Origin of the sequence: Azohydromonas lata (assembly GCF_034427735.1) — a bacterium.
GTDB classification, from domain to species: Bacteria; Pseudomonadota; Gammaproteobacteria; order Burkholderiales; family Burkholderiaceae_C; genus Azohydromonas; species Azohydromonas lata.
Map to the genome: position 1 here is coordinate 1 of NZ_JAXOJX010000014.1, position 111851 is coordinate 111851.

Annotated in this window: 102 protein-coding genes and 1 pseudogene (1 of these 103 running past the window's edge); 38 read left to right on the forward strand and 65 right to left on the reverse strand. The window is 70.8% G+C overall.

From position 1 onward, the window contains the following. Positions 1–1021, forward strand: a 1021-nt coding sequence (locus SM757_RS10660) for a DUF3999 family protein (protein ID WP_322465460.1), incomplete at its 5' end; no start/stop codon positions are given. A gap of 327 nt (positions 1022–1348) precedes the next feature. Continuing rightward, positions 1349–1696, forward strand: a complete 348-nt coding sequence (locus SM757_RS10665) for a hypothetical protein (RefSeq protein ID WP_066331480.1) — start codon at positions 1349–1351, stop codon at positions 1694–1696. Between the two features lie 107 nt (positions 1697–1803). Here the strand turns inward: SM757_RS10665 and SM757_RS10670 are convergent, their stop codons facing one another. After that, positions 1804–3861: a hypothetical protein gene (locus SM757_RS10670; RefSeq protein WP_322465461.1), complete on the reverse strand. Its 2058-nt coding sequence runs from the start codon at positions 3859–3861 to the stop codon at positions 1804–1806. Positions 3862–4025: 164 nt separating this feature from the next. After that, the gene (locus tag SM757_RS10675) at positions 4026–5264 is read right to left on the reverse strand and encodes an anion transporter (protein WP_066331488.1); all 1239 of its coding nucleotides are present in this window, start codon (positions 5262–5264) and stop codon (positions 4026–4028) included. A 223-nt stretch (positions 5265–5487) separates the two neighbouring features. Here SM757_RS10675 and SM757_RS10680 point away from each other — a divergent pair, with 223 nt between their 5' ends. Beyond that, entirely contained in the window at positions 5488–6339 is an 852-nt protein-coding gene (locus tag SM757_RS10680) for a TetR family transcriptional regulator (protein WP_066331490.1), read from the forward strand. Positions 6340–6348: 9 nt separating this feature from the next. Here SM757_RS10680 and SM757_RS10685 read toward each other — a convergent pair whose 3' ends face one another. Continuing rightward, a complete protein-coding gene (locus SM757_RS10685; RefSeq protein WP_322465462.1) occupies positions 6349–6873 on the reverse strand; it encodes an antitoxin Xre/MbcA/ParS toxin-binding domain-containing protein in 525 nt (174 codons plus the stop codon). A 78-nt stretch (positions 6874–6951) separates the two neighbouring features. On the opposite strand from SM757_RS10685, the gene SM757_RS10690 reads away from it, so the two are divergent. Beyond that, positions 6952–7185: a DUF2630 family protein gene (locus SM757_RS10690; RefSeq protein WP_066331494.1), complete on the forward strand. Its 234-nt coding sequence runs from the start codon at positions 6952–6954 to the stop codon at positions 7183–7185. Positions 7186–7206: 21 nt separating this feature from the next. On the opposite strand, the gene SM757_RS10695 is transcribed toward SM757_RS10690, so the two are convergent. Genes SM757_RS10695 through SM757_RS10705 form a run of 3 tightly spaced genes read right to left on the reverse strand, consistent with a single transcriptional unit; the run spans position 7207 to position 8953 of the window. Then, positions 7207–7914, reverse strand: a complete 708-nt coding sequence (locus SM757_RS10695; protein ID WP_322465463.1) for a type 1 glutamine amidotransferase family protein — start codon at positions 7912–7914, stop codon at positions 7207–7209. 35 nt (positions 7915–7949) lie between these two features. After that, positions 7950–8522, reverse strand: a complete 573-nt coding sequence (locus SM757_RS10700; RefSeq protein ID WP_322465464.1) for a hypothetical protein — start codon at positions 8520–8522, stop codon at positions 7950–7952. Beyond that, positions 8519–8953, reverse strand: a complete 435-nt coding sequence (locus SM757_RS10705; protein ID WP_066331501.1) for an Lrp/AsnC family transcriptional regulator — start codon at positions 8951–8953, stop codon at positions 8519–8521. The genes SM757_RS10700 and SM757_RS10705 overlap by 4 nt, the downstream gene beginning before the upstream one ends. Positions 8954–9232: 279 nt before the next feature. Here SM757_RS10705 and nikR point away from each other — a divergent pair, with 279 nt between their 5' ends. Continuing rightward, positions 9233–9718, forward strand: coding sequence for a nickel-responsive transcriptional regulator NikR (nikR, locus tag SM757_RS10710; RefSeq protein ID WP_322465465.1), 486 nt, complete (start codon positions 9233–9235; stop codon positions 9716–9718). Between the two features lie 241 nt (positions 9719–9959). After that, positions 9960–12125, forward strand: coding sequence for a TonB-dependent receptor (locus tag SM757_RS10715; protein WP_322465466.1), 2166 nt, complete (start codon positions 9960–9962; stop codon positions 12123–12125). 88 nt (positions 12126–12213) lie between these two features. Here the strand turns inward: SM757_RS10715 and SM757_RS10720 are convergent, their stop codons facing one another. Together SM757_RS10720 and SM757_RS10725 are read right to left on the reverse strand one after the other, a co-directional pair. Continuing rightward, positions 12214–12936, reverse strand: a complete 723-nt coding sequence (locus tag SM757_RS10720) for a Mut7-C RNAse domain-containing protein (RefSeq protein WP_322465467.1) — start codon at positions 12934–12936, stop codon at positions 12214–12216. A 119-nt stretch (positions 12937–13055) separates the two neighbouring features. Beyond that, positions 13056–13667 carry a molybdopterin-dependent oxidoreductase gene (locus SM757_RS10725; RefSeq protein ID WP_322465468.1) on the reverse strand — a complete coding sequence of 204 codons (612 nt, stop codon included), beginning with the start codon at positions 13665–13667 and terminating at the stop codon, positions 13056–13058. Between the two features lie 250 nt (positions 13668–13917). Between SM757_RS10725 and SM757_RS10730 the strand changes: the two genes are divergently transcribed. Beyond that, on the forward strand, positions 13918–15363 hold the full coding sequence (locus SM757_RS10730; RefSeq protein ID WP_322465469.1) for a sensor histidine kinase: 1446 nt from the start codon (positions 13918–13920) through the stop codon (positions 15361–15363). A gap of 81 nt (positions 15364–15444) precedes the next feature. Here SM757_RS10730 and SM757_RS10735 read toward each other — a convergent pair whose 3' ends face one another. From SM757_RS10735 to SM757_RS10770, 8 genes and pseudogenes are all read right to left on the reverse strand, one after another. Further along, positions 15445–15885: a hypothetical protein gene (locus tag SM757_RS10735; protein ID WP_322465470.1), complete on the reverse strand. Its 441-nt coding sequence runs from the start codon at positions 15883–15885 to the stop codon at positions 15445–15447. Between the two features lie 41 nt (positions 15886–15926). Next, a complete protein-coding gene (locus SM757_RS10740; RefSeq protein WP_322465471.1) occupies positions 15927–16445 on the reverse strand; it encodes a hypothetical protein in 519 nt (172 codons plus the stop codon). Beyond that, entirely contained in the window at positions 16445–17512 is a 1068-nt protein-coding gene (locus tag SM757_RS10745) for a formate dehydrogenase subunit gamma (RefSeq protein WP_322465472.1), read from the reverse strand. The genes SM757_RS10740 and SM757_RS10745 overlap by 1 nt, the downstream gene beginning before the upstream one ends. A gap of 51 nt (positions 17513–17563) precedes the next feature. Beyond that, a complete protein-coding gene (locus SM757_RS10750) occupies positions 17564–17785 on the reverse strand; it encodes a hypothetical protein (protein ID WP_066331521.1) in 222 nt (73 codons plus the stop codon). 173 nt (positions 17786–17958) lie between these two features. After that, a pseudogene (fdh3B, locus tag SM757_RS10755) lies at positions 17959–18606 on the reverse strand (formate dehydrogenase FDH3 subunit beta); the annotation flags it as partial. Between the two features lie 10 nt (positions 18607–18616). Continuing rightward, positions 18617–21463 carry a formate dehydrogenase subunit alpha gene (locus SM757_RS10760; protein ID WP_407655750.1) on the reverse strand — a complete coding sequence of 949 codons (2847 nt, stop codon included), beginning with the start codon at positions 21461–21463 and terminating at the stop codon, positions 18617–18619. A 19-nt stretch (positions 21464–21482) separates the two neighbouring features. Beyond that, positions 21483–21683, reverse strand: a complete 201-nt coding sequence (locus SM757_RS10765) for a hypothetical protein (protein ID WP_066331526.1) — start codon at positions 21681–21683, stop codon at positions 21483–21485. A gap of 62 nt (positions 21684–21745) precedes the next feature. Further along, the gene (locus SM757_RS10770; RefSeq protein ID WP_322465473.1) at positions 21746–22402 is read right to left on the reverse strand and encodes a TorD/DmsD family molecular chaperone; all 657 of its coding nucleotides are present in this window, start codon (positions 22400–22402) and stop codon (positions 21746–21748) included. A gap of 205 nt (positions 22403–22607) precedes the next feature. Between SM757_RS10770 and SM757_RS10775 the strand changes: the two genes are divergently transcribed. Then, positions 22608–22910, forward strand: a complete 303-nt coding sequence (locus SM757_RS10775) for a type II toxin-antitoxin system HigB family toxin (protein ID WP_322465529.1) — start codon at positions 22608–22610, stop codon at positions 22908–22910. Continuing rightward, the gene (locus SM757_RS10780; RefSeq protein WP_066331532.1) at positions 22910–23293 is read left to right on the forward strand and encodes a helix-turn-helix domain-containing protein; all 384 of its coding nucleotides are present in this window, start codon (positions 22910–22912) and stop codon (positions 23291–23293) included. Before SM757_RS10775 ends, SM757_RS10780 begins: the two co-directional genes overlap by 1 nt. Positions 23294–23308: 15 nt before the next feature. On the opposite strand, the gene SM757_RS10785 is transcribed toward SM757_RS10780, so the two are convergent. From SM757_RS10785 to SM757_RS10820, 8 genes are all read right to left on the reverse strand, one after another. Beyond that, positions 23309–24652, reverse strand: coding sequence for an ATP-binding protein (locus tag SM757_RS10785; RefSeq protein WP_322465530.1), 1344 nt, complete (start codon positions 24650–24652; stop codon positions 23309–23311). Positions 24653–24662: 10 nt separating this feature from the next. After that, positions 24663–25331, reverse strand: coding sequence for a winged helix-turn-helix domain-containing protein (locus SM757_RS10790; protein ID WP_066331533.1), 669 nt, complete (start codon positions 25329–25331; stop codon positions 24663–24665). A 72-nt stretch (positions 25332–25403) separates the two neighbouring features. Further along, entirely contained in the window at positions 25404–25952 is a 549-nt protein-coding gene (locus SM757_RS10795; RefSeq protein WP_322465474.1) for a cytochrome b/b6 domain-containing protein, read from the reverse strand. A 40-nt stretch (positions 25953–25992) separates the two neighbouring features. Then, the gene (locus SM757_RS10800; protein WP_066331535.1) at positions 25993–26256 is read right to left on the reverse strand and encodes a PepSY domain-containing protein; all 264 of its coding nucleotides are present in this window, start codon (positions 26254–26256) and stop codon (positions 25993–25995) included. A 274-nt stretch (positions 26257–26530) separates the two neighbouring features. Further along, positions 26531–27811, reverse strand: a complete 1281-nt coding sequence (locus SM757_RS10805; RefSeq protein WP_322465475.1) for a TolC family protein — start codon at positions 27809–27811, stop codon at positions 26531–26533. Then, complete coding sequence (locus SM757_RS10810; protein ID WP_322465476.1) at positions 27808–28143, reverse strand: DUF3240 family protein; 336 nt, start codon at positions 28141–28143, stop codon at positions 27808–27810. Before SM757_RS10810 ends, SM757_RS10805 begins: the two co-directional genes overlap by 4 nt. A 21-nt stretch (positions 28144–28164) precedes the next feature. After that, positions 28165–31254, reverse strand: coding sequence for an efflux RND transporter permease subunit (locus SM757_RS10815; RefSeq protein ID WP_322465477.1), 3090 nt, complete (start codon positions 31252–31254; stop codon positions 28165–28167). A gap of 18 nt (positions 31255–31272) precedes the next feature. Then, positions 31273–32346 carry an efflux RND transporter periplasmic adaptor subunit gene (locus SM757_RS10820; RefSeq protein WP_322465478.1) on the reverse strand — a complete coding sequence of 358 codons (1074 nt, stop codon included), beginning with the start codon at positions 32344–32346 and terminating at the stop codon, positions 31273–31275. Positions 32347–32517: 171 nt separating this feature from the next. Between SM757_RS10820 and SM757_RS10825 the strand changes: the two genes are divergently transcribed. Next, entirely contained in the window at positions 32518–33072 is a 555-nt protein-coding gene (locus SM757_RS10825; RefSeq protein ID WP_322465479.1) for a hypothetical protein, read from the forward strand. On the opposite strand, the gene SM757_RS10830 is transcribed toward SM757_RS10825, so the two are convergent. Together SM757_RS10830 and SM757_RS10835 are read right to left on the reverse strand one after the other, a co-directional pair. Then, positions 33047–34276, reverse strand: coding sequence for an HD-GYP domain-containing protein (locus SM757_RS10830; protein ID WP_322465480.1), 1230 nt, complete (start codon positions 34274–34276; stop codon positions 33047–33049). The genes SM757_RS10825 and SM757_RS10830 overlap by 26 nt on opposite strands. A gap of 358 nt (positions 34277–34634) precedes the next feature. After that, positions 34635–34988: a DUF1428 domain-containing protein gene (locus SM757_RS10835; protein ID WP_066331554.1), complete on the reverse strand. Its 354-nt coding sequence runs from the start codon at positions 34986–34988 to the stop codon at positions 34635–34637. A 217-nt stretch (positions 34989–35205) separates the two neighbouring features. Between SM757_RS10835 and SM757_RS10840 the strand changes: the two genes are divergently transcribed. Then, positions 35206–36456: a PQQ-dependent sugar dehydrogenase gene (locus SM757_RS10840; RefSeq protein ID WP_322465481.1), complete on the forward strand. Its 1251-nt coding sequence runs from the start codon at positions 35206–35208 to the stop codon at positions 36454–36456. Positions 36457–36518: 62 nt separating this feature from the next. After that, positions 36519–39146: a sensor histidine kinase gene (locus tag SM757_RS10845; RefSeq protein ID WP_322465482.1), complete on the forward strand. Its 2628-nt coding sequence runs from the start codon at positions 36519–36521 to the stop codon at positions 39144–39146. A 9-nt stretch (positions 39147–39155) separates the two neighbouring features. Here SM757_RS10845 and SM757_RS10850 read toward each other — a convergent pair whose 3' ends face one another. Next, a complete protein-coding gene (locus SM757_RS10850; RefSeq protein WP_066331560.1) occupies positions 39156–39875 on the reverse strand; it encodes a Crp/Fnr family transcriptional regulator in 720 nt (239 codons plus the stop codon). 291 nt (positions 39876–40166) lie between these two features. On the opposite strand from SM757_RS10850, the gene SM757_RS10855 reads away from it, so the two are divergent. The 8 genes from SM757_RS10855 to SM757_RS10890 all read left to right on the forward strand — a co-directional run bounded on the left by SM757_RS10855 (position 40167) and on the right by SM757_RS10890 (position 53310). Then, positions 40167–41702 (forward strand): hybrid sensor histidine kinase/response regulator, encoded by a 1536-nt coding sequence (locus tag SM757_RS10855; RefSeq protein WP_322465483.1) that lies wholly within the window; start codon positions 40167–40169, stop codon positions 41700–41702. A 393-nt stretch (positions 41703–42095) separates the two neighbouring features. Further along, complete coding sequence (locus tag SM757_RS10860; RefSeq protein ID WP_322465484.1) at positions 42096–44798, forward strand: ATP-binding protein; 2703 nt, start codon at positions 42096–42098, stop codon at positions 44796–44798. Between the two features lie 166 nt (positions 44799–44964). Continuing rightward, positions 44965–45570: a biliverdin-producing heme oxygenase gene (locus tag SM757_RS10865; RefSeq protein ID WP_322465485.1), complete on the forward strand. Its 606-nt coding sequence runs from the start codon at positions 44965–44967 to the stop codon at positions 45568–45570. Continuing rightward, positions 45551–47746 (forward strand): ATP-binding protein, encoded by a 2196-nt coding sequence (locus SM757_RS10870; RefSeq protein WP_322465486.1) that lies wholly within the window; start codon positions 45551–45553, stop codon positions 47744–47746. Before SM757_RS10865 ends, SM757_RS10870 begins: the two co-directional genes overlap by 20 nt. Next, the gene (locus tag SM757_RS10875) at positions 47746–48204 is read left to right on the forward strand and encodes a response regulator (RefSeq protein ID WP_322465487.1); all 459 of its coding nucleotides are present in this window, start codon (positions 47746–47748) and stop codon (positions 48202–48204) included. Before SM757_RS10870 ends, SM757_RS10875 begins: the two co-directional genes overlap by 1 nt. A 413-nt stretch (positions 48205–48617) precedes the next feature. Beyond that, positions 48618–50855 (forward strand): ATP-binding protein, encoded by a 2238-nt coding sequence (locus SM757_RS10880; protein ID WP_322465488.1) that lies wholly within the window; start codon positions 48618–48620, stop codon positions 50853–50855. Next, positions 50855–51313, forward strand: a complete 459-nt coding sequence (locus SM757_RS10885; RefSeq protein ID WP_322465489.1) for a response regulator — start codon at positions 50855–50857, stop codon at positions 51311–51313. The genes SM757_RS10880 and SM757_RS10885 overlap by 1 nt, the downstream gene beginning before the upstream one ends. Before the next feature lie 56 nt (positions 51314–51369). Continuing rightward, positions 51370–53310 (forward strand): hybrid sensor histidine kinase/response regulator, encoded by a 1941-nt coding sequence (locus tag SM757_RS10890; RefSeq protein ID WP_322465490.1) that lies wholly within the window; start codon positions 51370–51372, stop codon positions 53308–53310. A gap of 91 nt (positions 53311–53401) precedes the next feature. Here the strand turns inward: SM757_RS10890 and SM757_RS10895 are convergent, their stop codons facing one another. From SM757_RS10895 to SM757_RS10920, 6 genes are all read right to left on the reverse strand, one after another. After that, the gene (locus SM757_RS10895) at positions 53402–53599 is read right to left on the reverse strand and encodes a YqaE/Pmp3 family membrane protein (RefSeq protein ID WP_066338681.1); all 198 of its coding nucleotides are present in this window, start codon (positions 53597–53599) and stop codon (positions 53402–53404) included. Positions 53600–53746: 147 nt separating this feature from the next. Then, on the reverse strand, positions 53747–54145 hold the full coding sequence (locus SM757_RS10900) for a GFA family protein (protein ID WP_322465491.1): 399 nt from the start codon (positions 54143–54145) through the stop codon (positions 53747–53749). 408 nt (positions 54146–54553) lie between these two features. Beyond that, complete coding sequence (locus SM757_RS10905; protein ID WP_066338686.1) at positions 54554–54964, reverse strand: carboxymuconolactone decarboxylase family protein; 411 nt, start codon at positions 54962–54964, stop codon at positions 54554–54556. Positions 54965–55066: 102 nt separating this feature from the next. After that, positions 55067–55468, reverse strand: a complete 402-nt coding sequence (locus SM757_RS10910) for a hypothetical protein (RefSeq protein WP_322465492.1) — start codon at positions 55466–55468, stop codon at positions 55067–55069. Between the two features lie 41 nt (positions 55469–55509). After that, a complete protein-coding gene (locus tag SM757_RS10915) occupies positions 55510–55797 on the reverse strand; it encodes a hypothetical protein (protein WP_322465493.1) in 288 nt (95 codons plus the stop codon). 228 nt (positions 55798–56025) lie between these two features. Continuing rightward, positions 56026–56304 carry a hypothetical protein gene (locus tag SM757_RS10920; protein WP_322465494.1) on the reverse strand — a complete coding sequence of 93 codons (279 nt, stop codon included), beginning with the start codon at positions 56302–56304 and terminating at the stop codon, positions 56026–56028. Positions 56305–56633: 329 nt separating this feature from the next. On the opposite strand from SM757_RS10920, the gene SM757_RS10925 reads away from it, so the two are divergent. Together SM757_RS10925 and SM757_RS10930 are read left to right on the forward strand one after the other, a co-directional pair. After that, complete coding sequence (locus SM757_RS10925; protein ID WP_066338781.1) at positions 56634–56819, forward strand: CsbD family protein; 186 nt, start codon at positions 56634–56636, stop codon at positions 56817–56819. A 17-nt stretch (positions 56820–56836) separates the two neighbouring features. After that, a complete protein-coding gene (locus tag SM757_RS10930; RefSeq protein WP_066338697.1) occupies positions 56837–57037 on the forward strand; it encodes a hypothetical protein in 201 nt (66 codons plus the stop codon). Positions 57038–57113: 76 nt separating this feature from the next. On the opposite strand, the gene SM757_RS10935 is transcribed toward SM757_RS10930, so the two are convergent. The 6 genes from SM757_RS10935 to SM757_RS10960 all read right to left on the reverse strand — a co-directional run bounded on the left by SM757_RS10935 (position 57114) and on the right by SM757_RS10960 (position 62704). Then, the gene (locus tag SM757_RS10935) at positions 57114–58394 is read right to left on the reverse strand and encodes an NRAMP family divalent metal transporter (protein WP_322465495.1); all 1281 of its coding nucleotides are present in this window, start codon (positions 58392–58394) and stop codon (positions 57114–57116) included. Then, on the reverse strand, positions 58394–59197 hold the full coding sequence (locus SM757_RS10940; RefSeq protein WP_322465496.1) for a metal ABC transporter permease: 804 nt from the start codon (positions 59195–59197) through the stop codon (positions 58394–58396). Before SM757_RS10940 ends, SM757_RS10935 begins: the two co-directional genes overlap by 1 nt. Then, positions 59194–60117 (reverse strand): metal ABC transporter substrate-binding protein, encoded by a 924-nt coding sequence (locus SM757_RS10945; protein ID WP_066338704.1) that lies wholly within the window; start codon positions 60115–60117, stop codon positions 59194–59196. Before SM757_RS10945 ends, SM757_RS10940 begins: the two co-directional genes overlap by 4 nt. A 26-nt stretch (positions 60118–60143) precedes the next feature. Continuing rightward, positions 60144–61574, reverse strand: a complete 1431-nt coding sequence (locus tag SM757_RS10950; RefSeq protein WP_322465497.1) for a hypothetical protein — start codon at positions 61572–61574, stop codon at positions 60144–60146. An 80-nt stretch (positions 61575–61654) separates the two neighbouring features. Continuing rightward, positions 61655–61996, reverse strand: a complete 342-nt coding sequence (locus SM757_RS10955) for a hypothetical protein (RefSeq protein WP_322465498.1) — start codon at positions 61994–61996, stop codon at positions 61655–61657. Positions 61997–62092: 96 nt separating this feature from the next. Beyond that, on the reverse strand, positions 62093–62704 hold the full coding sequence (locus SM757_RS10960) for a peroxiredoxin (RefSeq protein ID WP_066338712.1): 612 nt from the start codon (positions 62702–62704) through the stop codon (positions 62093–62095). 63 nt (positions 62705–62767) lie between these two features. Here SM757_RS10960 and SM757_RS10965 point away from each other — a divergent pair, with 63 nt between their 5' ends. Further along, positions 62768–63427: a UPF0149 family protein gene (locus SM757_RS10965; RefSeq protein WP_238455841.1), complete on the forward strand. Its 660-nt coding sequence runs from the start codon at positions 62768–62770 to the stop codon at positions 63425–63427. A 69-nt stretch (positions 63428–63496) separates the two neighbouring features. Here the strand turns inward: SM757_RS10965 and SM757_RS10970 are convergent, their stop codons facing one another. After that, the gene (locus tag SM757_RS10970) at positions 63497–64111 is read right to left on the reverse strand and encodes a DUF938 domain-containing protein (RefSeq protein WP_322465499.1); all 615 of its coding nucleotides are present in this window, start codon (positions 64109–64111) and stop codon (positions 63497–63499) included. A gap of 106 nt (positions 64112–64217) precedes the next feature. On the opposite strand from SM757_RS10970, the gene SM757_RS10975 reads away from it, so the two are divergent. Together SM757_RS10975 and SM757_RS10980 are read left to right on the forward strand one after the other, a co-directional pair. Next, positions 64218–64577, forward strand: a complete 360-nt coding sequence (locus SM757_RS10975; RefSeq protein WP_322465500.1) for a hypothetical protein — start codon at positions 64218–64220, stop codon at positions 64575–64577. A gap of 150 nt (positions 64578–64727) precedes the next feature. Next, entirely contained in the window at positions 64728–64949 is a 222-nt protein-coding gene (locus tag SM757_RS10980) for a glycine zipper 2TM domain-containing protein (RefSeq protein WP_066338722.1), read from the forward strand. A 153-nt stretch (positions 64950–65102) separates the two neighbouring features. Here the strand turns inward: SM757_RS10980 and SM757_RS10985 are convergent, their stop codons facing one another. From SM757_RS10985 to dinG, 8 genes are all read right to left on the reverse strand, one after another. Continuing rightward, positions 65103–66158 carry a DnaJ C-terminal domain-containing protein gene (locus tag SM757_RS10985; RefSeq protein ID WP_322465501.1) on the reverse strand — a complete coding sequence of 352 codons (1056 nt, stop codon included), beginning with the start codon at positions 66156–66158 and terminating at the stop codon, positions 65103–65105. Positions 66159–66426: 268 nt separating this feature from the next. Then, on the reverse strand, positions 66427–69729 hold the full coding sequence (locus SM757_RS10990) for a PAS domain S-box protein (protein WP_322465502.1): 3303 nt from the start codon (positions 69727–69729) through the stop codon (positions 66427–66429). 168 nt (positions 69730–69897) lie between these two features. Continuing rightward, positions 69898–70506: a tRNA-uridine aminocarboxypropyltransferase gene (locus tag SM757_RS10995; RefSeq protein ID WP_322465531.1), complete on the reverse strand. Its 609-nt coding sequence runs from the start codon at positions 70504–70506 to the stop codon at positions 69898–69900. Positions 70507–70598: 92 nt separating this feature from the next. Then, on the reverse strand, positions 70599–70937 hold the full coding sequence (locus SM757_RS11000; protein WP_066338734.1) for a zinc ribbon domain-containing protein YjdM: 339 nt from the start codon (positions 70935–70937) through the stop codon (positions 70599–70601). Positions 70938–71075: 138 nt separating this feature from the next. Next, positions 71076–71693 (reverse strand): FMN-dependent NADH-azoreductase, encoded by a 618-nt coding sequence (locus SM757_RS11005; protein ID WP_066338736.1) that lies wholly within the window; start codon positions 71691–71693, stop codon positions 71076–71078. Positions 71694–71817: 124 nt separating this feature from the next. Further along, positions 71818–73935 (reverse strand): putative bifunctional diguanylate cyclase/phosphodiesterase, encoded by a 2118-nt coding sequence (locus SM757_RS11010; protein WP_322465503.1) that lies wholly within the window; start codon positions 73933–73935, stop codon positions 71818–71820. Positions 73936–74169: 234 nt separating this feature from the next. Continuing rightward, positions 74170–74910, reverse strand: a complete 741-nt coding sequence (locus tag SM757_RS11015) for a YceI family protein (protein ID WP_322465504.1) — start codon at positions 74908–74910, stop codon at positions 74170–74172. Positions 74911–74922: 12 nt separating this feature from the next. Then, the gene (gene dinG, locus SM757_RS11020) at positions 74923–77061 is read right to left on the reverse strand and encodes an ATP-dependent DNA helicase DinG (protein ID WP_322465505.1); all 2139 of its coding nucleotides are present in this window, start codon (positions 77059–77061) and stop codon (positions 74923–74925) included. Positions 77062–77298: 237 nt separating this feature from the next. Between dinG and SM757_RS11025 the strand changes: the two genes are divergently transcribed. After that, complete coding sequence (locus SM757_RS11025; protein WP_322465506.1) at positions 77299–78222, forward strand: YihY/virulence factor BrkB family protein; 924 nt, start codon at positions 77299–77301, stop codon at positions 78220–78222. Between the two features lie 42 nt (positions 78223–78264). Here SM757_RS11025 and SM757_RS11030 read toward each other — a convergent pair whose 3' ends face one another. Continuing rightward, on the reverse strand, positions 78265–78867 hold the full coding sequence (locus SM757_RS11030) for a diguanylate cyclase (protein ID WP_322465507.1): 603 nt from the start codon (positions 78865–78867) through the stop codon (positions 78265–78267). A gap of 283 nt (positions 78868–79150) precedes the next feature. Further along, a complete protein-coding gene (locus tag SM757_RS11035; protein WP_322465508.1) occupies positions 79151–80638 on the reverse strand; it encodes a replication initiation protein in 1488 nt (495 codons plus the stop codon). 844 nt (positions 80639–81482) lie between these two features. Here SM757_RS11035 and SM757_RS11040 point away from each other — a divergent pair. Together SM757_RS11040 and SM757_RS11045 are read left to right on the forward strand one after the other, a co-directional pair. Next, positions 81483–82742: an AAA family ATPase gene (locus SM757_RS11040; RefSeq protein ID WP_238455843.1), complete on the forward strand. Its 1260-nt coding sequence runs from the start codon at positions 81483–81485 to the stop codon at positions 82740–82742. Beyond that, positions 82739–83773: a ParB/RepB/Spo0J family partition protein gene (locus tag SM757_RS11045; RefSeq protein ID WP_322465509.1), complete on the forward strand. Its 1035-nt coding sequence runs from the start codon at positions 82739–82741 to the stop codon at positions 83771–83773. The genes SM757_RS11040 and SM757_RS11045 overlap by 4 nt, the downstream gene beginning before the upstream one ends. A gap of 703 nt (positions 83774–84476) precedes the next feature. Here SM757_RS11045 and SM757_RS11050 read toward each other — a convergent pair. Together SM757_RS11050 and SM757_RS11055 are read right to left on the reverse strand one after the other, a co-directional pair. Beyond that, the gene (locus tag SM757_RS11050; protein ID WP_322465510.1) at positions 84477–86642 is read right to left on the reverse strand and encodes a phage integrase family protein; all 2166 of its coding nucleotides are present in this window, start codon (positions 86640–86642) and stop codon (positions 84477–84479) included. After that, the gene (locus SM757_RS11055) at positions 86639–86836 is read right to left on the reverse strand and encodes a hypothetical protein (protein ID WP_322465511.1); all 198 of its coding nucleotides are present in this window, start codon (positions 86834–86836) and stop codon (positions 86639–86641) included. Before SM757_RS11055 ends, SM757_RS11050 begins: the two co-directional genes overlap by 4 nt. 106 nt (positions 86837–86942) lie before the next feature. On the opposite strand from SM757_RS11055, the gene SM757_RS11060 reads away from it, so the two are divergent. Beyond that, on the forward strand, positions 86943–87305 hold the full coding sequence (locus SM757_RS11060) for a hypothetical protein (protein ID WP_322465512.1): 363 nt from the start codon (positions 86943–86945) through the stop codon (positions 87303–87305). 13 nt (positions 87306–87318) lie between these two features. Here the strand turns inward: SM757_RS11060 and SM757_RS11065 are convergent, their stop codons facing one another. The 4 genes from SM757_RS11065 to SM757_RS11080 all read right to left on the reverse strand — a co-directional run bounded on the left by SM757_RS11065 (position 87319) and on the right by SM757_RS11080 (position 94893). Then, entirely contained in the window at positions 87319–87957 is a 639-nt protein-coding gene (locus SM757_RS11065) for a nitroreductase family protein (RefSeq protein WP_322465513.1), read from the reverse strand. Between the two features lie 412 nt (positions 87958–88369). Beyond that, on the reverse strand, positions 88370–89785 hold the full coding sequence (locus SM757_RS11070) for a hypothetical protein (RefSeq protein ID WP_322465514.1): 1416 nt from the start codon (positions 89783–89785) through the stop codon (positions 88370–88372). Between the two features lie 573 nt (positions 89786–90358). After that, positions 90359–93187: a formate dehydrogenase subunit alpha gene (gene fdhF / locus SM757_RS11075; protein ID WP_322465515.1), complete on the reverse strand. Its 2829-nt coding sequence runs from the start codon at positions 93185–93187 to the stop codon at positions 90359–90361. Next, a complete protein-coding gene (locus tag SM757_RS11080) occupies positions 93184–94893 on the reverse strand; it encodes an NADH-ubiquinone oxidoreductase-F iron-sulfur binding region domain-containing protein (protein WP_322465516.1) in 1710 nt (569 codons plus the stop codon). The genes fdhF and SM757_RS11080 overlap by 4 nt, the downstream gene beginning before the upstream one ends. Before the next feature lie 121 nt (positions 94894–95014). Between SM757_RS11080 and SM757_RS11085 the strand changes: the two genes are divergently transcribed. The 5 genes from SM757_RS11085 to SM757_RS11105 all read left to right on the forward strand — a co-directional run bounded on the left by SM757_RS11085 (position 95015) and on the right by SM757_RS11105 (position 97937). Further along, positions 95015–96112, forward strand: coding sequence for a helix-turn-helix transcriptional regulator (locus SM757_RS11085; RefSeq protein WP_322465517.1), 1098 nt, complete (start codon positions 95015–95017; stop codon positions 96110–96112). Positions 96113–96159: 47 nt separating this feature from the next. Further along, positions 96160–96612, forward strand: a complete 453-nt coding sequence (locus SM757_RS11090; protein WP_322465518.1) for a hypothetical protein — start codon at positions 96160–96162, stop codon at positions 96610–96612. 28 nt (positions 96613–96640) lie between these two features. Next, positions 96641–97108 carry a DUF6152 family protein gene (locus SM757_RS11095; protein ID WP_322465519.1) on the forward strand — a complete coding sequence of 156 codons (468 nt, stop codon included), beginning with the start codon at positions 96641–96643 and terminating at the stop codon, positions 97106–97108. 94 nt (positions 97109–97202) lie between these two features. Beyond that, a complete protein-coding gene (locus SM757_RS11100) occupies positions 97203–97481 on the forward strand; it encodes a type II toxin-antitoxin system Phd/YefM family antitoxin (protein ID WP_259375543.1) in 279 nt (92 codons plus the stop codon). Positions 97482–97493: 12 nt separating this feature from the next. Beyond that, complete coding sequence (locus SM757_RS11105) at positions 97494–97937, forward strand: type II toxin-antitoxin system VapC family toxin (protein WP_322465520.1); 444 nt, start codon at positions 97494–97496, stop codon at positions 97935–97937. Positions 97938–98075: 138 nt separating this feature from the next. On the opposite strand, the gene SM757_RS11110 is transcribed toward SM757_RS11105, so the two are convergent. Beyond that, entirely contained in the window at positions 98076–98852 is a 777-nt protein-coding gene (locus tag SM757_RS11110; RefSeq protein ID WP_322465521.1) for an aldose epimerase family protein, read from the reverse strand. A gap of 123 nt (positions 98853–98975) precedes the next feature. After that, positions 98976–99920, reverse strand: a complete 945-nt coding sequence (locus SM757_RS11115; RefSeq protein ID WP_322465522.1) for an AEC family transporter — start codon at positions 99918–99920, stop codon at positions 98976–98978. 183 nt (positions 99921–100103) lie between these two features. Here SM757_RS11115 and aroQ point away from each other — a divergent pair, with 183 nt between their 5' ends. Continuing rightward, the gene (gene aroQ / locus SM757_RS11120; protein ID WP_322465523.1) at positions 100104–100550 is read left to right on the forward strand and encodes a type II 3-dehydroquinate dehydratase; all 447 of its coding nucleotides are present in this window, start codon (positions 100104–100106) and stop codon (positions 100548–100550) included. A gap of 1 nt (position 100551) precedes the next feature. Further along, positions 100552–101487, forward strand: coding sequence for a DMT family transporter (locus SM757_RS11125; RefSeq protein WP_322465524.1), 936 nt, complete (start codon positions 100552–100554; stop codon positions 101485–101487). 141 nt (positions 101488–101628) lie between these two features. Here the strand turns inward: SM757_RS11125 and SM757_RS11130 are convergent, their stop codons facing one another. From SM757_RS11130 to glpD, 7 genes are all read right to left on the reverse strand, one after another. Next, entirely contained in the window at positions 101629–103362 is a 1734-nt protein-coding gene (locus SM757_RS11130; RefSeq protein ID WP_066342514.1) for an ABC transporter substrate-binding protein, read from the reverse strand. A 129-nt stretch (positions 103363–103491) separates the two neighbouring features. Continuing rightward, positions 103492–103800: a DUF2160 domain-containing protein gene (locus SM757_RS11135; RefSeq protein WP_066342515.1), complete on the reverse strand. Its 309-nt coding sequence runs from the start codon at positions 103798–103800 to the stop codon at positions 103492–103494. Positions 103801–103812: 12 nt separating this feature from the next. Next, a complete protein-coding gene (locus SM757_RS11140) occupies positions 103813–104625 on the reverse strand; it encodes a carbohydrate ABC transporter permease (RefSeq protein WP_066342516.1) in 813 nt (270 codons plus the stop codon). Beyond that, positions 104618–105511, reverse strand: a complete 894-nt coding sequence (locus SM757_RS11145) for a carbohydrate ABC transporter permease (protein ID WP_066342517.1) — start codon at positions 105509–105511, stop codon at positions 104618–104620. The genes SM757_RS11140 and SM757_RS11145 overlap by 8 nt, the downstream gene beginning before the upstream one ends. After that, complete coding sequence (locus SM757_RS11150; RefSeq protein WP_322465525.1) at positions 105508–106584, reverse strand: ABC transporter ATP-binding protein; 1077 nt, start codon at positions 106582–106584, stop codon at positions 105508–105510. Before SM757_RS11150 ends, SM757_RS11145 begins: the two co-directional genes overlap by 4 nt. Before the next feature lie 76 nt (positions 106585–106660). Further along, a complete protein-coding gene (locus tag SM757_RS11155; protein ID WP_066342519.1) occupies positions 106661–107743 on the reverse strand; it encodes an ABC transporter ATP-binding protein in 1083 nt (360 codons plus the stop codon). Between the two features lie 32 nt (positions 107744–107775). Next, a complete protein-coding gene (gene glpD / locus SM757_RS11160) occupies positions 107776–109362 on the reverse strand; it encodes a glycerol-3-phosphate dehydrogenase (RefSeq protein ID WP_322465526.1) in 1587 nt (528 codons plus the stop codon). Positions 109363–109521: 159 nt separating this feature from the next. Between glpD and SM757_RS11165 the strand changes: the two genes are divergently transcribed. Together SM757_RS11165 and glpK are read left to right on the forward strand one after the other, a co-directional pair. After that, a complete protein-coding gene (locus SM757_RS11165; RefSeq protein ID WP_066342521.1) occupies positions 109522–110286 on the forward strand; it encodes a DeoR/GlpR family DNA-binding transcription regulator in 765 nt (254 codons plus the stop codon). Positions 110287–110407: 121 nt separating this feature from the next. Beyond that, positions 110408–111851 carry the 5' portion of a glycerol kinase GlpK gene (glpK, locus tag SM757_RS11170; protein ID WP_322465527.1) on the forward strand. Its footprint extends 50 nt past the window's final position, so the window shows 1444 of its 1494 coding nt (coding positions 1–1444); it begins with the start codon at positions 110408–110410; its stop codon lies beyond the right edge, outside the window.

Genomic DNA, 111851 nt, shown 5'->3' on the forward strand with positions numbered 1-111851 from the left:
GGACCCCGCCGCGCCCACGGCGCGCGCCTGGCTGCTGGACCTGCAGCCCCTGGGCCGCGAACGCCCCGCGGCGCTGCGCCTGGCTTGGGCGGCGCCGGCGCAGGGGCTGGAGCGGCGCGCGGCGGTGCAGGCCAGCGCCGACGCGCAGTCCTGGGAGGACGTGGGCATCGCCACGCTGGTGGACGTGCCCGGCGCCGACGCCGCCAGCGCCGCCCTGCGCCAGCCGCGCATCGTGCTCTCCGGCCTCACGCCGCAGCACCGTTACCTGCGCCTGGTCGTGCGCGGCGGCGTTTTCAACCTGCAAGGCGTGGTGGCCGAGCTGGCGGTGCCGGTGGCCGCCGAAACCGGCCTGGACAGCGCGCGTTTTACTTTGCAGGCCGACGGCGAGCGCGCCTGGCGGCTGGACGCGGGGGCGCTGCTGCCGGCCTCGCTGCTGCAGGTGCACCTGGCCGAGGACAACGCCGTGGCGCCGCTGCGCGTGCTGCGCCGCGCCGAGGGGCGCGTTGGGCGGGGCGACGCGCCGTGGCGGCCCGTGGCGCTGCTCACTGCCTACCGTTTCCAGCGTGACGGCAGCACGCTGCAGGCGCCCGCGCAGCCGCTGGACGGCGCCCTGGCTCGGCAATGGCGGCTGGAGCTGGACGCACGCGTGCCGCCCCCGGCCGCGCCGCCGCAGGCCACGCTGTGGTGGCGGGCGCCGCAAGTGGTGTTTGCCGCGCGCGGCGGCGCGCCCTTCACGCTGGCGGTTGGGCGCGAGAAAGCGGCCGCGGTGGCGCTGCCGCTGCCCACCGTGCTGCCCGGCTGGGAAGCGGGCGCGGAGCACCGGCTGCCCGTGGCGACGGTGGGCGCGCTGGCGGCGCAGTCCGCCGCGCCGCGCGGCGTGCTGGACAGCCTGCGCGACGCCCCGGCCGACCAGCGGCGGCAATGGCTGCTGTGGGGGCTGCTGGTGGCGGCGGTGGGCGTGTTGGGCGGCCTGGCCTGGCGGCTGTGCAGGGAGATGAAGGGAAAAGACGGAGAAGGCTGAGAAGGACTTCGTATCCGGTGAGCCAAGGCGCTTCACCCCCCTACTTCGTCATGCCTGCGAAAGCGGGCATCCACGAGCGCCGAGGTGGGGCCTTCGAACGGCATCGCCCAGGGCCAGCGCCAGCACCCTGCGCAGCCCACCTTCCCGTTTTCCCGAACCCTCTCCTCAAGCCGCGCCTGACGCCGCGTGAAACCCCGGGGTGCGGGCCGGTGTCTAACTTGCTGCTGCCGGGCCGGCGGCCCCGGGCGCGCGGTGATGTGCCTGCGCGGGGCCGCCGAGCCGGCGGCCTTGTGCGCTGCCATCGAGCCCATCCTGAGGAGACCGCGAATGAAGTCCGAGCTCAAGCCCAAGTCCAAGTCGCAACCGCAGGCCAGGACGGCCCTGCGCCTGGCCTGCCTGTTGTCCGCCGCCGGCTTGATCGCCGCGCTGGCCGGTTGCGCCTCCAACGCCAACACGGCCACCACCACGACCAAGGCCAACACGCCCATGCAGCAGACGCCCGCCACCGCCGCCACGGCCACCGGCGTGTCGCCCCAGGTCGCGGGCACGGGCAGCGGCGGCACGGCGGCCACGCGCGACTGGGCCCAGGTGGACACCAACCGCGACGGGCTGGTGTCGCCGGACGAAATGGCGGCCTACCTGCAGGCCAATCCGGGGCCGCTCAAGGGCAAGTGAGCGGCATGGACATCCCGCCCAGGCCGGTGGGAGCGCGGCACGGCCCTGCGGCCGGCACGTCGCCGCGGCGGCGCCAGCGCGCGCACCGCGCGCCCCGCCTGTGCGCCTTACTGCGGCGTGAGCGGGCTGATCTTGAGCTGCCCAAACACCGCGTTGGCCGCCGTCAGGTTCAGCCGGGCCTGCGAGGAAATCGCGCCCACGCGGTTCTGGTAGCCGAAGTAGATCTTGCCGCCGCGCTGCACCAGCACCCGCGACCAGCCCTGGCGCTGCGACAGCAGCGGCAGGTCCGTGAAGCTCATGACGCGCGCGTCGCCCAGGGTGGCGATGGCGTAGGTGCCCTTGCCGATCTGGGTGCAGTTGCGGGTGGAGCCGTCGCTGGTGCGCTCCAGGCACTTGTAGTAGGTCGTGGCGTTGCCGGTGGTGCCGAAGGCCACGCGCAGCAGCGCGGTGGTGGTGTAGTAGTTGCCGGTCCCCGCAGGCTGCGCCATGGCGCCGGTGGCCTTGCCCAGGCTCACGGTGCTGTTGCTCCACCACTCGTTGCGCGCCAGGCTGGTGCCGTCCGCATTGGTGGAGGTGCCGTAGATGCAGGGCGTGCCGCGGCTGACGGCCACCAGGTCTTCCAGCTTGGCCGGCGTGGTCTTGTAGGTCGCGGAGTTCGTGGGCGTCACCGCGCCGCAGGCCACCTTGGCGCCGTTGCGCGCATCGCCGCCCGCGGCCACCGCGGCGGTGTAGGCCGTGGCGATGGCTGAGCCTTGCACGTCGTAGGCCGGTGCCGTGGCGGTGGCGAACCCGGTGCTGAACTGCAGCTTGGCCCCGGTGGGGAACTTGGCCGTGGTGCCCAGCAGCTTGAGGTCGGACGGTCCCCACTGCGCGTACGGCACGCCATCGGCACTGCCGGGGAAGCCGCGCAGCCGCATGACGACCTCCAGCAGCGTCTTGTCGCTGACGTCCACGCTGCTGTGCCACGAGGCGCCCTGCTCCATGCCGGCGCAGTAGCTGTAGGTCCAGCGGGTGCCGGTCTGCGGCTTTTGCGTGCTGCGCGTGCCCAGCGGGCAGGCCGACCAGGCGGTGCCGTTCCAGTGCAGGTCGCCGGCGCGGGCCGAATCGCCGTGGAAGCCCCAATCGCTCACCTTGCCGGCGGCGTTGCGCTCGAACCGGCTGTAGTAGCGCACCGTGCCATCGGCGCCGGGCGTGTTGTCGGCGGCCGTGCTCAGGTTGGCGCGGAAGAACCAGTTGTTGGCATCGCTGAAGGTGAAGCCGCGCAGGTTGCCGCCGGCCAGCTTGGTACCGGCCGCGGCGTCCAGGGGCAGCTTGGACGCGCCTATGAGCGTGAGCACCTTGCCGGCGTCGAGCTTGAGGTCTGCGCCTATCGCGGCCTTGGCCGCGGCCAGCAGCGCGGCCTCGCGGGTAGCGGCGGTCAGCGTGGTGTCGGCGGCCGTGGCGGCGGCCACGGCGCCCAAGGACGGCAGCGCGTCCACCAGGGCGTAGCGCAGGGCCTTGTCCAGGTCGGCCTGGGTGGCCACGACGCCATTGAAATCCTTCTGCCCCACCACGCCGGCCTTGAGCGCGGAGGCCGCCTGCTGCTGCGCCAGCACCAGCAGCCGCGCCAGCGTGGCCGCGCGCACGGAAGCCGCGTCGGTGGCGCCGGTGTAGTCCTTCAGCGGCGAGACGGCCAGCCCGGCGGCCGACTGCACGGCCGCCGCGGCCACGGCCGTGGTGCTGCCGGCCAGTTCGGCCCAGGCCTGCACCAGCGTGGTCAGCGGCGTGACCACCGCGGCCTGGTCCGCGGGCGCCATGAGCACGAAGCGCGTGGCCACGGCGGTGGTGCCGTCCACCGCGTCCGTGCCCACCACGGCCAGCAGCGGGTACTTGCCCACGATGGTGCTGGACATCTGCAGCGTGAGGTGGCCGTCGGCGCCGCTGCGGCCCTGCACCTCGCCGCTGTCGCAGGCGCCGTTGCCGTTGGCATCCAGGCACACCAGCGCGTTGCGCAGCGGACCGTCCACCACGCGGGTGGCCACGGGCGTCGTCGCCACCGCCACCGTCGCGGCAGCCTTTTCAGTGGCCGAAGCGGACGACGCGTCCGCGCCGCCACCGCAACCGGCCAGGCCGGCACCCAACAAGCCCGCAGCGGCCAGCGCCCGCGACACCTTCTTCAACAACATGGCCGACTCCCTCGCTTCGTGATGTGAACGAGCCCCGACGAGGCGCCATGCAGGTCGGGACAAACACTCCATCATGCCCAAGCAAGGTAACAAAAAGCTTTCTTTGTGTTGCCGTGAATCCACTGAAGAGGCCCCCGGGGCCGGTCACGCCGCCCCGGCCGCGCTCAGCGCCAAGCCAGCCAGGCCGCGCTGATGGCCATGGACGCCAGCGTCACCGGCACACCGATGCGCGCGTGCTCGCGCCAGCCGAAGGGCACGCCGTGGCGCCCGGCGGCGTCGGCCACGATGAGGTTGGCGATGCTGCCCACCAGCAGCAGGTTGCCCGCCAGCGTGCTCACCAGCGCCAGCAGCGGCCCGGCGTCAGGCCCCGACAGCGGCAGCAGCAGCATCACCGCCGGCACGTTGGAGACGAGGTTGCTCAGCACGAACGTGGCGCCGAACAGCGTGGCGGGGTGGTCCAGCCGCCAGCCGGCCGCGGCCATGCGGTCCACCAGCGCCTGCGGCAGCCCCGTGGCCTGCAGCGCGTGGTTGACCACGAACAGGCCCATGAACAGCACCAGCAGTTGCCAGTCCACCAGGCCCAGCATGTCGCGCGAGTGCAGGCGGCGGCTCAGCAGCAGCAGCCCCGCGCCGGCCAGCGCCACCACCTCGCGCGGCCAGGGCGCGAACAGGAAGCACAGCAGCACGCCCAGCGCCACCAGCAGCCCCTTGGCCGCCTGCCAGCGCGACAGCGGCAAGTCTTCGCCCGGCACGGCGGGCGCATGGGCCGCGGAGGCGTCGGCCGCCGGTGCTGGCGCGGCGTGCAGCCGCTCGCGCATCAGCCAGGCCACCAGCACCCAGGTCGCCAGCAACGAGGCCAGCACCGGCGGCAGTACCTGCAGCACGTAGCCGCCGAAGGGCAGCTTCAACTGCGCGCCGATGAGCATGTTCTGCGGGTTGCCTATGAGCGTGGCGGCCGAGCCGATATTGGCGCTGCAGGCCAGGGCCAGCAGGTAGGGCAGCGCGTCGCGGCCGCGGCGGCGGCAGGCGTCCACCAGCACCGGCGCCATGGCCAGGCACACCACGTCGTTGCTGAACACGGCCGAGAGCACGGCGGAGACGGCGATCAACGCTCCCAGCAGCGCCGCGGGGGCGATGTCCAGCGCGGCCAGGCGGCGCGCCACGGCGTCGTAGAAGCCGCCCAAGCGCATCTGCGCCGAGATCACCATGAAGGCGAACAGCAGCAGGATGGTGGGCAGGTCGATCGACTGCGCCGCCGCCTCCACGCTCACGGCCTCGGCCGCGATCAGCGCGATGGCCCCCAGCAGCGCCACGCCGCCGCGGTCGAGCTGCAGGAAGGGCAGGCCGCCGAGGACCATGCCGAGATAGACCAGGGAAAAGACGAGGAGAACGAAATCGGTCATGCGCAAACGCCCGCCGCGGCGCCGCCTGTGAACGGCGGGCACCGCGGCAGGCCCAACTGGAAAAGGCGCGACGGTACACGCTGCGCGCTGCGCTTGTCCGCGCCGCCCTGGCGCAGCGGCTGGCACCGGCCTTGCCGACTCCTGGACAATCCAAGGAGAACGACATGACTGACAACCGCAACACCCCCTCCTCCACCGCGCACCCGGGAGCTGAAGCACACCCATGGCGATAGACAGGGACTGGCACTTCGTCCTGGGCGCGCAGGACCCGGAGATGCGCGAAATCCAGCGCGTGGTGGACAGCGAGGGCTTGTACTGGGCCCACGCCGCGCGCCACAAGCGCCGCTGCATCCCGCGCACGGCCTATGACGCCGACGGCGTGGTGCGCGTGGGCTCGGACCAGATTCCGCGCCCCGCCGTGCTGCCGCCGCGCGCGCCGGCCGTGTTCGTGGAGTGCACGGTGCTGGGCCTGGAGCCGGTGGTGCGGGTGGACCACCACCACCCCGGCGATGCGGGCTACGAGGTGGAGCCGGAGCGGTTCATGGAGGGCGCCTCGCTGGGCCAGGTGCTGCGGCTGCTGGAGCGCGAGCCCAACGAGACGCAGCGGCTGCTGGCCGCCAGCGACCACTGCCTCACCGCCGCCTACCAGGGCCGCTGCCCGGGGGTGGACCCGCACGAGCTGCTGTTCCTGCGCGCGTCGTGGAAGGCCAAGGTGCTTGGGCGCACGCTGTCGGACGTGGTGGAGGGCATCCTGGACGCCGCCCAGCGCGTGCGCGCCCACCACGACGGCGAGCTGGGCGAAAGCCGCTTTCTGGACCCGACCGAAATCCCCATGGACCTGGCCGAAGGCGCGGCCTACGCCGGCATTCCCGTGCGCTACCGCGAGCTGCTCGCGGACGGCGTGCTCAAGGAAATGTTCAAGGGCGGCACACCGCAGGCCGTGGAGCGCTTCATGGCCGAACACGAGGCCGCCGGGCGGCCCGTGTACGGCAACCCGTACCGCGGCTACGCCGGGACGTACTGGGGCGGGCGGCGCGAACCGGAAGTGGCGGGGCGGGTGGTGGAGTCAGGGTGATTCAGTCCGTCACCTTGCCGCGGCGCCCAGCCGCAAGCCCTCCGCGGCCTGCGCGGCCACCTCCTCCATGCCACCCGCCGACCCCAGCAGCTCCGCCGGCCGGTGCGCCTGCAGCCCAGGCTGCGGCGTCTCCAGCCACGGCCCAAGCCAGCGCGCCGCGTCGAACCGGCCCACAGCGCCCGCGCCGCCGTCGGCCATGGCCTGCACGCGCCCAAGCAGCCACAGCAGCCGGAGGGCGCGCAGCCCCGCCGCCGCCGGCAGCGGCGCGTCGGTGAACGATTTCTTCTCCGCCGCCGAGCGGTTCGTGCCCAGGATGTCGCGGAAGAAATGGCGCGGCGCGATGTCCAGCGCCCGCCCCAGATCGCGCGCCAGCACGGCCGGAACGGCGGCGTCCAGCCTGTCCAGCGCGTCGGCTTCCAGGGCGGCAAGCGTCCTGGCCTGCGCCATCAGGCTCTGGCCGGGGCGGTAGCCGCGCAGGTCCGGCGCGGGGGCGGCGGCGGACGCGTCGTTGGCCGCCTGGGCGTTCTTGGCCATCACGGCTGAAGCTCCCGCGCCCCGCCGCACGGGCACGGGGGTTGCCGCCCAGGGCGACGACAACCCAGGAGCCCCGCCGTGGACGACAAGACCCTGCTGCAGCACATCACCGAGCTGGTCGATGAGGAAAACCGCCTGCGCGCCGACACGCAGTCCCCCGACCAGCACCGCGCGCGCATCGAGGAGCTGGAAGTGCAGCTCGACCAGTGCTGGGACCTGCTGCGCCAGCGCCGCGCCAAGCGCGAGTTCGGCCAGAACCCCGACGACGCCCAGGTGCGCGACAAGAACACGGTGGAGAAGTACATCCAGTGAGCGCCGCGGGTGGCGGCGGGCTCAGCCCGCCGCGCCCTGGGCATCGCCTGACGGCCCCTCGGCCGCCCGCGCCAGCCGCGCGAAGTAGGCCGACTTGCCGGTCTTGTAGAGCTGCTCCCAGGCCTGCAGCGCCTCGCCCTCGTAGATCTCCAGCAGGGCGAAGATTTCGCGCGCGAATTCGATGGGCGCCATGCCGCCGGCGGTAATGAGGTTGCCGTCGCGCACGGCGGGCTCGTCGCGATAGAAGCCCTCGCCCGCGTAGCCCGTGCCCTTGAGGTAGCTCAGCGCGTTGCTGGTGTGGGGACGCGTGTCCAGCCAGCCGGCGCGCGCGAGGGCGGCCGTGGCGCCGCAGATGGCTGCCACCGGCACGCCGCGGCGCAGGAAGGCGCCGGCCTTGCCGATGGCGGCGTGGTGCGACTCGTCGTCGGCCCACGCCGTGCCGCCGGGCAGGATGAGCATCGCGCTGTCGTCCGGCAACAAATCCTCGACGCCCAGGTCCGGCAGGACGGAGACACCGCCCATGGAACGCGGCACCGCATGCCGGCCGGGCCCGACCGTCTTGACTTGCCAGCGCCCGGGCTCGCGCTGGAACTGCGGGTTGTTGATGCCGGCCACAGCGAAGGCGGCTTCCCAGTCGGCGAAGCCGTCGAAGACGTAGAGGTGCACGGTGCGCTTGGGCGCATCGGCGCCGGCCTGGGAGGCGGCGGCGGAAGAAGCGAGGTCTTGCATGCCCCTCGCGCAGCAGGCGCCGTGCCCTGCGGGCGCTACGCCAGGGTGCGCGCGTCTATCCAGTGCACGCAGGCGGCGTGGGCGCGGGCCTCGCGGACCATGTGGTCGGTGCCGCCGCGGTGGCCGCTGCCGTCGCCGTTCCACAGGACGACCAGATGCACCCTCCCCGCGCCCTGCGCCAGCGCCGTGTGCAACAGCCACAGGTTGCAGCGCTCGAAGGCGTTGACGCCGTCCGGCAGCGGCCCCAGCTCGCGCGGCATGAGGCGCGGCGGCGCCCAATGCGGGCGCAGCGCCTCGTAGAGCGCGCGCCAGCGCTCGCCCTCGCTCACGGGCTCGACCGAGCGGCGGATGAACTCGTCCTCCTCGAAAGGCAGCAGCACCTCGCAGCGCAGGCCGCGTGCGACGCAGGCTTGCAGGAAGAGCAGGTCGCCCCCCGCGGCGGCCTGGGACAGCGCGAGGTCTTGCGCGCCGGCGCCTTGCGCGTCCAGCACGCCGGCGATGCGCTGCCGCGCCGCCGGCACCTTGTCCATGGGAAAGCGCGGCGGCGTGCGGCCGGGGACATCCGGCATGTGGCCGCTGAAGAGGAAGACGCGGCGCGGCGCCGTCATGGCGCCGATTGCCGGTAGGTGGCGAGGTGGATGCTGGTCTCGGTGCCGCGGATGCCTTGCAGCAGCCGGATGCGCTCCAGCACCGCGGAGAGCTCCTGCAGGCTGGCGGCGCGCAGTTCGGCGAGCAGATCCCAGCGGCCGTTGGTGTCGTGCAGGGCGACGACGCCGGGCTCGCCCAGGAGCCGCGTGACGACCTCGCGCGTGCGGTTGCCCTCTACCAGGATGCCCATCCAGGCCGTGATGCCCGCGGGCTGCGCATCCGGCCGCAACTGCACCGTGTAGCCCACGATGACCTCTTCCTGCTCCAGCCTGCGGATGCGGTTGGCGACGGTGCCGCGCGAGACGTTCAGCCGGTGCGCCAGGGTGGCGACGCTCAGGCGGGCGTCGGCGCGCAGCAGGGCGATGAGGCGGTGGTCTAGGTCGTCGAGCATGGATGGCGGAGCCGGTATTTACTGTGGCGATTTACGACAGGAAAGAACTGTCACGGCAAAGAGGGCGGCTTGCAATTCAGGAATTGGTGCCCGCGGCGATGCTCTCCGAGCACTGACACGGGCGCCTGTCACCGGCCAGCGGCGCGGTCACCAGCGCCCGGGCCCGGTCGGTGAGGTCAGGGCGTGCGACGAAGAAGGGCTCCCCGCTTCGCCGCTCCCGCCAGAATCACGCTTCCCGCTGCCATCTCCGGCCAAGGCAGCAGGAGGAGAGAAGACCCGATGAAGCGACTGACGATGTCCCTGGATGACGACCTGGCCGATGCCTTCGAGGCGCTGGTGCGCTCGCGCGGCTACGAGAACCGCTCGGAGGCCTTCCGCGACCTGCTGCGCCAGGACCTGGGCAGCACGCGGCTGCGCGAGCAGCCCGACGCCCCCTGCGTGGCCACGCTGAGTTACGTCTACAACCACCACCAGCGGCAGTTGGCCCTGCGGCTGACGGACCTGCAGCACGACCACCACGAGCTCACCGTCGCCACCACGCATGCCCACCTGGACCATGACCACTGCATCGAGACCGTCATCCTGCGCGGGCGCACCGATGCCGTGCGCAGCTTCGCGCAGTCGGTGATCACACAACCGGGCGTGAGCCACGGCAACCTGAACCTGGTCCCCATGGCCATGCACCACGCGCAGGGCCACGAACACCTGCAGCCCGCGGCTGCGCACCCGAGCGCAGCGAAGGGCCGCAAGCGCTCAAGCCGCTGACCTCGCCGCCGGCCGCACTGCAAGCGACGCTGCCGCTTTGACTTGGGCGGTGCAAGGCCGGCATGCAGGGCCAAGCCAGCGCGCCCTCCACTGCACCCTTGGGCGGCGGCGCCGCTGAGGCGTTGGGCACGGATCTTGTGTGACGTTTTTTAATTTCGTCATACACGCTTCGGACCTTCGAGCGGCTGCGCATCCAATCCGCTCCCGCCCGCGTATGACGATCGGCCAGGAAGTCATACACATGAACATCGAGGAAGCCAGCATGGCCGACATGACCATCTCCATGCACGCCCGGCCCTGTGCCGTCGCGCGGGCGGCATCCATGGCTCTGGGCACTTGCGCGGCACTGCTGATGTCGCCGCAGGCCGCCTTCGCGCACGACGCCCCCGAGCCGCCGGAAGGACCCGTGCAGCATGTGGAGGTCACCGGGCGCCACTACGACAACGCCGTGGGCACCTCCGACGCCGCCTCGCAGGGTGTCGTGCGCGCCGAGCTGCTCAAGAGCCGCCCCGCGCTGCGCCCAGGCGAGGTGCTGGAGTTCGTGCCCGGCGTCATCGTCACGCAGCACTCCGGCGACGGAAAGGCCAACCAGTACTTCCTGCGCGGCTTCAACCTGGACCACGGCACCGACTTCGCCACCACCGTCAACGGACTGCCGGTGAACATGCCCACGCATGCCCATGGCCAGGGCTACTCGGACCTGAACTTCCTCATCCCCGAGCTGGTGGAGCGCATCGAATACCGCAAGGGCCCGTATTTCGCGCGGGGCGGTGACTTCTCCGCCGCGGGCTCGGCCGACATTGCCTACCGCAGCACGCTGGAGCAGCCGTTTGCCGCACTGACGCTGGGCCAGCGCGGCTACCAGCGCCTGGTGGGCGCGGGCTCCGGCGAGATCAGCCCGGGCCTGTCGCTGCTGGGCGCGCTGGAGTTGCAGCGCAACGACGGGCCGTGGACCACGCCGGAGGGGTTGCACAAGGTCAATGGCGTGCTCACGCTCTCCGGCGGCAACGCGGCGCAGGGCTTCAGCGCGAGCCTGATGCACTACGACGCGCACTGGACCTCGACCGACCAGATCCCGCAGCGCCTGATCGACGCCGGCACCTTCGACGGCCGCCCCTTCGGCCGCTTCGATTCGCTGGACCCCACCGACGGCGGCAACACGCGCCGCAGCAGCCTCTCGGCCGAGTGGCACCGCCGCGGCGACGACGGCTCGGCCACGCGCGTGTCGGCCTACGCCATCGACTACCGGCTCAAGCTTTTCTCCAACTTCACCTACGCGCTGGAGCGCCCCGGCCAGGGCGACCAGTTCTCGCAGCAGGACAGCCGCCAGGTCTACGGCTTCAACGCCAGCCACGCCCTCGATCATCAGCTCGGCAGCCTTCCCGCGCGCAGCGAGTTCGGCCTGCAACTGCGCCACGACCGCATCCGCGTCGGCCTCTTAGACGCCGCGGCGCGCCAGGTCACGGGCATTACGCGCGAGGACCGCGTGCGCCAGACCTCCCTGGGCCTCTACGGCCAGACCTCGGTGGAGGTGGCGCCGTGGCTGCGCACCATCGTGGGCGTGCGCGCCGACCAGGCCCGCTTCGACGTGGACAGCCTCTCCAACGCCGCCAACGCCGCCAACGCCGGCACGGCTTCAGCGCACCTCTTCAGCCCCAAGCTCTCGCTGATCTTCGGCCCGTGGAGCAAGACGGAGGTCTTCTTCAACGCCGGCCGGGGCTTCCACAGCAACGACGCCCGCGGCACCACCGCCACGGTCGACCCGCGCACCGGCGGCGCCGTGGACAAGGTGCCGGGCCTCGTGGCCGCGCGCGGCCAGGAGATCGGCGTGCGCACGGAGGTGGTGCCGGGCCTGCAAAGCTCCCTGGCGCTGTGGAAGCTCGACTTCGACTCGGAGCTGGTTTACGTCGGCGACGCCGGCGCCACGGAAGCCAACCGGCCCAGCAAGCGCCACGGCGTGGAGTGGAACAACCGCTGGAACCCGGTGCCGTGGCTGCTGGTGGACGCCGACCTGGCCTGGACGCATGCGCGCTTCGCCGACGCCGACCCTGCCGGCGACCGCATCCCCAACGCCGTGGACAAGGTGGCGTCGGTGGCCTTCACGGTGCGCGACCTGGGCCCGTGGTCCGCCAGCCTGCAGTGGCGCTACCTGGGCTCGGGGGCGCTCATCGAGGACAACAGCGTGCGCTCGCGCGCCTCGCTGACCACCAACCTGCGCCTGGGCCGCAAGCTGGGCAAGGACACCGAGCTGACGCTGGACGTGTTCAACCTGTTCAACCGCCGCGTCAACGACATCGAGTACTTCTACGCGTCGCAACTGCCCGGCGAGACGGCGCCGGTGGCCGACCGGCACGTGCACCCGGCAGAGCCGCGCACGGCACGGCTCACGCTTCGAGTCGGCTTCTGAACGGCAGGCCCCGCCGCCACGTGATGCGGCGCAGCCCCGCCACGGGCCAGCAGCGCACCGCGCGGCGCCCGCCCCTCCCGCCCCTATCTCACCGCCACCCTTTCGCCACCACCGCCACCGCCTCCCGCATGCGCCGCCAATGCGAGCCGCGCCAGAACACGCGGCTGCAGCCCGGGCAACGCCAGAAGGCGTCGAAGCACTCGCGGGTACGGGGCGGCAACTGGTCCAGCACTTCCGCCTTGGGCACCGGCACGGGCACACCGTTGCACGCCAGGCAGCGGCTTGCGGCCGGCTCGTGCAGCGGCAGCGCGTAGCGGCGGGCCACGTCGGCGAGCTGGGCCAGCGGGTCGCCGTCGCGCAGCCAGCAGCCGGCGTGCACGTCGCGGTGCATGAGCAGCGCGCGGTCGCGGGTGAGGACGATGCGCTCCTGCACCGCCGCCAGCCTGACCAGCTCGGCGTCGTCCCAGGCGTTGTGCCAGAGCGTGTCCAGGCCGGCGAAGCGCAGCCAGCGCGCCAGGCGGCCCAAGTGCGCATCGGCAATGAAGCGCCGCGCCCCGCTGGGCATCTCCGGCATCAGCCGCCGCATCGCCGGCAGCACCGCCACGCGCTGCGCGCCGTGCAGCCGCGTGTCCAGCGACGCGGGACGGTCGTCCACCAGCAGCAGCGCAATCTCGGTGTGCGGCACGCCCAACGCCTCTATGGCGTGCTTGGCGCTCTGGTGCGGCGCCACTTCGATGTCAAAGGCGCGCTCGCGCCGCCACGGCGGCAAGAAATCGCCCAGCTCGGCATAGAAGCGGATTTGCATGGCCATTGCCGGCGCCCGCGCGCGCGGCCCCGAAGTTCAGACCTGCATCGGGCAACGCGCGTGCCGCCTGTTGCACGGGCTTACCAGCGCAACCTGTGCGAACCGCCAAGCCCAACCGGCACCGATCAGCCCGGTTGGACTTCCAGGTGGTACAGCCCCCAAGGGCACAGGCTGAAGCGCGCGGGCAGCGGCTTGTCGCGGAAGTCGGCCAGCCGGTCGGCGTCGTACACCGCCCACTGCGGGCCCAGGCCACCCAACGCGAGCGGGCGGCCATCCAGGCGCGTGGCCAGCATCATCCGCCAGCGCCGCGCGTCGGCCAGCGGCACCTGCACCGCATAGCCGTCCAGCGCACGCAGCGTCAGCCGCACGGGGGCTTCGGCCGGCACGCCGGCAGCCCCCAGCACCTGCTCCAGCAGCGGGCCGGCCAGGCGGTGCACCTTGCCGTCGTACTCCAGCGTGGGCTCGATCTCCACGGCCGGCAGCGCCTGCAGTGCGGCCGCGGTGAATTCATAGGCGCGGTCGAACATGACTTGGTGCTTGTGAAAGAGCTGCTCCAGCGCCGGGTCGGCCCCACCGCGGTTGAAGCGCGCCAGCGCCGCACCGCTGAGCGTGAGCACCGCGGCGTCCAGGCCCGCCGCAGGCGCGTGGGCCGCGGCTTGACGGGCGTGGGCCACCGGCGCCAGCGGCAATGCGCCGCCCAGCAGCGCGGTGGTGAAGACACGTCGGGATGGGGTCACTTTTGTCGCTCCAGAAACACAACCTTACGTCTGCAACCTTAACGGGCCCTTGGGTTTGCCTGGAAACAACCGAAGCCCTGTCAAGGTCTGTGAAGTAAAGGCATTTCATCACGCTGGTGGTTCTTGTCACCTTTCCACCCGGACACGGGGGAAACGGCGGCAGCAGGACTCGTCCATCTTCCCGGGCTGTAACTGCCGGCGATGACTTGGCCGGCCCAGCACAACAGACGAGATTTTGGGGAACGAGGGAATGGCTACGCCAGGTGGCGGCCCGGTGCCGCTGGAGAGTGCCGGCTTCACGGTGGACGAGGCGCAGTTGCGCCGCCTTCGCCAGCAGTCGCTGCGACGCCTGCACGTGCGCCAGATCCCGGCCATGCGCGTGGCGGGCTTTGCCATCCTGGCGGTCATCCTGCTGGTGTTCAGCGTGCACAACGGCGAGGTGGCCGACCCGCCCGGCCTGGCGCGCGTGCTGCTGCTCAACACGGCCTACTGTGCGGCGAGCTGGATCGCGCTGTGGCGCTGGCATGGCCGCACGGGGCGGCTGGACCTGGGGCTGGTGTTCATGCACCTGGACCTGCCGATGTGGCTGGTCAACCTGCACCACATCAACGCCGGCCACAGCGAGCAGACGCTGCTCATCTCCGTGCTGCTGGTGCGCGTGGCCGACCAGGTGGGCTTCGGTTTCCGGCGCGCGCTGTACTTCTGCCACGTGGCGGTGGCCGCCTACCTCGGCTACACGGCCTGGCTGTCCACGCAGGGCATGCCCGTGGCCTGGCTGGACCGGCTGAGCATGGCCTTCATCATGTACATCGCCGGCGGCTACCTCTCGCTCACAGGGCTGGTCACGCAGCGCCTGCGCGAGCGCGTGCGCCGCGGCGTGCACGCGGCGCGCGACCTGATCCAGCAACTGGAGCGCCAGACCCGCTACCTGCGCCAGCAGGCCGAGGAGCTGCAGCAGGCCCGCGCCGAGGCCGAGCAGGCCAGCGAGGCCAAGTCGCGCTTTCTCTCCTCCATCAGCCACGAGCTGCGCACGCCGCTCAACGGCGTGATGGGCATGCTGCAGCTCATGCAGGGCACGGGGCTGACGCCGCAGCAGCGCCAGTACACGGACACGGCACTGGAGTCGTCCTCACGGCTGGTGACACTGATCGAGGAACTGCTGGACGTGGCCAGCATCCGTGCCGGCGGCCTGGCGCTGCATCCGCAGGCCTTCAACCTGGCCGAGCTGGTGCGCACGCTGCTGCAGGAGATGCAGCCGCTGGCCCAGGGCAAGCCGCTGCAACTGGAATGCGAGCTGGACGCGGCGCTGGACCGCGCCTTCCACGCCGACGCGCGGCGGCTGCGGCAGTTGCTGTTCCACCTGCTGCACAACGGCCTGAAGTTCACCGACCTGGGCGAAGTGCGGCTGCACATGCGCCGGCTGCAGGAGGACGACGAGGCCGTGCTCGTCCGCATGGTGGTGAGCGACACCGGCTGCGGCATGACGCCCACGCAACTGGACCGCCTGTTCGCCCCCTTCGAGCAGGCCGACAACTCCAACACCCGCCGCCACGGCGGCAGCGGCCTGGGCCTGGCCATCGCGCACGAGACGGTGATGCTGATGCAGGGCTCCATACGTGTGCGCAGCGAGCTTGGGCGCGGCACGGCGTTCGAGGTGGAAATCAGGTTGAGGAAGGCGCAGGAAAGCGGGGAGTGAGCGGAGGCTGAAGGGATCAGCCTGCTGAGCAGCCGTATCCCGTCAGAAGAACCGTTTCGCTCTCCGCTTCGTCATTCCCCCTCACCTCGCCAACCCCTCCTTGGGCTTCTTCACATCCTCGCTGGCCGGCGCCGTCCCCAGCTTCTCGCTGCGAATGGGCAGCGCCGGCGCCGACGCCGCGCCGCCCGTGGGCCCGGCCGCGCTGTGCGGGTTGCCCTGCCCCGGCGCCTGCGCGCCGCCGGAGCCGCCCGCCGTCGTGGCCGCCGTCGCCACCGGCGTGGGCGGATTCACCTTCCAGCCCTGGCTGGCCGCGCGCTGGCGCCAGCGCTGCGCCACGTGGTCCATGGAGTCCGCGAGCTGCTGCTTTTCCACGGCCGCGGCCGACGCCGCCTGCGCCGCCTTGGCCGCGGCTGCCGCCTGCTGCTCCGGCGTGGGCGCGGGCAGCGCCGCCCAAACCGCCGCGCCGGCCAGCGCCAGCCCAAGCGCCGCCAGCCCACGGCGAAGCGCCCGGCCCCGATGCATGTGAATTTCCATCGCGTGGCCCTTTCGTCTGCGCGCCGCCGTCACCGCACCCCGGGCGAGCTGGCCGGCCGCGAGCCGCCCGCCGCCGCCCCGGACGAGGCGCCCGCCACCGCACCGGGCACGTTGGACATGCCGCCCGCCGCCGCCCCGGAAGACGTCACCGCCGAAGCCGACACCCCCGGCGGCGTCACGCCGGACGCGCCCGGGTCGAATCCCGCCGACGCCGCCTTCTGCGGCCCCTCGGCCGCCGGCACGCCGGAGTTGCCGGCTTCCGTCTTGGCCACCGTGCCGCCCGGCGCCGTGCCGCCCGTGTTGCCCTCCGCGCCTTGCGGAATGCCCGGCGTGCCCGCCGGCGGCGCGGCCTGCTTGCCGCCCGCAGTGCGGGCGATCACCTCGCCGCTGGTGCCGCCGCCCGCGCTGACCATGCCGGGGAATTTCGTCTGCACCACGCCGTCTTCCTTGCCTGGCCCGCGCGGGCCGCAGGCAGCGGCCAGCAAGGCCGCCGAAAGCGCCAGCGCGACACCCGCGCGGCTGCGGGCGAAACCACGTTGCGCGCTCATCAGCGGCGTCCCGTCGTCGCGCCGCGGTCGCGGGCGATGATTTGCCGCCACCACAGCTCGTGGTGCGTGCGCACCCAGGCCTCGTCCACCGCGCCGTGGCGCATGCCGCGGTAGGCGCCGGGGCTGCCCAGCGTGCCCAGGTAGATGTGGCCCATGGCAAAGGCGATGTAGGCCGCCGCGCCCAGCAGGTGCAGCATGTTGGCCCACTGCAGCAGGTAGCGGGTGAAGCCGGGCCCCGGCGTGTTGCCGGCGAAGTAGGGGAAGTTGAGCATCAGCCCCGTCAGCGCCATGAGGCCGCCGAGCAGCGTGACGCCGAGCCAGAACCACATCTTCTCGCCGAAGTTGAAATAGGGCGCCGGCACGTGCGCGTGCGACACCAGCCCGCCCCCGGCCTTGACCCACTGCCAGTCCGCGCGCTCGAAGCGGTTGCGCCGCACGAAGGTGAAGAACATCGCCAGCGAGCACAGGATGAACAGCGGCCCCAGGATGTTGTGCGCGTACTTGCTGATGATGGCCAGCCACGAGAACGCGTCGTGCCCCATCCACGGCAGCAGCAGTTGCTTGCCGAACAGGATGACCAGTCCCGTGGCCGCCATGGCGAGGAAGGTGATGGCCGTGGCCCAGTGCGTCCAGCGGTCCAGCCGCGTGAAGCGCTGGATGTCGCGTCCGGTCTCTCCGCCCTCGATGCGCTGCGGGCCGAAGACGCGGTAGAGCGCCAGGATGGCCAGCGGCACCAGCAGCAGCAGCGTGCCGGCGATGGTGGCCAGCGGCCCGTTGCGCCAGGTGCGCCAGGTGTTGCCGCCGCGCTGCAGGATGACGTTTTGCTCCGGCATCAGGCCCGGCGGCTTGATGTAGTGGCGGTCCATGTGCTGGCGGCCCGACGCCGCATCGCCCAGGCCGGGCTCCGGCTGGCCTTGCTCGGACTGGAGGATGGTCTGCTCTTCCGCATAGGCCGGCGTGGCCTTGTCGTTGGGCACGGCGGCCAGCGCGCTGGTGATGGAGGCGACCACCAGCAGCAGCATCAGGAAGAAGGGCGACAGCCACAGGAGAAGGCGGCGCAGGGACATGGGGGCTCCTCGGAGAGGCTCGGGTGAGGCGGTCGGCCTTGGATTCACGGGTCAAGGGCGCATGCGCGCGTACTCGTTCTGGTGCCGGTTGCGGTTGTCCATGGCCGCGTTCCAGGCCAGGCGGTCACCGCTGAAGCGCAGTTGCTGCGGCAGGTTGTCCGGCTTGCCGTCGTACTGGCCGTCGCGCCAGGGCGGGTTCTGCTCGACTTCCAGGCAGCCGGAAAGGGCCAGCGCCGAGGCCAGCAGCAGCAAGGCTTTGATGAGGTGCTTCATGCTCAGGTCGGCAGCCGCCGCGGGTTGTTCTGGTAGCTCCCCGGCAATTGGTTGACCCGCGGCCCGGGGTTGCGCGCGCTGTTGTCGTGCAGCACGCCGTCCGGCCCCTTGGTGTCCGGCTGGCCGGACTGGGTTGCGGGCGCACCGTTGGGATGGCCGTTGCCGTTGTCCTGCGGCGCACCGTTGCCCGCGCCCACGCCGGCGGGTGCCGTGGCCGGTGCCGGCGCCGCATCCTTGGCCGAGTAGGCGATGTCCCAGCCCCACAGCTCCGGCCCGTAGCCGCGCGTGTCCACGCGCTGCTTGTAGATGAGGGCGATGATGTTGGCGTCGCCACCCAGCAGCGCCTTGGTGCCACACATCTCGGCGCACAGCGGCAGCTTGCCTTCGGCGATGCGGTTGCGCCCGTACTGCTTGAACTCGGCCTCGCTCGCGTCCGGCTGCGGCCCGCCGTTGCAGAAGGTGCACTTGTCCATCTTGCCGCGGTGATTGAAGGCGCCCGTGGACGGGAACTGCGGCGCGCCAAAAGGACAAGCCAGCGAGCAGTAGCCGCAGCCTATGCACAAGTCCTTGTCGTGCAGCACCACGCCGTCGGCCGTGTGATAGAAGCAATCGGTGGGGCACACGGCCATGCACGGCGCGTTGGTGCAGTGCATGCAGGCCACCGACATGTAATGCTCGCCCGGTGCGCCGTCGCCTATGGTCACCACGCGGCGGCGGTTCACGCCCCAGGGCGTCTCGTGCTCGTTCTTGCAAGCGGTCACGCAGCCCATGCAGTCGATGCAGCGCTCGGTATCGCAGATGAATTTCATGCGTGCAGCCATGTCGCCCTCCTCACGCGTAGCGCTGAATCCGACACAGCGACACCTTGGTCTCCTGCATCATGGTCACGGCGTCGTAGCCGTAGGTCCAGCCGGTGTTGGCCGCCTCGCCGCGGACGATGGGCGCGGCCCCCTCGGGGTAGTTGTGAAGTAAGTCTTCCCCCATCCACCAGCCGCCGAAGTGGTAGGGCATCCACACCACGCCCTGGCCGACGCGCGGCGTCACCATGGCCTGCACCTTCAGCCGCGCGCCCGTGGGCGTTTCCACCCACACGTACTCGCCGGTCTTGACGCTGATGCGCCCGGCGTCGAACGGGCTGATCTCCACGAACATGGCCTGCTGCAGCTCGGCCAGCCAGGGATTCGATCGTGTCTCGTCGCCGCCGCCCTCGTACTCCACGAGGCGGCCGGAGGTCATGATCAACGGAAAATCCTTGCTGTAGTCGCGCGCGGACTGCACGGACTTGTAGAGCGTGGGCAAGCGCCAGAAGTTGGCGCGGTCCTCGAAGGTCGGGTATTTCGAAAGCAGGTCCGGCCGCGAGGTCAGCAGCGGCTCGCGGTGCACGGGCACGGGGTCCGGGAAGTTCCACACCTGGGCCCGCGCGCGGGCGTTGCCGTACGGCGCGCAGCCGTGCGCCATGGCCACGCGGATGATGCCGCCGGAGAGGTCCGTCTTCCAGTTCTTGCCCTCGGCCGCGGCCTGCTCCTGCGGCGACAGCTCGCTCCACCAGCCGAGCTTCTTGAGCATCACGTGGTCGAACTCGGGGTAGCCGATGTCGATCTCGCTGCCGGCGTTGGTGGAGCCGTCCGCGGCCAGCAGCGGCTTGCCGTCGTGCTCCACGCCCCAGTTGGCGCGGAAGGGCATGCCGCCGTCCATCACGTGGCGGCTCAAGTCGTACAGGATGGGCGTGCCCGGGTGCTTCATCTCCGGCGTGCCCCAGCAGGGCCAGGGCAGGCCGTAGTAGTCGCCCTTGCAGGGGCCGGAGTCGGCGCGCAGCGAGGTGGGGTCGAAGTCCGCCTTGTTCTGCATGTGGGCCTTGAGCCGCTCCGGCGAGATGCCGGAGTAGCCTATGGTCCAGACGCTGCGGTTGATCTCGCGAAGAATGTCCTCGATGACCGGCTCGTTGCGCACCACCTTGATGTTCTTCACGAGTTGCTCGGCAAAGCCGAACTTCTGTGCGAAGAGGTACATGATCTCGTGGTCGGTCTTGCTCTCGAAAATGGGCTGTATGACGCGCTCGCGCCACTGCACGCTGCGGTTGGAGGCGGTGCAGGAGCCCTGCGTCTCGAACTGCGTGCACGCGGGCAGCAGGTACACGCCATCTTTTCGGCCGTGCATGGCGGCGGTCATGGTGGGATAGGGGTCTATCACCACCAGCAGGTCGAGCTTTTGCATGGCCGCGCGCATGTCCGGCAGCCGCGTCTGGCTGTTGGGCGCGTGGCCCCAGTAGACGACGGCGCGCAGCGGGTTGGGCTGGTCCACGTACTCGGTCTTCTCCAGCACGCCGTCGAACCAGCGCGACACCGTCATGCCGGGTTTTTCCATCAGCGCCTTGGAGGCGAAGCGGGACTTCATCCACTCGTAGTCCACGCCCCAGACGGTGCAGAAGTGCTTCCACGCGCCCTCGGCCAGGCCGTAGTAGCCGGGCAGCGAATCGGGGTTGGGGCCGACGTCCGTGGCGCCCTGCACGTTGTCGTGGCCGCGGTAGATGTTGGCCCCGCCGCCGGCCACGCCGATGTTGCCCAGCACCAGTTGCAAGATCGACAGGGCGCGCACGTTGGCCGTGCCCACGTGGTGCTGCGTGATGCCCATGCACCAGACGACGGACGAGGGCTTGTTGCGCGCCAGCATTTCCGCCGCCTCCCTCACCGACGCCTCCGGCACCCCCGTGACCTCGCTCACGCGGTCGGGCGTCCACTTCTGCACCTCCTTGCGCACGGCATCCATGCCGTAGGTGCGCGCCTCGATGTAGGCGCGGTCTTCCCAGCCGTTGGCGAAGATGTGCCACAGCAGGCCCCACACGAAGGCGATGTCCGTGCCCGGGCGGATGCGCACGTAGTGGTGGGCAAAGCGCGCGGTGCGCGTGAAGCGCGGGTCCACCACGATCATCTTGGCGCCCAGCTCCTTGGCATGCAGGAAGTGCAGCATGGAGATGGGGTGCGCCTCCGACGGGTTGGAGCCTATGAACAGCACGGCCTTGCTGTGGTGCAGGTCGTTGAAGCTGTTGGTCATGGCGCCGTAGCCGAAGGTCTGCGCCACGCCGGCCACGGTGGTGGAGTGGCAGATGCGCGCCTGGTGGTCGCAGTTGTTGCTGCCGAACATGGAGACGAACTTGCGCAGCAGGTAGCTCTGCTCGTTGTTGTGCTTGGAGCTGCCTATCCAGAACACTGCGTCCTGCCCGGCCTGCTCGCGCACCTTGAGCAGCCGGTCGCCCACCTCGTTGATGGCCTGGTCCCAGGTGATGCGCTGGTACTTGCCGTCCACGAGCTTCATTGGGTAGCGCAGGCGGTGCTCGCCATGGCCGTGCTCGCGCACGGAAGCGCCCTTGGCGCAGTGTGCGCCCATGTTGATGGGCGAGTCGAAGGCGGCGTCCTGGCGTATCCACACGCCGTTCTGCACCACGGCCTCCACCGAGCAGCCCACCGAGCAGTGGCTGCACACGGTGTGCTTGATCTCGATCGGCGAGCCCTCCGGCGGCTTGGGCTCGGCGGCAACCGCCGGCTCTATGAAGCGGTTCGCAAGGGGGGCTCCCAGCAGGCCGGCGGCACCGGCTGCCAGGCCCGCGCGGGCGAACAGGCCGCGCCGCGTGAGGCCGGCACCTGGGCCGGCGACCTTCTTGCGCATCAACAGGCTGGACATGGCTGCGGCTTTCCGGGGCTCAGAGCCGCGCCGCGCTGCGGTAGTAGCGGCGCGTGTGCTCGGTCTCGTGGTAGGTGGCGGGCTGCGCGGGCTTGACTTGGGCCGCAGCCTCTTGAACCGGCACGGGCTGCGGCACGGCAGCGCGCACTTGGGCCGCCGCGGCCAGCGGCGTGCAGGCCGCGGCGGCGAGGAGGTTTCGACGGGGCAGGCGCAGGGTCATGGGGGCTCCGGGGCGGTGGGCTGTTCAGGGCAAGGCATGGGAGGTGTCGTGCGGGCGCGGGCTCAGGCGCGCTGCGGCTCCGCCACCTCCTCCAGTTCGAAGGCGCGCGCCTCCAGGTCCAGGAAGGTGCGCATGAAGCCGGCCAGCGCGGCATAAAAGCCGCTGGCGTCGGCCTGCGCGACGTCGTCCAGGCAGGCGCCGGCCCAGGGGGTGATGTGGGTCTCGAAAAAGGCTTTTTGAACCGCGGGCGAGCGCCGCGGCACCTGCGGCGGCGCGCCTGTGATCAACACCCGCATCACTTCGCACAGCGCGCCCAAGTGGTCCTCGGGCTCGCCCACGCCCTCGCGGCGGCGCAGGCCCAGGCGGGCGAGGTCAGCACGCAGCGCGGCCAGCGGCGTTTCCATGAGGTGGCCGGCCAGGTACAGGCTGGCATAGGGGTTCAACAGCGGCTGGCCGGCGCTTTCGAACAGGTCGGCAAAGGCGGCGCGAATGGCTTTGCCGTCGCCGCGCGCGGCGCTGCGCAGCGCGTCCCAGGCGCGGGCCAGCGGCGTGGCGTCTTCGTCATCGGCCGCCGTGCCGCCCAGCGCGGGCGCATGGGCGAGGCCAAGCAGTAAATCGTCGTCAGGCGGCGCCAGCAGCAGCCGCGCCAGCAGGGCGTACAGGTCCGCGCGCGATTGCTCGTGCGGCGGCAAAGGCATTTCCACCGGGTGCAGGGACATCAAGCCACTCGTTTTTCCGTGCGGTGCAACGGAGCACGTGATGTGCCTGTGGGAGGGAAATTCGGCTTGGCGCCGGGTGCCAGGGCGCGGTTTGGCTCATGTGCATCCCGGGAGAAATACGGTGGGGGATGGGGAAGCGGGAGGTGTTCACCAACCAGCAGACACAGGCACCAGGCCGCTCCCAAAATGGGATCATAATTGCATGATGCGTGTGATCTCCAAGGCAACGCTGCTGCAGTTCTGGACCGAACACCCTGCGGCGCTGCAGGCACTGCAGACATGGTTCGAGGACGCCAGCCGCTCGCAGTGGCAGTCGCCGCAAGACATCAAGCGCCGCTATGCCAACGCAAGCTTCGTGGCGCACAACCGCGTGGTGTTCAACATCAAAGGCAATGACTACCGGCTGATCGTGGCGGTGGCCTACCGTTTTCAAGCCCTGTATGTGAAGTTCGTTGGCACGCACGCGCAGTACGACGCCATAGATGCAGCCACCGTGGAGCCCGTGTGATGACGACTGACGCCTACCCCCTGCACCCCATCCGTACGGAAACCGACTATCAGGCGGCGCTGAAGCAGGCGGCGCCCTATTTCGATCAGGAGCCCGACCCCGACAGCGAGGCAGGGGCTCATTTCGAGGCCTTGCTGGTGCTCATCGAGGCTTACGAGGCCAAGCATTACCCCATAGAGCCGCCGGATCCGGTGGAAGCCATCAAGTTCCGCATGGAACAAATGGGACTGAGCCCACGCGACCTGGAGCCCATGATTGGCGGACGGGGCCGCGTCTCGGAAGTGCTCAACCGCCGTCGTCCGTTGAGCCTGAACATGATCAGGCGCCTGCACGACGGTCTGGGCATTCCGGCAGAAACGCTGATCCGCGCAACGCACGCCTGAAGGCGCCCGGCGCCCTTATCTCTCCCACTCCACCCTCACCTCCAGCCCACCCAGCGCCGCCGAGCGCTGCACCCGCACCCGTGCCCCATGGGCCGCAGCGATGCGGCGGACGATGGACCAGCCCAACCCGCTGCCGCTGGCGCCGCTGCCCAGCACGCGAAAGAAGCGCTCGCCCAAACGCGCGCGCTGCGCGTCGTCCAGGCCCGGGCCGCTGTCCTCCACACCCATCAAGACGCCCCCGCCCTGCGCGCGTGCCACATGCACCCGCACCCGCGCCCCGGGCGGGCTGTAGCGGATGGCGTTGTCCACCAGGTTGCGCACCAGCACCGCCGCCAGCGTGGGCTCGGCCAACACGCGGCAGTTGGGCTCGGCGTCCAGCTCCAGGTCTTGACCGCGGTCCAGCGCCGCGGGGGCGAGGTCGGCCAGCACCTGGCGCGTGAGCTCGTCCAGCATCACCGGCTGCAGCGCCGGCGCGGCCTCGGCCTCCAGGCGCGAGAGCGTGAGCAGTTGCTCCACCAGCCGCGTGGCGCGCTCGCAGCCCTGCAGCACGGCGTCCAGCGCGTGGCGCCGCGGAGGCTCCTCGCGCGCGGCCAGCGCCACCTGCGCCTGCGCGCGTATGGCGGCGATGGGCGTGCGCAGCTCGTGCGCGGCGTCGGCCGTGAAGCGCCGCTCGGCGTCCATGAGCTGCGCAATGCGCCCGAACAGCTGGTTGAGCGCCAGCAGCATGGGCGCGATCTCGCTGGGCAGCGCGCGGTCCACCGGTGCCAGCGGCTGCAGCGCGCGCGGGTCGCGCGCGGCGATGGCCGCACCCAGCTCGCGCAGCGGCGCCAACCCGCGGCGCACCGCCCACCAGGAGCCCGCCGCCAGCAGCGGCAGGGCCAGTGCCACCGGCCACAGCATGCTGCGCAGCAGCGCCCACAAGATGTCCTCGCGCGTGCGGTGCAGCTCGCCCACGTACACGCGCACGCCTTCCACAGAGCCCTCGGTGGAGAACACGCGCCAGCGCGCGCCGTCGAAATGCTGGTCGCTGAAGCCGGCCACAAACCGCGCGCCGCCCATGGGCAGCAGCGGCGCCTGTGCCGAGTGCAGCCACAGCTTGTCGCCGCTCCAGACCTGGAAGGCCACGCGCGGCGCGTAGCGGTGCAGCGCGGGCAGGTCCACGGCGTCGTCGTCGTCGGCGTCGTGCGCCTGCGCCACCAGCAGCCCCGCGGCCTGCGTCAGGTGCGCGTCCAGCAGCTCATCGAGCTCGTGGTGCACGTCCGTCCACGTCAGCACGGCGGTGGACAGCCACACCAGCGCCACCAGCGCCAGCACCAGCGCCAGCAGCCGCGCCTGCAGCGAGCGCAGCGGTCGCAGCAGCACCGCCATGTCAGGCCGGACGTTCCGGCGCGATGCGGTAACCCACGCCGCGCACCGTCTGTATCAGCCCCGCGCCCAACTTGCGGCGCAGGTGGTGGATGTGCACCTCCACCGCGTTGCTCTCCACCTCCTGGCCCCAGCGGTAGAGCTGCTGCTCCAACTGCTCGCGCGAGAGCACCCGCCCCGCGCCCAGCAGCAGCGCGTGCAGCAGGTCGAACTCGCGCGTGGAAAGCTGCACCAGCTCTCCTTCCAGCCGCACGCTGCGCGAGGCGGCGTCCAGCTCCACGCCCTGCACACGCAGCAGCTCCTGCGGCTGGCCGTGGGCGCGGCGCACCAGCGCGCGCAGCCGCGCGGCCAGCTCCTGCAGGTCCACGGGCTTGACCACGTAGTCGTCGGCGCCCGCGTCCAGCCCGCGTATGCGCTCGGGCACCGCATCGCGCGCGGTGAGCACCAGCACCGGCAGCCTGATGCCGGCACGCCGCACCGAGGCCAGCACGTCCAGCCCATCCAGGCGCGGCAGGCCCAGGTCCAGCACCGCCGCGGCGTGCACGCCGGCGCGCAGCTCGCGCTCCGCGGCCACGCCGTCGCGTACCCAGTCCACCTGGAACCCCAGTTGCGACAGGCCGGTCTGCAGCCCGTCGCCCAACAGCGGATCGTCTTCAGCCAACAGGATGCGCATCGAGTTTCCCCATCATCCCCAAACGTCTCTCACATGCTGCCCGCCGCCACCGGATCAAGCTTTGATCCGGATTCAGCGCGGGCGCTTCACGCCCGTGAGCATGGCACGCACCAGGTCCACGCCCTCCAGCCGGCTCAGGACGATGGCCGCCAGCGCGTGCAGGCCCGCCAGCCCCACCAGCGTGCCGGCCATGCCCTCGTGCAGCGCTTCCAGCCACTCCTCGCCCCAGAACAGGTCCGTGCCCTGCAGCCAGCCGGTGAGGCCCAGCGCCAGCACCAGCGCCATGAGCGCGAGCATCATCAGCGCCCCCAGGGGGCTGTGGCCCACGTAGGCCAGCGGGCGGCCGTGCAGCAGCGCCGCGGCATGGTCGCGCAGCCGCGCGGGCGTCGGGAAGAAGTCCGAGAACCGCGCGTGGCGGCTGCCCACGAAACCCCAGGCCACGCGCGCCACGACCAGTGCGGCCGCAACGTAACCCACCCAGCGGTGGGGCGCTTCGCCCTCTTCCAGGACGAACTGGTTGAGCAGCACGCAGGCCACCAGGCTCCAGTGGAAGACGCGCACGAAGCGGTCCCACACGGGCACGGGCCGGCCCTGCATCACGGCTTGCACGGCGGTCTTCATGGTCAAGCTCCTTGACACCTTCACGCGAACCTGCGTCCGCTTACTTCTGCTCCAGCACGGCCGCGGTGGCCGGGTCGAAGTAGATCTCGACCTTCTTGCCGTCCTTGTCGTGGCCGTAGATCTCGTAGCAGTCGCCCTTGGTCACCTTGAAGGTCTTGATCTTGTAGCCCTGCTGCTCCAGCCTGGCCTTGAACTCGGACTCCTTCATCCACTGCGCCTTGGGCACCTTGCAGGTGGGCGTGGCGGCGGCGGCACCGGCGGCCAGGGCCAGCAGCGCGGCGATGGCCATCTTGGTCGTGTTCATGTTGCGTAAGCTCCTTGATGTGGCAGGGACGGCAAGAGCGCCGTCCCCGCAAACACATTGGAGCCCTCGGGCATTAACGCCGTCTGAAGCGGTGGAGTGCCGTGCTGGTTGCACCGGCAACCTGCAAACCGGACCGCGGCGTCGATCGAAGCTTGTGGGAGGCCCGCTCGCGGGCCGAACCGTGGCCCTGCTGCGATTCGGCCGCGCCAGCGGGCCTCCTGCCGGGCCGTGGGCGCCGGTGCCGCCATGCCGGCAACGTTGGGCCGCGCCGCCCTCAAGGCTCCCCGGCCGCCCACAGCCCTCCCGCTTCCAGCTCCACGCGCCACGCCGCGCCCCAGGCTTCCACCGCGGCCAGCGTGGCGGCCAGGCGCTGCTCGTTGGCCAGGCGGCGCGCGGACAGCACGTCGGCCAGGCCGCCTTCGCCCAGCTCGTAGCCGCGGGCAGAACCTTGGGCGCTGCGCTCCAGGCGGCGCGCGGCCTCGTCCTGGCGCTGCCAGCCGGCCCAGGCCAGCTCACGCTCGGCCAGGCGCAAGCCGGCCTCGGCCTCCAGGCGGCGTTGCGCGTCCTGATGGCGCGCCTGCGCCGCCAGCGCCCGCGCGGCGGCCGACTGCGCCGCGGCCTCACGCGCGGCACCGCCCAACGGAAAACTCAGCGACACGCCCACGATGCGCTCGCCCGGCGCCGGCCCCGCACCCACGCGCGCACCCAACACGGGGTCGGCGCGGCGCTCGGCCGACTCCACCCGCGCCTGGGCCTGCGCCACCAGCGCCTCCTGGCGTGCGGCCTCCAGCTCGGGGCTGGCCTGCAGCCACTGGCCCACGTCCACCGGCACCGGCGCGGCGGGCGGCGGCAGCGGCGCATCCACCACGTCCAGCCCGGGAAACTGGCGTCGCAGCGCCGCGCGTTGCGCGTCGGCGCGGCCCTGGGCCGACGCCCATTGCGCCTGGGCCTGGAAGAGCGCGGCGTCGGCCTGCAATTGCTCCAGCTCGGCCGCGTCACCCAAACGGCGGCGGCGCTGCACCACCTCCGCCTGGCGCTGCAGCAAGGCCACCTGCGCCTGCCACACCGCCGCGGACTCGCGCGCCTGCAGCCAGGCGACGTGTCGCTCCAGCAGCGTGCGCGACATCTCGCGCCAGGCCAGCCGCCAGGCGCTCTGCGCGGCATCCACCCGGGCCTCGCCCAGGCCGGAGGCCGCCTGCGCCTTGGCCGCGGCGCGCCAGCCGCGCTGCACGCCGATGTCCCATTCCCGCTGCGCGGGCTCGGCGCCGTAGCGGTGGCGCGTGGCGCTGCCGCCCAGCACCCACTCGTGGGGGCCGACGCGCAACTGCCGGCCGTAGGCGCGCTCGGCCTCCAGCCCCTGGGCCGCGGCGGCCAGCGCGGGCGCATCGGCCAGCACCCGGCGCACCTGCGCCGCGTCCGGCAGCGGCAGCGGCAGCGGCAGCGGCAGCGGCAGCGGCAGCGCATTGGGCACCGGCTGCGCCGCCGCGCCCAACGCCACGCTCCAACCCATGCCGGCGGCCAGCAACGCCGCGGCCAGTCCCTTGAGTGCCCTCATGGCACGCACGCTGCCGTGGGCCGCTCGTTGAACGCTTCGAAATGCGCCACCGGCGTGATCCAGAAGCCGCCGTCGCACCCGGCCAGCAGCGCCCGCAGCGGCGGCAGCAGCGACTCGCACACCGGCTGCGGCAGGATGAGCTTCACTTCCGTGCGCGAGGCAAAGCCCAGCACGCGCTCCTCGTCCAGTTGCATGCGCACCAGCGGCCCGCGCGCGGCCACCGCATGCATGCTGAACTCCACCTGCGCCGCGTCGTGCGTGAGCAGGAAATCGATCACCCGCTGCTGCGCGTGCGTGGGCACGAGCAGGGTCAGGCACACCATGGTTGCCATCACAAGCTCCCGTGTTTGAAATCAAAGTGTGGAAGAGGACGAGGCCGCGGCCGGCGCCACGCCGAAGCGGCGGAACAGCAGCGGCAGCAGCAAGAGGGTCAGCGCCGTGGAGCTCAGCAGCCCGCCCGTGACCACGATGGCCAGCGGCTTCTGGATCTCCGAGCCCGGCCCGCTGGCGAACAGCAGCGGCACCAGGCCCGCGCCGGTGATGGCCGCCGTCATCAGCACCGGGCGCAGCCGCCGCCGCGCGCCGTCCACCACCACGCGCGCCAGCGGCATGCCCCGGCCCAGCAGCTCGTTGAAGTGGCTCACCATCACCACGCCGTTGAGCACCGCGATGCCCAGCAGCGCAATGAAGCCCACCGACGCCGGCACCGACAGGTACTCCCCCGCCACCGCCAGCGCGCCCACGCCGCCGATGAGCGCCAGCGGGATGTTGGCCAGCACCAGCAGCGCCTGGCGCACCGAGCCGAAGGTTGAGAACAGCAGGAAGAACACCAGCCCAAGCGCCACCGGCACCACCAGCGCCAGCCGCGCCGCGGCGCGCTGCTGGTTCTCGAACTGCCCGCCCCACTCCACCGCGTAGCCCGCGGGCAGCGGCACCTGCGCGGCCACGGCCTTCTTCGCTTCCTCCACGAAGCCCACCAGGTCGCGCCCGCGCACGTTGGCCTGCACCACGGCGTAGCGTTGGGCGCGCTCGCGGTCTATCTTCACCGGCCCCTCCACGCGGCGCAGTTGCGCCACGCTGGCCAGCGGCACGGCATGGCCGCCGGCCGTGGTCAGGCGCAGCGCCTCGAAGTCCGCCGGCGAGGCGCGCAGCGACTCGCTGCCGCGCACCACCAGCGGCACGCGCCGCCCGCCCTCGTGCACCACGCCCACGGGCTGCCCCTCCACCCAGCGGCGCAGGTCGGCCTGCACCTGCTGCGCGTCCAGGCCGAAGCGGCCCGCGGCCAGCCGGTCCATGCGCACCTGCAGGTACTGCACGCCGTCGTTGCGCAGCGTCAGCGTGTCGGTGGCGCCCTCCAGCCTGGCCACCACGCCTTCGATCTTCGAGGCCAAGGCGTTGAGCTGTGCCAACTGCGGGCCGCGGATCTTGATGGCCACGTCGCCGCGCACGCCCGTGAGCATCTCGGACACGCGCATGTCTATGGGCTGAGTAAAAGCCACGTCTACGCCGGGGAAGTCCGCCATGACTTCCCGCAGTTGTGCCGTCAACCACTCGGGGTCCGGCGTGCGCCACTGCTCGCGCGGTTTCAAGACGAGGAAGGAATCGGTCTGGTTGAGCCCCATGGGGTCCAGGCCCAGCTCGTCGGAGCCGCTGCGCGCCACCACGGACTGGATCTCCGGCACGCGCCGCAGCACCGCCTGCTGCACGCGCAGGTCCAGCGCCACGGTCTGCTCCAGGCCGATGGAGGGCAGCTTTTCGAGCTGCATGATCAGGTCGCCCTCGTCCAGCGTGGGCAGGAAGGTCTTGCCCACCAGCGTGAACAGCACGGCCGCCGCCGCCAGCGCGGCGGTGGCGCCGGCCACCATGGTGCGCTCGTGGGAGAGCGCCCAAGCCAGCAGCACGTCGTAGCGCGCGTGCAGCCAGCGCACCAGCGCCGTCTCGTGCGCGGGGCCGGGCTGGAGCAGCCACGAGGCCAGCACCGGCACCACCGTGAGCGACAGCAGCAGCGACACCGCCAGCGCGAACACGATGGTCAGCGCCACCGGCGCAAACAGCTTGCCCTCCAGCCCCTGCAGGCTCAGCAGCGGCAGGAACACGATGATGATGACGGCGATGCCCGCCACCACGGGCGCGGCCGTCTCCGCCGCCGCGTGGTAGACGAGGTGCAGCAGCGGCAGCCGCCGCGCGCGCTCGCCCTGCGACAGGGCGGTCTCCACGTTCTCCACCACCACCACGGCGCCGTCCACCAGCATGCCAATGGCGATGGCCAGGCCGCCCAGGCTCATGAGGTTGGCCGACAGGCCGAAGGCGCGCATGAGGACGAAGGTGCCCAGGGCCGACAGCGGCAGCATCAGCGCCACCACCAGCGCCGCACGCAGGTTCCCCAGAAAAGCCAGCAGCAGCGCCAGCACCAGCACGACCGCCTCCAGCAGCGAGCGTCCCACCGTGCCCACGGCGCGGTCTATGAGGCTGGAGCGGTCGTAGAAGGCCACGACCTTCATGCCCGGCGGCAGCGCGGGTGCCAGCTCGTCCAGGCGCTGCTTGACGCCGGCCACCACTTCGCGCGCATTGGCGCCGCGCAGGCCCAGCACCAGGCCTTCGACAGCCTCGCCCACGCCGTCGCGCGTGACGGCGCCGTAGCGCGTGAGCTCGCCCATGCGCACCTGCGCCACGTCAGCCACGCGCACCACCGCGCCGTCGGACGCGCGCACCACGGTGTGGCGCACGTCGTCCAGCGTCTGGATGGCGCCCTCGGCGCGGACGATCAATGCCTGCTCGCCGTCGGCCAGCCGCCCCGCGCCGTCGTTGCGGTTGCCCGCATCCAGCGCCTGCTCCACCTGCGCCAGCGTGAGGCCGCGTGCCAGCAGTGCCGTGGGGTCGGGCACCACCTCGAACGTTTCCACCCGGCCCCCCAGGCTGTTGACGTCGGCCACGCCGGGCAGGGTGCGCAGCGCCGGGCGTACCACCCAGTCCAGCACGCGGCGCTTGTCCTCCAGCGGCTGCGGGCCCTCCAGCGTGAACATGAACATCTCGCCCAACGGGGTGGTGATGGGCGCGAGGCCGCCGTCCACGCCGCCGGGCAGGCTCTTGAGCACGCCGGCCAGGCGCTCGTTGACCTGCTGGCGCGCCCAATACACGTCGGTGCCGTCCTCGAAGTCCAGCGTGACGTCGGCCAGCGCGTACTTGGACGTGGAGCGCAGCATCTTCTGCTGCGGGATGCCCAGCAGCTCCTGCTCTATGGGCACGGTGATGCGCGATTCGACTTCCTCCGGCGTCATGCCCGGCGCCTTGAGGATCAGCTTGACCTGCGTGGTGGAGACGTCGGGGAAGGCGTCGATGGGCAGGCTTTTCCAGGCCAGCGTGCCGGCGGCCACCAGCAGCGCCACGAGGATGAGCACCAGCAGCCGCTGGCGCAGCGCGAAGGCGATGAGGGCGCGCAACATGGCAGCCGTCTTCCGCGCTCAGGGCCGCGACAGCGCCAGCAGCGCCGCCGTGCCCTGCACCACCACCGCCGTGCCCGGCGCCAGCCCCGCCACCAGCGCCTGGCCGCCCGTGGCCGAAAGCGGCGTCACCGGCTGCAGCGCGTAGCGCCCCGGCGCGCGCTGCACGAACACCGCCACGCCGCCGCCCTGGCGCACCAGCGCGGCGGCGGGCAGTTGCACGGCGCCGGACTGGGAAGCGGCGCCGCCCTCGCGGGCGAGCTGCACTTCCACCACCTCGCCCGCGCGCAGCCGCGCGTTGGGTGCCAGCTCGGCGCGCACCGTCACGGCCTGCGTGGCCGGGTCCGCCGCCGCCCCCAGGCGCAGCACGCGGCCCGTGGCCTCGCGGCCGGCCACGCGCAGCGTGTCGCCCACGCGCAATGCGTCGGCCTGCGCGGCGGGCACCTGCACCTCCAGCCACAGCGGCGAGAGCGTGGCCACGCGCAGCAGCGGCACGGCGCCTTCCACGCGCTGGCCCGGCGTGGCGGACAGCTCCAGCACCGTGCCGGCAATGGGGCTGCGCAGGACGATCTCGCCGCCGCTGCCCGCGCCGCCGGCCATCTGCACGGCCTGGCGCCGCTCCTGGGAAAGCATCTGGGCCTGGCGATGGGTGGCGCGGCTGGCTTCCAGGCGGGAAGCGGCAATCAAGCCCTCGGCGTGCAATTGCTCGTCGCGCTGCAGCGACTGCTGCGCGAGCCGGGCCTGGCTGTCGGCCTGCAGGGCCTCGCGCTGCAGTGCCTGCGCCTCGGTGCTGCGCAGCACGGCCAGCACCTGGCCGGCGCGCACCGTGTCGCCCGCGGCGACGTGCACGGCCGTCACCAGCGCCGCCAGCGGCGCGGCCACCACACGCTGCTGCGCCGGGGGAACGACCACGCGCCCCGGATGCGTGGCCAGCGCCCCGCCCGCGCCGGGCTGGGCCACCTGGGTGGCAATCCCCAGCGACTGCACTTGCGCGGGCGTGATTTCAATGGGAGCCGGCTCGGCGGCCAACGTGGCGCTGAGCCACAAGGCCGCGGCCAGGGCGGGCCAGCGCCGCAAAAAGGTTGTTGTTGTCATCGGGAGCTGCAGGAAGAGCCGATGAGGCAGCGTATCCATGGGGCCTGAAGGCTTTATTAATGGGTCAGCCCTGTGGCAAGGGTGCGCGGCGCTTTTGCGATACGACTGACACAGGAAACCGTTACGTGGCTCAACCATTGGGCCGTGCGGGCGAAGCTGCTGCCGAACCCGTTGACGCCGGCATCTGCCACCGACGAGATCCTGCCCGCGCCCTTGCGGCACAAGAGCCGCGTGCACCTGACGATGGTGCAGCTCAGCGCCTTCAACACGCCGCAGTTCGACTGGGGCCGCACCACGCTCACCGAGCAGCCCCGGCCCATGGGCAAGGTGTTCCAGCCGGAGGTGGCCGCGCGCGCCATCTGGTGGGCCGCCACGCACCGGCAGCGCGAGCTGTGGGTGGGCTGGCCGGCGATGCAGGCCATCGTGGCCAACAAGTTCTTCCCCGGTCTGATGGACCGGCTGCTGGCCCGCACGGCCGTGGCGGGCCAGAGCACTGGAGCGCCGCTGCCCTCGCCCCGCCCCGACAACCTTTGGGCCCCCGTGCCGGGCGACCATGGCGCGCACGGCCGCTTCGGCGCCGAGGCGCACTTGCACAGCCTGCAGTTGCAGCTGGATTTGCAGCGCGGCTGGCTCGCTGCCGCGCTGCTTGGGCTGGTGGCGGTGGGCGCGGCCGGCTGGTGGGCACGCGGCAGGCGCCGCCTCAGGCCGCCGGGCCGTTGGACTTGAGGTACACGTGCAGCGCCTGCATCCTGTCCAGCGGCGGGTCCACGTGCACCAGGCCAGGCGACACCGCCGTGCAGACGGCATGCTTGGCTTGCGTGGTGAAGCGCAGCCGCGGCTCCGCCATGCTCGCACCCTCGGCATTGAGCAGCGCGGCCACCACGGGCGCGTTGGCACGCTCGCCGCGGGCCAGCACGATGCCGGTTTCCCGGCTGGCCAGCCGCACGAAACAGCCCGGCGGATACAAGCCCACGGCCTTGAGCATGAGCGAGCCCGTGGGGTCGGGCTTGCCATCCGTGCCCAGGCAGGCCTGCTGCGCGGCCTGCGTGGCCGAAAGCGCCTCGCGCCCGGCGCGGCGGCTGAGCATGGCGCTGTAGCGGTCCACGCGGCGCAGCAGGTGCGCCATCTCCTGGCCCGGCGTGAGCGACGACGGCGCGCGCGCCGCGAGGCTGTCGTCATGGTGAAGCTGCACGGCCTCCAGCCAGGCCGGGTCCGTCACGCCGCTGTGCCGCAGCCACCACGCGCCCTCGGCCGGATGGCGGTCAATCTTGGCGCGCTGCTGCTCGTCCACGATGGGCCCCACGTGGCACACCAGTTCGTCCTGCAACTGCCAGGAGGCCACGTTCATGGTCAGCGCGGCCTTGTCCAGCACGGCGATGCGCTCCTCGCTCCAGCCCAGCTCCCGCGCCGCCTCGCCGGCAATGAGCATGCAGCGCAGCGCCTGGCGGCTGCTGTAGAGGGCCGTTCGGCGCGAGCCGGTGTGGATGAAATAGAACAGCGCCTCGTCCACGCGCCGGCACACCATGGCGCGCATTTGGGCCTGCACGTCCTGCACCGCCCGCACCCAGCCCACGTCGCGCCGTGCCGCCTGCACGGCGCGGTCCAGCGCCAGCACCACGTGCTCCCATTCCTCGCCTGGCAGGGGAGCCTGCACGGGCGGCACCGGGTCCGGCCGGGCCTGCGCCAGTTGCGACAGGCTGGCGTTGCTCTGCATCACCTTGTCCACGGCGCGCGCCAGGCCGCGGCGCCAGGCATCGTGGTCGGCGCGCTGCACGAACAAGGCCTGCTGCCGGCCCAGCTTGGCCTGCACGCGCACATCGGCCAAGGGTGCGTGCGCGGGCAACAACAAGCGCCCATCGGCCGCGTACACCGAAAAGGGCAAGAGGGCATGGCCGCTGACATGCTCAGCGGCAAGCGGAACGAGATTCATGATGGTCAGTCAGCCCGACGAAGCGCCGGTGCCGCTCCCAAGAAAATCAAAAAGGGAAACCGAAAACAGTTTTAAATAAAAACTGCGCCCATTCGAACCTCACTACCAAACAATATTTACACGGCTTTCATACGCCAGAAAGCCGAATCTTAATAAAATTTAAATCCGCAAATCTGACGATGCAAGCATGCTCGCTCGCAAATTGATATTTTTGTGCACAAATCAGAAATCATCGACAAAAAAATTCAAATGCAAGCTGGTTTGCGGCTTGTCAAAATATTATCTGAACCCTTGATTTATAAGCGCGGCACGGCGCCGGAAGCCGGCGCAATCCGATGCAGGGCTTGAAGGCGGCCTCTCACACATCCGCCAGTACTTCAAAGCCTCCATAGATCATGCGCCGCGCGTCGAAGGGCATTTCGCCGCCCGCAGGCGCCATGCGCGGGTCCTTGAGCGCGCGGGCGTTGCCCTCGTCGCGCACGGCGCGCGAGGGCCAAACGATCCACGAAAACACCACCGTTTCGCCCGGCTGGGCCTGCACGGCGCGGGGAAAATCCGTCACCTGGCCTGTGGGCACGTCCACGCCCCAGCACTCCACCACGCGCAGCGCGCCGTAATCCTTGAATACCTGCGCGGCTTGCTCGCACAGGGCCCGATATTCCTCTTTCCTGTGGGCAGGCACGGGGACGACGAAGCCATCGATGTAATGCATCGCAAATCTCCTTGGGCGCAGCCGGCAGCAGGTCCGGCCGATGAGGCGGGCAGCTTGCGATGCGCCCGCTTACCCACGCTGTAAGCGACCTGTATGAGCCGCATCCGCATTTGCTGCAGGCGCACATAACGACAATTTTTTGACGTGAACTTGCACGGAACGGGACTTGCCGCGCGACCACACCGCCGCCAGCGGCCGAAGTCGCGAGGAGTCCTCCATGTCCTGTCCCCAGTTGCCGTTCCTGCCCTCACTGCTGCCCTGGTCCGCCGCGGCACTGCTGGCCGCAGCCGCCTTGCCCGCCTTGGCGCAGCAGCCGCTGGAGCGCGGCAGCGCGCAGGTGCACCGCCTCTCGCCCGCCCAGGGCGAGTTTTCCACCGCCATCGTCAACCGGTTGTCGGTGCCGCCGGGCTTTCGCGTCAAGCTCTTCGCCTTTGGGCTGGGCAAGCCGCGCATGATGGAAGTCGGCCCCGACGGCACGGTTTACGTCACACGCCGCAACCGCGGCGACGTGCTCTCGCTGCGCGACAGCGACGGCGACGGCCGGGCCGACGAGCGCCGCGTCTTCGCCACCGGGCTGCAGGACGTCAACGGCATCGCGCTGCAAGGCGGCGAGCTGCTGCTGGCCGCGTCCACCACCATCTGGCGCACGCCGCTGGACCGCGCCGCGCCGCGCGTGTTCATCGGGGGGCTGCCCGACGCCGGCCAGCACGCCAACCGCATGGTGCGCGTGGCGCCGGACGGCACGCTGGTCGTCTCCGTGGGCAGCAGTTGCAACAACTGCGCCGAAGGCAACCAGGTGGAGCGCGCCACCCTGATCCGCTACAGCGCCGCGGGCGAGCGCATCGAAGTCATCGCCAAGGGCCTGCGCAACACCATAGGCTACGACTGGCACCCGCGCAGCGGTGCGCTGTGGGGCATGGACCACGGCAGCGACTTCCGCGGCGACCGCATCCCGCCGGAAGAGCTCAACCGCATTCAAGCCGGCAAGCACTACGGCTGGCCCATCTGCTGGGGCCACCGGCAGATCGACCCCCTGGCTGAAGCCCGCCCCGCCGAAGTCGCGCTGCGCCCGGGCGATGCGAAACCCAACGGCGCGCCCAACTTCACCCGCGAGGCGTTCTGCGCCAAGACCGAGCCGCCCGTGCTGACCTTGCCCGCGCACTCCGCGCCGCTGGCCATGCGCTTCTACACGGGCACGCAGTTCCCGGCGCAGATGCGCGGCGACGCTTTCGTCGCGCTGCGCGGCTCCTGGAACCGCAGCGACCCCACGGGCTACAAGGTGGTGCGGCTGCGCTTCGGACCCGACGGCCAGCCGCAGGGGTTCGAAGACTTCCTCACCGGTTTCCTCAATGCCGAGGGCACCGTGCAGTACGGGCGCCCGGTGGGCATCGCCTGGCTGCCGGACGGCTCCATGCTGGTCTCCGACGACAGCAACGGCGCTATCTACCGCGTGAGCTACGGCGGCTGAGGCCGGGGCGGCCACCTCGCACGGCTTGCCACACGTTGGGCCGACGCACACCCGCTGCGGGCATGGAGAAGCATCGCAAGCTGCCACGCGCGCCGCTGGCGCTGTTCGTGGCCGCGCTGGCGGGGGCCGTGCTGGCCGGCGCGTGGCAGCAGCAGGCCAACGAGATCTACCTCTCCGAGCGTTTGCAGGCCGCGGCCGAGCGCGCCGCCGAGCGGCTGCGCCGGCGCATGCAGACCTACGAGTACGGCCTGCTGTCCGCGCGCAGCGCCGTCTTTGCCGCGGGCGGCAGCGCCGAAGAGGTGTCGCGCGACGCGTTCAGGCGCTTCGGCGCCGCGCTGGACATGCCGCGCCAGTACCCGGGCGCGCGGGGCTTCGTGTTCATAAGCCGCGTGCCGGCGGCGCAGGAGGCCGGCTTCGTGGCGGCCCAACGGCGCCAGGGGCCGGCGGATTTCCACATCCGGCAGTTGCAGCCGCACGCGGGCGAGCGCTTCGTCGTCCAGTACGCCGAGCCGCTGCAAGGCAACGCCGAGGCGGTGGGCTTGGACATCGCCTCCGATCCCGTGCGGCGCGACAACGCCTGGGCCGCGCTTGCCAGCGCCGAGCCGCGCCTGACCCCGCCGCTGACCCTGCGCCAGGCCAGCGGCCACGCGGGCAGCGGCTTTGCGTTGCTGCTGCCGCTGTACCGCGGCATGGTGACGCCGCCGCCGCAACGGCGCGAGCTTGACGCCTTCGGCTGGACCGCCGTCACGCTGGTGATGGAGGAGGTGCTGCGCGGCTTCAACGACGAGGGCGGCGCCATCGCGCTGGCCTTGCTGGACGCCACGCCGCCGCAGCAGCCGCCCACCGTCTTCCACACCTCCGCGGGCTGGCGCGAGCCGGCGGCCGGCGACCCGGTGGCCGTCGTCCCGCTGCCGCTCTACGGCCGGCTGTGGCAGCTGCGCGCGCAGCCGCTGCCGCCTTTTGCCGCACGCCTGAACCTGCGCTCGCCGCTGGAAGTGGCGGCGGTGGTGGCCGCGGTGGGAGCCCTGCTGGCGCTGCTGCTGGCCGGGCTGCAGCGCGCGGCGCAGCGCGAGCGCGTCATCCACGCGGGCCGTGAGCGGCTGGCCGCGGTGGTGGAGGGCTCGCACGACGCCATCGTCGGCCACTCGCCGGACGACGAGATCACGAGCTGGAACCCCGCTGCCCAGCGCCTGCTGGGCTGGCGCGAAGAGGAAGTGCTGGGCCAGGGCTTCACGCAGCTCACGGTCCCGCCCTGGCTGCGCGAGCAGGCGCACGAGGTGCTGGAGCGCGTGCGCCGCGGCGAAGGCGTGCCGCCCTTCGACACGCTGCGGCTCAACCGCCAGGGGCAGCCGCTGGACGTGTCGCTGTCGGTGTCGCCCACGCACGACGCGCAGGGCCGCGTCAGCGGCGCGGCCACCACGCTGCGCGACCTGCGCGAGCAGCGCGCGGCGCAGGCGCGCATCGTGGAGCTCAACGTCACGCTGGAGGAGCAGGTGCAGCAGCGCACCGACGAGCTGCGCGCCATCCTCGCGAGCGCCGCCAGCGCCATCGTCCGCACCGACCTGGCCAGCCGCATCACCCTCTTCAACCCCGCGGCCGAGGCGCTGCTGCGCGTGCCCGCGGCGCAGGCCCTGGGCCGCTCCATCCTGGACTTCTACGACGAGGCGGAGATCCAAGCGAACGCCTGGCGCTTTCCGCAGGTGGTGCACGACAACGCCGCCGCCCTCCCCGGGTGGTTCCGCCAGGCGCTGCGCAGCCGCGAGCGGCCGAGCGGCGGGCGGCCCAACGGCGAGCCGGCGCAGCACGGCCAGTGGACCTACGTGCGCGCCGACGGCACGCGCTTTCCCGGGCTGCTCAACATCAGCCTGCTGCGCGACGCGCGCGGGCGGGCCGTGGGCTTCCTGGCCGTGATCGCAGACCTCTCCGAGCGCCAGCGCCTGGAGCGCGCGCTGCAGCAGCGCACCGAGCAGGCCGAGGCCGCCAACCGCGCCAAGAGCGCCTTCCTGGCCAACATGAGCCACGAGATCCGCACGCCGCTCAACGCCGTCATCGGCCTGAGCCACTTGCTGCAGCAAATGCCGCTGCAGGGGCGCCAGCGCGAGTTCGTGGGCCACATCGCCGCGGCCGGCGAGCAGTTGCTCGCCCTCGTCAACGACGTGCTGGACCTCTCCAAGATCGAAGCCGGCGAGATGGCGCTGGAGCACGTGCCCTTCGAGCTGCCCGCGCTGCTGCGGGAGCTTGCGGCCCAAGCCGGCGTGCAGGCCGGGCACAAAGGCCTCGCCCTGCGCCTGGACGTCGACCCCGCCCTGCCCGCGCGCGTGTGCGGCGACCCGGTGCGGCTCAGGCAGGTGCTCAACAACCTGCTGGGCAACGCGGTGAAGTTCACCGAGGCAGGCCACGTCGTCCTGCGCGCGCAGCGGCTGGCGGACCCGGACGGCAGCCGCCGCGCGGCACTGTGCCTGGAGGTGGAGGACAGCGGCATAGGCATCGCGCCGGCGGTGCAGGCGCGCATCTTCGAAGCCTTCACGCAGGCCGACAGCTCCACCACGCGGCGCTTCGGCGGCACGGGTCTAGGGCTGTCCATCGTCCGCCGCCTGGTGGCGCTCATGGGGGGCACGCTGGCGCTGGACAGCGAGCCGGGGCGCGGCAGCCGGTTCACGGTGACGCTGGCGCTGCACCTGCCGGATTGAGGGCCGGGCCTACAGCCGCGGCTCCACCAGCCGCGCGTACACCTCGCGCACCGTGGCGTAGCACTCGCAGGCCGACAGTTGCAGCCGCTCGCGGTCGAGGATGCAGATGCGGTTGCGCCGCTGCTGCACCACGCCGGCCTGGTGCAGCTCCACCAGCACCTCGCTCACCGACTGGCGGCGCACGCCCAGCATTTCCGCCAGCGTGGCCTGCGTGAGCGCCAGCTCCTGCGAGCCGTCGCGGTCGGCCGAGGCCAGCACCCAGCGGCACAGGCGCTGGCGCACCGTGTGGTGGGTGTTGCAGGCGCAGGTCTGGCTGCCGGCGCGAAAGCTGTAGGCGGCGTAGCTGTCCAGCAGCGCGCGCGCCGCCGCGCTGGCCTGCAGCGCCGGGCGCAGCACCTCCGCCGCGAGGCTGGCCATCTCGCCCGGCGCCTGCTGCAGCACGGTGTCGGGGCTGCGGCCTATGCCCAGCCAGGCCGGCAGGCCCACCAGGCCCTCGTTGCCTATGGTCTGCACGTCGGCCGTGCCGCCCTCGCGCAGCCGCACGACGATGGACACCACGCCGCGCAGCGGAAAGTGCACCTCCGTGAGCGGCGCGCCCTCGGCGTACAGCTCGGTGCCGGCCGCCACGCTGCGGTGCACCAGCGCGCCGGCGAGCTGCGGACATTCGCGCAGCAAGGACTCCAGCAAGCGGTTGTGCGGCCTGTCCGGCGCGCCGGCCTGTTCCTGCATGTCGAACCTCTCCATGAGCCTCCCCCGGCGCAGCGGCAACGTGCGTGCCCTGCAGGGACGGCGGCCCAACGGCGGGGCCGCCGCGCCCTGGGCCGCCCGGGACGGCCGCAGCGGCGTGCTCAACACCGGCGCTGTTTCGCCGAAGTACGTCTTGGCGCGAAAGCCTTACAAGCGTGTCAACTTGTTTGGCTATGCTGCGCTTGCCACCAGGCGAGGGCGTGCGCCGGTCCGGGGTTCCGGGCCTTGCGGCGCCATTCGGCCTTTTTCGACGCACCTCATTGCACCCGCGGCATGTCCCAGCCTTCCGACGCCACGAAGCAGCCTCCCCTCATCCTCATCGTTGAAGACGAGGCCGTGATCGCCCTGGACCTGAAGCTGGAGCTGCAGGACATGAGCTACCGCGTGGCCGGGCCGGCGCGCACGGGCGAGCAGGCACTGGCGCTGGCCGCGCAGGAGCCGCCCGCGCTGGTGCTGATGGACATACGCATACAGGGCGCGCTCGACGGCGTGGAGACCGCTGCGCGCCTGGGCCGCAGCGGCGAGCCGCCGGTGATCTTCCTGACCTCGCACAGCGACGACGAGACGGTGGCCCGCGCCGCGCAGACCGCGCCCTACGGTTTCCTCACCAAACCCTTCCAGGCCCGCGAGCTGCGCGCGGCCATCGAGGTGGCGCTTGCGCGCGCGGCGCTGGAGCGCGCGCAGCGCGAGTCCGACCGCTGGTTCGCCTGCACGCTGCACGGCGTGCAGGACGGCGTGATCGTGCTCGACGCCAATGCCACGCTGCGCTTCATGAACCCGGCGGCCGAGGCGCTCACCGGCTGGAGCGCGGCCGAGGCGCTGGGCCGCCCGGTGGACGAGGTGGTGCGCTTTGCCCCGCAGGAGGAGGCGCCGCTGGCCGCGCTGCAGGCGCTGCGCGAAGGCCGGGCCGTGGAAGTGCGCCACGCGCGGCAGTTGCTGGTGCGCGCGGCGCCCGGCGGCGCGGCGGGCGTGCCCACCGCGGTGATGGTGGACGAGTCCGCCGCGCCGGTGGAGCACGACAGCGGCCGCCGCATGGGCGCCGTGCTGGTGCTGCGCGACGCCACCGAGCGGCTGCTGCGCCAGGAGCAGCTCGACGCCAAGCGCGCCCAACTGCAGGCGCTGCAGGCGCAGCGTGACGCGCAGACCCACCTGCTCTCTCGCGCCAGCCACGAGATGCGCACCCCGCTCAACGCCGTGCTGGGCTTCGCCCAACTGCTGCGCAGCCTGCCGGGCAACGCGGACGAGACGGCGCAGCGCTACATCGGCTTCATCGACGAGGCCGGCCACCAGTTGCTGTCGCTCGTGGAGGATTTGCTGGACCTGCAGCAGGGCGACGAGCTGCGCCGCAGCCTGCAGTTGCGCCCCGTGCCACTGCTGGAATGCGTGCAGGCCGCGATCGCTCCGCTGGCGGCGCAGGCCCTGGCCAGCCGCACCAGCCTGCACAACGTCATGGAGGGCGCCATGCGCGTGATGGCCGAGCCCTCGCGGCTGCAGAAGGTGGTGCACGGGCTGGTGTCCAACGCCATCAAGTACGGGCGCGAGGGCGGCCACGTCTGGCTGCAGGCCCAGCGCAACGGCGACCGCGTGCGCATCACGGTGGCCGACGACGGCCAGGGCATCACGGCCGACCGCCAGGCCCAGCTCTTCCAGGCGTTTTCACGCGCCGGCCGCGAACACTCCGGCATCGAAGGCGCCGGCATGGGCCTGGTCACCGCCCGCAGCACGGTGCAGGCCATGGGCGGCACGCTGGAGCTCAACAGCGTCGCGGGCCAGGGCACCGTCGTGCACGTGGAGCTGGCTGCAGGCTGAAACCCGCCCGGAAATATCACGGGCCCCTGCAAAGCCGAACAAGCGCAATAGGAATTTTCTCCTGCCCACCTATTCCAGCCGAAAGCCGTCTGCCAACGGCCGCGATTTCAATCTCCATACGGAAGTTTTGTATTTATTCAATCTTCAGACGGAGAAAATACGACCGTTGCCGTGGCCACCTGGCCCGCGATGATGGATTGGAAACTTACACCGCTCCTCTTGGCCAGGCCAATTTGCCGAGTTATGTGTTCGATTAAAAAATGTTATTCAGGGTTTATGTCGCGCTGCAGCAATTAAAATTTTCGCCTCAATTTCACGAATTCAATCCAGTCTTCAGACATATAGAGGCCAGCGCGTTCCGGCAAGTCCTGTAGACCAACCCTGTTTTTCTTCGTGCCGAGATCTGAAAACTCCTCGCGGCGTCGGTTTGGCCTGCGCACCCTGCTGACGCTGATGGCGCTGCTGTTGAGCACGCTGGTGGCCGGCGTGTTGGGCGCGATGCGCACGGTGCAGTTGCGCGAGCAGGCGCAGGCCACCGCCGGTGCGCTCAACCTGCAGCAGGCCTCGGCGGTGGCCGCGACGGTGGACGCCGACCTGGGCCGCATGGGGCGCGACCTGCAGGCGCAGGCGCGGCTGATCATGCACATGGATCCGCGGCTGCAGCCCGCGCCATTGCGTTTGCTGCTCGAAGGCCTGTTCGACGCGCCCAACTTCGCTTGGGCCGGCATCGCCGACGCGCGCGGGCGCGTGCTGGCGGCACCGCACGACCGGCTGGTGGGGCGGGACGTGTCGGGGCGCGGCTGGTGGGGCGCGGCCCTGAACGGCCTGCACTTCGGCGACGTGCGCGAAGCCAGGCTGCTGGCCGGGCTGCTGCCGCCGCTGCCCAAGGGAGAGCCCTGGCGCTTCATCGACATCGCCGCGCCGCTGCGCACCGCGGACGGCGGCGTGGCCGGCGTGCTGTCGGTGCACGTGTCCTGGCCGTGGCTGCGCGAGCGCATCGCGCTGTACGCGCGCGCGGCGCCGGCGCAGGGCTCGCAGCTCTTCATCGCCGGGCGCGACGCGCGCCAGCGCCTGGGCCCCGAGGGCGAGATGGGCGCGCCGCTGCCGCTGCAGCCGCTGCTGTCGCACGGGGCCGAGGGCTGGACCGTGCTGGCTTGGCCGGACGGGCGCCACTACGTCACCGCCTGGGCCGCCAGCCGCGGCAGCGACCCTTACGCGGGGCTGGGCTGGGTGACGCTGGTGCGCACGCCCGTGCAGGCGCTGGAGGAGGCCAACGCCGCGGCATTGCGCTGGGTGTGGGGCTCGGCGGGGCTGCTGGTCGTGGGCGCCACGGCGCTGGCCTGGCTGCTGTCCACGCTGGTGCTGCTGCCGCTTGGGCAATTCCTGGCGCGCGTGCGCGGCGTGGCCGGCGGCGCCGCCGTGCCGCCGCCGCGGCTGCTGCCCGCGGAGTTCGCCAACCTGCACGAGGTGGTGCTGGCCCTGGTGGACCAGTTGCGCGACAAGGAGGCGGCGCTGCGCGCGGCGCTGGAGGACGTGCGCGGCGACTTGGCCAACGTCGGCCGCGCCCTGCCCGGGCTGCTGTTCACCCGCGTGCAGCGCGGCGACGAGGTGCACTACCGCTACCTCAGCGCCTCGGCCGAGCACTACCTGGGGCTGCCGCGTCAGCACATCCTGGCCGACCGCAGCGGCTGCGCCTGGCTCAGCCGCGTGGACGAGGCCGACCGCGAGCGCCTGGGGCCCGTGCTGCACCAGGCCCGCGACGAGCGCGCGCCGCTGACCTTCACTTTCCGCGTGCGCGGCGCCGACGACGCGTGGCGCAGCATGCAGGCCACGCTGGTGCCGCGCGACCAGGGCGAGGCCACACAGGACCGGGTGCTCGACGGCATCGTGCTCGACATCACGCCGCTGGAGCTCGCGCGCACCCAGGCCCAGCGCGCCAGCGAGGCCAAGGACCGCTTCCTGGCCGCCATGAGCCACGAGCTGCGCACGCCGCTCAACGGCATCCTGGGCTACGCGCAACTGCTGCAGGCGCGGCTGGCCGACCCCGACAACCGCGTCAACGCCCAACGCATCCACCAGGCCGGCGAGCAGTTGCTGCGCATCCTCAACGAGGTGCTGGACCTGGCCAAGATCGAAGCCGAGCGGCTGGAGCTGGAGCGCCAGCCCCTGCGCCTGGAAGCGGTGCTGCAGGGCTGCCACGAGCTGTTCGCCCCCAGTGCCGCGGCCAAGGGCCTGCGCCTGACGCTGGCGCTGGCCGACGGCGAGCTGCCCTGGGTGCTGGGCGACGCCGCGCGGCTGCAGCAGGTGCTCTCCAACCTGCTGTCCAACGCGCTGAAGTTCACGGAGCACGGCGGCGTGACGCTGACGCTGCGCCGGCCCGGCGGCACGGGCACGCCGCCGGGGCTGCTGCCGGTGGACATCGAAGTGCGCGACACGGGCATAGGCCTCAGCGGCGAGCAGCGCGCGCGGCTGTTCGAGCCCTTCGCGCAGGCCGAGAGCTTCACCTCGCGCCGCTACGGCGGCACGGGGCTGGGACTGTGGATCAGCCGCCGCCTGGTGCAGGCCATGGGCGGCGACATCGCGGTGGAATCCACGCCCGGCCAAGGCACGGCGGTGCGGCTGCACGTGCCCTTCGAACGCGCCCCAGCCGAGGCCCTGGCGCCCGTGGCGCCGCCCGCGCCGGCCCACCTCGCGCCGGGCCGCGCCCCCACGCTGCGCGTGCTGGTGGTGGACGACGTGGCCATCAACCGCGAGGTGCTGGGCGCGCTGCTGCGCCAGCGCGGCCACAGCGTGCTGGAGTGCGCCGACGGCGAATCGGCCATCGCCCGCGTGGCCGAGGGCGGGGTGGACCTGGTGCTCATGGACGTGGAGATGCCGGGCCTGGACGGGCTGGAGGCCGCGCGCCGCATCCGCGCCCTGCCCGGCGCCGCGGGCCGCGTGCCGCTGTGGGCCGTCACGGGTCGGGCTTTCGAGCAGGACGTGGCCCAGGTCCACGCCGCGGGCATGGACGGCCACTTCAGCAAGCCGGTGAACTTCGCCCGGCTCGGCGACGTGCTGCAGGCCGTGCAGGAACGCCGCGACGGCCCCCAGCGCTGATCGCACGCCGCACAGGCAAAGGTAAGCATTTGCGACACGGCGCGCGGTCGCCAAGTCCTTCACAAATCGTGCATTGACGACAAAAAGAGGGCCGCCCCAGGAACCCCGGGCAAACCCCATGGGCCAAAATCGGCCGTCCTAAGCCACTTCCACCACCACCCCGGGGATGAATCAACAGGGCACGACCATCACCGGCGCGCTGAGACAGGCCTGCGCTGCCCAGCACGAGGCCATAGAGGCCTTGCTCCAGCTGGACCAGGCGGCGCTGCGGCGCGAGCACTACGAGCGCGTGCTTGCCGGCTTCGGTGCCTTCGTCCCGGCCTGGGAGGTGCGGTTGCGCCTGCACCTGCCCGCGGCGCTGCGCGGCTGGTTCGACCAGCGTTCGCGCGCGCCCCTGCTGGCGCGCGACCTCGCGGCGCTGGGCCTGCAGCCCTTCCCCATGGACGACCCGGTGGCCGCGCTGGCCCTGGCCGACACCGGCGCGGTGTTCGGGTCGCTGTACGTGCTGGAGGGTTCAGCTTTGGGCGGGCAGCTCATCGCGCGCGTGGTGCGCGAGCGCTGGGGCCTGGGGCCTGACAACGGCGCGGCCTACTTCAACGGCTGGGGAGCACGCACCGGCGCCATGTGGGCGGAGTTCCGCGAGCGCCTGGCGCAGGCGCTGGGCGAGGACGACGCGGCGCTGGGCAGCGCCTGCGCCGCGGCCGTTGCCACTTTCGCGGCCTTGCGGGCCTGTTTCGAGCACGTGCTGGACCATGGACCTGCCGCTGCCTGACGCCGACCTCAACGACTGCGCCGACGAGCCCATACGGGTGCCCGGCGGCATTCAGCCCCACGGCCGCATGCTGGTGCTGGCCGAGGGCGACGGCCGCCTCGTGGCCCTCAGCGAGAACTGGGCCGAGGCCCCGCCGCTGCCGCAGTGGAACGACTGGCTGCCGCAGCGCGTGGCCGCGCTGCGCTTGGGCGAGGCGCCCGTGCCGCTGGGCACGGTGACGCTGGAGCGCGGCACGCGCTGGGACGTCACCGGCCACCGCGCGCCGGGCCTGGTGGTGCTGGAGCTCGAACCCGCGGCGCCGCCGCTGGGCCTGCAGGCGCCGGTGTACGGGCTGGCCCACCACTGGCTGCCGCGGCTGCAGGCCGCCGCGTCCGTGCAAGCGCTGCTGGCGCTGGCCGTGGAAGAGATGAAGCGGCTCACCGGCTTCGGCCGCTGCCTGGCCTACCGCTTCGACGAGGAGGACCACGGCGAGGTGCTGGCCGAGGTGCTGGACGAGGGCTACGACGCCTACCTGGGCCACCACTTCCCCGCGGCCGACCTCCCCGCGCAGGCGCGGCAGCTCTACCTGCTCAACCAGATTCGCCTCATCCCCGACGCCCGCTACACGCCCGTGCCGCTGCGCTGCGTGGACGCGGCCTGGCGGCCCACGGGCATGGACCTGTCGTGGGCGGCGCTGCGCAGCGTCTCGCCGCTGCACCTGGAATACATGCGCAACATGGGCACGCTGGCGTCCATGTCGGTGTCCATCACCGTGCGCGGACGGCTGTGGGGCCTGATCTCCTGCCACGACCACGCGCCGCGCCACGTGCCCTTCGAGACCCGCGTGGCCTGCGAGCACCTTGGGCGGCTGCTGTCGCTGCAGATCGAGGCGCGCGAGGACAACGCCGAGGTCGCGCGCCGCCTGGAGCTGCGCCGGATCACGCTGGAGCTGGTGTCGCGCCTGGCCGATAGCGACGGCACGCTGCGCAGCCTGGCCGCCGAGCCCGCGCTGCTGCGCCTGGCGCGCGCCACCGGTGCCGCCGTGGTGCTGGACGGCGACTGCTGGACGCTGGGCGAATGCCCGCCCGCGGCGCGCATACAGGCCCTGGCCCGCTGGGCCACGCAGCAGGACCGCGAAGTGGCCTGCAGCGACCGCGTGGAACAGGTGCTGCCGCTGCCCGCGCCGCCCGCCGAGGGCGACGCCGTGGCCGCCGGCGTGCTGGCCGTCTCCATCTCGCAGGTGCACCGCCACGTGGTGATGTGGTTCCGCCCCGAGGTCGTGCAGACGGTGCGCTGGGCCGGCGAGCCGCGCAAGCCGGTGCAGCAGGGCGACGGGCGGCTGCATCCGCGGCGCAGCTTCGCAAGCTGGGAGGAGCTGCTGCGCGGGCGCTCGCTGCCCTGGGCACCCAGCGAGGTGTCGGCGGCGCTGGAGCTGCGCCAGGCGCTCATCGGCATCGTGCTGCGCCGCGCCGAGGAGATGGCCGAGTTCGCCACCGAGCTCGGCCGCGTCAACAAGGAGCTGGAGGCCTTTTCCTACACCGTCTCGCACGACCTGCGCGCGCCCATGCGCCACATCGCCGGCTTCGTGGACCTGGTGCTCGACGGCGAAGACGGCGCGGGCCTGGGCGAGCGCTCGCGCCGCTACCTCGGCCACGTCAAGGAAGCCGCCACCTACGCCGGCAGGCTCGTGGACGCGCTGCTGGACTTCTCCCGCATGGGCCGCGCCGCGCTCAAGCGCAGCCAGATCGGCACCGGCCTGCTGGTGGCCGACCTCGTGGCCGAGCTCGCCCGGCATCAGCAAGGGCGCCAGGTGCAGTGGCGGGTGCACGCGCTGCCGCCGCTGTGGGGCGACGCGCTGCTGGTGCAGACCGTCGTGCGCAACCTGCTGGACAACGCTTTCAAGTACACCCGCGAGCGCAGCCCGGCCGTGATCGAGGTGCTGCCCGTGCAGCGCCCAAACGACGTGGGCCTGGAAGTGCGCGACAACGGCGTGGGCTTCCCCATGAAATATGCCGAGAAGCTGTTCGGCGTCTTCCAGCGCCTGCACTCGGCTGAAGAATTCGAAGGCACGGGCATAGGACTGGCCAACGTGCGCCGCATCGTGGAACGCCACGGCGGCCAGGTCTGGGCTCGATCCGAGCCCGGCCAAGGCGCGGTCTTCGGCTTCGTCCTTCCCATGCCTTCCCAGGAACCCTGATGCTCAAACCCATATTGCTCGTCGAGGACGACCCGCGCGACCTCGAACTCACCCTGCTGGCGCTGGAACGCACCCAGCTCGCCAACGACGTGGTCGTGGTGCGCGACGGCGCCCAGGCGCTGGAGTACCTGCAGCGCGAAGGCGACTTCGCCCACCGCGAGCCCGGCAACCCCGCGGTGATCCTGCTGGACCTGAAACTGCCCAAGGTCAACGGGCTGGAGGTGCTGCAGGCCGTGCGCGCCTCGCAGGAGCTGCACAGCATCCCGGTGGTGATGCTGACCTCCTCGCAGGAGGAGTCCGACGTGATGCGCAGCTACTCGCTGGGCGTCAACGCCTACGTGGTCAAGCCCGTGGAGTTCAAGCAGTTCATCGCCGCCATTGCCGATCTGGGCATCTTTTGGGCGGTGCTCAACGAGCCGCCCCCGGGCTCGATCAAGACCACGCGCCGCGGCACCTGACCCCGGTGAGTGCGTGCCGCGGCCGATGCGGGTGCGCGGCTTGCCAAGCTTCTTTCCAGGCGGGCGCGCTGCCCGCAGCTGCATTCGGTCCACCCCGCTGCTGGTGCCTGTCCAGGGCCGGCTGCCGGAGGGCCGCCAGGCGCATGGGCAACGCGCCGGCCCGCGGGCCGGTACGCCGCTTGCTGTTGCCTGCCCTTGCCCTGGCTGGAGTTTTGCCATGACCACCGATGCAGGCTGGCGCGCCCCGCGCCGCAGTCCCTCCCTCACCGGCGCGGCGCCGGGGCCCGTGCCTGGCGCTGACGGTCTGCGCAGCCCAAGCCGGCCGCTTTTCCCACCCGATGGACCCGGGGCCTGAGCCCGGGGTCTCCCCTGCGCACCCCCCAGAGAAAGCTCGGCCCCGCTGGAAAGGACGCTTGAAATCTTGTTCAGCCATGGACGCCACGCTGCCGCCTGACCTGGCCGACTGCGCCAACGAGCCCATACGCGTTCCCGGCGGCATACAGCCGCACGGACGCATGCTGGTGCTGGACGCCGCGGATGCCCACCTCGTGGCCTGCAGCGCCAATTGGAACGCACCACCGCCCCTGGACGACTGGCGCGAGCGCCTGGCGCCGCACCTGGCCGCGCTGCAGGAGGGCGAAGGCCCCGCGCCGCTGGGCTCGGTGACGCTGGAGGACGGCCGGCGCTGGGACCTCACCGGCCACCGCCTGCCGCGGCTGTTGGTGCTGGAGCTGGAGCCCACCGAGCACCCGCTGGGCCTGCAGGCGCCGGTGTACGCGCTGGCACGGCGCTTTCTGCCGCGCATGCAGGAGGCGCGCGACGTGCAGGCACTGCTGGCGCTGGCCGTGGAAGAGTTCAAGCGGCTCACCGGTTTCGGCCGCTGCCTGGCCTACCGCTTCGACGAGGAGGGCCACGGCGAGGTGCTGGCCGAGGCGCTGGACCAGGGCTACGACGCCTACCTCGCGCACCGCTTCCCGGCGGCGGACATTCCCGCGCAGGCACGGCAGCTCTACCTGCTCAACCAGATCCGCCTCATCCCCGATGCCCGCTACACGCCCGTGCCGCTGCGCTGCGTGGACGCGGCCTGGCAGCCGCAGGACATCGACCTGTCCTGGGCCGCGCTGCGCAGCGTCTCGCCGCTGCACCTGGAGTACATGCGCAACATGGGCACGCTGGCGTCGATGTCGGTGTCCATCGTCGTGCGCGGGCGGCTGTGGGGGCTGGTCTCCTGCCACGACCGCGACGCTCGCCACGTGCCGTTCGAAACCCGCGTGGCCTGCGAGCACCTTGGGCGGCTGCTGTCGCTGCAGATCGAGGCGCGCGAGGACCAGGCCGAGCTGGCGACGCGGCTGGAGCTGCGCCACATCACGCTGGAGATCATGTCGCACCTCACCGAGAGCGACGGCACGCTGCGCCAGCTCACCGCCGAGCCCGTGCTGCTGCGCCTGGCGCACGCCGGCGGCGCCGCCGTGGTGCTGGACAACGATTGCTGGACCCTGGGCGATTGCCCGCCCGCGCAGCGCATCCAGGAGCTGATCGGCCGCATCGCCCACCAGGGCCGCGAGATCTTCCACACCGACCGCTTGGGCGAGGCGCTGCCCGCCCTGGCCGTGGACCACGGCGAAGGCGGCCGCAGTGGCGGGGCCAATCCCGCCACGGCCGGCGTGCTGGCCATCTCCATCTCGCAGGTACACAGGCACTGGATCCTGTGGTTCCGGCCGGAGGTGGTGCAGACCGTGCAATGGGCCGGCAACCCGCGCAAGGCGGTGCAGGCAGACGACGGGCGGCTGCACCCGCGGCGCAGCTTCGAGAGCTGGCGCGAGCAGTTGCGCGGGCGCTCGCTGCCGTGGGCGCCCAGCGAGGTGTCGGCGGCGCTGGAGCTGCGCCAGGCGCTCATCGGCATCGTGCTGCGCCGCGCCGAGGAGATGGCCGAGTTCGCCACCGAGCTCGGCCGCGTCAACAAGGAACTGGAAGCCTTCTCCTACACCGTTTCGCACGACCTGCGCGCGCCCATGCGCCATATCGCCGGCTACGTGGACCTGGTGCTGGACGCCGGCGAGGGCCGGCTGCTGGGCGAGCGCTCGCAGCGCTACCTCAAGCACGTCAAGGAGGCCGCCACCTACGCCGGCAGGCTCGTGGACGCGCTGCTGGACTTCTCCCGCATGGGCCGCGCCGCGCTCAAGCGCACCGAGATCGACACCGGCCTCATGGTGGCCGAGCTGGTGCGCGAGATATCGCAGCAGCCGCCCTGCGAGCGCCAGGTAGTGTGGAAGGTCGCCCCCGGGCTGCCCAGGCTGTGGGGCGACGCGCTGCTGATGCAGGTGGTGGTGCGCAACCTGCTGAGCAACGCCTGCAAGTACAGCCGCGACCGCGAGCCCGCCGTCATCGAGGTGCTGCCCGTGCGCCGCTCCGACGGCGCGGGGCTGGAGGTGCGCGACAACGGCGTGGGCTTCCAGATGAAGTACGTGGACAAGCTCTTCGGCGTGTTCCAGCGCCTGCACCCGGCCGAGGAGTTCGAGGGCACGGGCATAGGGCTGGCCAACGTGCGCCGCATCGTGGAGCGCCATGGCGGCAGCGTGTGGGCGCGCGGCGAGCCGGACAAGGGCGCGACCTTCGGCTTCCTTCTGCCCTTGCGGGCGCGGGAGGGCTGATGCTCAAACCCATTCTTCTGGTCGAGGACGACGCGCGCGACCTGGAGCTCACGCTGGTGGCGCTGGAGCGCAGCCAGCTTGCCAACGAGGTCGTCATCGTCCGCGACGGCGCCGCGGCGCTGGAATACCTGCAGCGCGAGGGCGAGTTCGCCGCCCGCGCCGCGGGCAACCCGGCCGTGATCCTGCTGGACCTCAAGCTGCCCAAGGTCAACGGGCTGGAGGTGCTGCAGGCCGTGCGCGCCTCGCAGGAGCTGCACAGCATCCCGGTGGTGATGCTGACTTCCTCGCAGGAGGAGTCCGACGTGGTGCGCAGCTACTCGCTGGGCGTGAACGCCTACGTCGTCAAGCCCGTGGAGTTCAAGCCATTCATCACCGCCATTGCCGACCTGGGCATGTTTTGGGCGGTGCTCAACGAACCTCCCCCGGGCTCGGTGCGGGCCACGCGGCGGGGGGACTGATCTTGGAAAGGCACGTGATGGGCGCAACAGGCGCAAACAGCGCAACAGAGGCGGCCATGGCCGAACCGCGCGGACGGGGGCTGCAGGTGCTGCTGCTGGAGGATTCGCGCTTCGACGCCGAGCTCATCGGCGAGTGCCTGCGCGAGCACTACCCGAGCTCGCGGCTGCAAGTGGTCAGCGACGAGGCGGGCTTTGCCGCGGCGCTGGCGGCAGCCCCGCAGCCGCAGCTCGTGCTGTCGGACTACGAGCTGCCGGGCTTCAGCGGCGCGCAGGCGCTGGAGCTGGCGCGCGTGCTGGCACCGCAGGTGCCCTTCATCTTCGTCTCCGGCGTCATCGGCGAGGACAACGCCGTGGAGCTGCTCAAGCGCGGCGCCACCGACTACGTGAGCAAGAGCCGGCTGCAGCGGCTGCCGGTGGTGGTGGAGCGCGCGCTGCGCGAGGTGGCCGAGCGCGACGGGCGCGACCGTGCCGAGCGCCAGTTGCGCGAGGCCGACGCGCTGCACGCCCGCGTGGTGGACGCGCTGCACGACTACGCCGTGATCGTCCTGGACCGCGAGGGCTGCATCCGCAGCTGGAACCGCGGCGCGCAGGACGTGTTCGGCTTTGCACGCGAGCAGGTGCTGGGCCACCGCGCCGACCTGCTCTACACGCCGCAGGACAGGCGAGCCTTCGTCTTCGAGGACGGGCTGCAGCAGGCGCTGGCCCAAGGCAAGGCCACGGACGCGCGCTGGATGATGCGCCGCGACGGCTCCCAGCGCCGCGTCGAGGGCCTGACCATGCCGCTGCACGGCGGCGCCGCCGGCGAGCCCAGCGGCTTTTGCAAGGTGCTGCACGACGTGACCGAGGCCCACGCCCACGAGGCGCGGCTGCGCGCGGCCAAGGAGGAGGCCGAGCAGGCCAACCAGGCCAAGGACCGCTTCCTGGCCATGCTCTCGCACGAGCTGCGCACGCCGCTCACGCCCATCTCCTCGGCGGTGTACCTGCTGGAGCAGGTGGCGCAGATCCCGGCGCAGTACCGCAAGCTGCTGCCCATGATCCGGCGCAACGTGGCGCTGGAGGCGCGGCTGATCGAGGACCTGCTCGATCTCACCTCCATCAACGCCGGCAAGCTCACGCTGCACCTGCAGCCCGTGGACATGCACCGCCTGGTGCAGGCCGTGGCCGAGATGCTGGCCGAGGAGGTCGCCACCAAGCGGCTGCAGCTCACGCTGGCGCTGCAGGCCCCGCACAGCGTGGTGATGGCCGACGAGGCGCGCATGCAGCAGGTGCTGTGGAACGTGGTGCGCAACGCCATCAAGTTCACGCCGGAGGGCGGGCGCATCACGCTGCGCACGGCCTCGGGGGACGGCGGCTTCACCATCACCTGCACCGACGACGGCATCGGCATAGACGCCGCGGCGCTGCCGCACCTGTTCACGCCCTTCCGCCAGGGCGACAGCGACACGACGCGGCGCTTTGGCGGACTTGGGCTTGGGCTGGCCATCGCGCGCGGGCTGGTGGGCGAGCATGGCGGCAGCATCGAGGCCGCCAGCGACGGCTTGGGGCTGGGCGCGCGGTTGACGATACGCGTGCCGGTGTCGCTGCAGCCGGCGCAGTCGGCCGACGCGCCGGCCGCGCCCTCGCTGGCCGAGGACGACGGCACGCGGCTGCTGCTGGTGGAGGACAACGAGGACGCGGCCGAGGCCATGCGGCTGTCGCTGGAAGACCTGGGCTACCGCGTCACGCACGTGGGCACGCGGGCGGACGCGCTGTCCGTGGCGCGCGAGCGGCACTTCGACGTGGTGCTGACGGATTTGGGATTGCCCGACGGCAGCGGTATCGACGTGGGCCGCGCGCTGTGCGGGAGCTGCCCGGTGATTGCGCTCAGCGGCTACGGCGCACCCTCGGACGTGGAGCGCTCCACGCGCGCGGGCTTTTCAGGCCACGTCGTCAAGCCCGCCGACCCCAGCGCCGTGCACACGCTGCTGCAGCGTGTGCTCGCGCAGCGCGCGGCCTAATTTCAAAAGGCCGTTGCCGGAAAGTCTTTGTTTTCCAGCCGCCAGCCGCCAGCCGCCCGCCGCTCGCCTGGTTTTCAACCGCCACTGAAAATCAGGCCGACGGCCGGCGCAGGGCGCTTTCTATTTTCTTGTCCGTCTTGTATTGGCTCAGCGCATAAACCGCCCAAATGGCCGCCGGCAGCCAGCCTATGAGCGTGACCTGCAATATCAGGCAAATGATGCCGGAGATGGGCCGGCCGATCGTGAAGAACACGACGAAGGGCAGGAATATGGCAAGCAGCAGGCGCATTTTGAATCCTTGAATACGGGCCACGGAGGGAGCCAGAAGGTCAGCCGCAAAATGAGAATTTTTCCCCGGCATGCCTTGTTGCATCGACTCCACCGGGAGCCAATGGTTCCCCGAAGGTCACAGAGCAAATTCCTGGCCTGCAAGGCATCAGGTTTTCATGCGCACGGTGGCATATCCGGGCAAACCATCGTCCATGGAAATCCAGGGCAATTGCCGGGAAACCCAGGTATGGTCGGCGGGCGGGCATTGCTCCGGCTGGTGCAGCGTGCAAATCGTCACGTCGATTTCTTCCGGCAAATCGGAGTTTTCAAATGTCAACGCACTGCCGCAATCCTTGCAGAAACTGCGCATGCCTTGGGCACTGGAAGAAAACCGGGCCGGTGTGCCTTGCACCAGCCGGAATTCATGCTTGGGCACGCTGAACCAGGCCACCAGCGGCGCACCGCTGGCGCGGCGACAGGTGGCGCAATGGCACATCGTCAAATTGAAGGGCGTGCCGCCCGCTTCATAGCGGACGGCGCCGCACAAACATCCGCCGGTGAGCATGCTGGAAACTCCTGTTGCTGCTCACGGCATGATGCAGCCGTCCCGAACGGGAACGGACGAAAAGGCGCGCGGAATACAGGCTTATATATTCCGCAGGCAGCGGCCCCGCGGGGCCGATTCAAATACGTTTCAATAAAGGTATGTCAGGTTGTGACTTGACGCCCATTCCAGCGCGAAATCCACCGCGCCCGGCTTCAAGGTATCCATTGCCATCCACAGCCACAGCAGCGCAACGCTCATGACGAACTCCCTGGTGACGCCCCACAGGGCACAAGCCGTGCCTGCGGTGGATTCATCGTAGCGCGCACGCGCCGCCGGGTCACGGTTCGAGATGTGGACTTTTTCTCCTGGGAATTGTGTCCCGCACCGCCCACCGGCCACCCGTGACAAATGGCCTGGCGGGCCGCTTCAAGGCCGCCCGGTTTCAGCCGCCTGCTGCCCGCGCTCGTCCAGTTCCGCGAAAACCTCCTTGGCCACCAGCAGTGCATTGACCGCGGCGGGAAATCCGGCGTACACGGCCATTTGCATGATGACTTCCACGATGTCCTGCCGGCTGCAACCCACGTTGAGCCCGCCCTGGATATGGGCGCGCAATTCCTTGGGCGAATGCCCCAGCGTCACCAGCGAGGAAATCGTGGCGATCTGCCGCTCGCGCGGCGACAGGATACCGCGCGCGTAAATGTCGCCGTAGGGGAACTCGATGATGAAGCGCGCGAATTCCGGCGCAATGTCGCCCAAGGCCTTCATCACGCCTTCGCCTATATGGCCGTGGATACTGGAAAGCGTGGCCTGGCCGCGCTGAAAACGATCTGAATCCATGAGGAGGCGCCGAGAGGAAAACCCGGGATTTTAAAAGCCCGGTGCCGCCGGCCCGGCGGACGGCAAGGGGCTCAAGAGCGGCCCAAACCCGTACCCCGGCCTTCAGCGCAGGTTCCAGCGCAGCGTCATGACGGTGGCGCGCTCCAGCGCGTGCCAGCGGTGGTGCAAGCCCGCGCCCCAGGCCGCGAAGTCGCCCTGGCGGCGCAGCAGCACGGTGCGCAGGCCCTCCGGGCGGAAGTCCGGATGCGGGCTGAACTCGATGCGAAACAGCGACTCCCCGCTCACCAGCAGCGACACCGTGCGGCCTTCGCTCAGCGGCTTGCCCAGGCCGCTGTCGTCACCCGCGGGGTGGTCCCACCACTTCATGCACAGCCCGTCCAGCGACTGCTCGCGCGGCACGTGCAGCAGCTCGCCCAGGCCGTGGCGCGTCCAGTCGCTGAAGCCCAGGAACCAGCCGGTGCCGCGGGTGTCCTGGTCGTAAGCGTTGCCGGTGATGAGGTCCATACGGGGGATGACTCCTGGGCATTGAAGGGGTGCCGCCGTCCTCAGGACGATGAGGAGCGCAATGCCTCGCAATACAGGCCTGGCAGCCCATCGCCGCCCTGCACCAGCGACGCATGGGCAGTTTCGAAAATCCCCGGCGCCTCGCGTGAAATCTCCAGCGCGCCCGCTTTTCCCTGGTGCGCCAGCACCGCATACAGCACCAGGCACTGCGAAGTGAAACGGCGCCGGCCGGAAAGGTTGATCAATTTTCCAAGCACCTCGCCGCTGAGCGGTGCCTGCGGCGCGGCTGCACGGGATTTCCATGCTACCGAATGCGAGCTGATATTCATGACTTGGCTCCCTGAGCTCCATGGAACGCACCAACAAATGGCAGTCTCGACCCAAATCAGGTGCTCGCAGCTTTCATACTCAAATTCATAACGGAATTGAATACCGTAAATTACTTCACGACCCTGGAATCAGAAGACAAGCATTTTCCATCCCAGAGAAGTACTCACGGCGGAATCAAGGGCGGGCATGCACTCGAAACCGGCAGCGGGCCTGCAAGGGGCCGTCGCTCAACGCGCGCGCTTGGGAGGACGGGGCGCGGCGGGCAGGAGGTCCGGTAGCGCAGCGGCGCGAGGCGGCGCCTCCTCTTCCTGGCCTAGCAGCAGCGCGGGCTGGTTGGCCGCACCCCATTGCGGCGGCCGGGTCGGCGGCGGTACTGGCTCCCACGCAAAGCGCTCGTCGGGCCGAGGCGCCTCCGGCGGCGGGCCGTCGTCCGCCGGCTCCACGCCCAGCCAGTCCAGCACGCGCCTGTGCCAGGGCGGGACGGGGGAAGAGGGTGGCGAGCTCATGCGGCTTGCGCTGCAAGTGCCAGGCCAAGTTTTTGTGCAATGCAGCATGCGTCCCGTGATGCGGGGGCCCCAAACCCCGGCGTTCCAGCATGCGGGAGCTGCCAACGTCATGCACCGTTGCCAGGCGGTCCAGGCCGTCGGCGTTTCACATCGTCCCACGTAAGCAACGGTAAACCGGTTTCCGCCATCGGGAAAATCCCGCCGCCCCTTGAAAAATCTGCGGCCTGGGACTACGGGACAACGGCATGCGCGCCTACAGCGCAGGCCCGCGAACTGCTCCAGAGTGAAGCAACCGGCATGTGCCGGCCAACACCGACAAGGAGCACCGCATGAACAAGGATCAAGTCAAGGGCGTCGTGGACAACGCCAAGGGCCGCATCAAGGAAGCGGCGGGCGACCTCACCGGCAACCGCCAGATGCAGCAGGAAGGCCGCGCCGACCAGGTGGGCGGCACCGTGCGCAAGAACGTGGGCGACGCCAAGGAAACGGTCAAGCGCGGCATCGACAAACTCTGAGCCGCAGCCCAGCGCGCATGACCCCGCATCAATCCCTTGCACGGCCGCAGCGGCGCATCCCGCCGCCGCTGTGGGCGCACGTGGTGCCGCCGGAGCCGGTGATGCCGCCGGGGCCCGCCCCGTCGCCGCTGCCGCCCGGCCCAGCACCGGTGGGCGACCCCATCAGCCCGCCGCCCGGTCCGGCCACGCCGGAGCCCCCGCCGCCCACGCCCATGTGAGCAGCGCCGCGCTCCTGGGACGCGCCCCCCGCAGGGCGTGGCCCCGGGACCGGCCGTTCTCCCCGGGACAGCGGCTTCAGCCGCCGAGCAGGCTGGACAGCCCCATGAAGGCCACGGCCGCCGCCATCACGCCGGTGGCCAGCCAGCTCAGCCAGCGCAGGCGGCGGCTCATCACGTGCGCGCCCATGAGGCGGCGCGACTGGCCGATGAACAGCATGGCCACCATGATGGGCACGGCGATCACGCCGTTGGCCACCGCGCTCCATACCAGCGCGGACATGGGGTCCACCTCCAGCAGGCTGCCCAAGGTGCCCAGCACCGTGGCGGCGACGATGATCCCGTAGAAGCCCCGCGCCTCGTGGAAGCCGCGCGAGAGCCCGCCGGGCCAGCCCAGCAGCTCGCTCACCGCGTAGGCCGCCGAGCCCGCCAGCACCGGCACTGCCAGCAGCCCCGTGCCCACGATGCCCAGCGCGAACAGCCAGAAGGCGAAATCCCCCGCCACCGGCCGCAGCGCCTGAGCCGCCTGCGCGGCGCTGTCCACGTGTGCGCCCTGGCCGTGCAGCGTCACGCCCGCGGCCACCACGATGCACAGCGCCACCGCGTTGGAAAAGCACATGCCCACCACCGTGTCCACGCGTATGCGGCGCAGGAACAGCCGCTCGCGCGCCGGGTGCGGCAGCGTGCGGTCGCCCAACGGGGCGCGGCGCTTGTTTTCCACCTCCTGCGCGGCCTGCCAGAAAAATAGGTAGGGGCTGATGGTGGTGCCCAGCACGGCCACCACCATGGCGGCGTAGGCGCCCACGGACATGTCGTCGCGCCAGGCCGTCCACGGCAGCAGCCCCTCGGCAGCCACCTCGCCCCACGGCACGCGCACGGCCAGCAGCACGGCCACGTAGGCAAAGAGGACGAGCGTCAGCCACTTGAGCAGCCGCACCGTGCGCTCGTAGGGGAAGAAGAGCTGCATGGCCACGCACAGGCCGCCCAGCGCCAGCACGTAGGGGGCGGACTGGCCGCCGGCCAGCAGCCGCACGGCCTCGCCCATGGCCGCGACGTCGGCGGCGATGTTGAGCGTGTTGGCCGCCACCAGCAGCGCCACCAGCGTCACGGTGACCCAGCGCGGGCACACGTGCGCGATGTTGGCCGCCAGCCCCTGGCCGGTGACCCAGCCGATGCGGGCCGACAGGAGCTGGATGCCGATCATCAGCGGCGTGGTCAGCAGCAGCGTCCAGGCCAGCGCGAAACGGAACTGCGCGCCGGCCTGGGAGTAGGTGGCGATGCCGCTGGGGTCGTCGTCGGCCGCGCCCGTGATCAGGCCCGGGCCCAGCCGGCGCACGAAGCCGCGCAGCCCGCTGGCCATCACGGCGCTCCGTGCGAGGCGGCTTCCATCGCCGCCGACGGGCCGGCGCGGCGGCGCAGCAGCGCCGCGGCCGCCAGGGCGCACAGCGCCAGCGTCCAGACGATGACGGCGCCGGTAGGCCAGTCCAGCAGGGCGGACAGCGCCAGCCCAAGCACGTAGCCCGCCGCGCCCACCGCGTAGCCGGCCGCCAGGCGCGAGCGGCCGCGCAGCGCCGTGGTCGCCAGCGCCGGGACGATGAGGCTGGAGAACACCAGGTACACCCCCACGAGCTGCACCGAGGCCGTCACCGCCAGCGCGAACAGGGCGTAGAAGCCCAGCCGCCCAAGCCGGCGCGGCAGCCCAAGCGCCATGGCGCCCAGCAGCAGCGCCGTGATCGCGGCCAGCACCCCGAGCTGCGAGGGCTGCACCCACAGGATCTGGCCGACCAGCAGGTCCTTGAGGTGCTCGCCGCCGTGGGGGTTGCCCGCCAGCAGCAGCAGCCCGGCGCAGGCGGCCAGGACGAAGAGCACGCCGATCAAGGCTTCCTGCTGGCGCGGGGCGCGCTTTTCCGTCCAGGTCAGCAGCAGCGCGCCCAACAGGGCCGCGCCCACCGCGGCTCCCTGCACGGCCAGCCCTCCCTCGGGCAGCCCCAGCGCGTCGGCCGCGATCACGCCCAGGCCGGCGATCTGCGCGATGGCCAGGTCGATGAAGACGATGCCCCGCTCCAGCACCTGCTGGCCCAGCGGCACGTGCGTGAGCAGCACCAGCAGCCCGGCCGCCAGCGCCGGGCCCAGGATGCCGGCGTCCAGCGCGTCCCAGTTCATCGCTTGGCGCCGGCGGCGGCCAGCAGCCGCCCAACGGTGTCGTCAAAGAGGCCGAACAAATCGTTGGCGGCGTCGCTGCCGCCTACGGTGAAGGGCAGTTTCACCGACGGGATGCCCGCATTGCCGCTGAGCCAGTCCGAAGCCTTGGGGTCCTGGTAGGCGGCGTGGATCACCATCTTGGCCGGCGTGTTCTTGAGCGCCGCCTGCACGGCCTGCAGTTGCGACACCGAGGGCTCCACACCCGGCTTGGGCTCCAGCACCGCCACTTCCTTCAGGCCCAGCCAGTCGTAGAGGTAGGGGAAAGCCTTGTGCTGCGACACCACGGGCACGCCCTTGAGCGGCGCGGCCTGCGCGTTCCAGCGCGCCAGCGCCTGCTGCCAGCGCTGGCTGAAGGCGCGCTCGCGCTGCGCGTAGTCGGCGGCATGGGCGGCGTCGATCTGCTGCAGCCGGGTGGACAGCGCCGTGGCCACCAGGGCGATGTTGCGCGGGTCGGTCTGGATGTGCGGGTTGCCGGCGGCGTGCACGTCGCCCTGCGAGCGGTCCAGTTGCGTGGGCACCTCCAGCTTGCGCACGTAGGCCGCGGCCTCGAAGTAGCCGGGCTTGCCGGGCTGTATGGCGGCGTTGCCGGACTGCTGCAGCAGCAGCGGCAGCCAGCCCGTCTCCAGCTCGGCGCCGGTGCACACCACCAGGTCGGCGTTGCGCGCGCGGGCGATGAGGCTGGGTTTCGCTTGTATCTGGTGCGGGTCCTGGCGCGCGCTGGTGGCCACCGCCACGTCCACCGCCGGGCCGCCCAGCTCCATCGCCAGCGCCCCCCATTCCGGCTCGCAGGCCAGCACTTTTACATTTGCCTGGGCCTGCGCGGCCAGCAGGGCCAGGGGCAGCGCCACGAGGGCGCTCAGGACGAAATTGCGTTTCTTCATGTCGTTGTCCGGTTCTTGGGGGCGAGTCAATAGCCGTGGGCACCGTGCGCGCCCAAGCTCATCTGGTACTGCAAAAAGATCTGGTTGTCGGCCGCGCCCTCGCGTGCCAGGTCGCGCGCGAACTGCAGGCGCACGCGCGAGAACTCGCTTGGGCTGTAGTCCAGCATCAACGAATGTTTTTTCGGCTGGAAGCCTGAGCCATCAAAGAGGCCGGCATGGGCGCCGTAGTTGGGCGAGCCCGCATCCAGCCGCTCGGTGCGCAGGCCCACGCGCCAGCGCGGCATGAATTGATAAATGCCCTGCACGTACCAGCCGGACTGCGTGACGCGGTAGTCGCCAGCCGACTCGGCCGGGCCGCCCAGGTCGTAAACCAGCGAGCCGCTACGCCGCGCCTGCAGGACCTCGCCCTGCAATTTGAAATTCGTGCGCGTGGCGTTGCCCTCCGGCGCCCATTTCCACACCGCGTCGGCGATGTAGACGCGGGTGCGGCCGGTGAAGGCGGTGGCGATGCTGTCGTCGGCCGCCAGGCCCGTGAGCGGCTGCTCGCGCGCGCTGGCCTGCAGCACGGAGAGGCCCGCGCGCCAGGAGTGGCTGTCGCCAATGTCGCCGCCGGTGTGCACGCTCACCGAGCGCATGCCCGCGCCGTTGGCGCCGACGTCGCTGCCGGGGAAGCTGCGGCCGCGGCCCAGCTCGGCGCTGAATTCCAGCAGTTGGTCGGTGGGCGCGATCCAGCGCAGTTGCACGCCGTCGTCGCCGTACTGCGTGCCCAGCAGCGCCTGGTAGGCCAGCGGGTTGTCCACGAAGTCCCAGGTGTGGGCGTGCTGCGGGTTGAGGTAGCCGACGTTGGAGAAGAAGCGCCCGGCCTTGAGCGTGAGGCCGCTGCCCAGCGCGGTGGTTTCGACGAAGGCTTCCTCCACCGAGACGCTGTCGTCCGGGTGCAGCGCCGCGTGCAGGGCGCCGCGCCAGTAGGGGTCGATGCTGGCGGAGAAGGCCAGCTCCGACTCCGCCAGGCTCAGGCCGCGCGTGCCGGGGCCCACCTCGGCGTCCGGCGACAGGCCGAAGCCGCTGATGCGGTAGCCGGCCGGGTCGCGCGAGGTGCGCGTGGCCAGGCCGGAGAGGATCAAGGAAACGGCCGGGTTGAAGGCGTTGGCGCCGCCGCCGGCAGGGGCGGTCGCGGCGCCGGGGCTCACGGAGGCGACGCCGGAGGCGGCAGGCGCGGCGGCCGGGTCGGCCGCGGTGGTGGCAGCGGCCGGCGCCTGGGCCGTGGCGCGCTCGGCCGCCTGCAGGCGCTGCTCCAAGGCCTGCAGCCGCGCCTCGTAGGCGTTGCGCAGGGTCTGGATCTCGTCGCGCAGCGACTGCAGCTCGTTGGCGGAGGTGGTGGATTGGGCGGCGGACTGCGCCGCCACCGGGCCGGCCATGGCCATCGCCACGGCAGCCGTCAGGATGCGTTGTTGCATGGGTGGGTCTTCAAGCAAAGGACGTTGCAAAGCACCGCGCCCGCGCAAGGCACAGGCGGGCCGGTACTGCTGAGGGACGTTCAGTGCGTGAAGACAGGGGGCGCGCGGCTGTCGTAGGCCGCGGCGAAGGGCGGCGCCCAGGCGCTGTCCACGGCCACCGCGGGCGCGGGCTGCCCAAGCCGCAGCGCCGGCAGCGTGGGCAGCGTGGCCGGCAGCGCGCCGGCGGCCACGGTGGCGGCGGTGATGCACAGCTCGCAATGCGCCGCGTGCAACGCCTGCTTGTCGTGCGGCGAGCCGCTGCCGCCGGCCAGGTGCGACACCGCATGCCCCGCCGCCACGGCCTGCGCCAGCGGCAGCAGCGCCAGCAGCAGCCACGCCAGGGCGCGCTGCAGCAGAGGGAGGCGGGAGAGGTGGCGTCGCATGGGAAGGGCGCGATCTTAGGGGCTGCGGATGAGCCGGCCCTTAAACGCGTGCCGCGCCGCGGTGCGGTCGCGGCGGCCATCGCGCCCAGGCGCGGCTCAGGGCTTGGGCACCTGAGCCGGTTGGACGGGTTGCGCGCGCTTCCAGTCCTGCACGGCCTTGAGCATGGCGTCGACGTGGCCGTCGGGGTTGAGGCTGGAGTACACGGCCATGACCTTGCCCTGCGGGCTGATGGCGTAGGAGATGCGGTCGGCCATGTCGCGCTTGACCCAGAGCGCGGCGTCGTAGGCCTTCATGACGCGCGCACCCGCGTCGGCGGCCACGGCAAAGCGGTTGCGGCAGGCCTCCACGGAGAACTTCTGCAGCGTGGCGATGTCGTCGTTGGACATGCCGATGACCGTGGCGCCCAGCGCCTCGAACACGGGCGTGGCCTCGGCGAAGGCATGCGCCTCCTGCGTGCAGCCGCTGGTGAAGGCGCGCGGATAGAAGTACAGCACCACCGGCCCCTTGCGCAGCGCCTCGGCCAGCTTGAAGTGGAAGGTGTTGCCGCCCAGGGCGGCGTCGGCGTTGAAGTCCGGCGCGGCCGCGCCCACGGGCAGCGCCGCGTGCGCGGCGGTGGAAAAAACGGTGGCGGCAACCGCGGTGGTGGCGGCGGCAAGCACCCGCGAAAGCGCGCCCAACGCGGTGCGGGATCGGTTCGTGAAACTCATGGCATGCGGCTCCTGGCGTCGGGTCAAGCACTGTAGCCGGCGGCTACACCACAATCCGGGCCCTTGACGCATTCCAGAAAGCACGACGTGGACTATCCGCAGTACGACCCTTCCCTGCCCGACCGGCCGCTCTCCGACGAAGAACTCTCCAAGCTGGACCAGGCGCTGCTGGCGCTGCCCGCCGACGAGGCCATGAACGTCGAGGCGCTGGACGGTTATTTGACCGCGCTGCTGCTGGCGCCCACGCCCGTGAGCACCCTCCCGACCGCGCGCTGGCTGCCGGTGGTCTGGGGCGGCGACGGCGAAGAAGGCAAACCCTTCCCCAGCAACCGCAAGCGCAAGGACACCGCCGTGCTGGTGCTGCGCCACCTGCACAACATCGCCACGCGGCTGAAGGAGACGCCAGACGACTGGGAGCCCGTGGTGAGCGTGGCCGAGGTCAAGGGCCGCGAGGTGGTGGACGCCGAGGACTGGTGCATCGGCTTCCTGCAGGCCACGGCGCTGGACCCCGAAGGCTGGGGCGCCCTCTTCGACGACCCGGACATCGGCGCCGTGCTGGCGCCCATCGTGCTGCTGGGGGGCGACGAGGAGGGGCTGTCGGACGCCGAGCGCGCGCGGCTGCAGGACCCGGAAGCCCGCGACGAGCTCAGCCGCGCCGCCGTGGAGTCGGTGCTGGCGCTGTGGGAGGCGCGCCACGCCGCCGACGAGGGCGAGGAGGCCTGACGCCGCGGCCCGCGGCGCCGCCCCCGCGAACCCGGTGTTAGACCGTCTAACACCCCCCGCCCGGCCGCTTCAGCCGCCCGCGCGCAGGAAAACCAGCAGCAGGTTGTTGGCCGGCAGGGCCACGGACTCCTGGAAGCGCAGCCCCGCTTCGCGCGCCAGGTCGGCCACGTCGGCCAGGCGGCGCAGGCCCCACGCGGGGTCGCGCGCGCGCAGGTCGGCATCGAAGGCGAGGTTGCTGGGCGCGGTGGGCACGCTGTCCTGGATGAAGGGGCCGTAGAGGACCAGTGGCGCGCCGGCCTTGAGATGGCGCGCCGCGCCGCGCATGAGGCCCTCGCAGCAGGCCCAGGGGCTGATGTGGACCATGTTGGCGCAGTAGAGGGCGTCCAGCGCCGGCGGCACGCCGTCCCACTGCGGCGCGGCCACGTCCACGTGCAGCGGCGGCAGCACGTTGGGCAGGCCGTCGCACCAGGCGGCGATGGAGGGCAGCACGCGCGCGTCGCCGTCGCTGGGCAGCCACTGCCAGTTGGGCAGCGCCCGGGCGAAATGCGCCGCGTGCTGGCCGCTGCCGGCGGCGATTTCCAGCGCCGTGCCGCCCGCGCCCGGCAGTACGCGTTGCAGCACTTGCAGGATGGGCTCGCGGTTGCGTTCGGCGGCGGGGCTGTGCAGGAGAGAAGAGGCTTGCATGGCACGCATGCTAGGCGCGCACCGCTTGGGCCGGCCCAAGCGATGGGCATCGCGCTTGCCGCAAAGCGCGCCTCTTGGCCTTCCAGGCCGACAGGAGCTTGCTGCCATGCCCCCTCTTCCCACCATCGCCACTGCCGCCGCCACGCCGGTCACCGCGGCCCACCCCATCCCGGACGACGTCCACGAAGGCACGCCCGCCGCGCCGCAGAGCCCGCTGCAGCGCGCAGCCGAGCGGCTGCGGGCGCTCAAGCGCCTGGACGACCAGCGCCCAAGCGTGCCGGGCGAGCACTGGTTCGCTTTCGGCACGGGCGCGGCGCTGCTGCTGCGCGGGCGGCGCTCCTCCAGCGCGCTGCTGCGCACGGCGGCCACCGTGGGCGGGCTGCTGTTCATGGCGCGGGGCTTGAGCGGGCGCGACGGGCTGCTGGCAAGACTGCAGCAGCGGCCGGACCGGCGCCAGGACGGCTGAGCCCGCGCCGTGGCCCGGGAGGCGCCCTCCCCTGTCCGGTGTGGGCGCTATCCGACACGCGGCGGTGGCGCCGTCCGATGGCGGGCACGGGGGATGCCGGAGATGCTGTGTCCACGGCCGACATCCGGCCCCCAACAAACGGAGACCACCATGCGAAAGCTTCCCCAACGCCGCGGCCTGATGCTCGCCGCCACCCTCGTCACCGCGCTGCTGGCCGGCGGCTGCGCCAGCATGGACCAGTGCTCCAAGAACACGGCCGTGGGTGCCGCCGTAGGCGGCGTGGCCGGCTCGGTGCTGACCGACCAGAGCACCCTGGGCACCGTGGGCGGCGCCGTGGCCGGCGGCGTGCTGGGCCGCGGGCGCGGGTGCTGAGCGGCTGACGGCTGACGGCTGACGGCTGACGGCTGACGGCTGATCAGAAAGGCGCTGCAAGCGCCAGCCGGAAACTGGGCTGCAGCGCACTCCAAGCCGTCATCACCGCGGTGCTCGCTGCCCGCACCACGGCAGCCCAACACCTGGCGTTCTTCAGCCCGCCACCTTCGCCTTCCACCGCGCCACCTTGCCCTGCCACTCGTGCAGGGGCGTGCCCGGCGCGTGGCGCTGCGAGGCGGCCAGGCGTTCTATGAGCTGCTCCTGCTCGCGCGTGAACTGCGCGGGGAACAGCGGCTTCACGTCCACGATGTAGTGCCCGCGCGCGCCGCCGTGCTCCTTCGGGAAGCCCTGGCCGCGCAGCCGGTAGCGCAGGTGGCGGCGGTCCAGCCGCAACTGCTGCGGGCCGTAGAGGGTGGGCACGTCGGTCCAGCGGTTGGCCATCCACAAGAAGCCGTCCACCGGCATCTCGCAGTGCAGGGTGCCGTCGGCTTCCAGGCGGAAAAACGGGTGCTCGCGCAGGACGACGTGCAGCTTGAGCCGGTCGCCCTGCGTGCCGCCGGCCGAGAGGTCCAGCGTCTCGCCGTCGCGCAGGCCCGCGGGCAGGTCCACCGCGATCTCGTAGCGGCAGCGCCCAAGCTCGCCTTGCCCGTCGCAGGCCTCGCAGGCCAGCCGCGCCAGGCCGTCGCCCTGGCACTCGCCGCAGGTCTCGAAACCCGCTACCCAGCCGAAAAAGTTGCGCCGGCCTATGCGCCCAACGCCGTGGCAGGGCTCGCACGGGCGCGGGCTGTGTCTGAAACCCACGCCCTCGCAGGCCACGCAGCGCTCCACGTGGCGCCCGCGCAGCACCATGCGCCCGCCCGCGGCGGCCTGCTCCAGCGTCAATTTCAATTTGCGCTCGATGTGCCAGGGCGGGCGCGGCGGCTGGGGCGGCTGCGTCCAGCCGCCGCCGGACGCGGGCTTGGCCGACCGCGCGGCCGGCTGCGGCGCAGGCTGCGCGGGAGCGGCCGGCGGCGCCGCGTCGTCGGCCTCCAGGCCTTGGCGCAGCAATTCAAAGGCGGTGTTGATGCGCTGCATGCGCACCAGCGCCTGTGGGCTGGCGTTGCGGTCCGGGTGCCATTGCGACACCAGGCGCCGCCAGGCGGCCTTGATTTCGTGGTCGCTTGCGCCGGCGGCCAGTCCAAGCTCGGCGTATGCGTCGTCGGTCCCCATCCCCATGCTGTCCTTGTCGGCCCGCCGCGTGAAACTGCAAAGCGGCGGCAGCCGGGGATGGTAGCCCAGGGGCTGCAAGCCGCCGCCTGCACCCGAGTGCGGCGCTGCCCTGACGCAAACGAAGGGCCGCCGCCATCCCCGGACCGTCCCCGGCGCGCCCCCGGGCGGCGGGGGATGGTGGCTGCGGACGCAAGCATCGGCCTCAGGCGGCCGGCAACACCCCAAGGTTGAAATCCATCGCGCGGGCGCCGTGGCCGTTGTGCCGGTGTCAGGCGGCCGCCGTGCGGCCCAAGGGCTCCAGCGCGAACAGCTCGTCCAACTGCTGCGGCGCCACGGGCTTGGTGAGGTGCCGGTCGAACCCCGCCTCCAGCGCGGCCTGCTTGTCCTGCGCCTGCCCCCAGCCGGTGAGCGCCACCAGCAGCAGCGCCGCGCCGCCGGGCTGCGCGCGGATGCGGCGCGCCACCTCGTAGCCGCTGATGCCCGGCAGGCCGATGTCCACGATGGCCAGCGCCGGGCGGAACGCCTGCGCCAGCGCCACGGCGGCCAGCCCGTCGTGCGCGGTGCGCACCTCGTGGCCCTGCAGCTCCAGCAGCAGCGCCAGGCTTTCGGCGGCATCGGGGTTGTCGTCCACCACCATGACGCGGCGCGCGGCAGCCTGCGGCGCGCCCGCGGGCGCGCCGTCGTCCTGCTGCGGCGCCACGGCGCCGGGCTGCGCCGGCAGCGGCAGCCGCAGCTCGAATTCGCTGCCGCACCCCGCACCCTCGCTGCGCGCGCTCAACTGCCCGCCGTGCAGCACGGCCAGCGCCCGCGCCAGCGCCAGGCCCACGCCCAGCCCGCCATGCGTGCGCTCCAGCGCGGGCTGCACCTGGGAAAACATGTCGAAGATGTGCGGCAGGTGCTCGGCGGCCAGCCCTATGCCGTTGTCCGTGACGGTGACGACCACTTCGCCCGCGGCGCCCTGTGCCTCCCCTGCGCCCTGGTCGCCGCTTTCGGCCCCGTCGCCCTCCTTGTTCTCCTCGCGCCGCACGGCCAGCGCGATGCGCCCACCCTGCGGCGTGTACTGAGCGGCGTTGTTGAGCAGGTTGAGCAGCAGTTGCGTGAGGCGCGCGGCGTCGCCCACCAGGTGCAGCGGCTCCTGCGGCAGCGACACGCTGAGCGCGTGGCGCCGCGCCTGCATCTGCGGCAGCGCGGCGTCCACGGCGCCCTGCACCACCTCCGACAGCGCCAGCGGCTCGCGGCGCAGCTCCAGGCGGCCCTGGCTGATGCGGGCGATCTCCAACAAGTCGTCCACCAGCCGCGTGAGCTGGCGCAACTGCCGCTGCAGCAGCTCGTGCGACCAGCGCAACTGAGCGTCCTCGGCCGGCAGGCGCAGGCGCTGGATTTCCAGCGCGTTGCGCATGGGCGCCAGCGGGTTGCGCAGCTCGTGGGCCAGGGTGGCGAGGAACTCGTCCTTGCGCCGCGCGGCGTGCTGCAGCTCGGCGTTCAGGCGCTGCAGCTCCTGCTCGGCGCCCTTGCGCTCGGTGATGTCTATGCCCAGCCCGTAGAGCATGGCCGGCTGCCCGGCGGCATCGGCCACGATGCGGCCGCGCCCCTCCATCCAGCGCCACTGCCCGCCGGCATGGCGAAAGCGGAACTCCACCGCGTAGTCGCCCGCCTGGCGTATGCCCTCTTGCACGGCGTCGCGCACGGCCTCGCGGTCCTCGGGGTGGAGCAAGGCCAGGAAGTCCGCCTCGCTGCCGCCGAAGCTGCCCGGCGCCAGGCCGAAGATCTCCTCCAGCTCGTGGCTCCACCACTCGCACCCGGTGGAGAGGTCGCGCGACCACGCGCCCATGCGCCCGGCGCGCATGGCCAGGCCCAGCACGTCGCGGCTCTCGCGCAGCCGCGCCTGGGCATGCGCCGTCTCCAGCGCGAACCAGGTGCGCTGCGCGAGCTGCTCCACCAGCGCGATCTCGTCGCGCTCCCAGCGGCGCGGGCCGCGCTGGTGCACGGACAGCGCGGCGACGAGCTTGCCGTCCTTGACCAGCGGCACGCACAACTGCGCCACCAGCCCAAGCGCGGCGTAGGCCGCGAGCGTGCCGCCGTCGGCCAGCCGCGGGTCGCTGCGCACGTCTTCCACCACGAAGGTTTCACCGGCGGACAAGGCCTGGCGCAGCGCGAGGCCGAAGTCCACCATGCGGTGCACGCCGGCGATGCTGGGCACGCCGTCGGCGTAGTCGTGCAACACGCGGGCGTGGCGGCCGTCGTCCTCGAACTCGGCGTACAGGCAGCGGCTGGCCCCCAGGTGGCGGCCCAAGCGCTGCGCCACCTCGCGCTGCACCGCGCGCGGGTCGCGCTGCGCGGCCGTGGCCTCGTGCATGGACACCAGCAGCCGGTGCAGCGCCTCGCTGCGGCGCAACGCCTGCTCGACCTCGTGGCGCTCGCTCACGTCCAGCAGCACGCCGGTGGTGCGCACGGCGCGGCGCTGCGCCCCCTCGCCATCGAAGAGGGTCTGCGCGCGCGCGCTGACCCAGCGCAGCGCGCCGTCGGGGTGCAGCACGCGGTACTCCAGCGTGAACACGCCGTCACCGCGCGGGTCCTCGGCGGCGCGGCGGCGGCTGTCATACACCTCGCGGTCCAGGGGATGCACGGCGTCCCGCAGCGATTGGGCGTCCACCGCCAGTCGCGGCGGCCAGCCCAGCAGCTCGCGCAGCTCGGCGCTGGCGTGCAGCGTGGCGGCGGCGTGGTCCAGGTCGAAGATGCCCATGTCCGCGGCGCGCACGGCCAGCGCCAGCCGCTCCTCGCTGCGCGCCTGCGCCTGCGCGGCGCGCATGCGCGCTGAAATGTCATGGACCATGACGGCGATGCCTTCCACGCGACCCTTTGGGCCGCGGTGCGGCACGTAGCTGGCCTCAATGCAGCGCCGGCCCGCGCCCCGGATGTAGAGCTCGGCCTCGTACTGCACGGCCTCGCCCGCGAGCACGCGCGCCATGCGCGGGCCCACGGCGCGCCAGGCGTCCTCGCCCACCACGTCGGCCACGCGGCGGCCCACGATGCGCTCGCGCGGCAGGCCGAACCACTGCTCGTAGGCCTGGTTGACGAAGCGGTAGCGGCAGTCGCCGTCCACGTAGGCGATGAGCGCGGGCACGTTGTCGGTGATGAGCTGCAGGCGCTCCTCGGCCTGGCGGCGCAGCGCCTGCGCGGCCTTCTCGGCGGTGATGTCGCGCGCCACCTTGGACACGCCCACCACGCGCCCGCTGCGGTCGCGCACGGGCGAGATGCCCAGCAGCACGTCGATGCGCCGGCCCGCGCGGGTGAGGCGCACGGTTTCGTGGTGCGCCACGCGCTCGCCGCCGGCCACGCGGCGCAGCATGGCCAGCGCCTCCTCGGTGCGGTCGTCAGGCACGATCAATGCCAAGGGATGGCCCAGGGCCTCGGCGGCCGTGTAACCGTACATGCGCTCGGCCCCGGCGTTCCAGGAGGTGATCACGCCGTCCAGCGTGGTGCTGAGGATGGCGTCGTCGGACGACGACACGATGGCTGCCAGCAGCGCCTGCATATCGCCGCTTGGGCAGCCGTGGGAACTCTCGGACATGGCGGCCTTTCCTCAGACGGTCGGCCTGCAGTGGCCCGGCCCCTCGCCGAACCGGCGCCGTCAGGCGGCCTGCCGCGTCCTTTGGGCCGGATAGAGGGCAAGCGGCATGCCGCCAGCCCGCACGGCCCGTGGGCCCGCATCACGGGCCGGGAAATGAGCCTCAGGGTTTCATGAGCCGCCGCCGGGCGGCGCCGGGCCTTCGGCGCCCGCCGGCCGCTGGCGGGCCTGCACGTCCGCGACGAAGCGGCCAAAGGCGTCCAACAGCGGCGCGGCCTGGAAGCAGGGGCCTTCGAGCATGGCCAGCGCCTGCACGGTGGCTTCCAGCGTGGAGACCTGGTCGGCCCGCCGCGCCGCGCGGATGGCGCGGTAGCGCGTGGGCTGCGGCGCGTCCAGCGACAGCCGCGGCAGCGCGGCCAGGGCGGGGTGTTCGAGCAGCATGCGCAGGCTCTTGCGCCAGGTCGCGTCGATCACGACGAGCCGCAGCGGCGCGCCGGCGGCCGGCGGGGCCGGCGGCGCGGGCGCGGCCGGCACGTCCGGGTATAGCAGCCGCGTCTGCCTGCCGGGGCGGTGCAGCAGGGCCTGCAGCGCCGCGGGCTCGAAACGCTCGCCGACCACCACCTCGCAGTGCGCCAGCGACAGCCGCAGCAGCGCCACGCTGTTCTTGGCCTGGCGCTGCTCCTGCGGGTGCTGAAGCACCAGCACCTCGGTACGGTGGCCGGTGGGCCGCGCCAGCGCGCACAGGCAGGTGGCCTGCGGGCGCAGGCAGCGCGCGCACACCGCGCGGCGGTGCGCAGCCGGGCCTGGATCGCCGGCCGGCCCGGCTCCGGAGCCAGTGCCGCCGTGGCCGGGCGGGGCCGGTTGCACCCGGCTCAAGCCTTCTTGACGAACTCGGACTTCAACTGCATGGCGCCGAAGCCGTCGATCTTGCAGTCGATGTCGTGGTCGCCTTCGACCAGCCGGATGTTCTTCACCTTGGTGCCGACCTTGATGGCGGTGGACGAGCCCTTGACCTTCAGGTCCTTGACGAGCGTGACCGTGTCGCCGTCCTGCAGCACGTTGCCGTGCGCGTCCTTCCACACGCGCTGGGCCGCTTGGGCCGGCGCGGCGTCGGGGCTCCATTCGTGCGCGCACTCCGGACAGACCAGCAGGGCGCCGTCTTCATAGGTGAACGCGGAGTTGCAGGCGGGGCAAGGGGGCAGGCTGCTCATGGGCGGATGAATTCTTCAGGAAGGCACGCCGGCCGCACTCACGGGTGCGGCCGGCAAAGCCTGGCAGGCGCTTGCACACGCCCGCGCAGGTCACGACCCCCGATTTTGCCGGCTCTCCTGACGGTGGCCGGCACCCGCTCAGGCCGCGACGGCCTCGCTGCCGGCCTGCTTGGCCTGCGCCAGCGCGGCGGCGCGGGCCTCGGGGCCCATGGCCACGCCCTCGGCGCGCACCACGTCCACGTCGGTGATGCCCAGGAAGCCGAAGACGGCGCGCAGGTAGGCCTCCTGGTGGTCCATGGCCTGTTCATAGGCCGTGCCGGCGTAGCGGCCGCCGCGGGCCGAGGCGACCACGACCTTGCGACCGCCGGCCAGGCCCACCGGGCCTTCGGCCGTGTAGCGGAAGGTGCGGCCGGCCTGCGCGATGCGGTCTATCCACGCCTTGAGTTGCGTGGGCACCGAGAAGTTGTACATGGGCGCGCCCACGATCACGACGTCCGCGGCCAGGAACTCGGCCAGCAGCTCCTCGGTGAGCGCCAGCTCGCGCGCCACAACCTCGCCCGTGGGAGCGGGGGCGCCGGGCGCGGGGCGCAGGGCCTGCAGCAGCTCGCCGTCCAGGTGCGCGATGGGCTGCGCCGCCAGGTCGCGGTAGGTCACTTGGGCGCCGGTGGCCTGGTAGGCCGAGGCCAGCGAGGCCGTCAGCTCGCGCGTTGCCGAGGCGCCACCGAGCGGGCTGGAATCCAGATGCAAAACCTTCATGGCGTACTCCGTTGAAATCCGTTGAAGCAGTTAATCACTGCATGGACAAAAGGATAGGTACGCCAAGCCCGGCCTCCATGCGGGAGGCCGTGAACGCTGAATTCTGGATTTTTGAAAGGCTGGATCAGGCGCCGGCTTCACGCAGCGCGTGGGGAGCTTCCGGCAGGCGCGGGCCGGCCTGGCGCTCCTGCAGCCACTGCAGCAGCGCGACCGCGGGCATTGGGCGGGCGAACCAGTAGCCCTGCAGCAGGTCGCAGCCCAGCGCGGTGAGGGCTTGGGCGTGGGCGGCGGTTTCCACGCCCTCGGCCACGGTGCGCACGCCAAAGGCGGCGGCCAGGCCCACGACGGCGCGGACGATGTGCATGTCGCCCTCGTCGGTGAGCATGCGCCGCACGAAGCCCTGGTCGATCTTGAGCCACTTCACCGGGAGCTGGCGCAGGTAGTGCAGCGAGGAATAGCCGGTGCCGAAGTCGTCCAGCGCGAAGCACACGCCCAACTGCGCGCAGGCCTCCATGGCCTGCGCCACGGCGGCCAGGTCGGCCAGCGCGGCGGTTTCCAGCACCTCCAGCTCCAGCCGCCCGCGCGGCACGCCGTGCTCGCGGGCCAGCAGCGCCACGCGCGACGTGAACTGCGGGTGCAGCAGCGTGGCGGCGCACAGGTTCAGGCTCAGCGACATGTCGTGGCCTTCGAGCGTCCAGCGCCCAAGCTGCGCCATGCCCTGCTCCAGCACCAGCCAGTCGATCTCGCACTCCAGCTCCGTGCCGTGGATCTGCGGCAGGAACTCGCCCGGCGTGAGCACGCCGCGCACGGGGTGCAGCCAGCGCAGCAGCCCTTCGGCGCCCACGGGGCGCTGGGTGCGCGCTTCCACCTTGGGCTGGAAGTACAGGCACAGCTCGCCGCCGAGCAGCGCCTCGTGCAGCGCCGTGGCGTGCTGCTCGCGCGCGGCCACCTCGGCCTCGTCGCCGACGACGAGGCACGCCAGGTTCTTGCCCTGGCGCTTGGCGCGCAGCATGGCCTGGTCGGCATTGCGCAGCAGCCGCTCCGGCGTGGTGCCGTGCTGCGGGAACAGCGCGATGCCCAGGCTGGCGGTCACGCGCGCCTCGCGCCCCATGAGGGTGTAGGGCGCGCCCAGCGTGGCGAGCACGCGCTCGGCCAGCGCGCCGACCTCGGCCTCGCTGGGCGCGTGGTCCAGGATGAGGACGAACTCGTCGCCGCCCAAGCGCGCCACGGTGTCGCCGGCGCGCAGGGCCAGGCGCATGCGCTCGGCGGCCTGCACCAGCAGCTCGTCGCCCACGGGGTGGCCCCAGGCGTCGTTGACGGCCTTGAAGCCGTCCAGGTCCAGCGAGCACACGGCCAGCGGCTCGCGACGGCGCTCGGCCTGCGCGATCTGCGTCTGCAGCCGGTCGGTGAGCAGCACGCGGTTGGGCAGTCCGGTGAGCGGGTCGTAGTGGGCCAGCCGCTCCAGCGTTTCCTGCTGGCGCTTGAGCCGGGTGATGTCGCTGAAGATGGCGACGTAGTGGGTGTGGCGCCCCTGCTCGTCGCGCACGGCGGAGATGCGCAGCAGCTCGGCCAGCAGCGCGCCGTCGGCGCGGCGGTTCCAGATCTCGCCGCTCCACTGGCCGGTGGACAGCAGCTCGCCCCACATCGCCTCGTAGAAGGCCTTGTCGTGGCGGCCGCTGGACAGGAGGGCCGGCGTGCGGCCCAGCACCTGCTCGCGGCGGTAGCCGGTGATGTCCTGGAAAGCGGCGTTGACCTCCAGGATGCGGCCCTGCGGGTCGGTGATGGCGATGCCTTCGCGCGCACCGTCGAAGACGCTGGCCGACAGGCGCAGCCGCTCCTCGGTGGCGCGGCGCTCGCTCACGTCCACCAGCGTGCCGGCCACGCCGCGCACGAGGCCCTGGGCGTCCAGCGCGGGCCGCGCGGCGACCTCCACCCACTTGAAGTCGCCCCCGGCCAGCAGCAGCCGCAGCGTCTGGCGCCATTCGGCCTGGTCGCCCTCCAGCAGCGCCAGGCAGCGGCCTTGCGCGCTGTCGCGGTCCAGCGGGTGCACATCCTGCAAGAAGGCGCACCCCAGGCTGGAAAGGGGCTCGCGGCCGCTCAAGCCGGCCCAGGACGGGTTGAGAAAAGCCCAGCGCCCCTGGACATCGATGCGGAACACCACCTCGCGCAGGTTGTGGACGACGCAGGACGCATCGGCCGTGGCGGCAGCGGATTCGGGGCGACAGGGGGACTGAAAATTCATGCCGGAAACGAAACGGCCGCCGGATGCGGCGGCCAACGGGTATTTTTCGCCCGCACGGCCGGTCTGGCCGTTTTCTTACCAGTGGTGTCGTGAAAGGCGTCACGGCAGCGGCGAGCGCGCTGTGCGCGCCGGGCGAGCACGCCGGGCGTGGACGGGCACCGGGGCCGACCGTTCTTCTCCTGGGCGGGGCGGCGCAGTGTCCCATGCCCGCACGGGGTCTTGCCTTGATCCGGCTCAAGCCGGCGGCCGCGGCGCGGCGCCATCGGGGTCGCGGCGGGCGCGCAGCTCGAAATCCATCTCCAGCCGGTCTTCCACGCGCAGCGCGCCGCCCAACACGGTGAGCGGCTGCATGCCGAAGTCGCTTTGCAGCAGCACGAGGCGGCCGCGCCCGCGCAGCTCGCCGCGCTCGGCCTGCCAGTCCACCGCCACGCGCTGACGCCGCGTGACGCCGTGCAGGGCGATCTCCACGTCCACGTCGGCGGACGGGCGCGGCTCGGCCGACAGGCGCAGCCGCGCCAACGGAAAACGATAGTCCTGCAGCACGCGCTGCAGCATGTTGGCGCGCGTGCCCTCCACGGCGGCGGGCGTGGGCTGCGTGTCCAGCGCGTAGCGCGCGCGCAGCGCGGGGTCGTCCACGACCAGCCCGGACAGCAGCACGGTGACCTCGCCCTCGGCACGGCTGCCGCCGCCGGCCGGCACGCTGAAATGCCCCTGCAGCGCCGGGTGGCTGACGACGTGGTCATGGCCCAGGCGGGCCAGCGCGCCGCCGCGGCGCACGAGCACGGCGATCTCGGAGCGGGCGGGATCCAGCGTGTAGGTGCCGGGCTCGGCGCGCAGCGTGGCGGGCGGCGGCACAGACTGGCCGGCAGGCGCGGCGGGCGGCGGCTGCGGGCCGCCTGGGTGCGGGCCGCAGGCCGTGAGGACCCAGGCCAGCAGGGCCGGCAGCAGGCGGTGCGGGGCGGGCGACGGCTTCATGGCGGTGCCGCCCTACCCCTCCCCGACCTCCAGCACCGTTTCCTTGCCGCCCTTTCGCAGCAGCTTGGCAAACGGGGGCAGCCCGGCCAGGAGCTGGCGGCCGAAGGGGGTCGTCGCCAGGCGCGGGTCGTAGCACACGAGCGTGGCGCGGTCCTGCTCGCTGCGTATGCCGCGGCCAGCCCACTGGTTCAGGCGCACGCCGGTGGCCGGCACCGTCAGCTCCACGAAGCTGTTGCGGCCCTTGGCCTCCAGCCACTCGCTGCGCGCCTCGGACACCGGGTCGCTCGGGTTGGCAAAAGGCACCTTGGGCATGAGCACCCATTCGCACAAAGTTCCGGGCAGGTCCAGGCCTTCGCCGAAGCTTTGCAGCCCAACCAGCACCGAGCGCTGGCCGCGGGCGACGGCCTCGCGGTGGCGGCGCAGCAGCTGCTCGCGCGAGGCGCTGCCCTGCACCAATAAATCGTTGCGGATTTCCACCGGCATGGCTTCCACCACCGCGCGCAACTGCACCCAGGACGAGCACAGCAGCAGCGCGCCGTGCTGCACTTCGCGCAGGTCGCGCGCGATCAGGCCGGCGCACTCGCGGTTGTGCGCGGCCGGGTCTTTGGGGCTGGCTTGCGTGGCCACGACGATGAAGCGGCCCTGCTGCCCGTAGTCGAAAGGGCTTTGCACCTGCAGCGTGCGCGTGCCTTCCACGTGGTCCAGGCCGGCGTCGCGGACGAAGAAATCGAATTTCCCCAGCGCCCGCAGCGTGGCCGAGGTCACCACCGCGCCGCGCAGCCGGCTCCACAGGTTGCGCTGCAGCAGCCCGCCGGCAAACAGCGGGCAGGCCTTGGCGTCGAGCTGCACCACGCCGCCCTCGGCGCGGAACTCGAACCACTTGGCGGGGGGCATGGCGCCCTCGTCCAGCATCAGCTCGGCCGTCTCGACCAGCTCGGTCAGGCGCCGCGCCTGCGGGCCTATGGCCAGCATGTGCGGATTGACTTGGGCGGCGCTGTTGGCGTCCTCGCCGCGCTTGCGGCGCATCCAGTTGGAGAAGTCGGCGAGCTTGGATTCGGCCGCGGCCGCCACCTGGTGCAGCTCGTCCCAGAAGCCGTGCAGCTCCTCGGAGAGCTTGCCGTGGGTCAGGCGCACGCGCAGCGGCTCGCTGCTGGCCGATTCGGCGTGGGCCTGGATGCGGGTGGTGTAGGCGTCCAGCAGCGCGCGGGCCAGTTGCGCGAGCTTTTCGCGCAGCGCGCCCAAGGAGTCCGGCAGCGACTCGGCGGGATAGTCCAGCTCCGAGGCGGCGGCGGCCAGCGCCCGCTCCAGGCGGGTGGCCCAAGCGGTGCTGGTCAGCGCCGTTTCACTGGCGCCGTGCGACAGCGCGATGGCGGGCAGGTGGTGGCCTTCGTCGAAGACGTAGATGGCGCGCTCGCCGTTGGGCAGCGCGGACTTGTCGCTGCGCAGCGAGGCCAGCACCAGGTCGTGGTTGGCCACCAGCACGTCGGCGGCGGCGGCCACGCGCTTGGCGCCGTAGTAGAGGCAGTCCTGGTAGGCCTCGCAGGCGGGGCCCGTGCAGGCGTGGCGGTCGGCGGCGATGCGGCCCCAGCCGGCCAGGGCCTCGCCCTCCAGGCTGTCGCGCTCGCCGTCCCAGGCGCCGGACTGCAGTTTGCGCTGCAGCTTCTGGAACACGGCGGCGTCGGCCTCGGCGGCGCCCTGCTGCGCGGGCTCGGCCAGGTCGAACTCCTCCTGGGCTTGGCCGCTGGCCTGGGCGTCGAGCTTCAGGAGGCACACGTAGCGGCCACGGCCCTTGAGCATCGCGTAGCTGAAGGGCTCCTGCAGCGTCTTGGCCAGCTCCGGCAAGTCCTTGTGCATAAGCTGCTCCTGCAGCGCGATGGTGGCCGTGGACACGAGCAGCTTGACCTTGCGGGCGCGGGCCAGGTGCAGGCCGGCGAGCAGGTACGCGCGGGTCTTGCCCACGCCGGTGCCGGCCTCGATGACGGCGACCTTGGTGGCGGGCGGGTTGGCGGGGTCGAAGTCGGCCTCGGCCAGCGTGTCGGCGATGGCGTGCAGCATCTGCAACTGGCCCTCGCGCGGCTGGAAGCCTTCGAGCCGGTCGGCCAGGCCGAAATACTGCGCATCCAGCACGTCGTGCAGCGCCTGCTTGTCCATGGGTCCCAATGAAAAAGCCCCCGGCGAAAACAGTGCGCAGAGCGCGCGGCGGGGGCGTGGATAAAAAACCAGTGGACAGTGTAATGGCGCCCTCCTCCCACCCGCGCCGCCTAAGGCCTTGAGCCAGCCGGGAGCCGTGGCAGCCTGCACGCCCGTGCTGGGAACGCGCATTGCACCGCAGCAAGCCAGGACCATGATTACGAAAGCGAGGCGCTCATGCTTGGCGGCGTGTCTTTGATGCAGTTCTTCAAGGAGCTGTACCAGGAGATCAGCGACGACGACATCTTCAACGGCGCCGCGGCGCTGGGCTTCTACCTGACGCTGGCCATCTTCCCGGCCATGATCTTCGTGATGGCCGTCATCCCCTTCCTGCCCATCCCGCACGTGGACCAGGCCATCATGGACCTGCTGCGCCAGGCCATGCCGGCCAACGCGGCGCAGCTCTTTGCCAGCGTGGTGCAGGAAATCACCGGCGAGCAGCGCGGCGGGCTGCTGTCCTTCGGCTTCCTGGCCACGCTGTGGGCCACCTCCACCGGCATGTACGCGGTGATGCAGGAGCTCAACATCACCTACGACGTCAAGGAGGGCCGCGGCTTCGTCAAGGCGCGCGCCACGGCCATTGGGCTGAGCATCCTGTTCGTGGTGCTGATGGTGGGTGGTTTCTCGCTCATCGTCCTGGGCGGCGTGATCCAGGAGTGGCTGGGCCAGTACTTCAATCTCAACCAGGCCGTGCTGTGGTTCTTCGCAGCGCTGCGCTGGGTGATCATCGTGGCGGGGCTGATGCTGGCCTTCGCCCTCATCTACTACCTGGCGCCGGACGTGAAGCAGAAGTTCGTCTTCATCACGCCGGGCAGCGTGCTGGGGGTGATCGCATTGATCATCGCCTCGCTGGGCTTTGCCTTCTACGCCACCAACTTCGGCAACTACAACGCGACCTACGGCAGCATTGGCGCGGTGATCGTGCTGATGCTGTGGCTCTACATCGTGGGGCTGGTCATCTTGCTCGGCTCGGAGATCAACGCCTTGGTCGAGCACCACGCCGCCGGCGGCAAGCAAAAGGGAGAAAAGGTCGAAGGCCAGGCCGCTCGTGACCCCAGCACGCGCCGGCGCGTGCAGGCCGTGGCGCCCGAGCACGGCGGGGTGCAGCACAAGCGCGGTTGACGGGGGCGGGCGGCGGGGCCCATTTGCTGCCTGGGTGCGTTTTCAACGAGCTGCGCGCACGGCCTCTCGCAGCCGCGAGCGCTGCGCGGCCTTCGCCGCGGCGCGGCGGCAGCGCAGCGTTTCCTCCGCAAACGGCAAGGCCACCAGCAGCGTGCCGGCCACCGCCACGGCCCACACGTATTCAAGCGGCAGCGGCTGCGCCTTGAGCCTGAACGTCCAGTCCGCCGCCTCGCCCCGGCCCAGCAGCGCAGCGGCCTGGCCGCGGTGTATGAGCGCCAGCGACACGAAACCCACCCAGGGCAGCGAGAACTGCAGCGCGTGGAACCACTGTTCGACGGGCGGGATGCGCCGGCGCGGGTAGGCAAAGCGCAGGTCCCACCAGGTGGTGAGCTCGTGCGCGGCACACAGCACCAGCAGCAGCGCTAGCACGCCCGCATTGAGTTCCAGCAGCAGCGCGGCGGCCAGCGCCGAGCCCATCTCCAGCAGCATCAGCCAGTGCAGCAGCGACTCCCTGGTGCCCGCGCTGTCCTCGATGCGCTGCGCGCGGTGGCAGAGCCAGTCGCCAAAGCCAGCCAGCAGCCACAGCGGCATCAGCCCCCACGCCAGGAGCCGCTGCAGCAGCGCGGCCGTCGCGTCCAAACCCATGTCGATGTCCATCGCGCGGGCGGGGCAATGCCCATGCCCCGGCGGCCCGGGTGTTCCACCGGGCGGTACCGGCGCGCGCATGCCCTCAGCGCCAAGCGGGTCACGCAGCCCATCGGGTACGGCGCGGTGCACACGCCCTCAACTTCGAGCTCGCGCGCGGGCCCCTGGACTGCGCTTTTCGGGACAGTGCCAGCGGCATCCACGGCCATCACGGCGGTGGACCACCGGAAGCGCGAGCGCTTTTCGTGGAAACGCGGGCCCGAGGCGCAGCCGAAGGCGGCGCTCAGCCGTCGCCCAACTCGGCGGCGATCTCCAGCAGCTGCTGCGGCGTGGGCTGGTCCCAGGCGGGCCCGTGCGTGCCTTGCGCATACCAGCGCACCATCTCCGGCAGCACCAGCGGGTGCTGCCAGCCGCTGGTCTGCAGCCGCTTGCGGATGGAGGGGTGCACCTGGCGCGCCTGCATGTCGGCAAGCAACTGCTCGCACAGCTCGGCCTGGGCTTCAGGCGAGAGTGCGGCAATGTCGTCCACCACATGCTCGCGGCGGCGCCGCAACCAGGCCTCCACCCACCGCGCCTGCCGCCGCGCCGAGGGTTTCACGGACCACTCCCCTGCCCCACCGTCGACGTCGGCCGTGGTGGCCGTGGTGGCCGTGGTGGCCGTGGCCGCAGCCGTCGCCTCCTGGGGTGCGGTCGTGGGCGCGAACCGCGGCGTGGTCAGCGGCGGCGGCGCGGGCTCGGCCACCGCGGGCGGCGCGGCCGGCTCGCCGGCCAGGAGGGCTTTCAGATAGCGGGCCGGGTCGCGCAGCGGCTCGGGGTAGCTGGAGGCCACGCGACGCGCCAGCAGCTCCAGTGCCGCCTGCACGGCCGCGGGACCATGGGCCTGAATGAAAGCCTCGGTCTTTTCCTCGGCCACCCCCAGCGCCTGCGCACGGCCGACGATCTGCAAATCGACGGGCTGCACGGCGGCAGGAGCCGGCAAGGCGGCTTGCGGCTTTGGTCGGATGAGGAACTGGATCTCGCTGATGAAGCGGCCTTCCTTGTATTCGGCCAGCTCCACCTGCAAGTCCGTGAGCGCGTTGACCTCGGCGATGGCGGGCTTGAGCGTGTCGCGCTTGAAGATGCGGTATTCCAGCTTGGCCGTGCGCTCGCTCTCGGGCTGGCCGCTGAGCACCGGGCGCCACCAGCGCCAGTGCTGGCGCGAGGTACGGCCCACGTCCTTGTAGCGGGTGCAGATCTCGTACAGCGCGATGCCGGCGTGCGAGCGCAACTGGCTGATGATTTCCAGCTTGAGCCGCGCGAACACGCTGGGCTCCAGCAGCTCCTGCTTGAGGTTCACCGCGTAGGACCACTCCACCCAGACCTGGCCGCGCTCCTTGGTCAGCCGCGCGTGCGCGAGCAGGCCGCTGACGTTCCAGGCCATGCCCTCGCCCGTGGTGGGCGACTGCCACTCCACGGTGGTGGAGACCATGGCGCGCAGGTGCTTCTTGATCAGGGCGTGGTCGTTGGAGTCGAAGTCCACGCCGCGGACGATGCGCTCCAGCGGGGCGCGGAACACGTCCTTGTCCAGCCCTTGCGCCTGCGCCTCGTGCAGCAGCACGTTGTAGCTCTTGCGCCCAAGGGACGTGATGCGCGCCGACTTGGGAACGATAGCCAGCGTGTTGACCGGCTTGCGCACGGTGACGGCACGTGCCGGCGCACCGGTGCCGCCACCGCCTGCAGCGGGGGCTTTGCGGCGCCGCGCACTTGGGCGGGGGGAATCGTCGCTGGGCATGGCGGGCACTGTACCCCACGCGTGAAAGGGCGCTTTCACATGAAAACGAAAAGCGCCACGCTGCCTTTACCGAAAACTCTCACCTGTGTGCAAGCGGCCGGGATGGTGGTTGTGCACGTGCCGGCAACTGGTGACTCCTGAAAAGTCTCACGTTCGAACGCGCCGATTCTTGCCGGAGTGCGGCTCACGGATTCCCGAAAAAGCTCACCTCAATGCCATGAGATCGAAGCCGGTGCAGGCAGGCTCCGCGTCCCGAAAAGGCTCACGTCCACCACGCGGCAGCGGTGCGCAGGACACATCGGCATGTCCCGTAAATGCTCACCTCAATGACCGCTGGCGCAGGGTTCTGTTTCCGCCAGGACGCCTGCGCCGCCGGCCGTCCGGGTTTGCCGCCTCATGCGGTGGGCAGGGCGGGGCGGTCCGGCGCATCCCGAAAATCCTCACGTCAGTTTGCTCAGGAGCCATCAGCTTGTGCACAGGCCCATCGCGCCAGTGACCCCGAATCCGCTCACGTGTTGTCCCGCAAAGGCTCCATGTCGTCCCGTATCCCTGCACGCACGGCCCCGAACATTCTCCGCAATGTCCTGTATCCACTCACGTGAAATGAGTTAAGTCTTTGTCACATAAAGACTTTTTTCAGGCTAAAGGTATTGAATGTATTAAAGGCTCTGAACTATCCAAAGCGTCGCGGCGTTTTAGTCAAGGCAAAAAGACTGTGGGGTGTCGCGCGGAAGGGACGTACCCATCGAACGCTGCTTTGCAACAAACTGTCCACTTGACACAATGCGCGCGAATCCAATGGCTGGCGTCAAGCTAGCTCCGACTGACAAGCAGTGAGGGATCCGTGTTGGACAAGATAGAACTCAAACCGCCCAAGCCCATCGGCCTGCAGGACATTGCGGACCAGGCCGAGCGGGCGGTCGCCATGATGGGTCAGATCCGCAGCGCCATGCTGGCGCCCACGGCGCGCAAGAACGCGCCGGTGTTCAATTTGAGCCAACTGGCCGCCTTGTGCGGCATCGAAAAGGGCAGCCTGAGCCATCGCATGACGCGCGGCGACTTGCCCGGCGGCAAGCTCAACGAGGCGGGTTCGCGGCGCGAATTCAGCCTGGCCGAGGCGCGGGCCTGGATCCGCGAGTACCGCAAGGAGCAGTTGCGCCCGGCCGGCGCCGAGGCCGTGACGCTGAGCATCGGCAACTTCAAGGGCGGCGTGTCCAAGACGACCACCGCCGTCACGCTGGCGCAGGGCCTGTCGCTGCTGGGCCACCGGGTGCTGGTGATCGATACCGACCCGCAAGGCTCGCTGACCACGCTGTTCGGCATCCTGCCCGACACGGAGGTGGTGGAGCAGAACACCATATTGCCGCTGTGCATGGGCAGTGAAACGTCCATCCGCTACGCCATCCAGCAGACCTACTGGGACGGCATAGACCTCGTGGCGGCGGCGCCGGTGCTGTTCGGTGCGGAGTTCGCGCTGCCGGCGCGGCAGACGCAGGAGCCGGGCTTCGAGTTCTGGCGCGTGCTGGATCTGGGCATTGACGACGTGCGCGCCGACTACGACGTGATCATCATCGACACGCCGCCGGCCCTCTCCTACACCACCATCAACGCCTTCATGGCCAGCAACGGCATCATCATGCCGCTGCCGCCCAACGCGCTGGACTTCGCCTCGGCGGCGCAGTTCTGGAGCTTGTTCTCCGACCTGACCACCGAGCTGCTGGGCCGGCGCGGCCTGTCCAAGGAGTTCGACTTCATCCACGTGCTGCTGGCGCGGGTGGACTCCACCGATGCGGCCAGCACCATCGTGCGGCAGTGGATTGGGCAGACCTACGCCGAGAAGGTGCTGCCCGTGGAGATCCCGAAAACCGCCGTCACCGGCGTCACGGCCGCCGAGTTCGGCACCGTGTACGACGTGGCCCGCTACGACGGCAGTGCCCGCACCTTCAAGCGCGCGCGCGAGGCCTACGACTCTTTCGTGGGCCACGTGGAGGGCTCCATACGCTCCGTGTGGGCGCAGCAGCAGCAGCGCTCCGGCGTCGCGCCGGTCTGTGCGGCCAAGGGTGTTGAACCGTTCAACACCCGCAAGGCGAGGGCACGTGCATGAGCAAGAAGTTGGCAGCCAAGGCGGGGCTGATCCAAATGCCGCCGGTGCCGGGCAGTGCGGCAGCGGCCGCTGCGGCGCCCATGGCGGGTGACGAGAGCCGTGCCAAGACGGCGCCGGGCTCCATGCTGCAGTTCCTGTCCACGCAGTCGGCCGCCATCAAGGAGGCCGAGGATCTGAAGGAGCGGCTGCGCGAGTTCGACGGCGCGGTGCCGGTGCGCAGCCTGGACGCGGCTTCCATCCACCCGTCGCGCTGGGCCAATCGGCACGAGGCCAGCTTCAGCGATGCGGAGTTCCGCGAACTCAAGACCGAAATTGAGGCGGCCGGCGGCAACGTGCAGCCGGTGAAGGTGCGGCCGCTGTCGGCGGCCGAAGCCGCGTCGGCCGGGCGGGGCGTCCGCTACGAGCTGGTCTTTGGGCACCGCCGCCACCGCGCCTGCCTGGAGCTGGGCCTGCCGGTGCGGGCGCTGATCGAGGAGGTCAGCGACCAGCAACTGTTCGAGGCCATGGAGCGCGAGAACCGGGGTCGCAAAAACCTGAGCCCCTGGGAGCAGGGCTGCATGTACCGCCGCGCGCTGGATGAGGGCTTGTATCCCTCGCTGCGCAAGCTGGCCGAGTCGGTGCAGGTGGACGTGTCGCTGGTGTCCAAGAGCGTGTCGCTGGCGCGGCTGCCGGCGGCCGTGGTGGAGGCGTTTGCCTCGCCGCTGGAGATCCAATTCCGCTGGGCGCAGCCGCTGTCGGAGCTGCTGCAGAAGGACCCGGACGCCGTTCTGGCGCGGGCTCGTGACTTGAAGGGGCAGGGCCAGGCATTGACGGCGCAGGCGGTGTTCAACGCGCTCACCGGTCAGGAGGTCGTGCCGGCCGCGCGCTCGGCCGCTGCCCATGTGCGCCGCGACGGTCGCAAGCTGGCCACGCTGTCGCGCGACGCGCGGGGCAGGGCGTCCTTGCGTTTCGAGGCGGGAGTGCTTGCACCGGAGCGGGAGGAGGAACTTCTCCAACTGGTCGAAGACTTCATACGCCGGCAACCGGCGTGAGTCACAAGGCGCCGCAAGGCGCTTTTTTCTTGGCGGAGTGTTGAACGGTTCAACGCCTCGTCTTGGCGTTGAAAACAGGGTGACGGCCATGGCGCCGCAGCGTGTTGGGTAGCCACGGTGTTGAACGGTTCAACACCGCTGTGCGCCCACTGCCCAACATCGTTGTACCGGCCGACCACGACAGGGTGTTGAACGGTTCAACACGCACCGGGCTGCCGGCTCATGAGCGGCTGCAAGGCTTGCCGGCTGCTGCTGCATCGCATGAACGCATCCACACAACACAACTTGGGCTGGCCACAAGTGTTGAACGGTTCAACACCCCTGAGCATCCATCACCAGCCCGCGTGGCCAGGGCCTGAGAGGCCGCTGGCTTGACTGGACTGGGCGACAGCCTTCGTGGAAGGCAGGGCAGGGAAGACGTCGGCAACCCTCCTGAAAACCCTCACATGGATCCTCCGGCTTGAATGCCCGCGCGCCACGGGCATGGAAGCGACGCGGCAACGGCCGGCGCCATGAAGGGCTGGGAACCTGCGCCCACTTCCCAGCAACGGCGTGGGCCTCGACCAAGGCCTCAGGCACGACGGCGGGCGACACGGTAGAGCGCCGCCGTACGCAGGGCAGGGTGTTGAACGGTTCAACGAGCCTATGCAGGATTTCCGTCAAGCGCTTCCCGAAAATCCTCACACGGCTGTTAAACCACCCATCAACCCGTCCCGCGCCGCCTCACCTTGGCCAGCTCCCGCACCATGAACTGTTGCTCCGGCCGGGTGTAGAGCGACGTGGTCTTCAAATCCGCATGCCCCATGGCGCCCATGAGCGCCACTGGAAGCACGCCATCGGCCGCTGCGTTGTTGGCGAAGAAATGGCGCAGCCAATGCGTGGAGGCGGCGTTGAACGCCGTGCCGTCCAGTGCAGGTTCGGCCTCGTGCGCGTGCTCGCCGGCGTGGCGCAGCAGCCGCTTCAAGGACTGGTAGAGGGCGGACGGCTCCAGTGCGCCCCAGCGGTCGGCTTGGCGGCTGGCGTCCAGCACGGGCACGCCCGCGTCGTCCAGGCGCCAGCGCGGCACGGCAGGGCGCAGGGCGCCTATGAGAGGGCGGAGAGGGCGTTCGGCCACGCCGTCCTGGTCCGCCGTGGGGTCCCCAGCGATGGCGGCAGACCCGGCCGGCGTGAGCAGCGTGCGCAGCGGTGCGCCGGGCTCATGGCCTATGCCCGCGGCTTCCATGTCCGCTTGGTGGCGATCAATCAACAGCTTGATGTCGTCGTAGATGGGCACGCTGCGCCGGCGGTGGCCCTTGCCCAGCACGTCCAGCATCCACAGCGCCTGGCCGTCGAACACCTCGCGCCGCAGGCCGGACAGGCGTGCCGTGCACAGCTCGATCAGCCGCAGCCCCGTGGTGGCGCCCAGCTCCAGCACCAGCCGCAGCCGGCGCAAGCTGCGCGCGCGCGCGGGCTTGGCATCCGATCCCAGGTCGGCCAGGCCGCCAGCCGCGCCGGCTTCGCCGTACAGCCGTTCCCAGCAGGCCATCAGCCAGCGCCATTGCGCCTCGTCGAAGCTGCGCCGCACGTCTATGCCCGGCCGCGGCAGTTTCAAATGCGGCGTCACGCCCGCCGCGGCGCTGGCACCCAGATAGCCGGCCTTCATCAGCGCCCCCAGCAGCGAGGCCACGACGGTGAGCGCATGCCGCTGCGACAGCGGGCTCAAGGGGCCACGGAACGGGCGCCAGTGCTCGCTGTCGCGGCTTTCCTGGCGCGGCTGCAGCCAGTCGCCCGGCGGGTTGGCGACGAAGGCGCGGTAGGCGTGCAAATCCTCCTCCGTCACCGACGACAGCGGTTTCCTGCGCACACACAGGCACCAGAGGTAGAAGCGCTCAGCCTCGCGCGCGTAGGAGGCATGCGTGCGCGGCGACATGGCATAGCGGCGCAGCCAGCCCTCTATCGCCTCCAGATCAGTCTGCGCACCCAGCACGTTGGGCGTGGACAGGCGGAAGGTGCCGCCCCGGCCGTCGAGCTCCGGCGGCACCGCCAAGCGCTCCAAAGGGACGATGCCCAGCCGCCTGTCCTGCACCGTCGCCAAGGCCCGTCCACGCGCCAGCGCCAGTTGTTGGGCCGGCTGCAACGCCGTCTCGCGCAGCGGGTGCTCAAGCGCCGCGGCCAGGGGTTGCAGCCACGCCAGCAGGCGCCGCGCGCGTACTTCGCCCAGGCCGCGCACCAGCCGGAACCAGCGCGCGCCGTGCACGTTGGCGAAGTCCACCAGGTCGCGCAGCGTGAGCAGTCCGGCGCTGCGCAGCGAGGCCGCCAGCGCCGGTGCCAACCACTGCGACAGCGCATCGGCGAGCGCCGGCGGCGCCGACAACGCCGCCGCCAGCCGGTTGAGCGCCGCCAGCCGTGCGGATCGCGGCAGTGCCAAAGCCGTCGCCAGCGCGGGTTGCGGCAGCGCAGCGGTGTCCAGGCCGAATTCATCTTGATACGCCTGCAGCCATTCGGCCGGGGTCCGGTCCTCCGCATCCAGCCCGCTTTCGGTACAGCACTGGGCCACCCAGTCCTCCAGGCCAGGAAGTGATCCGGTTACCGGGCCGGGTGCGGGATCGGACAGCGCCTCGGCCGCGATGTCCTGCAGGCCATGGGCGCGGGCCGCTTCGGCCACTTGCCGGCGCAGCCGCCGCAGTTGGGCCGCGAAGTGCCGCTCGTCGTCCGGCCCACCGGCGAACGTCATGTAACGCTCCCAGGCACTGCGCAAGCCCACGCCTTCGGCCAGCGCGCGCAGAAAGCTGAAGTGGTGCAGCCGCAGCAATGCATGCGGCGCGGCCACTTCGGCCTTGCTGCCGGGCGGACGGCCGCGGCGTTTGGCTGTGCAACCGTTCGCCGTCATGACGCCACGTTTCCTGAGCCATCCATACCGTGCTGCGCAAAACAGCCGTCATGCACCAAAGTTTGGCTTGCCAGCATGGCGGGACGGGTCAGCTTCGAGCAAATGTCAAAGCGTTGATGGAATTGTTCTTGTACCTGCATAACAAGAATTATCAGGGTATCAACGGAGCTTTGAAAATAATGGCGGTTTGTCATGGGCCTGGGCCACTGACGGCGCTCGTCCGTCCGCCTGGTCCGCACCGCTCATGCGCCAAGGCATCAGCCGCAGCCGTGGGCGGGCGCTGCGCCTACCATCGCGGCCATGTCACCCCTGCTGTCCAAGGCCCTGGCCGAAATCGAACCTTTCATTGCCGAGCGCGGCTGGATCGCGCCGGCGTCCATCGCGCTGGAGGAAGCCGATCACCTCATCGCCGCCACCGCGACGGCTTGGCCACCGCCGGCGGTGAACGCCGAGCCGGGCGGCGCCATCGCGCTGGAGTGGGAAGCCGGCGAACACGGCTGGCTCAAGCTCAGCGTGCGTGGACAAGGCGAGGTGGCGCACGAGGCCGTCATCGCTGGCGACGAGTTCGAAAAGGTCGAGCCCTGGACGCCCGCGCCCTCGGCGGACGCGTTGCCCGCTTGGGCGCATGAGCTGCTGCGCCGCCTGTGGCCGTGCGACGCGTGAAGCGGCCGCCGGCTTAAAGCTCGCTCAGGATCTCGTGCGGGCTGGCCCGCGGCCGCATGGGTTTGCGCTGCGTCACCGTACCCACGCTCACAAAACAAACCGCTTCCTCGCCGGGCTGCAAGGCGAAAAGCTCGCGCAGCCGTGGCGACTGCATGGCCTGGCCGCTGGTCAGCCCGGCGCCGAAGCCCATGGCATGTGCCAGCAACAGCAGGTTTTGCAGCGACGCGCCCAAGGACACCATGCGCTCCAGCACCGGCATGTCCGGCTGCGCCGGGCCCAGGCGGGCGATGGCCAGCATCAGCAGCGGTGCGCGGTGCGCCTTCTCCCGTGCGGACTCGCGCTGGTCCGCCGTGGCCTGCGCGTCGCGGTCCAGCAGCGCAGCCTCGAACACGTCGGCCAGCAGCGCGCGCTTCGGTGCCGGGATGAGCACGAAACGCCAGGGCCGCAGCTCGCCATGGTCCGGCGCCGCGGCCGCAGCCTGCATCAGCCGATGCAACTGCTGCACATCCGGCCCCGGCGCCACCAGGCGCTTGGGCAGCACGTTCTGGCGCGATGCGATCAGCGCCTGGGCCAGCGCCGCAACGTCGTCCTCGGCGCCAACGACAGCAACAGCGTTGGAATGCGGGAGCGAAGGCGGGGTCGGCAACGTCATGGCGGGTACGGCGGCGGCGAAATACTTCTGCGGGCCAGAGCCCGGGGGCGCCGGCATTGTCCTGCATAGCTTCGGTCCGCTCCCGTCCCGGACAGCCGCGCACAGACCTCCAAACGGCACCCAAAAAAAATGCCCGCGGGACGGTTCCATGAACTGTCCAACGGGCTCGGGGAAAACGTGAAGAACCGGTAATCCTTACAAAACCCTGCCGGTCACGCTTGCAAAAGCAAACATCATCGACAGGGTTGAGTATTCCGCATGGTGAAATTCTGGCTTGTCTGACAGAAAGCTGACAAGCGCGTCCCTCTCATGTCGGCTTAGCCGGTGTTCTTCTTGTCATCCAGGGAGGGGCCATTTCAGTCGGCCCTGGACGCTTTGGAGCCCGTCAAAGCGGGCTCGGCCAATCACCTGATTAAGGCAGGCGCGCAGCGCAGTTGCCGAATTTGGACGGGCAGGCTGCGCTCAGGCCGCCGGCACCGCCATCGGGGAATGCCTCACCCTTGAACATGCTCAGCACGTCCTGCCAGGGATTGTGGCGGTCGGTATAGCGATACCAGAACATGTAGTTGGCATACAGCTTGTCGCGGGCGAAGCGGTAAATATCGCGCACGTCCACCTGGGTGTAAGGACCGCCATGGCGCACGGCGTTATAGCAATCCGACTCCACCTTCATGCCGATGGGCACAATACCCTTGGCTTCAGGATTGAAGCGGTAGGCGGATTTGTTGAGGTCCGGGTCGTTGATGAAAACGTCGGGGCCGCCCATGCCCACGCCCTTGTCCTTCATATTGGCAAACAGCGGCGGTACCAGGTTGGACGGGTAATTGATGAATTGAATCACCACGCTGTTGGGAAAAGCCTGGCGCGCGGCGGTATCCACCTTGGCGAGGTTGGCGAAGAATTTCTCCTTCTGCGCGTCGCTCATGGGGCGGACCAATTGGCCAAAGGCAGTTTCGTTGAAGGTGATGCCTTCAAAGCTGTTGTCGTTGTTGTAGCGGCGGCCCAGCGCCTGGACCAGCGCGATCAGGCGGTCGCGCACCTCGTCGTCGTACAGCGCCGCGTTCTCGCCAAAGGTGCCGATGATGGTGCCGATGCGGAAGGCCCCACCGCTGTACTGGTCGGTGCGCATGTAGTTGGGGATGGCCGCATCGCCGTTGAACGTCTTGGTGCCCAGCGTCAGGAACAAGCGCTTGCCCTTGGCCTTGGCCTTGGTCAGGTAGCGGTCGACGCGGGAGAAGTCGTACTCACCCTTGCCTTTTTCCAACTGGCTCCAGTTGGCGCGCACCATGATGCCCTTCACGAAAGGCATGCTCGCGGTTTCACGCAGGCCGGCGTCGATCATGAAATCGCTGGCCTTGGAGCCATATTCGACGTAGTGGCCGGGGTTCCATTTGACGGTGGAGGCGGCGGCGTAATCGGCGGAAGCCAAATACGAGCCGTCGCTGTATTGCTGGCGCACAAAGGTCAGCGGGTCGAGCTCAGGCAACTGGGCAAAATCATCGGCGCCATAACGGATGGAGGAATCCTCCGTGTCCGTTTCAGCCGCGGAAATGGAAGCCGAGACGGTGCTCGATTCCGCGGTGGACGTTGAAGTGGAAGCCGTGGAGGTGCTGGCGGAAATCGCCGACGCCGTCAGGCTGGACGAAGCGAACAATTCCTTGGCCGCTTCAGTCGTTTGTTGGGTGCCGGAATTTGCCGCGACGGCCGAAACCGATTCGGTTTGGGCGGCATTTTCCTGTTGGAGGTCACTGCCTCCACCGCATGCGCCTAGAAAAGCGGAGCATGCAAGCGCAATGGCCAAAAGTTGCCTTTGGGTCATGATATTCATTCGAGTAGTCAACAGCACGCCACGGAAAACATGCACAGGGCATGTATTTCCGGGCCTCGGCGAAGAGTTACTGAGGCGTGGCGCTTGGGCACGCCTCGTCACTCAGGGTCGTCATGGATTGCGTTGCACGTCTGTTCGTGCCGCGGAACGAACAATGCCACGACATGCTTTGGCACGCGTTACGGCATCTTTGGAGGCGTAAGTGGATGCAGTTAAGCCCCGGCAGCGATGCTGACGGGGCATTTGTGACGAAGGTCACACAGGCAACCGTTGTGCCCGCCCCGGTTTGGAAGCTCTCTGTTGCGCCCGTTGCTGCAGGTGGGGACTTGAGACGGGGCGTGCTTCCAGATGACGAAACAACGGGTTTGAAAGGCCTTTTTTCGGCCCATGCGCGCGCAACCGCTGTAACGCCTGCATGGCCCGTTCAGTTGACCAAAGACGGGGCCGGCGTCACATCCCATAACGAAGAAGCCGCCTTTTGCGGCACGCCAGAGGCCCTTGCAGGCTCCTGCGCGCCGCCCAAGGCGGCTCAAACAGCACCAAAGGGCCTGCGCCCCGGCGCTTTTTGCATCGTCAGGCGGGCTGCAGGCGCGCCGCCGTGACCTTGAAGCCCGGAATCTTGGCCACGGCGTCCAGCGCGTCGCCGGTGAGCGTGTTGGCCGCGGCCTCCCAGAAGGCAAAGGGAATGAAGAGCTGGCCGCGCTGCACCTGGTCGCTGATGCTCGCGCGCGCAACCACCTCGCCGTGGTGCGTCTGCAGCCTGACCATGGCTCCGTCGCTCACGCCCTGGCTGGCCGCGTCCAGCGGATGCAGGCTCACCAGCGCCTGCGGCGTGATGGCGTCCAGCATGCTCGCGTGCCGCGTCATGGCGCCCGTGTGCCAGTGCTCCAGCACGCGGCCCGTGGTCAGGACGAAGGGATATTCGCTGTCCGTGCGCTCCACGCCGGGGCGGAACTGCGTGGGCACGAGCCGCGCGCGCCCGTCGGCCGTGGGAAAGCCGTCTATGAAGACGACGGCTTGGCCCGGCGCATCCTCCGCCGGCGCGGGCGTGACCACCGCCTCCTCGCGCTGCAGCCGCGTCCACGGCACGCCCGCCAGCGGCGCCATCACGCCGCGCATCTCCTCATAGACGCGCGCCACCGGCGCCTCGGCGGCGGCTTGCCCGTCGCCATCCTCGTCGCGCCAGTAGTTCCAGCCCGCGCCCAAGCGGCGGGCCAGCTGCTCGATCACCCACAAGTCCTGCCGCGCCTGCCCCGGCGGCGCCACTGCCGGGCGGCCCACCTGTAGCAGCCGGTCGGTGTTCGTGTACGTGCCCCATTTCTCAGGCTGCGCCGAAGCCGGCAGGATGACGTCGGCCAGCAGCGCCGTTTCGGTGGCAAAGATGTCCTGCACCACCAGATGCTGCAGCTCGCACAGCGCCTGGCGCGCGAAGTTCAGGTCCGGGTCGCTCATGGCCGGGTTCTCGCCCTCCACGAACAGGCCGCGGATGTGGCCCTCGTGCGCCGCGTGCATGATTTCCACCACCGTCATGCCCGGGCGCGGGTCGATGTCGCTGTGCCACAGCGCCTCGAACTGCGCGCGCACGGCCGCCTCGCTCACGCGCTGGTAGTTGGGCAGCATCATGGGGATGAGCCCCGCGTCGCTGGCGCCCTGCACGTTGTTCTGGCCGCGCAGCGGGTGCAGCCCCGTGCCGGGACGGCCTATCTGGCCGGTGATGAGCGACAGCGCGATGAGCCCGCGCGCGTTGTCCGTGCCGTACACGTGCTGGCTCACGCCCATGCCCCACAGGATCATGGCGCTGCGCGCGGTGGCAAAGGTGCGCGCCACCTCGCGAAGGGTGTCCGCCGGAATGCCGCAGATCTCGGCCATGCGCTCCGGCGTCGCCTCCGCCACCGAGGCTTTCAAGGCCTCGTAGCCCTGCACGCGCGCGGCAATGAAGCCCTCGTCCACCAGGCCTTCGGCAATGATCACGTGCAGCAGCCCGTTGAGCAGCGCCACGTCCGTGTCCGGGCGGAACTGCAAATGCCACTTGGCGCGGCGCGTGAGCTGCTGGCGGCGCGGGTCGGCGATGATGAGGGTTGCGCCCGCATCCACTGCGTTCTTGATGAAGCTCGCGGCCACCGGGTGGTTCACGGTCGGGTTGGCGCCGATGAGGAAGATCACTTCCGCCTGCGCCACGTCGGCCACCGGGTTGCTCACCGCGCCGGAGCCGATGCCCTCCAGCAGCGCCGCCACCGAGCTGGCGTGGCACAGCCGCGTGCAGTGGTCCACGTGCGAGCTGTGCAACACCTGGCGCACCAGCTTCTGGAAGAGATAAGCCTCCTCGTTGCTGCCCTTGGCCGAACCAAAGCCCGCCAGCGGCGAGTCGAAGCCGGGTTGCGCGGCGTCGCGGATGCGCGCGAAACCGCCCGCGGCCAGCGCCAGCGCCTCGTCCCAGCTCGCCTCGCGGAACAGCTCGCTCAGCGGCTTGGCGCCGGACTTCACCGCCTCGATGTCGGCCGGGCTCTTGGGTACGCCGTGGCGGCGCACCAGCGGCACGGTCAGGCGGCGCGGGTTGTGGATGTAGTCGAAGCCGTAGCGGCCCTTGACGCACAGCCGGCCCTGGTTGGCCGGGCCGTCGCGGCCGGTGACGGTGTGGATGCGCTCGCCGCCCTGGCCGTCGGGGCCGACGTTCCAGGTGAGCTGGCAACCCACGCCGCAATAGGGGCACACCGAGTCCACCTTCTTGGTGATCTCCGCCAGCCCCGCGCCGCGCGCGGGCATGAGGGCGCCCGTTGGGCAGGCCTGCACGCACTCGCCGCAGGCCACGCAGCTGGACTGGCCCATGGGATCGCCCGCGTCGAACACGATGCGCTCGGCCGCGCCGCGCAGCGCCAGGCCGATCACGTCGTTGCCCTGCTCCTCGCGGCAGGCGCGCAGGCAGCGCGTGCACTGTATGCAGGCGTCCAGGTTGACGGCGATGGCGGCGTGGCTCAGGTCCGGCGCGGCGTAGCTGCGCGCGCGCTGCGGCAGCCGGCCGCGCGGCACGTCCAGGGCGTTCGCCCACTGCGTCAGCTCGGACTCGCGGGTGTATTCGTCCGTGCTGCCGGCGTCGCTCACCAGCAGCTCCAGCACCATGGCGCGGGCCTTGACGGCGCGCGGGCTGTCGATGTTGACCTTCATGCCCGGCGCCGCGGCGCGGCAGCAGGAGGCCGCCAGCGTGCGCTCGCCCTCCACTTCCACCACGCACGCGCGGCAGTTGCCCACGGGGCGCAGGCCATCCTTGTGGCAGAGGTGCGGAATCTCCACGCCCTCGCGCATCGCCACTTCCCACAGCGTTTGGCCGGGCAGCGCCTGCACCGTGCGGCCGTCGAGCTGCAGCTCCAGGGTTTGCAGTTCCGGGGTCGGGACGCGTGCGTTCATGGCTGCAGCTCCTGCGGGAAGTAGTTGATGACGCAATCCACGGGGTTGGAAGCGGCCTGGCCCAGGCCGCAGATGGAGGCGTCGCGCATGACTTGGGAGAGCTCGGCTATCAGCCCCGTGTTCCAGCGGTCGGTGGCGATGAGCTCCTCGATCTTGGCCGTGCCGCTGCGGCAGGGCGTGCACTGGCCGCAGCTTTCCTCGGCGAAGAAATGCATGAGGTTGCGCGCGGCATCGGTGGCGCGGTCGTGCTGCGACAGCACCATCACCGCCGCCGAGCCGATGAAGCAGCCGTGCGGCTGCAGCGTGTCGAAGTCCAGCGGCACGTCGGCCAGCCGCGCCGGAAGGATCCCCCCCGACGCGCCGCCCGGCAGGTAGGCGTACAGCTCGTGGCCCGGCAGCATGCCGCCGCAATACTCGTCGACCAGCTCGCGCAGCGTGATGCCCGCCGGCGCCAGGTGCACGCCGGGCTTCGCCACGCGGCCGGACACCGAGAAGCTGCGCAGCCCCTTGCGCCCATGGCGGCCCTGGCCGGCAAACCACTGGGGGCCGCGCTCCACCAGGTCGCGCACCCAGTACAGCGTCTCGAAGTTGTGCTCCAGCGTGGGCCGGCCGAACAAGCCGACCTGCGCCACGTAGGGCGGGCGCAGCCGCGGCATGCCGCGCTTGCCTTCTATCGATTCGATCATCGCGGACTCTTCGCCGCAGATGTAGGCGCCCGCGCCGCGGCGCAGCTCGATGGTGGGCAGCCCGCCCGCGGGCGGCGCGGCGTGAAGGCGCTCCAGCTCGGCCTCCAGCAGCGCGCGGCAGCCGTGGTACTCGTCGCGCAGGTAGATGTAGATGGCCTCCACGCCCACGGCCCAGGCGGCGATGAGCGCACCTTCGAGGAAGCGGTGCGGATCGCGCTCCAGGTAGTGGCGGTCCTTGAACGTGCCGGGCTCGCCTTCGTCGATGTTCACCGCCATCAGACGCGGCCCCGGCTGCTGGCGCACCAGGCGCCACTTGCGCCCGGCCGGAAAGCCCGCGCCGCCCAAGCCGCGCAGGCCGGCGTCTTCCAGCGTGGCGAGCACGCTCTCCAGCTCGCGCTCGCCGCGGCGGCAGGCTTCCAGCAGCCGGTAGCCGCCCGCGGCGCGGTAGTCGTCCAGGTTCGCGTAGGGCTCCGGCGCGTGCGCGGCGACGCTGCCCTGCACCTTCTCCACCACCGCCTCCAGCGTGGCGTGCGGCACGGGATGCTGGTGCACCACCGCCACCGGCGCCTGCTCGCAGCGGCCCACGCAGGGCGCGGGGATGACGCGCACGTCCGCGTCCAGCAGTTGCGGCAGCTTTTCCAGCAGCGCGTGCGAGCCCGCCAGCGAGCAGCTCAGGCTCTCGCACACGCGCACCGTGAGGCGCGGCGGCGCCGGGTAGGCGCCCTGCGCGTCCTCGCGCACCACGTCGAAGTGGTGATAGAAGCTCGCGACCTCGTACACCTCGGTCTGCGCCAGCTTCATGCGCTGGGCCAGCGCCGCCAGGTGGTCGGTGCGCAACTGGCCGAAGCGGTCGTTCAGCGCGTGCAGGTGCTCAATCAGCAAGTCGCGCCGCAGCACCAGGTGGGCGGTGGTGGCCTCGACGTCGGCCAGCGCTTGGGCCGTCACGGGGCGTTCGCGTTGCGTGCGCTGGCCCCGGCGCGGGGCGTCCGCCAGCGGGCGGATCGGGATCACGCTGCTCATGGCTGTCTCCTTGCGGGCGGCTATGTCGAAGCCGCCATATGTTTCAATCAACCGAAATCCGGTCCGGCTTGCTCGGCAAGATAGCCCTGTGGCCTGGATCAAATATGCAAGGTCTTGCCAGATGTTCCGCATTCGCATCACACCGCGCTGGGAGCTGGGCCGGCGCGACGGCGCGGCGGCCGAAGGCGGCGTGCCGGCCGAGGCCGACACCACCGCGCTGATCGCGCTGCTGGCCGCCATCGCCGAGACGGGCGCCATTGCCGAGGCCGCGCGCGTGCAGGGCCTGAGCTACCGCAGCGCCTGGGGGCGGATCAAGCAGGCCGAAGCGCTGTTCGGCCAGCCGCTGCTGGTGGCGGGGCGCGGGCGCGGCTCCACGCTCACGCCGCTGGCGGAAAAGCTCATTTGGGCCGACAAGCGCATTGCCGCGCGCTTGTCGCCGCTGCTGCAGTCGCTGGCCTCGGAGCTGGAAGGCGAGCTCGAACGCACGCTGCCCGTGCCCCCGCGCGCGCTGCGCCTGCACGCCAGCCACGGCTTTGCGGTGGCGGCGCTGCTGGAGCAGCTGCAGGCGGCGTCCTTGGGCGTGGAGCTGCGCTACCGCAACAGCTTTGAATCGGTGGCGGCGCTGTCGCACGGCGAATGCGAGCTGGCCGGTTTCCACGTGCCCATAGGCGAATTCGAGGCTGCTGCGGCGCAGCGCTACGCGCCCTGGCTGCGCAACGAAAAGCATCGGCTGGTGCACCTGGCGGTGCGCACGCAAGGCCTGTTCGCCGCGCCGGGCAATCCGCGGCGCGTCAGTGGCATGGCCGACCTGCGCCGCCCCGACCTGCGCTTCGTCAACCGCCCCGCGGGCTCCGGCACCCGGCTGCTGACCGAGCTGCTGCTGGCGCGCCACGGCATTGCGCCGCGGGAGGTGGCGGGTTTTGACAATGCCGAATTCACGCATGCGGCGGTGGCCGCCTTCATTGCCAGCGGCATGGCCGACGTTGGGCTGGGCGTGCAGACCGCCGCGCAGCGCTTCGGCCTGCACTTCATCCCGCTGCTGCGCGAGCGCTATTTCCTGGCCTTCAACGCCGCCGACGAGAGGCGGCCGGACCTGCAGGCGCTGCTGTCGCTCATGCAGTCCCCCACCTACCGCGCCGCGGTGGCGGCGCTGCCGGGCTACGAGGCCGGGCGCACGGGAGAGGTGTGCGGGGTGCGGGAAGCGGGGCTGGCGGCGTGACCGGCAGGCGGTGCCAAGCGCCACGCGGCTTCCTATAAGGTCAAGCCATGGCCGACCTTTCCGCCCTCGAAGCGCCCGCCGCCCTGGCCTGGGTGCAGTCCCATGCCTGGGCCTATCCCGCGCTGGAAGCTGCGCACATCACCGGCATTGCGCTGCTGCTGGGCAGCCTGGTGGTGTTCGAGCTGCGCGCGTTGGGCGCGGCGCGCGAATTGCCCGCTCCGGCACTGGCGCGGCTGGCGCTGCGGGTGGCCGTGGCCGGCTTCGCGCTGGTGGCCGCCAGCGGGCTGCTGATGTTCGGCAGCCAGCCCGGCGAGATGCTTTCAAACCGCTTCTTCGTCGCCAAGCTCGCGCTGGTGGCGGCCGGCGGGCTCAATGCGCTGCTGTTCCACTGGCGCGGCGGCATAGAGCGGCTGGACGGCGTGGCGCGGGCGCAAGCCCTGTTGTCCATGGGCTTGTGGCTCGCCGCCATCCTCTGCGGCCGCTGGATCGCCTACGCCTGACCAGGCAGGGAAAGGATTTCACGTGGACATGAAACGACGACTGTTGATCGCTTCCGGTGCCTGTGCGCTGCTGCCCACGGCGCGCGCCCACCACGGCTGGAGCAGCTTCGACCAGAGCCGGCCCCTCTACATCGAAGGCGCGGCGCGCGAGGTGCACTGGCGCAACCCGCACGCGGAACTGGTGCTGGAGCTGCCGCCCACGCCGACGCTGCCGGCCGACCTGCGCCAGCGCGCGCTGCCCGCGCAATCCGCCAGCGTGGACGGCGCGGCCTTGCTGGCCAACGCCAGGCTGCCCAGCCGCAAGGACAAGCGCTGGACGGTGGAGCTGGCGCCGCTCACCCGCATGCAGGCCTGGGGCGTGGCGCCCATCAAGCCCAACGCCAACGTGGGCGTGCTGGGGTTCACGTACGCCGGGGAAAAGGGCGAGCCGGTGCTGCGGGCGGAATACCTGTTCGTGGACGGCAAGGCGTATGGGTTGAGGTCGTCGCCGGCGTGAGGCTGTAAGTCCTCGGCAGGCCGCGAACCGTACAATTGAAATGTACATTTCGTGGCCGCATCGATGGCCACCTTTGATTTCCCCGGGAAGCCGCATGCAGACACTGCCCTTGACCGACGTCCGCGCCCATTTGGCCGATACGCTGCGCGAAGCGGAAAGTGCGCAGGAGCCCGTCGTGATTTCCCGCCGTGGCCAGCCTGCGGGCGTGCTCATGTCGTGGAGCCAGTACCAACGCCTGGCGGTGGAACACGAGGGCTTTGCCGCTCGGCTGCAGCATTGGCGGGCAGAGCACGTGGACGGTGTGGACGAGCGCGACCCCTTCGCCGACGTGCGCGATGCCGGTGCGGGCCGCGACGTCGAGTGGCCGCTGTGAGGCCGGTGCGCCATGTCGCCGCCCGGCCCATCGCCGTCCTCTGTGGCCTGGCTGCTGGACACCAACGTGCTGTCCGAAGCCGTGCGCGTGCAGCCCAACGCCCGCGTGATGGACAACCTTGTCCGGCATCAGGCCGATCTGGCCGTGCCGGCACCCGTGTGGCATGAGCTGCGTTACGGCTGGCTGCGCATGCCCGACGGCCAGCGCAAGGACGCCATAGGCCGCTACCTGTCCGACGTGGTGTCCGTGCTGCCCGTGCTGCCCTATGACGCTGGCGCCGCACGCGTGCACGCCGAACTGCGGGCCGACCTGGAGCGCGCCGGCAGGCCGCTGCCTTTCGTGGATGGGCAGATCGCTGCCATCGCCATTGCACAGGGACTCACGCTCGTGACGTGCAACGTGCGTGACTTCAGCTCCATCGCCGGCCTGCGCTGGACCGACTGGTTTGCCGCATAGCAGCCTGCAGCCCTATTTTTCGTTTTTCACTTCGCGCCCTTTCGCGCGACCTGTCATGCCGCTTGATCAATGGCCTGTCGCCGGGCGCGCAGGCGATGATCCACCCGCTTGGCACGAGCGGTCATGCCGGCGGTGTTTTCAGGCCAAGCCCACGCGCAGGCGCCCGGTGAATTTCTCGCCGGGCGCCAGCCGCACCGGCCGCGACACGATCACGGGCTCGACGCAGAGGAACTGGCGCCAGTCCTCGTCCGGCAAATCCTTGAGCGCTTGGGCGCCGTCGCGGCCGGGGCTCCAGACCATCCACTGGTCGAATCCGCTGGCCGACAAGCGCAGGCGCTTTTGTCCGCAGACCAGTTCCACCTCTGAGCCGCCGTCGTACAGGCGCTCGAATATCGAATCCGGCAGGCTCAAGGCCGGTTCGTCCTGCCGCTTGAACTCCGGCCGGTAGCGGTCCGATGCCTTCAAACCCTGCAGGCCCAGCACCCGGGTGGCCAGCAGATCGTCCACGGCGAAATACGGGTGCAGGCCGCCCGTGAAACTGAATTCGTTTGGGCCGGTGTTGAGCACGGTGAGGGTGAATTCCACGGCGTCGGCCGTGGCTTGTGCCTTCAATTCCAGCCGTGCGGCGTGCGGCCAGCCGGGATATTCGCCCTGGGCCACTTCCAGCACGTAATGCAGCCGTTCGCACGACGCGTTGGCGCCATGCTCCAGCAGCGTCCAGTCCATGTCGCGGGCAAAGCCATGCTTGACCAGCCGGCCGTATTCGGCGAATTGCGGAAACAGCACCGGCAGTCCGCCGCGCGCGGGGCCCTGAAACCGGTCCGCCAGCGGGCTGCAATAAAACAGCTCGACGGCGTCTCCCAGCCGGGCCCGAAGGATTTGGGCGCCAAGCTGACGGTGTGTGAAGCTTTTCATGGCCGGGATTCTAGGTTTGTGAAACTGCCCGCCTGCTGGCGCCCAGGCGTCTGGGCGCTGCCCGTGGCCGGCGCGACAGTGTTAGCGTGCAGCCTGCGTGCCCACGGCCGCTGGCTGTGCTGCTCACACCCAGCCCAGCACCGCCGTGAGCACCCACAGCCACACGCTGATGGTCATGAAGGACAGCAGCGTGGCCAGCAGCAGCACGGCGGCGGTGAAGCTTTCCTCGCCGTGGCGCTGAGCCAGGATGGGGTAGATGCTGAGCATAGGCATGGCCGCGAAGGCCACGGCCGCGGCGCGCAGCGGGCCTTCGATGGGCGGCAGCAGCGTCAGCATGGCCAGCACCAACAGCGGGTGCAGCAGCAGCTTGCCCAGGGCGACGCCGGCGATGTCGCTGAGCCGGCCGCGCAGTTGCAGGCCGACCAGCGAGCAGCCGATGACGAACAGGGCCGCGGCGCTGGAGGCGTTGGCCAGCAGTTGCACGGCGCGCGCCACGGGCTGCGGCAGCGACAGGCCCAGCAGCGACATGGCCAGCCCCGCCACGATGGAGAGGATGAGCGGGTTGCCCGCCAGCCGCTTGAGCGTGCGCCACAGCGTCGCGGCCCAGGCCTTGGAGCTGTTGTCGCCGTCGGCCAGCGCCACGGCCACGGGAATCATCACCAGGTTCTCCACCAGCATGGCCAGCGCCATGGCCACCGCCGCGACGGGTCCCAGGAACTGGACCACGATGGGGTAGCCCACGAAGCCGCTGTTGGATGCGCTCATGCCCAGGCCGAAATAGGCGCTCAGCGCGATGCCGCGGCGCCGCAGCTTGCGCGCCACCACGAGGCCCACCGCCATGGACGCCAGCGACCCCACCGCGTAGGACAGCAGGAAGGGGCCGTTGAGGATCTCCGCCACCCGGCGCGAGGACAGCGCCTGGAACATCAGCGCCGGCAGCGCGAGCTGTATGACGAAGCGCCCAAGCACCCGCGACTCCGGCTTGGTGAACCAGCCGCGCAGCCCGGCCAGGTAGCCCAGGCCAATGAGCAGGTAGATGGGTACGGTGATGGAGAGGATGTTCAGCATTTGGGCGGGCAATGAGCGGCGGGCAGGCGGGCGCAGCCGGCAGGTGGGCAGCGCGCGGACGATAAGGGTTTACCCGTAACCGAGCGCAAGGCTTTCCCGGCGGCCGCGTCGTGGCGTACCGGCATGCGGGACGTTGGCGGCGTTGCGCGCGTTTAAGCTGCCGGGTTTTTCCAAGGACGGCTCATGAAAATCCTCACCCTGCACGGCATCAACCTGAACATGTTCGGCAAGCGCGACCCCAAGCAGTACGGCACGGCCACGCTGGCGCAGATCGATGACCAGCTTCGCGCGCTGGGCCAGGAGCTGGGTGCGGAGGTGGAGTGCTTCCAGACCAATTTCGAAGGCGAGATGGCCGAGCGCATCCACCGCGCGCACACCGACGGCACCGAGGCCGTGATCATCAACGCCGGCGCCTGGACGCACTACAGCTACGGCATCCGCGACGCGCTGGCCATCTTGAAGTGCCCCATCATCGAAGTGCACATGTCCAACATCCACGCGCGCGAAGCCTTCCGCCACACCAGCGTGATCGCCGAGATCGCCCGCGGCCAGATCGCTGGCTTCGGCGTGGAAAGCTACCTGCTGGGCCTGCGCGCCGCGGTGTCGGCGGTGCAGCAAGCCGGCGCCTGAGGTGCCGCATCCCGAGGCGGACGGCGCGCCGGCAAGCGGCGCGGCGCCGGCCTCGCCTGCCCTCTCCCGCGCCTGGCGCAACGAGCGCCTGGGCATTGCCCTGATCGTCCTGGCCACGGTCTGCTTTTCGGCGCTGGACGGCACCACCAAGGTCGTGGGCGGCGCGGTGCCGGTGCTGGTGGCGATGTGGTTCCGCTACCTGCTGCAGGCCTCGGTGACGGGCGCGCTGGTGGTGGCGCGCAAGGGCCGCCGCGCCTTCGCCACGCGGCGGCCGGGGCTGCACGCGCTGCGGGGCGTGCTCTTTGCCAGCGCCGGCGCGCTGGCCTTCACCAGCCTCAAGCTGCTGCCGCTGGGCGAGTTCACCGCACTGCAGATGCTCACGCCGCTGCTGGTGACGCTGCTGGCCGCGCACCGCTTGGGCGAGCGCGTCACGCCGCTGCGCTGGCTGCTGGTGGCCGGCAGTTTCACGGGGGCGCTGCTCGTGGTCAGGCCCGATGCCGGCGACTTCCGCTGGGCCATGCTGCTGCCGCTGACGCTGGTGGTGGTGAACGCGGCCTATCAGCTCATCACCAGCGCGCTGGTGCGGGAGGACGACCCGTCCACGCTGCAACTGTGGACGGCCGGCGTGGCGGTGGCCTTGACCTCGGTGGCGCTGCCCTGGGCCGGCGCCTTTCCCACGCAGCCGCGGCTGTGGGCGCTGCTTGGGCTGATGGCGGTGTTCAGCACCCTGGGCCACACGCTGCTGACCATGGCCTTCCGCCATGCGCAGGCCTCGACGCTGCAGCCCTTCCTGTACGGCCAGGTCGGCTTGGCGACGCTGGCGGGCTGGTGGCTGTTCGGCCACGCGCCGGACGGCTGGACGCTGCTGGGCATCGCCGTCATCGCCGGCTGCGGCGCGGGCGGCACCTGGCTGGCGGGGCAGCGCGGCGGGCGCTGATCAAGCGCTGAACAGGCGCTGAGCAGGCGCTAAGCAGGCGCCGCCGCGGCGGGCGCTTCCCGCCGGCTCCAATGAAAAAGCCGCCCGCGGGCGGCTTTGCTCATCCAGGCGCCAGGTGCAAGGCGCGGGGCGCCGCAAACCTCAACGCACCTTGCCCGCCTTCCAGGCGTCCAGCAGCGTCTGGTAGGCGATGGTTTCGCCCTTGGGCTTCTCGTTGGCCAGCTTGGCCCACGGCGCGCCCTTGTCGGAGAGCCACTTCTTGGGGTCTTCCTTCTTGTTGAGCTTGGGCGGGCACTGGGCCATGCCGGCGCGCTCCAGGCGGGCCATCACGTCGTCCATCTCCTTGGCCAGCGTGTCCATGGCGGCCTGCGGCGTCTTCTCGCCGGTCACGGCCTGGGCCACGTTCTTCCACCACAGTTGGGCCAGCTTGGGGTAGTCCGGCACGTTGGTGCCCGTGGGCGTCCAGGCCACGCGGGCGGGCGAGCGGTAGAACTCCACCAGGCCGCCGAGCTTGGGGGCCATGTCCGTCATGGCCTTGCTCTGGATATCGGACTCGCGGATGGGCGTCAGGCCCGTGAGCGTCTTCTTCAGCGAGGTGGTCTTGGCCGTCACGAACTGCGCGTACAGCCAGGCCGCGGCGGTGCGGTTGGCGTCGTGGCCCTTGAAGAAGGTCCAGGAGCCCACGTCCTGGTAGCCGTTTTGCATGCCCTGCTTCCAGTACGGGCCGTTGGGTCCGGGCGCCATGCGCCATTTGGGCGTGCCGTCGGCGTTGACCACGGGCAGGCCCTTCTTGGTCATGTCGGCCGTGAAGGCCGTGTACCAGAAGATCTGCTGCGCGATCTGGCCTTGGGCGGGCACGGGGCCGGCCTCGCCGAAGGTCATGCCCGTGGCTTCCTTGGGCGCGTACTTCTTCATCCAGTCCACGTACTTGGTCAGCGCGTAGACGGCCGCGGGCGAGTTGGTGGCGCCGCCGCGCTCCACCGAGGCGCCCACAGGGGTGCACTTGTCGTCCGCGACGCGGATGCCCCACTCGTCCACCGGCATGCCGTTGGGAATGCCCTTGTCCGCCGTGCCGGCCATGGACAGCCACGCGTCGGTGAAGCGCCAGCCCAGGCTGGGGTCCTTCTTGCCGTAGTCCATGTGGCCGTAGATGGGCTTGCCGTCGATCTGCTTGACGTCGTTGGTGAAGAACTCGGCGATGTCCTCGTAGGCGCTCCAGTTCAGCGGCACGCCCAAGTCGTAGCCGTACTTGGCCTTGAACTTGTCCTTGAGGTCCTTGCGCTCGAACAGGTCGGCGCGGAACCAGTAGAGGTTGGCGAACTGCTGGTCAGGCAGTTGGTAGAGCTTGCCGTCCGGCGCGGTGGTGAAGCTGGTGCCGATGAAATCCTTGATGTCCAGGCCCGGGTTGGTCCACTCCTTGCCCGCACCGGCCATGTAGTCGGTGAGGTTCATGATCTTGCCGTAGCGGTAGTGGGTGCCGATCAGGTCGGAGTCGGAGATCCAGCCGTCGTAGATGCTCTTGCCGGACTGCATGGAGGTCTGCAGCTTCTCCACCACGTCGCCTTCCTGGATGAGGTCGTGCTTGACGGTGATGCCGGTGATCTCGGTGAAGGCCTTGGCCAGGGTCTTGGACTCGTACTCGTGGGTGGTGATGGTTTCCGAGACGACGGAGATTTCCTTCACGCCCTTGGCCTTGAGCTTGTTGGCCGCCTCGATGAACCACTTCATCTCGGCCATCTGCTGGTCCTTGTTCAGCGTGGAGGGCTGGAACTCGGCGTCTATCCATTTCTTGGCCGCGGCCTCGTCGGCCCAGGCGGCGTGGCTGCCCAGCGCTGCGGCGGCGGCCAGGGCCAGTGCGGTGTAGCGCATCTTCATGTTGCGTCTCCTCGTCTCGTTGATGGTGTGGCGGTTGCGACGCTGCCCCGAGTGTGTTGGCTGGCGCGCGGCCCCGGGGCAGCACCGGGCCGTGAAGCCTTGGGAGTGAGGTGTTGGAGCTGAAGCGGCTCAGCCCTTGCGCATGACCAGCGCCAGCACGGCCATGGACAGCACGAAGCCGATCCACACGCTGGGCTCCTCGCTCAGCGAGAACCATTGGGTGAACTTTTCGCCCAGGCCCACGAAGGCCAGGTTGATGTAGGCCGCGGTGAGCAGGCCGATGAAGAGTCGGTCACCGCGCGTGGTGGCAATGGGCAAAAAGCCCTTGCGCAAGGTCGTGGGCGACTTGATCTCCCACACCGTCATGCCCACCAGCATCAGCGCGATGCAAGTGAAGAACACGGCCACGGGGGTGGTCCAGACCATCCAGTCGAACATGGCGGCGACTCCTCAAACGCGGCCCATCGCGAAGCCCTTCGCGATGTAGTGGCGCACGAACCAGATGACCACCGCGCCGGGAACGATGGTGAGCACGCCGGCGGCGGCCAGCGTCGCCCAGTCCATGCCGCTGGCGCTGACGGTGCGCGTCATGGTGGCGACGATGGGCTTGGCGTTGACGCTGGTGAGCGTGCGCGCCAGCAGCAGTTCCACCCACGAGAACATGAAGCAGAAGAAGGCGGCCACGCCCACGCCGGCCTTGATGAGCGGAAGGAAGACGGTCAGGAAGAAGCGCGGGAAGCTGTAGCCGTCGATGTAGGCCGTCTCGTCGAGCTCGCGCGGGATGCCGCTCATGAAGCCTTCCAGGATCCACACCGCCAGCGGCACGTTGAACAGCAGGTGTGCCAGCGCGACGGCGATGTGCGTGTCCATCAGCCCAACGGTGGTGTAGAGCTGGAAGAAGGGCAGCAGGAACACGGCCGGCGGCGTCATGCGGTTGGTCAGCAGCCAGAAGAAGACGTGCTTGTCGCCCAGGAAGCTGTAGCGGCTGAAGGCATAGGCCGCGGGCAGCGCCACGGTGATGGCGATCACGGTGTTGATGGCCACGTAGATCAGGCTGTTGATGTAGCCGGAGTACCAGGACGGGTCGGTGAAGATGGTGGCGTAGTTGGCCCAGGTGAAGTGCTGCGGCAGCAGGCTGAAGCTGGAGAGGATTTCCTCGTTGGTCTTGAAGCTCATGTTGACCATCCAGTAGATGGGCAGCAGGGCGAAGACGAGGTAGAGCGCGAGGAACAGGGAGCGCTTGCGCAGGCGCGGCTCAGTCATGGGGGACCTCCTGGCCGGCCTGGCCCAGGCGCTGCATCCAGTTGTAGAGGACGAAGCAGAACAACAGGATGATGAGGAAGTAGATGAGCGAGAAGGCGGCGGCGGGCCCCAGGTCGAACTGGCCCACGGCCTTTTGCGTGAGGTACTGGCTCAGGAAGGTGGTGGCGTTGCCCGGGCCGCCGCCGGTGAGGACGAAAGGCTCGGTGTAGATCATGAAGCTGTCCATGAAGCGCAGCAGCACGGCGATCATGAGCACGCCGCGCATCTTGGGCAACTGGATGTAGCGCAGCACGGCGAGCTTGCTGGCGCCGTCGATGCGGGCGGCCTGGTAGTAGGCGTCGGGGATGGAGCGCAAGCCCGCGTAGGCCAGCAGCGCCACCAGCGGCGTCCAGTGCCACACGTCCATGAGCAGCACGGTGAGCCAGGCGTGGGTGGCGTCGCCCGTGTAGTTGTAGTCGATGCCCAGCCGCTGCAGCGCCGCGCCCATGAGGCCGATGTCGGCGCGGCCGAAGATCTGCCAGATGGTGCCCACGACGTTCCAGGGGATGAGCAGCGACAGCGCCACGATCACCAGCGTGGCCGAGGCCCGCCAGCCCGTGGCCGGCATGGCCAGCGCCAGCGCGATGCCCAGCGGCAGCTCCACGGCCAGCACGGCCATGGAGAAGCGCAACTGGTTCCAGAGGGCGGCATGCAGCTCTTCGTCGCGCATCACGGCGGCGAACCATTCGGTGCCGACGAACACGCGCCGCTCCGGCGAGATGATGTCCTGCACCGAGTAGTTCACCACCGTCATCAGCGGCAGGATGGCCGAGAAGGCCACGCAGATGAACACGGGCAGGATGAGGAACCAGGCCTTCTGGTTCACGGGCTTGGTCTGCGCGCTCATGCGACCAGCTCCTCGTTGCGGTAGAAACAGGTGTGGCGGTCCAGCACGCGCAGGCCCACCGTGTCGCCCACGGCCGGTGCCGCGGCGTCCGGCGCCAGCCGTGCCTTGAGCTTGTGGCCCATGGCCTCGCAGCTCACCAGCACGTAGGTGCCTATGTCCTGCACCTGGCGCACGGTGGCGCTGAGGCAGGCGTCGGCGCTCGCGGGCGCCAGGGCCAGGTATTCGGGCCGTATGCCCAGGGTTAGCTCGCCTTGCGGCAGCCCCCGCCCGTTGGTGCGCGTGAGCGGCATGCCCGCGACGAGCAGGCTGTCGCCCTGCTGGCTGGCAGGTAAGAAATTCATGCCCGGCGAGCCGATGAAATGGCCCACGAAGGTGTGCGCGGGGCGCTCGAACAGCGCGTCCGGCGTGCCCATCTGCACGACCTTGCCGCGGGTCATGACCACCACGTGGTCGGCGAAGGTCAGCGCCTCGACCTGGTCGTGCGTCACGTAGATCAGCGTGAGTTTCAGTTCATGGTGAATCTGCTTGAGCTTGCGGCGGAGCTGCCATTTCAGGTGCGGGTCGATGACGGTGAGCGGCTCGTCGAAGAGCACGGCGGACACGTCGGGGCGCACCAGGCCGCGGCCCAGCGAGATTTTTTGCTTCTGGTCGGCGCTCAAGTTGGCCGCGCGCAGGTCGAGCTGGTGGCTCATCTCCAGCATCTCGGCGATCTGGCCCACGCGGGCCTTGATCTGTGCCGCCGGCACCTTGCGGTTGCGCAGCGGGAAGGCGAGGTTCTCGGCCACGGTCATGGTGTCGTAGATGACCGGGAACTGGAACACCTGCGCGATGTTGCGCTGCTGCGGCGTGGCGCGGGTCATGTCCCGGCCGTCGAAGGTGACGCTGCCCTGCGACGGGATGAGCAGCCCGGACATGATGTTGAGCATGGTGGTCTTGCCGCAGCCCGACGGGCCGAGCAAGGCGTAGGCGCCGCCATCCTCGAAGCTCATCTTGAGGGGCAGCAGCGCGTAGTCGGCGTCCTCCTTCGGGTTGGGCCTGTAGGCGTGCGCGAGGTCCAGGTCGATGCGGCTCATTGGTGCCCCCTCGCGCTACGCGCGGTCCGGCCATGCGGGACGGAGCGCCCCCTTCGGAGCGGCCGGGCGGGGGCGCTCATGCCCGGCCTCCGCGGCGTTGCGCGGCGGCGACCAGCGCCCCGCCCTCGTCGAACACGTGCACCTGCGAAGGGTGCAGGTACAGCGTCAGCGGGCTGCCCAAGGTGAAGTCGTGCACGCCGGTGAGTTGGGCGACGAGCTCGCCCACGGCGGTGCGCACGTGCACGAAGGTGTCGGAGCCGGATATTTCGGCCAGCTCCACGCTGCCGGGCAGGGCCACGTCGCTTGGGCGCTGCGCCACGCGCAGCGCGCTGGCGCGCACGCCCAGGGTGAGCGCGGGCGTGGCGCTGGGCGGCAGCGCCATGGCCAGCAGCGGGCCGCCGCGCAGGCGGGCGCCGCCTTCGGCGCTTTCGGCGCTCAGCAGGTTCATGGGCGGGTCGCTGAAGGCGCGGGCCACGCGCACGGAGCTGGGGGCGTGGAAGACCTCGGCCGTCGGCCCGTACTGAAGGACTTCGCCGGCATCCATCACGGCGGTCCAGCCACCCAGCAGCAGCGCTTCGCCGGGCTCGGTGGTGGCGTAGACCACGGTGGAGTCGCCGGTGGCGAAGAGCTGCGCCAGTTCCTCGCGCAACTCCTCGCGCAGCTTGTAGTCCAGGTTGACCAGGGGCTCGTCCAGCAGCATGAGCGGCGCGTTCTTGGCCAGGGCCCGCGCCAGGGCCACGCGCTGCTGCTGGCCGCCGGAAAGCTCGGCCGGTAGGCGGTTCAAGAACTGCGCGATGTGCAGCTTGTCGGCCAGCGCCTGCACGCGGCGCTTGACGTCGGCGCCGCTGCCGCCGCGCAGCTTCAGCGGCGAGGCGATGTTGTCGAACACCGTCATGGACGGGTAGTTGATGAACTGCTGGTAGACCATGGACACGTTGCGCTCGCGCACGGGCACGCCGGTGACGTCGCTGCCGTCCACCAGCACGCGGCCGGTGCTGGGCTTGTCCAGCCCGGCCATGAGGCGCATGAGGCTGGTCTTGCCGGCCTGCGTGGCGCCCAGCAGCACGGTGACGGCGCCGGGCCGCGGGGCCAGCGTCGTGTCGTACAGCCAGGTCTGCGCGCCGACCTTCTTGGTGATGTGGTCGAGGGTCAGTTGCATGTGACCCTCGGCGGCGTTGGGTTGCGGTCCACTTACTTCTTCTCCGTCCAGCCGGCCCAGCGGGCGACTCGCTCTCGTTCTTCGTTGCTGAAATGCAAGCCCAGCTTGCTGCGGCGCCACAGCACGTCGTCGGCGCTGCGGGCCCACTCCTCGCGCTGCAGGTAGCGCAGTTCGGCTTCGTACAGGCCGGGTGCCACTTCCGCCCCCAGCTCGCTGAGGTGGCGCGCGCCGCCCAGCACGCGGTCCAGGCGGCTGCCGTAGGCACGAGCCAGGCGCTGCGCCAGGCCGGCCGTGAGCCACGGGTAGCGCTGGCACACGACCGAGACGAAACGTTCGAAGTCGATGTCCGGGCGGCGCGGCTCGCCAATCCAGGGGCGCAGGTCGCCGCCGGGCAGGTAGGCGCCTTCGGTCCAGGGCTTGCGGGCCTCGCCCAACATGCGGCCCACGTCGGCGGCGGCGTCCTCGGCGAGCTTGCGGAAGGTGGTGATCTTGCCGCCCCACACGCTCAGCAGCGGCGCGGCCTCGGTGTTGGTTTCCAGCAGGTAGTCGCGCGTGACGGCAGAGGGGTTGCCCGAGGCGTCGTCCAGCAGCGGGCGCACGCCGGCGTAGGTCCACGCCACGTCGGCGGGCGTGATGGGCTGGCGGAAGTAGCGGCTGGCCTGGGCGCAGAGGTAGGCGATCTCGTCCTCGCCGATGCGCGCGTTGCGCGGGTCGCCTTGCAGCTCCTGGTCCGTGGTCCCTATGAGCGTGAAGTCGCCCTCGTAGGGAATGGCGAAGATGATGCGCTTGTCCGGGTTCTGGAAAATGTAGGCGTGGTCGTGGTCCCAGCCCGGCGTGGCGCTGCGCGGCACCACGATGTGGCTGCCCTTGACCAGGCGCAGGCTCTTGGTGGCCAGCGTCTCGCTGCCGGCGGGCCGGGCGTTGGTGCGCAGGAAACTTTCCGCCCAAGGGCCCGCGGCGTTGACCAGGGCGCGGGCGCGCACCTCGCGCTCGCAGCCATCCGCATCGCGCAGTCGCGCCGTCCAGCCTTGCGGGCTGCGCTGCGCCTGCGTGCAGCGGGTGCGGGTGAGCACGGTGGCGCCGTGGTCCACGGCGTCCAGCGCGTTGAGCAGCACCAGCCGGGCGTCGTCCACCCAGCCGTCGGAGTAAATGAAGCCCTGGGTGAACGCCGGCTTGAGCACGGCGCCGGCGGGGTGCCGGCGCAGGTCCACGCCCTCGGAGCCGGGCAGCACCTCGCGGCGGGCCAGGTGGTCGTAGAGGAACAGGCCCACGCGGATCAGCCAGGCCGGGCGCATGCCCGGGTCGTGCGGCATCACGAAGCGCAGCGGCCACATGATGTGCGGGGCGCTCTTGAGCAGCACCTCGCGCTCCTGCAGCGCCTTTCGCACCAAGGCGAACTCGTGGTACTCCAGGTAGCGCAGCCCACCGTGTATGAGCTTGGTGGACGAGGACGAGGTGTGCGAGGCCAGGTCGTCCGCCTCCACCAGCAGCACGCGCCAGCCGCGGCCGGCCAGGTCGCGCGCGATGCCGCAGCCGTTGATGCCGCCGCCCACGACCAGCACGTCGCAGTCGCCGCGGTGGGCGCCGGCGGAGGGGATGGGCGGTACGGCGGCAGGCACGGGGAACTTGCTCCGGGAAAGGAGAAAGCAGCGCGTGGCTGCTTTCGTTGGTGTTCGATTGATGTTCCTTTTTTTCGTTGTAAGCGGAAATTCCGGGAAAACGCGTCATCGTTTACCCGCGAAACTGTTCGTTTTGCCTTCGTTTATGCTCGCGCCCCGATGAATCCGAACCCGCGCCAAACCGAATTGCTTGCCGAAGTGCGCTCCCGTGGCAGCGCGACCGTGGAGGAGCTGGCCGAGCGCTTCGGCGTGACGCTGCAGACGGTGCGGCGCGACGTGAAGCTGATGGCCGCGGCGGGGCTGGTGTCGCGCTTCCATGGCGGCGTGAGGTTGCCGACCTCCACCACCGAGAACCTGGCCTACCGCCAGCGCGAGGCGCTCAATGCGGACGAGAAGCGCCGCATCGCCCGCGCGGTGGCGCAGGCCGTGCCCAACGGCAGCTCCTTGCTGATGAACATCGGCACCACGGTGGAGGCCGTGGCGCGCGAGCTGCTGCAGCACCGCGGGCTGCGCGTGATCACGAACAACCTCAACGTGGCGGCCATCCTGGCCGACAACCCGGAGTGCGAAGTCATCGTTGCCGGCGGGCTGGTTCGGCACAAGGACCGCGGCATCATCGGCGCGGCGGCCGTGGAGCTGATACGGCAGTTCAAGGTGGACATCGGCCTCATCGGCATCTCGGGCATCGAGGCCGACGGCTCGCTGCGCGATTTCGACATCCGCGAGGTGCAGGTGGCGCGGGCCATCATCGAGCAAAGCCGCGAGGTCTGGCTGGTGGCCGACCACGGCAAGTTCAACCGGCCGGCCATGGTGGAGCTGGGCCGCATCGACCAGCTCAGCCTGGTCTTCACCGACAAGCTGCCGCCTGAGCCTTTTCCGTCCCTGCTGGCCGACGCCGGCGTGCAGGTGGAAATTGCCAAATAGGCCGGCGCCAAATAGGTCAGCCGTAAATCAGCAGTACATCAGCGACGACGGGCAAAGAGACAACGGGGCTGGCCGCGGCCCCGCATCACGGCCGACGAACAACACACCACGGGGCTTTTCCATGAGCTACCTGCTGGCCCTGGACCAGGGCACTTCCAGCTCGCGCAGCATCGTCTTCGACGTCGAGGGACGCATCGTCGCGATGGCGCAACGCGAGTTTCGGCAGCTTTATCCGCAGCCCGGCTGGGTGGAGCATGACCCGCGGGAGCTGTGGCAAACGCAGCTCGACACGGCCCGCGAGGCGCTGCAGCGCGCGGGCATCACGGCCGCGCAAGTGAAAGCCATTGGCATCACCAACCAGCGCGAAACCACCGTGGTGTGGAACCGCCGCACCGGCGAGCCGGTGCACGACGCCATCGTGTGGCAGGACCGCCGCGCCGAGCCGCTGTGTGCCTGGTTGCGCGAGCAAGGACATGCCGAGCGCGTGCGCCAGACCACCGGGCTGATCATCGACGCCTACTTCGCCGGCACCAAGATCCACTGGATTCTTCACAACGTACCCGGTGCGCGCGAGGCCGCGCAGCGCGGCGAGCTGGCCTTCGGCACCGTGGACAGCTGGCTGCTGTGGAAGCTCACGGGTGGCCGCGTGCACGCCACGGACGTGAGCAATGCCTCGCGCACCATGCTGTTCGACGTCCGCAGCAATGCGTGGGACGAGGCGCTGCTGAACGTGCTGGACGTGCCCGCCAGCCTGCTGCCCGCGGTGCACCCGAGCAGCCACATGTTCGGCGAGACGGACGCGGCGCTGCTGGGTGCTTCCCTGCCTATTGGCGGCATGGCCGGGGACCAGCAAAGCGCCCTCTTCGGCCAGGCCTGCTTCCAGGCCGGGATGGCCAAGAACACCTATGGCACGGGCTGTTTCATGCTCATGCACACGGGCGGCAGCTTCCAGCCCAGCAGCAACGGGCTGATCGCCACCAGCGCCGCGCAGCCCACCGTGGCGCCGCAATACGCGCAGGAGGGCAGCGTGTTCATAGGCGGCGCGGTGGTGCAGTGGCTGCGCGACGGACTCAAGGCGATCCAGGCCAGCGCGGAGGTGCAGTCGCTGGCGCAGAGCGTGCCGGACTCCGGCGGGGTGATGTTCGTCCCGGCCTTCACCGGCTTGGGCGCGCCCTACTGGAACGCCAACGCGCAGGGTGCCATCGTGGGCCTGACGCGCGGCAGCACGGTGGCGCACATCGCGCGCGCGGCGCTGGAGTCCATTGCCTTCCAGAGCGCTGCGCTGCTGCAGGCCATGAACCGCGACGTGGCCGCCGCCGGCGGCGTGCCGGTGAGCGAGCTGCGCGTGGATGGCGGCGCCTGCGTCAACGATTTGCTGATGCAGTTCCAGTCCGACCTGCTGGGCATCCCGGTGGTGCGCCCGCGCGTGATCGAGACCACCGCGCTGGGCGCGGCTTACCTGGCCGGACTGGCCACGGGCGTGTGGAAGGGCACCGGGGAGCTGGCGCAGCAGTGGCAGGCCGAGCGGCGCTTTCTGCCGACCATGGAGCGCTCGGAAGCGCAGG

Bases quoted from the DNA above. Each gene is read 5' to 3' on its own strand.
- SM757_RS10665 (WP_066331480.1), top strand. From the start codon at position 1,349: ATGAAGTCCGAGCTCAAGCCCAAGTCCAAGTCGCAACCGCAGGCCAGG.
- SM757_RS10670 (WP_322465461.1), bottom strand. From the start codon at position 3,861: ATGTTGTTGAAGAAGGTGTCGCGGGCGCTGGCCGCTGCGGGCTTGTTG.
- SM757_RS10675 (WP_066331488.1), bottom strand. From the start codon at position 5,264: ATGACCGATTTCGTTCTCCTCGTCTTTTCCCTGGTCTATCTCGGCATG.
- SM757_RS10680 (WP_066331490.1), top strand. From the start codon at position 5,488: ATGGCGATAGACAGGGACTGGCACTTCGTCCTGGGCGCGCAGGACCCG.
- SM757_RS10685 (WP_322465462.1), bottom strand. From the start codon at position 6,873: ATGGCCAAGAACGCCCAGGCGGCCAACGACGCGTCCGCCGCCGCCCCC.
- SM757_RS10695 (WP_322465463.1), bottom strand. From the start codon at position 7,914: ATGCAAGACCTCGCTTCTTCCGCCGCCGCCTCCCAGGCCGGCGCCGAT.
- SM757_RS10700 (WP_322465464.1), bottom strand. From the start codon at position 8,522: ATGACGGCGCCGCGCCGCGTCTTCCTCTTCAGCGGCCACATGCCGGAT.
- SM757_RS10705 (WP_066331501.1), bottom strand. From the start codon at position 8,953: ATGCTCGACGACCTAGACCACCGCCTCATCGCCCTGCTGCGCGCCGAC.
- nikR (WP_322465465.1), top strand. From the start codon at position 9,233: ATGAAGCGACTGACGATGTCCCTGGATGACGACCTGGCCGATGCCTTC.
- SM757_RS10715 (WP_322465466.1), top strand. From the start codon at position 9,960: ATGAACATCGAGGAAGCCAGCATGGCCGACATGACCATCTCCATGCAC.
- SM757_RS10720 (WP_322465467.1), bottom strand. From the start codon at position 12,936: ATGGCCATGCAAATCCGCTTCTATGCCGAGCTGGGCGATTTCTTGCCG.
- SM757_RS10730 (WP_322465469.1), top strand. From the start codon at position 13,918: ATGGCTACGCCAGGTGGCGGCCCGGTGCCGCTGGAGAGTGCCGGCTTC.
- SM757_RS10735 (WP_322465470.1), bottom strand. From the start codon at position 15,885: ATGCATCGGGGCCGGGCGCTTCGCCGTGGGCTGGCGGCGCTTGGGCTG.
- SM757_RS10740 (WP_322465471.1), bottom strand. From the start codon at position 16,445: ATGAGCGCGCAACGTGGTTTCGCCCGCAGCCGCGCGGGTGTCGCGCTG.
- SM757_RS10745 (WP_322465472.1), bottom strand. From the start codon at position 17,512: ATGTCCCTGCGCCGCCTTCTCCTGTGGCTGTCGCCCTTCTTCCTGATG.
- SM757_RS10750 (WP_066331521.1), bottom strand. From the start codon at position 17,785: ATGAAGCACCTCATCAAAGCCTTGCTGCTGCTGGCCTCGGCGCTGGCC.
- SM757_RS10760 (WP_407655750.1), bottom strand. From the start codon at position 21,463: ATGTCCAGCCTGTTGATGCGCAAGAAGGTCGCCGGCCCAGGTGCCGGC.
- SM757_RS10765 (WP_066331526.1), bottom strand. From the start codon at position 21,683: ATGACCCTGCGCCTGCCCCGTCGAAACCTCCTCGCCGCCGCGGCCTGC.
- SM757_RS10770 (WP_322465473.1), bottom strand. From the start codon at position 22,402: ATGTCCCTGCACCCGGTGGAAATGCCTTTGCCGCCGCACGAGCAATCG.
- SM757_RS10775 (WP_322465529.1), top strand. From the start codon at position 22,608: ATGCGTGTGATCTCCAAGGCAACGCTGCTGCAGTTCTGGACCGAACAC.
- SM757_RS10780 (WP_066331532.1), top strand. From the start codon at position 22,910: ATGACGACTGACGCCTACCCCCTGCACCCCATCCGTACGGAAACCGAC.
- SM757_RS10790 (WP_066331533.1), bottom strand. From the start codon at position 25,331: ATGCGCATCCTGTTGGCTGAAGACGATCCGCTGTTGGGCGACGGGCTG.
- SM757_RS10795 (WP_322465474.1), bottom strand. From the start codon at position 25,952: ATGAAGACCGCCGTGCAAGCCGTGATGCAGGGCCGGCCCGTGCCCGTG.
- SM757_RS10800 (WP_066331535.1), bottom strand. From the start codon at position 26,256: ATGAACACGACCAAGATGGCCATCGCCGCGCTGCTGGCCCTGGCCGCC.
- SM757_RS10805 (WP_322465475.1), bottom strand. From the start codon at position 27,811: ATGAGGGCACTCAAGGGACTGGCCGCGGCGTTGCTGGCCGCCGGCATG.
- SM757_RS10810 (WP_322465476.1), bottom strand. From the start codon at position 28,143: ATGGCAACCATGGTGTGCCTGACCCTGCTCGTGCCCACGCACGCGCAG.
- SM757_RS10815 (WP_322465477.1), bottom strand. From the start codon at position 31,254: ATGTTGCGCGCCCTCATCGCCTTCGCGCTGCGCCAGCGGCTGCTGGTG.
- SM757_RS10820 (WP_322465478.1), bottom strand. From the start codon at position 32,346: ATGACAACAACAACCTTTTTGCGGCGCTGGCCCGCCCTGGCCGCGGCC.
- SM757_RS10830 (WP_322465480.1), bottom strand. From the start codon at position 34,276: ATGAATCTCGTTCCGCTTGCCGCTGAGCATGTCAGCGGCCATGCCCTC.
- SM757_RS10835 (WP_066331554.1), bottom strand. From the start codon at position 34,988: ATGCATTACATCGATGGCTTCGTCGTCCCCGTGCCTGCCCACAGGAAA.
- SM757_RS10840 (WP_322465481.1), top strand. From the start codon at position 35,206: ATGTCCTGTCCCCAGTTGCCGTTCCTGCCCTCACTGCTGCCCTGGTCC.
- SM757_RS10845 (WP_322465482.1), top strand. From the start codon at position 36,519: ATGGAGAAGCATCGCAAGCTGCCACGCGCGCCGCTGGCGCTGTTCGTG.
- SM757_RS10850 (WP_066331560.1), bottom strand. From the start codon at position 39,875: ATGCAGGAACAGGCCGGCGCGCCGGACAGGCCGCACAACCGCTTGCTG.
- SM757_RS10855 (WP_322465483.1), top strand. From the start codon at position 40,167: ATGTCCCAGCCTTCCGACGCCACGAAGCAGCCTCCCCTCATCCTCATC.
- SM757_RS10865 (WP_322465485.1), top strand. From the start codon at position 44,965: ATGAATCAACAGGGCACGACCATCACCGGCGCGCTGAGACAGGCCTGC.
- SM757_RS10870 (WP_322465486.1), top strand. From the start codon at position 45,551: ATGGACCTGCCGCTGCCTGACGCCGACCTCAACGACTGCGCCGACGAG.
- SM757_RS10875 (WP_322465487.1), top strand. From the start codon at position 47,746: ATGCTCAAACCCATATTGCTCGTCGAGGACGACCCGCGCGACCTCGAA.
- SM757_RS10885 (WP_322465489.1), top strand. From the start codon at position 50,855: ATGCTCAAACCCATTCTTCTGGTCGAGGACGACGCGCGCGACCTGGAG.
- SM757_RS10890 (WP_322465490.1), top strand. From the start codon at position 51,370: ATGGCCGAACCGCGCGGACGGGGGCTGCAGGTGCTGCTGCTGGAGGAT.
- SM757_RS10895 (WP_066338681.1), bottom strand. From the start codon at position 53,599: ATGCGCCTGCTGCTTGCCATATTCCTGCCCTTCGTCGTGTTCTTCACG.
- SM757_RS10900 (WP_322465491.1), bottom strand. From the start codon at position 54,145: ATGCTCACCGGCGGATGTTTGTGCGGCGCCGTCCGCTATGAAGCGGGC.
- SM757_RS10905 (WP_066338686.1), bottom strand. From the start codon at position 54,964: ATGGATTCAGATCGTTTTCAGCGCGGCCAGGCCACGCTTTCCAGTATC.
- SM757_RS10910 (WP_322465492.1), bottom strand. From the start codon at position 55,468: ATGGACCTCATCACCGGCAACGCTTACGACCAGGACACCCGCGGCACC.
- SM757_RS10915 (WP_322465493.1), bottom strand. From the start codon at position 55,797: ATGAATATCAGCTCGCATTCGGTAGCATGGAAATCCCGTGCAGCCGCG.
- SM757_RS10920 (WP_322465494.1), bottom strand. From the start codon at position 56,304: ATGAGCTCGCCACCCTCTTCCCCCGTCCCGCCCTGGCACAGGCGCGTG.
- SM757_RS10925 (WP_066338781.1), top strand. From the start codon at position 56,634: ATGAACAAGGATCAAGTCAAGGGCGTCGTGGACAACGCCAAGGGCCGC.
- SM757_RS10930 (WP_066338697.1), top strand. From the start codon at position 56,837: ATGACCCCGCATCAATCCCTTGCACGGCCGCAGCGGCGCATCCCGCCG.
- SM757_RS10935 (WP_322465495.1), bottom strand. From the start codon at position 58,394: ATGGCCAGCGGGCTGCGCGGCTTCGTGCGCCGGCTGGGCCCGGGCCTG.
- SM757_RS10940 (WP_322465496.1), bottom strand. From the start codon at position 59,197: ATGAACTGGGACGCGCTGGACGCCGGCATCCTGGGCCCGGCGCTGGCG.
- SM757_RS10945 (WP_066338704.1), bottom strand. From the start codon at position 60,117: ATGAAGAAACGCAATTTCGTCCTGAGCGCCCTCGTGGCGCTGCCCCTG.
- SM757_RS10950 (WP_322465497.1), bottom strand. From the start codon at position 61,574: ATGCAACAACGCATCCTGACGGCTGCCGTGGCGATGGCCATGGCCGGC.
- SM757_RS10955 (WP_322465498.1), bottom strand. From the start codon at position 61,996: ATGCGACGCCACCTCTCCCGCCTCCCTCTGCTGCAGCGCGCCCTGGCG.
- SM757_RS10960 (WP_066338712.1), bottom strand. From the start codon at position 62,704: ATGAGTTTCACGAACCGATCCCGCACCGCGTTGGGCGCGCTTTCGCGG.
- SM757_RS10970 (WP_322465499.1), bottom strand. From the start codon at position 64,111: ATGCAAGCCTCTTCTCTCCTGCACAGCCCCGCCGCCGAACGCAACCGC.
- SM757_RS10975 (WP_322465500.1), top strand. From the start codon at position 64,218: ATGCCCCCTCTTCCCACCATCGCCACTGCCGCCGCCACGCCGGTCACC.
- SM757_RS10980 (WP_066338722.1), top strand. From the start codon at position 64,728: ATGCGAAAGCTTCCCCAACGCCGCGGCCTGATGCTCGCCGCCACCCTC.
- SM757_RS10985 (WP_322465501.1), bottom strand. From the start codon at position 66,158: ATGGGGACCGACGACGCATACGCCGAGCTTGGACTGGCCGCCGGCGCA.
- SM757_RS10990 (WP_322465502.1), bottom strand. From the start codon at position 69,729: ATGTCCGAGAGTTCCCACGGCTGCCCAAGCGGCGATATGCAGGCGCTG.
- SM757_RS11000 (WP_066338734.1), bottom strand. From the start codon at position 70,937: ATGAGCAGCCTGCCCCCTTGCCCCGCCTGCAACTCCGCGTTCACCTAT.
- SM757_RS11005 (WP_066338736.1), bottom strand. From the start codon at position 71,693: ATGAAGGTTTTGCATCTGGATTCCAGCCCGCTCGGTGGCGCCTCGGCA.
- SM757_RS11010 (WP_322465503.1), bottom strand. From the start codon at position 73,935: ATGAATTTTCAGTCCCCCTGTCGCCCCGAATCCGCTGCCGCCACGGCC.
- SM757_RS11015 (WP_322465504.1), bottom strand. From the start codon at position 74,910: ATGAAGCCGTCGCCCGCCCCGCACCGCCTGCTGCCGGCCCTGCTGGCC.
- dinG (WP_322465505.1), bottom strand. From the start codon at position 77,061: ATGGACAAGCAGGCGCTGCACGACGTGCTGGATGCGCAGTATTTCGGC.
- SM757_RS11025 (WP_322465506.1), top strand. From the start codon at position 77,299: ATGCAGTTCTTCAAGGAGCTGTACCAGGAGATCAGCGACGACGACATC.
- SM757_RS11030 (WP_322465507.1), bottom strand. From the start codon at position 78,867: ATGGGTTTGGACGCGACGGCCGCGCTGCTGCAGCGGCTCCTGGCGTGG.
- SM757_RS11035 (WP_322465508.1), bottom strand. From the start codon at position 80,638: ATGCCCAGCGACGATTCCCCCCGCCCAAGTGCGCGGCGCCGCAAAGCC.
- SM757_RS11045 (WP_322465509.1), top strand. From the start codon at position 82,739: ATGAGCAAGAAGTTGGCAGCCAAGGCGGGGCTGATCCAAATGCCGCCG.
- SM757_RS11050 (WP_322465510.1), bottom strand. From the start codon at position 86,642: ATGACGGCGAACGGTTGCACAGCCAAACGCCGCGGCCGTCCGCCCGGC.
- SM757_RS11055 (WP_322465511.1), bottom strand. From the start codon at position 86,836: ATGACAAACCGCCATTATTTTCAAAGCTCCGTTGATACCCTGATAATT.
- SM757_RS11060 (WP_322465512.1), top strand. From the start codon at position 86,943: ATGTCACCCCTGCTGTCCAAGGCCCTGGCCGAAATCGAACCTTTCATT.
- SM757_RS11065 (WP_322465513.1), bottom strand. From the start codon at position 87,957: ATGACGTTGCCGACCCCGCCTTCGCTCCCGCATTCCAACGCTGTTGCT.
- SM757_RS11070 (WP_322465514.1), bottom strand. From the start codon at position 89,785: ATGAATATCATGACCCAAAGGCAACTTTTGGCCATTGCGCTTGCATGC.
- fdhF (WP_322465515.1), bottom strand. From the start codon at position 93,187: ATGAACGCACGCGTCCCGACCCCGGAACTGCAAACCCTGGAGCTGCAG.
- SM757_RS11080 (WP_322465516.1), bottom strand. From the start codon at position 94,893: ATGAGCAGCGTGATCCCGATCCGCCCGCTGGCGGACGCCCCGCGCCGG.
- SM757_RS11085 (WP_322465517.1), top strand. From the start codon at position 95,015: ATGTTCCGCATTCGCATCACACCGCGCTGGGAGCTGGGCCGGCGCGAC.
- SM757_RS11090 (WP_322465518.1), top strand. From the start codon at position 96,160: ATGGCCGACCTTTCCGCCCTCGAAGCGCCCGCCGCCCTGGCCTGGGTG.
- SM757_RS11095 (WP_322465519.1), top strand. From the start codon at position 96,641: ATGAAACGACGACTGTTGATCGCTTCCGGTGCCTGTGCGCTGCTGCCC.
- SM757_RS11100 (WP_259375543.1), top strand. From the start codon at position 97,203: ATGCAGACACTGCCCTTGACCGACGTCCGCGCCCATTTGGCCGATACG.
- SM757_RS11105 (WP_322465520.1), top strand. From the start codon at position 97,494: ATGTCGCCGCCCGGCCCATCGCCGTCCTCTGTGGCCTGGCTGCTGGAC.
- SM757_RS11110 (WP_322465521.1), bottom strand. From the start codon at position 98,852: ATGAAAAGCTTCACACACCGTCAGCTTGGCGCCCAAATCCTTCGGGCC.
- SM757_RS11115 (WP_322465522.1), bottom strand. From the start codon at position 99,920: ATGCTGAACATCCTCTCCATCACCGTACCCATCTACCTGCTCATTGGC.
- aroQ (WP_322465523.1), top strand. From the start codon at position 100,104: ATGAAAATCCTCACCCTGCACGGCATCAACCTGAACATGTTCGGCAAG.
- SM757_RS11130 (WP_066342514.1), bottom strand. From the start codon at position 103,362: ATGAAGATGCGCTACACCGCACTGGCCCTGGCCGCCGCCGCAGCGCTG.
- SM757_RS11135 (WP_066342515.1), bottom strand. From the start codon at position 103,800: ATGTTCGACTGGATGGTCTGGACCACCCCCGTGGCCGTGTTCTTCACT.
- SM757_RS11140 (WP_066342516.1), bottom strand. From the start codon at position 104,625: ATGACTGAGCCGCGCCTGCGCAAGCGCTCCCTGTTCCTCGCGCTCTAC.
- SM757_RS11145 (WP_066342517.1), bottom strand. From the start codon at position 105,511: ATGAGCGCGCAGACCAAGCCCGTGAACCAGAAGGCCTGGTTCCTCATC.
- SM757_RS11150 (WP_322465525.1), bottom strand. From the start codon at position 106,584: ATGAGCCGCATCGACCTGGACCTCGCGCACGCCTACAGGCCCAACCCG.
- SM757_RS11155 (WP_066342519.1), bottom strand. From the start codon at position 107,743: ATGCAACTGACCCTCGACCACATCACCAAGAAGGTCGGCGCGCAGACC.
- SM757_RS11165 (WP_066342521.1), top strand. From the start codon at position 109,522: ATGAATCCGAACCCGCGCCAAACCGAATTGCTTGCCGAAGTGCGCTCC.